The sequence below is a fragment of the Janthinobacterium salmonicoloratum genome (genome assembly GCF_051380845.1).
Lineage (GTDB): Bacteria > Pseudomonadota > Gammaproteobacteria > Burkholderiales > Burkholderiaceae_D > Janthinobacterium > Janthinobacterium lividum_F.
In genome coordinates this window covers 2,724,918-2,837,637 of sequence record NZ_JBNYXV010000001.1, presented here as the reverse complement: position 1 = coordinate 2,837,637, position 112,720 = coordinate 2,724,918, and the positions used below count along the sequence as shown (strand labels likewise).

The following is a 112,720-nucleotide window of genomic DNA, read 5'->3' as shown; positions in this document are numbered from 1 at the left end:
GAAGCGGCGCGGCGCATGGGGGTCGCGCAGCCCAAGGTATCGGGCATGCTGCGTGGCGATTTTTTCGGCTTGTCCGAGCGCAAATTGATGGATTGCCTGAACCGCCTGGGTTACGACATCGAGATTAGCATCAAACCGGCCGCCAACGCCATCGGCCACCTGAAACTGGCTGTCGCCTGAGCGTTCCTCACCGGCATCCCCCGCCTGTGCTGCGGCCCCGCGGCTGGTAAAATGGCGCTATTCGCAATGACCGCCTGAAAGCAGCCGCCATGTCCACACTCGATCACACCCCAGCCTCCATCACCATCACCCGTCCGGATGACTGGCATTTGCACTTGCGCGACGGCGCCGTCATGGCCAGCGTGCTGCCGCACAGCGCGCGCCAGTTCGGCCGCGCCATCGTCATGCCGAACCTGAAACCGCCCGTCACCACCACGGCCGATGCTGCCGCCTACCGCGAGCGTATCCTGGCCGCCGTGCCGGAAGGCGTGAACTTCGATCCGCTGATGGTGCTGTACCTGACGAACAACACCTCGCCCGACGAAATCCGCCGCGCGCAGGACAGCGGCATCGTGCAAGCCGTCAAACTGTATCCGGCCGGCGCCACGACGAATTCCGACCTGGGCGTGACGGATTTGAAGAATTGCTACAAGGTGCTCGAAGTGATGCAGGAAGTGGGCATGCCCTTCCTCGTGCACGGCGAAGTGACGGATCCTGAAATCGACATTTTCGACCGCGAAGCTGTCTTCATCGAGCGCGTGATGCGTCCGCTGCGCAGCGCCTTCCCGGCCCTGTCCGTCGTGTTCGAGCACATCACCACCAAGGATGCGGCGCAGTACGTGGCCGAAGCGGAAGGCCCGATCGCCGCCACCATCACGGCGCATCATCTGCTGTACAACCGTAACGAGATTTTCAAGGGCGGCATCCGCCCCCATTACTACTGCCTGCCCATCCTCAAGCGCGAAGAGCACCGCTTGGCCCTGATGACGGCGGCCGCCAGCGGCGACGAGCGCTTCTTCCTCGGTACGGATTCGGCGCCGCACGCGCAAGGCGCCAAGGAAATGGCCTGCGGCTGCGCCGGTTGCTACACGGCTCTGCACGCAATGGAAATGTATGCCGAAGCGTTCGAACGGGCCGGCGCGCTCGATAAACTGGAAGCATTCGCCAGCTTCCACGGCCCGGCCTTCTACGGCGTGCCGCGCAACACGGACACCATCACCTTGAAGCGCGAAAGCTGGACCTTGCCAGCCTCGCTGCCACTGGGCGACAGCCACGTGATTCCGCTCAACGCGGGCGAGCAGATCAACTGGAAAATGGTCTAAGCGTTCATGCTGCCATCGATAGACTGGACCCGCCCCTGGTTTGCCACGGTGCTGCCGGCGCGACGGCAGCTGGACCTGCAGCGCGACACGGTGATTGCCGCGCTCAACGGGCGGGCGCGGGCGCTGGACTTGCGCAATCCCTCCGGCTTGCCGCTGGCCTTCGTGCCGCAAGCGGACCTGCCCGAAGGCGTCGCCTACGAGGAGTTCATCGGCGCGACGGGTGGCGTGCCCACGCGCGACAATCTGCACGATTTTTTCAACGCGCTCGTGTGGCTCACCTTCCCCCGCATCAAGCGGCAGCTGAACGCGCTGCAGGCGGCGCAGATCGCCCTGTCCGGCGTCGGCAAATCGCGTGGTCCCGCGCGCGATGGCGCGACGATTTTTGACGAAAATTCCGCCTTGCTGGTGCTGCGCGACAGCGATGCGGGGCGCGCGCTGGAAGCGGCCTTGCGCGGGCACGACTGGCGCAGCGCGTTCATTGCGCAGCGCGAGAAATTTGGCGCGGGCGGCGATGCCGATGTGTGGCTGTTCGGCCACGCGCTGATGGAAAAACTGGTGGCGCCGCGCAAGGCCATCACGGCGCATACGCGCGTGATCTTCGCGGACGATGTCTATTTCACCCTGGACGATGCGACACGGCGCGCCTGGCTCGACGAGCGCGTGGCGCAAGACCTGGCGCAGCAAGGTCTCACCACGGCGGACTTCACGCCGCTGCCCGTGCTTGGTTTACCCGGCTGGTGCGAAGGCCAGGACGACGATTTTTACAATGACGCGGCGGTGTTCCGCCCGAAGCGCAAGGTGGCTGGCGCAGAAAGAGATCAATAGCATGGAAAATACCGTCCGCTGGGGCATCCTCGGCACCGGCAAGATCGCCCGCGCGATGGCGAATGGCTTGCGTGATGCGCCCGGTGCGCAACTGGTGGCGGTCGCCTCGCGCAGCAGCGCCGGCGCGCAGGCCTTCGGCGCCGAATTCGGCATCGAGCGTTGCCATGGCTCCTACCAGGCACTGGCCATGGACCCTGGCGTGGACGTGATCTACATCGCCACGCCGCATACCTTGCATGCGGAAAATGCCCTGATGTGCCTGGCCGCCGGCAAGCACGTCGTCTGTGAAAAACCGTTCACGATGAACGCGCGCGAAGCGCAGGCCGTGGTGGACCTGGCGCGCGAGCAAAAGCTGTTTCTGATGGAAGCCATGTGGAGCCGTTTCCTGCCAGCCGTGCAGGAAGCCAAACGCATCATCGCCAGCGGCGAAATCGGCGTGCTGCAGCAAGTGCAGGCCGATATCGGCTTTGTCGCCAATTTCCCGCCCGAACACCGCATGTTCAATCCCGAACTCGGCGGCGGCGCACTGCTCGACGTGGGCATCTATCCGCTGTCGATGGCGGCCTTCTTCCTCGGCCCGGTATCGCAGGTGCAGGCGCTGGCCGAGATGGGCGCCACCGGCGTCGATGAGCAGGTTGTATTCTCCCTGCTGCACGCGGGCGGCGGCACCTCGTCCTGCGCCTGCAGCCTGCGTGCGCAAACGCCGACGGAAATGACCATTTCCGGCAGCCTGGGCCGGATTCGCCTGCCCAACCGTTTTTACAAGCCCGATCATCTGATCGTCGAAGCGATGGATGGCGAACGCCGCGTCGTCGCCGTGCCCCACCTGGGCAATGGCTACGCGCACGAGGCGATCGAAGCGATGCGCTGCATCCGCGCCGGCCTGCTGGAAAGCCCCGTCATGCCGCTGGCGGACAGCGTGGCGCTGATGCACAACCTTGACATCATGCGTGGCCAGATCGGCCTGGTTTACAGCGCCGACCAGGCGTAAACAGGCCTAAACAGGAGTCCTCCATGACATTGCACTCATCCCGTCCCAGCCTGAAAACTGTCCTCATCGCCAGCGGCGTCGTCCTGACCCTGGCGATGGGCGTGCGCCACGGCCTGGGCTTCTGGATGCAGCCGATCTCGCAAGCCAATGGCTGGACGCGCGAAACGTATTCGCTGGCGCTGGCCATGCAAAACCTGATGTGGGGCGTCTTCGGCCCGTTCGCCGGCATGGCGGCCGACCGTTTCGGCACCATGCGCGTCGTCATTATCGGCGCCATCAGCTACATGGCGGGCCTGGTGTGGATGGCGCTCGTGACGCAGCCCACCCTGTTCATCGTCGGTTCCGGCATCTTCATCGGCCTGGCGCTGGCCTGCACGGCCTTTGGCGCCATCAGCGGCATCATCGGACGCAGCGCGCCGCCCGAGCAGCGCTCGTGGGCCTTTGGCATCTCGTCGGCGGCCGGCTCGTTCGGCCAGTTCCTGATGATGCCCGTCGAGCAGCAACTGATTTCCGCCGTGGGCTGGCAAAACGCTTTTTATGTGCTGGCCGCGCTGGTGCTGCTGGCCATGATCCCGATGGCCTTCTACCTGCGCGAGCCGCCCGTCTCGCACGCCAGCGGTCCGCAGCAAAGCGTAGGCGCCGCCTTCAGCGAAGCCATCGCCAGCCGCTCGTTCTGGCTGTTGCTGGCAGGGTATTTTGTCTGCGGTTTCCAGCTGGTCTTCATCGGCGTGCATTTGCCGGCTTACCTGAAGGACCAGGGCCTGATGAATCCGAACATCGCCGTCACGGCACTGGCGCTGATCGGCCTGTTCAACATCGTCGGTTCCTACTACGCGGGCAAACTCGGTGGCAAGATCGCCAAGCGCTATCTGTTGTCGGCCATTTACGTGACGCGCGCCGTGGTCATCACCGTGTTCCTGCTGGCGCCCTTGTCGGCGTGGTCCGTGTACCTGTTCGCCGCCGGCATGGGCGTACTGTGGCTGTCGACCGTGCCGCTGACGAACGGCATCATCGCCGGCATTTTCGGCGTGAAGCACCTGTCGATGCTGGCCGGGATGGTGTTCTTCTCGCACCAGGTGGGCAGTTTCCTGGGCGCGTGGCTGGGCGGCTATCTGTACGAGCACCAGGGTAGTTACCATATCGTGTGGATGATCACCATCGGCTTGGGGCTCATGGCCGCGCTGATCAACCTGCCCATCGACGAGCGCGCCGTCAAGCGCGTGGCGGTGGCCGCGTAATGGCCAGCTGGCGCACATGGCTATGGCGTCTGGCTGGCGCCGCGCTGCTGGCCATCGTCTTCCTGGCCTATTTGCGGCCGGACTTCATGCTCGACCTGGCGAACCGCTTCTGGATGTGCCTGTAGCAGGCATCCGGTTTTTACACCTTCAGGAATTCCTCTTTCCCACCCAGCCAGCGCGCCAGGTGCGCTTCCACGGTGGCCGCGGCGGCCGTCGTGGTGGCGTGCAGCAGATCGTGCGCCACGTCGCGCGCCTGGTCGACCAGCCATTGATCCGTTTCCAGGTCGGCGAAGCGCAGCATGGCCTGGCCGGACTGGCGCGCGCCGAGGAATTCCCCGGGGCCGCGGATTTCCAGGTCGCGCCGGGCAATTTCAAAACCGTCGGTGGTTTCGCGCATGGTCATCAAACGCTGGCGCGCCACGCCGCCCAGCGGGCCCTGGTACAGCAGCAGGCAGACGCTGGCCGCCGAGCCGCGGCCCACGCGGCCGCGCAGCTGGTGCAGCTGCGACAAACCAAAACGCTCGGCATGCTCGATCACCATCAGCGAGGCATTCGGCACGTCGACGCCCACCTCGATGACGGTGGTGGCCACCAGCACGTGAATATGGCCGGCGATGAAGGCGTCCATCACTTCCTGCTTTTCCGCAGGCTTCAAACGGCCGTGCACGAGGCCGACCTGCAGCGCGGGCAAGGCTTCGGCCAGCATCATGTAGGTGTCGGTGGCCGTCTGCAGCTGCAGCGCTTCCGATTCCTCGATCAGCGGGCAGACCCAGTATACCTGCCGCCCTTCCAGCGCGGCCGCATATACGCGGGCGATGACTTCGTCGCGCCGGTTCTGGTCGATGGAGCGCGTGACGATGGGGCTGCGTCCCGGCGGCAGCTCGTCGATCACCGATACTTCCAGGTCGGCGTAATACGTCATCGCCAGGGTGCGCGGGATCGGCGTGGCCGACATCATCAGCTGGTGCGGCACGGCCGCGCTGTCGCCCTTGTTGCGCAAGGTCAGGCGCTGGCCCACGCCGAAGCGGTGCTGCTCGTCGACGATCACCAGGCCCAGTTTGGCAAACAGCACGTTATCCTGGATCAGCGCATGCGTGCCGATCACCAGTTGCGCTTCGCCCGATTCGATCAGGGCCAGCGCCGCCGTCTTTTCCTTTTTCTTCAGGCTGCCCGTCAGCCACGCCACCTTCACGCCCAGCGGCTCCATCCAGGCGGCGATCTTGCGGAAGTGCTGCTCCGCCAGGATCTCCGTGGGCGCCATCAGCGCGGCCTGGTAGCCGCTGTCGATGGCTTGCGTGGCTGACAGGGCGGCGACGACCGTCTTGCCGCTGCCAACGTCCCCTTGCAGCAAGCGCTGCATCGGATACGGCTGGCGCAGGTCGGCGCGGATTTCCTCGAGCACGCGGGCCTGCGCGCCCGTCAGCTTGAAGGGCAGGGCGGCGCCGAAGGATTCCGACAGGGTGCCGACGATGGGCAAGGACGCGGCGCCTTTCGAGCGGCGCGCGCGCTGGGCGCGTTTCAGCGACAGCTGCTGCGCCAGCAGTTCATCGAATTTCATGCGCACCCAGGCCGGGTGCGAGCGGTCCATCAGCGCGCTTTCATCGATGTCCTGCGGCGGGTAGTGCAGCAGGTGCACGGCGGCCCGGAACGGCGACAGCTGCATCTCGCGCAGCAGCTGGTCCGGCAGGGTGTCCTGCCAGTCGATGCGGCGCATGGCGTCGGCGATCTCGCGCCGCAGGACGTGCTGCGACAGGCCTTCGCCGGATGGATAGACGGGCGTCAGGGCCGTGGGCAGGGGGGCGCCCTCGTTGACCACTTTATAGGTCGGGTGCACCATTTCGGCGCCAAAAAACCCGTGTTTGAGTTCGGCCCGCGCGCGTACCCGCGTCCCTTCGGCCAGCTGCTTGACCTGGCTGCCATAGAAATTCATGAAACGCAGCAGCAAATTGCCTGTTTCGTCGGCGATCGTCACCAGCAGCTGCTTGCGCGGCTTGAAATTGACTTCGCACTTGGTGACGACACCCTCGACTTGCCACGACTCGCCGCCGCGCAGGCAGGCGTCGCGTATCGTGTAGACCTTGGTCTCGTCTTCGTAACGCATTGGCAGGTGCAGCACCAGGTCCATATCCGTGCGCAAGCCCAGCTTGGCCAGCCGGCTTTCCGTGCTGACCACTTTTTTGGCGGCTTTCGGCTTCGCGGCAGGCTTGGCCGTGGGGGGAAGATCGGGCGTTGGATCAGGCATATGGGAGATTTTTGTGCCGCTAGCGTAAAATAGAGGGTTGTCCGGCACAACCCTGTGCGTACCGCAGTCGTAATGTTGCGGCGGATTATTGTAATGCCTGTATAGGCGCACAGTATAGTGCCAGATGTTCCATTGCGCACTCCTAATCATTCTTGACGTACTTTTGAAGCAAAACGCATGTATTCGCTTTCCGATTTCGATTTTAATTTGCCGCAAGAAAACATTGCGCAAACTCCGTTGGCCGAGCGCAGCGCCTCGCGCCTCTTGCATCTGGACGGCGACGCCGTGGTTGACCGCAGCTTTGCCGATATCGTCGGGCTGTTGCAAGCGGGCGACCTGCTGGTGATGAACGATACGCGCGTGCTGAAAGCGCGCTTCTTTGGCGTCAAGGAAAGCGGCGGCAAGATCGAGGCGCTCGTCGAGCGCGTGCTCGATGACCGCACCGTGCTGGCCCAGGTGCGCGCGTCGAAGTCGCCGCCGCCCGGTTGCCGCATCCGCCTGGCCGACGCGTTTGACGTCACGGTCGGCCAGCGCGCCGGCGAATTCTTTACCCTGCATTTCGAGGCCGACGTGTTCGAGCTGATCGAGGCGCATGGCCGTTTGCCGCTGCCGCCGTATATCGAGCACGATGCGGACGAATTTGACGAGACGCGCTACCAGACTGTCTTCAACAAGGTGCCGGGCGCTGTCGCCGCGCCGACGGCCGGCCTGCATTTCGACCAGGCCCTGCTCGACCAGTTGAAAGCCAAGGGCGTCAACTTTGCCTATGTGACCCTGCACGTGGGCGCGGGCACCTTCCAGCCCGTGCGCACGGAGGTGCTGGCCGAACACAAGATGCACACCGAGTGGTACACCATGTCGCAGGAAACCGTCGATGCCGTGCGCGCCGCCCAACTTGCCGGGCGCGACGTGGTAGCCGTCGGCACGACCAGCTTGCGCGCGCTGGAATCGGCCTCGCAAAGCGGCCAGCTGGTGGCAGGCAGCGCCGATACGGCCCTGTTCATCACGCCCGGCTATGCCTTCAAAACGGTGACGCGCCTGATCACCAACTTCCATTTGCCGAAGTCGACCCTGCTGATGCTGGTGTCGGCCTTTGCCGGCTATGAGCCGATCCGCACTGCCTACGCGCATGCGATCGCGCAGAACTACCGTTTCTTCAGCTATGGCGACGCGATGCTGCTGACCACGCAATCACGCGCTCCGCTGAACCTTGATACTCCCGTGAAAGACTGACCATGCTGGAATTTAAACTACTCAAGACCGACACGAGCGGCCTGACCAAGGCACGCCGCGGCACCTTGAAACTCAACCATGGCGTCGTGCAGACGCCGATCTTCATGCCAGTGGGCACTTACGGCTCCGTGAAAGCCATGTCGCCGCTGGAACTCAACGAGATCGACGCGCAGATTATTTTGGGCAACACGTTTCACCTGTGGTTGCGCCCTGGCAACACCGTCATGGAAAAATTCGGCGGCTTGCATGGCTTCATGGGCTGGAACAAGCCGATCCTGACGGATTCCGGCGGCTTCCAGGTGTTTTCGCTGGGCGCCATGCGCAAGATCACGGAAGAGGGCGTGCATTTCAATTCGCCGATCAACGGCGATAAATTGTTTCTCTCGCCGGAAGTGTCGATGCAGGTGCAGCGCGTCTTGAATTCCGACATCGTCATGCAGTTCGACGAGTGCACGCCGTACGAAATCCAGGGCCGTCCGGCCACCATCGAGGAAGCGGCCAAGTCCATGCGCATGTCCTTGCGCTGGGCGCAGCGCTCGAAGGATGAGTTCCACCGCGGTGAAAACCCGAATGCGCTGTTCGGCATCGTGCAGGGCGGCATGTTCGAAATGCTGCGCGACGAGTCCTTGGCCAAGCTGGAAGAGATCGATTTCCCCGGCATCGCCATCGGCGGCCTGTCCGTCGGCGAGCCGAAGGAAGACATGATGCGCATGCTGGCCCACGTGGGCCCGCGCCTGCCGGCCAACAAGCCCCATTACCTGATGGGCGTGGGCACGCCGGAAGACCTGGTGGCGGGCGTGTCGAACGGCATCGACATGTTCGACTGCGTCATGCCGACGCGTAACGCCCGCAATGGCTGGCTGTTTACCCGTTTTGGCGACATCAAGATCAAGAACGCCAAGTACAAGGAAGACCAGGCGCCGTTGGACGAGACGTGCAGCTGCTACGCCTGCCGCAATTTCTCGCGCGCCTACCTGCACCATTTGCACCGCTCCAAGGAAATCCTCGGCGCACGCCTGAATACCATCCATAACCTGCATTACTACCTGGACTTGATGCGCCAGATGCGTGAAGCGCTGGACGAAGACCGTTTCCACGCGTTTACCCTGCAGTTCCATGCGGAACGCGCACGCGGAACTTAAGAAAAGCTTAGCTTGAGCCCTGGCGGCAGCATGGTCGGAAGTTTTGTGTATTGGTGCTTGGTCTGGGGCGATAAAGCATTGCATAATGCTTTTTTAGCCCCATTTAAAGTTGCCATGCCTGCAATTCGGGTTATGACGTATAGCCAATGCTAGAATACAGCGCTATTTTTTCAAACTGATTAGAACTGGAGTCACCGTGTTTTTCATTTCCAACGCTTATGCGCAAGCCCCAACCGAAGCCCTCGGCCTCGGCGGCAACCTGACCAGCTTCCTGCCGCTGGTATTGATGTTTGTGGTCATGTATTTCCTGATGATCCGCCCACAGCAAAAACGCGCCAAAGAACAACGGGCGATGATGGACGCGCTGGCCAAGGGTGACGAAGTCGTGACCGCCGGCGGCATGCTGGGCCGTGTTGTCAAGGTAGTGGACGCTTACGTCACCATCGAAGTGGCGACCGGCACCGAAGTCACGGTGCAAAAGAGCTCCATTACCACCTTGCTGCCTAAAGGCACCCTGAAGGCACTGTAATTCCTCGCTGTCATTGCTTCGGCAATGATGACCGGGGCGGCTATCGGCCGCCCCTCGCGACGCCTCCGACGCTCAACACTGAACGCTGAATCATTATGAATCGCTATCCTGCCTGGAAATACATCATCATCGTCGTCGCCTTATTGCTGGGCGCACTCTATACGGCGCCCAATTATTTCGGTGAGTCACCGGCGCTGCAAGTAACCAGCGGCAGGTCGACCGTCAAAGTGACGGGCGAGCTGATGACGCAAGTCGAGCAAATATTGACGAAAGAGAACGTCAAGTCGGAAGGTGTCACCATGGATGGCGCCGGCAATCTCGCCTCCGTGCGCGTGCGTTTCGCCGATCCCGATACCCAGTTCAAGGCAAAACTGGTGCTGGAAAAGGACTTGAATACGGATGCCAGCGACCCTGCGTACATCGTGACGGTCAATCTGCAAGCCAATACACCGATGTGGATGCAGAAACTGCATGCCTTGCCCATGTTCCTGGGCCTGGATTTGCGCGGTGGCGTGCACTTCCTGATGCAGGTCGATGCGAAAGCCGTACTGAACAAGAAAATCCAGGGCGTCCAGTCCGCCGCGCGTAGCGTGTTGCGCGACAAGAATATCCGCCACGCCGGCATCGAGCGCGTGGGCGACAGCGTCCAGATCAACTTCCGTGACGCCGATACGCGCCTGAAGGCAAAGAATGTGCTGTCCGACCAGATGACGGAACTGGCGTTCGCCGATGCGGGCGAAGGCAGCGACCTGAAACTGAATATCACCCTGAAACCGGCCGCCCTGAAGGCGACCATCGACGAAGGCGTGAAACAGAATATCTCCACCCTGTCCAAGCGCGTCAATGAGCTGGGCGTGGCCGAGCCGTTGATCCAGCAGCAAGGTCCTGACCGCATCGTAGTGCAATTGCCTGGCGTGCAGGACGTGGCCCGCGCGAAAGCCATCATCGGCCGCACGGCGACTCTGGAAGTGCGCCTGGTCGATGAAACCATCGTGCCTGGCACGGAACTGTCGAGCGCCATCCCGTTCAACTCGGAACTGTTCACTGTCGGCAAGGGCGTCCCTGTCGTGCTGGCGAAAGACGTGATCCTGACGGGCGACTATATCTCCAGCGCCACGGCCAGCTTTGACCAGAACCAGCAAGCGGCCGTGTCGATCGACCTGAACGGCGACGGCGGACGCAAGATGCGCGAAGCGACGCGCGAACGCGTCGGCAAGCGCATGGCCATCGTGCTGTTTGAAAAGGGCAAGCCTGAAGTGCTGTCGGTGGCGACCATCCAGCAGGAACTCGGTTCGCGCTTCCAGATCACCGGCATGGGCGGCGCGGAAAACGCGAATGAACTGGCGCTGCTGCTGCGCTCGGGCGCCCTGTCCGCACCGATGACTGTCATCGAAGAACGCACGATCGGACCGCAACTGGGCGCGGAAAACATCGCCAAGGGCTTCCACTCGACCTTGTACGGCTTCATCGCCATCGCCATCTTCATGATCGCCTATTACATGCTGTTCGGCGCCTTCAGCGTGCTGGCCCTGGCGGCCAACCTGCTGTTGCTGATCGGCTTGCTGTCGATGATCCAGGTGACGCTGACACTGCCGGGTATCGCCGCTATCGCGCTGGCGCTGGGCATGGCGATTGACGCCAACGTGCTGATCAATGAACGTATCCGTGAAGAGCTGCGTGCCGGCAATACGCCACAGGCGGCGATCGCAGCCGGCTTCGACCGTGCATGGGCCACGATTCTCGACTCGAACGTGACCACCCTGATCGTCGGCCTGGCACTGCTGGCTTTCGGTAGCGGCCCCGTGCGTGGCTTCGCTGTTGTGCATTGCCTGGGTATCCTGACCTCGATGTTCTCCTCCGTCTTCGTGTCGCGCGGCGTGGTCAACCTCTGGTATGGCCGCAAGAAAAAGCTGACGACCTTGTCGATCGGCACGGTGTGGGTGCCGGGCACCAGCAAATAAGCGACGGTCCAGCCTTAGCCAATAGCGTCAACAGCGATAGCGTCCGGTGGCCCAGCCGCCGGACGCACAGAATAGAACTCAGAGGATTTCATGGAATTTTTCCGGATCAAAAAAGATATTCCCTTCATGCGCCATGCGTTGATTTTCAACGTCATTTCGGCCGTGACCTTCCTTGCCGCCGTCTTCTTCCTGTTCCACAAGGGCTTGCACCTGTCCGTGGAATTCAAGGGCGGCACCCTGATGGAGGTGAAATACCCGAAAGCGGCCAATCTTGAAGGCATACGCGGCACCCTCATCGCCATGGGCTATGAAGAGCCGGGCGTGACCAGTTTCGATACGGCGCGCGACGTGATGATACGCCTGCCGGTGGAAAAGGGCGTCAGCGCCGCGAACACCTCGCAGCGCGTGTTTGAAGCCCTGTGCAAAGCCGAGCAAGGCACGACCAAGGGCATCGACACCGTCACTGCAAAGGGTGAGCACGTCATCAAGAGCGCGTGCATGGACGCGGCCGGCAGCGAAGCGGTCGTCTTGCAGAAAGTCGAATTCGTCGGCCCGCAAGTGGGCGAGGAACTGGCGCAGAACGGCTTGAACGCGCTCGTGATGGTGATTCTGGGCGTGATGATCTACCTGGCCATCCGCTTCGAGTGGAAGTACGCTGTCTCGGCCATTATCGCCAACTTGCATGACGTGGTGATCATCCTGGGCTTCTTCGCCTTCTTCCAGTGGGAATTCTCGCTGACGGTACTGGCGGCCATCCTGGCGGTGCTCGGTTACTCGGTCAACGAATCGGTGGTGATCTTTGACCGTATCCGCGAAAACTTCCGCAAGCAGCGCAAGGCGACTGTGCATGAAGTGATCGACAGCGCGATCACCAGCACCATTTCGCGTACCATCATCACTCACGGTTCCACCCAGATGATGGTGCTGTCGATGCTGGTCTTCGGCGGCCAGACCCTGCACCACTTCGCACTGGCGCTGACCATCGGTATCTGCTTCGGTATTTACTCGTCCGTGTTCGTCGCGGCCTCGATCGCCATGTGGCTGGGCGTCAAGCGCGAAGACTTGATCAAGCCGGTCAAGGAAAAAGACGAAACCGACGGCGCCGTGGTGTAAGCGCAGGGTTTTTTGCAGGTCGAATGAAGAACGATCACCGTTTGCGGTGGTCGTTTTTTTTATGGCGGATGACAATGAAGCGTTTTTTATGGGTAGGTCTGATGGCAGGCGTGACGGTGTTGGCCGGCGCCGCCGATTTCAGCCGCACTGGCAGTGACAGCATCGCCATGCGCGGCCCGATTGCCGTAGGCGACGTGGGCAAACTGCAACTGCTGGCCGCGCCGGGCACCGCGCTGTTGCGCGTGAATAGCGATGGCGGCGATCCGCAGGCGGCCATGCAGCTGGGCCGCTATCTGCGCCAGCAGCAATGGGATGTCGCCATCGACACGGTGTGCGCGGGCAGCTGCGCCCTGTATGTCTTCCCGGCCGCGCGCCATATGCACATCCCCGCCGGCGCCGTGCTGGCGCTGCAGGAGTCGGCGTTCCTGCGCGCGCAGGCTGGCCCGGAGCGCATGCGCCGCACCCTGGTCGAGGCAGGTGTGGCGCCCGAGGACCTGGACAGCGAAACGGCGGTCCTGGCGGCCCAATTGGCAGAGATGGCGGCGCTGGAAGCGGCTTTTGCCAGGGAGCTGGGCATTGCCTCCGCCTTTTACCGCGATTTCCAGCAGGTGGCGGCGCAGGCCGATAGCGTGCGCCAGCGCTTTCCCGACCAGGATGCGGCCATCTTCTGGTGGCCCGCCGCAGGCCGCTTGCAGCGCTGCTACGGCATCGCCGGCGTGGAAGAGGGCACGCGCGCGGCGCGCCTGGCGCCAGACGGCTATCTGTACGTGCCGGCCCTGTCGGCCCTCGTCATGGGCGACCAGGCTTTGCAGGCCTGTCCATGAGCCGCAGCGGCCGTTTATTCCTGCTGATGGACGCCATGCGCGCCAAGCGGGTACCGGTGACGGCGGCCCAGCTGGCGCAGCAGCTGGGTGTCTCCGAACGCACGATTTACCGCGATATCCAGACCCTGGCCGAACTGGGCGCGCCCCTGCAGGGCGAAGCGGGCATCGGCTATGTGCTGCGCCGCGGCGCCTTTTTGCCGCCACTGATGTTTGGTCCCGATGAACTGGAAGCGCTGGTGCTGGGCGCGCGCTGGGTGCGCCGCCAGGGCGATGCGGGCCTGGCGCAGGCGGCCAGCAATGCCCTGGCCAAGATCGCTGCCGCCTCGCCGCGCGACTTGCGCGACAGCATGGCCGAGACCAGCTTGTGGGTGCCGCTGGGGCGCCCCGCCGATGGCGCGCAGCCGGCCGACCGTTATGTGCAGCCGGTGCGCGAGGCGATCCGCTACGAACAGAAGCTCACGCTCGCCTATCAGGATGAGCATGGTAGTGCCACCTCGCGCACGGTGTGGCCGTTTGCCCTGGCCTTTTTTGAAGGCAAGCGCCTGCTGGCCGCCTGGTGCGAGCTGCGCGGCGATTACCGGCATTTCCGCATCGACCGCATCGCCAGCGTGCAGCGGCACGACGAGCGCTATCCCACGCGCCGCCACGCCTTGCTCGAGACCTGGCGCAAGGCGCATGATATTGATCCGGAATCCTGAGATTCGCTCCTGACAAAAACTGTCAGTGACGGCGACTACGATGGTGGCTTCTTCACTCACCGGAGCCATCTGCCATGCGCCTGTACCACCACCCCATGTCCTCGAATGCCCGCCGTGCCCTGATGACGGCGATCCACCTCGGCCTGCCTCTGGAACTGGCGGAAGTCGACCTGATGAATGCGGATGACCGCCGCCGTCTGGCCGAGCTCAATCCTAACGGCAAGGTGCCCGTGCTTGCCGATGGCGCTTTCCTGCTGTGGGAATCGTGCGCCATCATGCAATACCTGGCCGAACAGGTACCGGGCCAGACCATCTATCCTTCGGCGCCGCAAGCCCGCGCCGACGTCAACCGCTGGCTGTTCTGGGCCGCGCAGCATTTCGCGCCCGCCATCAGCGTGCTGGCCTGGGAACGCGCGTGGAAAGGCATGACGGGCAATGGGCCGGCGGATCCGCTGGAAGAGGCGCGCGGCGAGCACGAGCTGCATGCCTGCGCCGTGGTGCTGGACGCGCATCTGGCTGGGCGCAGCTGGATCCACGCAGATGATGTCACCTTGGCCGACTTCGCCGTGGCCGCGCCGCTGATGTACAGCGAGGCCGTGCGGCTGCCGCTGGCGCAGTACCAGCATATCCAGGCGTGGTTTGCCCGCGTGCGGCAGTTGCGCGCCTGGCAGGAAACGGACGTGGAGCTGTTGCCGGGATAATCCGCGCGCTAAGTGTGCCAGCGCACGGAGCCGGCGCGGCGCACCGCATAAGATAGGGCTGTCTCTTTCAGGACATCCCTAGCTTTGGACTTTACCCGCTTTCGAGCGGGTTTTTTTTCGCTTTCGAACGGATTGTTGTCCGGCGCTTGAAAAGTGGCTTGATAAATTGATAATCGCTGCACATATGGGGCGCATCCCATTTCCAGCAGGTACGCCATGTTCATGCCACGCCATCCGAAACCCCTGTTGAGTACCAAGGCGGTCGCCACGCAGGTCGCCCAGCAAAAGCAGGGTACGCAGGCCATGGACAAACATGTGCTGATCGTCGATACGCGCAAGCCGGCGGCACCGCCGCCAGCGGGCAAGAAGCCTGCAGGCTAGTGCACGAGCACTTTCAGCAGCGACTGCACTTCATCGTCCGATTCTTCCATGATGCTCGACAGCGTCGCATCGTCGCCGATCAGGCAATCGATGCTGCGCGCGGCGCGGGCAGCGCGCACGGCGATGGCGGCCGGGCTTTCGTTGAGGGGTGACGAGACGGGCGCCAGGTCATTCGCCAGCAGCAGGGTGTCGCCCAGCGATTCGGGCGGGATGGCGCGCAGGCCTTCCCACAGCGCATTGATGGCGCCCATCACCGCTTCCGGTACCTTCAGTTTGGTCAGGACGCCATGACCGATGGCTTGTTCGCCATGTTCGACCCAGTCCTCCGGCTCGCCGTCGAGGATGCCGGGGAATTCGGCCGCGCGCGACAGCAGATAAAACCCGCCCACCTCATGCATGATGCCGGCAAACAGGGCCGTATCAGGGTCGACCCTGGTGACGCGGCGGGCCAGTACCTGCGACAGGGCCGCCACGTGGGCCGTATGCTCCCACAGCTGGTTGGCCTTCGCTTGCAGCACGGGATCGGTGATGGTGCTGCCCAGCTGGCGTACGATCAGCGATGCCACCACCGACTGCAAGGTACGCACGCCGAGGCGCTGCACGGCATTGCGCACGCTGGTGATTTCATTGCCGGAACGGTTGAACGCCACGGAATTGGCGATGGCCACCGTGCGCGCCGCCAGCAGCGGGTCAGCCTGCACCAGCTTGGCTGCGGCCTCGATATGGCAGTCGGGATCGGCCAGCGCCTCTTGCAGCTTGAGCGAAGCGTCCACATTGGCAGGAAAGGTCAGCTCGCCACGAGCGGCTTGTGCGGCGATGCTTTTAAAGGCGTCGAGTCTGTTCATTGAAAAAATTATACTCGCAATATTTCCGTGCGGAACTTTTTAACCGTGATCTTTTCGCAAACAGCCGAGCAAAACGCAAGCAAAGCCCCGTAAATGGAAAAAGGCATGCTCCTATATGGGTGGCATGCCTTTTTTCTAACGACAGCGTTCGTTAAGCGCTACTACAGAGATTCGCTGAAGATGGCGTCGCAGCCTTCGACCAGCTCGTCGCTGTCTTCCAGCTCATCCGTCAGGCCCAGGTCGAACAATTCCTCGACGGCGTTCATGAAGCTGTTGTGCTTGGTGGCGCCGATCAGGCGGTAGATTTCGCCGTCTTCGTTGCGCACGCCGATGATCAGTTTTTCCTGGCGGACCAGTTCCGGCGTGCTGGCGTTGAGCAGCAGGTTGCCGATGATGTGTTTATCAAAATGAGCGGGCTTTTTGCCTTCGAGCAATGAGGTTTTCAACTTGGTTTCCTTTGTCTTGTTTGAATGTCTGTGCTTGGTGAATGGTCAGCTGTGGCCGTTGGCGATGGCGTGCTTCAAGCCTGCCAGGGTGGTTTCCAACCGCATGAAATCGTCTTCGGTATAGCCGTCGAACAGGTGCTGGCCCTGCTTTGTCAGCTTGGGGAACACGTCATGGAACAACTGTTCGCCCTCGCAGCTCAGGCGTACGTAATAGGAACGCTTGTCACGTGGACAACGTTCGCGTATCACCAGCCCCTTTTGTTCCAGCCGGTCCACCACGCCCGTCAAGGTACCCTTGGTAATCAGGGTTTTCTGACCCAGTTCCTTGTAGGACATGCCGCGGGTGTTGCCGAGCGTGGCAATGATGTCGAATTGCGCATGCGTCAAGCCGTACTGGCGCACAAAGTCGCTAGAAAACCGCTCGAAGCCTTGCATGCATTCGGCCAGCAGCCGGATACTTTTTAAATATCGTTCACCCATGGGGGTGATTATATCCTTCCGCTCCGCTTTTTTCCGCCGCGCCAGGACGCGCCCCAGCATGAGGGTCTGGATGGGGCGGAAGTCCGGTATCATGTGGGCAACTCAGCCCTTGCCCCTGGCCCGCCTCGCCGATGTCCTTCGCTAATCTTTCCCGTATCGGCCTCGACAAACCGCTGCGTTTGCTGCTGGTCCATGCCGGCGATGCCGAGTCGATCACCTGGGCCGGCCTGGTGCAGCCGCTGCGCCTGTGCGCGCGGGCGCTGGGGCCCGATGCCCTGCAACTGGACGTGCGCACGCCGGAACAGGTGGCCGCGCAGGGCGGCAACTGGCATATCGCGCTGCTGGTGGCCGACGAAACGGAAGTGCCGCTGCGTGCCGAGCTGTGCCGGGCCGTGATCGAGCGCTGCCGTTCGGCGCCGTTCTGGGGCGGCGTGGGCGCGGCCGTGCTGTGGCTGGCCGACGCGGGCGTCATGGATGGTGTGCGCATCGCCTTGCCGTGGGCCCTGTACGCCGATGCGGAAGCCAAGGCCGAACGGGCCATCCTGACGCCGCACCTGTTCGATATCGACGGCCCGCACATCACCTGCTGCGGCGGCGCGGCCAGCATCGACTTTTCGCTGACCCTGATCGAGACCATCTTCGGCGCCGACGTGCAGGCGCTCGTCAAGGAAGCGCTGTGTGTGGACAAGGTACGCGGCAAGGAGGAGCGCCAGCGCGTGGCCCTGCAGGCGCGCTTCGGCGTGCTGCAGCCCAAGCTTTCCGAAGCGGTGACCTTGATGGAAGCCAATATTGAGGAGCCGCTGTCGACCGACGACATCGCCAGTCTGGTGGGCCTGTCGCGGCGCCAGCTCGAACGGCTGTTCAAGCAATACCTGGGCAGCCTGCCATCGCGCTATTACCTGGAACTGCGCCTGCAGCGCTCCAGACAATTGTTGCTTGATACGCATTATTCCATCGTGCAAGTGGGCCTGATGTGCGGCTTTTCCTCCGGCTCGCACTTTTCCACGGCGTTTGGCACCCTGTTTGGCAATACGCCCCGCGAAGAGCGGCAAAGAAAGCTCATGCCGCCAGCCTAGCCGACGCCATGACCGCTGTGATGAATTGTGAAAATCCTTGTCGCAGATTCAAAAGAGTTTTAGCATCCCGCTTTTTATAATGCAGTACACACGTAGCTGTCGTAGCTGCGGAGTACCTAACATATTGATGGGGAAATGCTATGAATGCCAAGCTTGATTCGACCGTAACGGCTCGTCCAGTCACCCGGGAAACCTTTGACCAGGTCCTCGTTCCTACCTACGCCCCTGCAGCCATGGTGCCCGTGCGCGGTTCCGGACTGGATCTGTGGGACCAGTCAGGCAAGCATTACCTCGATTTCACCTCCGGCATCGCCGTCAACAGCCTGGGCCACTGCCATCCGGTCCTGGTCGACGTGTTGACCAAGCAAATCAATAATTTGTGGCATTTGGGCAACGGCTACACCAACGAGCCTGTCCTGCGCCTGGCGCTGGCCCTGACGGAAGCGACCTTCGCCGACCGCGCCTTCTTCTGCAACTCGGGCGCGGAAGCCAACGAAGCGGCCCTGAAACTGGCGCGCAAGTACGCGCACACCAAGTTCGGCGCGCACAAGTCGCGCATCATCTCGTGCTTCAGCTCCTTCCACGGCCGCACCCTGTTTACGGTATCCGTCGGCGGCCAGGCCAAGTATACGGAAGGCTTCGAGCCGCTGCCACCGTCGATCGACCACATCGCCTACAACGACATCGAAGCGGCGCGCGCCGCCATCGGCGATGACGTGTGCGCCGTGATCGTCGAGCCGGTACAAGGCGAAGGCGGCGTGGTGCCGGGCAATCCGGAATTCCTCAAGGAACTGCGCGCCCTGTGCGACAAGACCGGCGCCCTGCTGATTTTCGACGAAGTCCAGTGCGGCATGGGCCGCACTGGCGCGTTGTTCGCCTACATGGGCTACGGCGTCACGCCGGACATCCTGACGGCCGCCAAGGCGTTGGGCAACGGCTACCCGATCGGCGCCATGCTGACCACCAATGAACTGGCGCAAACCCTGGCCGTCGGCACCCACGGCACCACCTACGGCGGCAACCCGCTGGCCGCTACCGTGGCCTTGAGCGTGCTGGAAACGATCAATACGCCAGCGTTCCTCGCGCGTGTGAAAGAAGCGAGCGTCAACACCATCGCCATGCTGCAAGGCCTGATCACGGATTACCCGCAAGTGTTCTCCGTGGTGCGCGGCAGCGGTTTGCTGCTGGGTCTGGTCGTCAGCGATGCCTTCAAGGGCCGCGCGAAGGACATCCAGAAAGCGGCCGAAGCGCAAGGCTTGATGGTGCTGATCGCCGGCATGGACGTGGTGCGCCTGGCGCCGGCCCTGATCGTCTCGGACGAACAGATTGCCGAAGCGGGCCGTTTGCTGCGCGTGGCCATCGACGGCATGCTGAAAGCCTGAGGCTAGCCTCGCTCCCTGTTTGATCACCGGCCCGCCGCTTTGCTGCGGGCCGGCTTGGTTCTACCCCAGCATCGTCAGCATTGAAGGAGTACCCATGTATGTTGTCCGTCCGGTAGAAATTGCGGATATTGCAGCCCTCGAAGCGCTGGCCGCGGTAACCATGCCGGGTGTCCATACCCTGCCGAAGACGCGCGAAAAAATCGCCGCCTCCGTCGAGCGCTCCATCGCCTCGTTTGCCGCCCATGTCGACATCCCCAGCGAAGAGTCGTATCTCTTCGTGCTTGAATCCCTGCTCGACAAGAGCATTGCCGGCACGGCCGCCATCTTCGCCTCGGCCGGCTCGAACGGCACCTATTTTTCCTTTCGCAACGACGTCATCCAGCAAGTCTCGCGTGACCTGAACATCAGCCATAGCGTGCATGCGCTGACCCTGTGTTCGGAGCTGACGGCGTATTCGCAGCTGTCCGGCTTCTATGTGCGCAACATGGAGCAGGCGGGCCTGGAAGCGGCCCTGCTGTCGCGCGCGCGGCTGCTGTTCGCCGTGCTGGCGCCGCACCGCTTTGGCGACCGTTTCTTCGTGCCGCTGGCCGGCATCACGGACGCCAACGGCCAGTCGCCATTCTGGGATGCGCTGGGCCGCAAGTTCTTCCAGATGGATTTCCTCGATGCCGAAAAAGTCATCGGCGGCGCCCGCAACCGCACCCTGATCGTCGAGCTGATGCCGCACTACCCCGTGTACGTGCCGCTGCTGCCCGGCGATGCGCAGGCGGCCATGGGCCAGATCCACCCGAGTGGCGAACTGGCTTTCAATTTGCTGACGGAAGAAGGCTTTGAAGCCGACGATTACATCGACATCTTCGATGGCGGCCCGATCCTGCAGGCGCACAAGCATGCGCTGCGCTCGTTTACGGGTTCGCTCACGCGCCGCGTCGTCGCAGGCGTCACGCCCAGCCGCACGGGTCTGAAAGTGCATTACGCGGTCGCTTCGGGCGCGGAGCGCAACTTCCGCGCCGTCACCTTTACCTGCGATGCGCTCGAAGCGCAGGACACCGTCGGCTTGCCGCCCGAGCTGCTTGAAGCGCTGGCCGTGGCCGAAGGCGACAGCGTCATTTGCGTGCGCATTTAACCGAGAGAACATTATGCTAGTAGTACGCGCCATCAACGCTTCTGACCTGGACGCCCTGTACGGCTTGGCCAGCCAGGTCGGCACCGGCATGACCACCCTCAAGCCGGACATGAAAATGCTGGGCGACCGCCTGGCCATTGCCTGCGCTTCGTTCGCCGAAACCATCGCGCCCGAAAAGCGTGACTACATGTTTGTCATGGAGGATACGGATACGGGCCGCCTGGCCGGCGTATGCGCCATCAAGGGCGCCGTGGGCCTGGAAGAACCGTTCTATAACTACCGCATCGGTACCCTGGTCCATTCGAGCCGCGAGCTCGACGTGTTTACGCGCATGGAAACGCTGTACCTGTCGAACGACCTGACGGGCAGCACGGAACTGTGCTCGCTGTTTTTGCACCCCGACTACCGCAGTGGCAACAACGGCAAGCTGCTGTCGAAAAGCCGCTTCCTGTTCATCGCCCAGTTCCCGCACCTGTTCACGGAAAAGCTGATCGCCGAAATGCGCGGCTACCAGGCGCCGGACGGCAGCTCGCCGTTCTATGAAGGCCTGGGCCGCCACTTCTTCAAGATGGATTTCCACCACGTCGACGACTTGACGAGCCTGGGTAAAAAATCCTTCATCGCCGAACTGATGCCGCGTCAGCCCATGTACGTGGCCTACCTGCCCGACGAGGCGCAGGAAGTCATCGGCAAGGTGCATCTGAGCACGGCTCCCGCGCGCCGCCTGCTGGAACAGGAAGGCTTGCACTTCGAAGGCTATGTCGACATTTTCGACGCCGGTCCCGTGCTGCAGGCGCGCGTGTCCGAGTTGCGCGCCATGCGCGACAGCATGCCGGCCGTGCTCGACGCCGAGGCTGCGCCTGAAGTGTGCGGCGACGTCGCCCAGGCCGAGCCTTACCTGGTGTCGAATACCGACCTGAAAGATTTCCGCATGATCGTCACCAGCGCCAATCCGCACAGCGGCAAGATCGCGCTCGATGACGATGAACTGCATCTGCTGCGCTGCCATCAAGGCGACACCGTGCGCACCTTGTCACTCAACCCGAGGAAGCATCCCCATGTCTAAATCGTCCGACCTTAATTCATCTACCGCAGCATCGAACTTCATCAACGGCGCCTGGCTGCCAGGCACGGGCCGTGAACTGGTCACCATCGACCCGTCGAACGGCAAGCAGACCTGGGCCAGCCTGGAAGCGACGGAAAACGAAGTCGAACAGGCTTGCCAGGCGGCCCGCGCCGCCTTTGAAGCGTGGGCCGATACGCCCGTCGAAGAACGCATCGCCATCTGCGTGCGCTTTCGAGAACTGCTGAAGGAACATGCGGAAGCGCTGGCGCTGCTGATTTCGGAAGAAGTGGGCAAACCGCTGTGGGAGTCGCGCACGGAAGTGGCTACCATGGCCAACAAGATCGATATCTCGGTGCAGTCGTACAACGCGCGCACGGGCATTACGCAAAGCAAGATCGCCGACGGCGACGCCGTGCTGCGCCACCGTCCGCATGGCGTGTTCGGCGTATTCGGCCCGTACAATTTCCCTGGCCACCTGCCGAATGGCCATATCGTGCCGGCCCTGATCGCCGGTAACACCATCGTCTTCAAACCCAGCGAATATGCGCCGCGCACGGCCATCAAAACCGTGCAGCTGTGGCAGCAGGCGGGCTTGCCGAATGGCGTCGTCAACCTCGTCAACGGCGGGCGCGATACGGGCGTGGCGCTGGGCGCGAATGCCTTGCTCGACGGCGTGTTGTTTACGGGTTCCTGCCAGACGGGCATCAGCCTGCACCGCCAGTTTGGCGGCCAGCCGGGCAAGATGCTGGCGCTGGAAATGGGCGGCAACAACGCCCTGGTCGTATGGGATGTGAAGGACGTGGACGCGGCCGTGCACCACGCGATCTTCTCCGCCTTTGTCTCCGCCGGCCAGCGCTGCACGTGCGCGCGCCGCCTGGTGGTGCAAGATAATGCCGCCGGTGCTGCTTTTGTGGCGCGCCTGGTGGAAGTGGCGGCGAAACTGGGCATCGGCGCCTCCGACGCCCAGCCGCAACCCTTCATGGGCCCTGTGGTATCGAGTGCCGTGGCCGCGCGCCTGGTGCAGGCGCAGGCGGATATGGTTGCCAAGGGCGGCACGACCCTGCTGCAGATGCGCCAGTTGAATCCCGACGCGGGCTTTGTCACGGCCGGCATCGTTGACGTTACCGATGCCGCCGGCATTCCCGACGAGGAATGGTTTGGCCCACTGCTGCAGGTGATCCGCGTGGCCGATTTCGATGCAGCCCTGAAGGTCGCCAACGCCACCGAATTCGGCCTGGCCGCAGCGCTCCTGTCCGACGATCCGGCCCTGTGGCAATCGTTCCAGACGCGCGCGCGCGCCGGCATCATCAACTGGAACCGTCCGACCACGGGCGCGGCCAGCACGGCGCCGTTCGGCGGCATCGGCAAGTCGGGCAACCACCGTCCGAGCGCCTATTACGCGGCCGATTACTGCGCCTACCCGGTCGCTTCGATCGAGAACAGCGCGCTGGAAATGCCGGCCAAACTGTCGCCCGGCCTGAATTTTTAAGGAATCCTCATGCACAGCACGCGCGAATACAATTTTGACGGCCTGGTCGGGCCATCGCATAACTATGCCGGCCTGTCGTTCGGCAACGTGGCCTCGTTCAGCAATGTGAAAAGCGCCTCCAATCCGAAGCAGGCTGCGTTGCAGGGCCTGGCCAAGATGCGCGCGCTGGCGGCACGCGGCTTTGCGCAAGCCTTGCTGCCGCCGCAGGACCGGCCCAATTTCCGCCTGCTGCGCGCTATCGGTTTCACGGGGACAGACGCCGAAGTGCTGGCGCGCGCCTACAAGGAGTCGCCCGTCATCCTGGCCTGCGCCTATTCCGCCTCGCCCATGTGGACGGCGAATGCCGCCACGGTCAGCCCGTCGGCGGATACGCAGGATGGCCGCGTGCATTTCACGGCCGCCAACCTGAATAACAAGCTGCACCGCGCCTTCGAGCACGCGCAGTCGGCGCGCAGCCTGCGCGCCATTTTCAGCGACGAGCAGCACTTCTCCGTGCATGACGCGCTGCCGTCGACGCCCGCCTTTGGCGACGAGGGCGCGGCCAACCACACGCGTTTGGGTGCGAACCACGGCGCGCCATCGGTTGAATTGTTCGTGTATGGTCGGGTGGAGTTCGATCCTTCCGCGCCGTCGCCGAAGCGCTATCCTGCGCGCCAGACCCTGGAAGCGTCGCAAGCCGTGGCGCGCCTGCATGGCCTCGATGCGAAACGCACCGTGTACGTGCAGCAGAATCCGGACGTGATCGACCAGGGCGTGTTCCATAACGACGTCATCGCCGTCGGCAATGGCAATGTGCTGTTCTATCACGAGCAGGCGTTTGCCGATGAAGGGGAAAGCCTGTCGCAGTTGCGCCGTGCCGTCGCCGCCACGGGTGCGCAACTGGACGCGCTGCGCGTGGACACGGGGCAGGTGCCGATCGCCGACGCGGTCAGCAGCTATCTGTTCAACAGCCAGCTCTTGACGAAAGAGGGCGGCAAGATGGCGCTGGTGATCCCGCAGGAATGCCAGGAAAACCGCGCCGTGTCGCGTTACCTGGAAGGCCTGGTGGCCGGCGGTGGTCCCATCGATGAACTGATTCATTTCGATCTGCGCCAGAGCATGCGCAACGGCGGCGGGCCGGCCTGCCTGCGTTTGCGTGTGGCCCTGACGGAAACCGAGGCGCGCGCCATGCACCAGGGCGTGATCATGACGGAAACGCTGTACCATCGGCTGGTGCAGTGGGTGGAAAAACACTACCGCGACCATCTGGAGCCGGGCGACCTGGCCGACCCGCAGTTGGCACTGGAAGTGCATGCAGCGCTTGAAGAATTGACGATCATCCTCAACTTACCGGGATTGTACGACTTGTAGGCGATAGAAAATACACAGAAAAAATCCGAGACAGACTATCCGTAGCACAGACAGAATTGGACGGGCGACCCCCGTCTCTTGACACCGCTGCCGCCCAGCCACAAGCCCGAACGACAGCGTTGGACATTCACATTACCGTAATGGAGATGCAAGATGAATCACACGCCACAAGATTTGCGTACACAAACGCTGGAGCTGATTAACGCGGCTGGCAATGCAGGCAAGGCGGCAGCGCCTGTCGTTCAACTGGTGCAGGCATGGCTGGACTCGCTCGACGCCGAAGACCTGGCCGATATCGCGCCCGACAGTCTGGCGCCCGTGCTGGTTGACGGTTTCACGCAAGCTGCCAAGCGCGCGGGCAGCGGCTGCCAGATCGCCACCCTGCGTTATGCGGATGGCCGTGGCGGCATGGCGAGCGCCTTGCTGATCCTGAACGAAGACATGCCTTATCTGGTCGACTCCATCGTCATGGCCATGCGCCGCCAGCACCTGGCCGTGCGCGGCGTGATGAATACCGTGCTGCCCGTGCGCCGCGCCGCTGACGGCAGCGTCGAAGCGGTGCGCCAGCCTGGCGACCCGCTCGAATCGTATGTGCTGGTGCTGCTCGACGAAGAGCTGGCGCCGGAAGCCCTGGCTGCGCTGGTCGCCGCCCTGGAGACGGTCGCGCGTGACGCCGCCATCGTGCGCCGCGATGCCGCCGCCATGAGCGAGCGCCTGGCCGCTGTCGCCACGGCTGCATCGCAGCATGGCGAAGAAGGCGCGGAAGTGGCCGCCTTCCTGGAGTGGGCCCGCAGCGGTGGCTTTGAAGTGTTCGGCTATGCCTACTACCGCGTCAAGCCTGGCGTGCGCGAACTGGAACGCGACATCCCGAGCCGTGTCGGCGTGCTGCAGGATACGGTGCACCCTGTGTACGGTACCTGCCTGGCGAATATCCCGGGCGATTTCGATACCCTGGCCAAGCGCGACTCGGCGCTGTCCATCGTCAAGGCCGACGTGGCGGGTACTTTGCACCGCGACCAGCAGCTGGACTTCATCGGCGTGCGCGACATGGACGCGCAAGGCGCGATCCTGGGCGAGCATTGCTTCGTCGGCCTGTTCACCCGCGCCGGCAATTCCACCCCGCTGGCGGCGCTGCCGTTTGCGCGCGGCCGCGTGGCCAAGGTATTGAGCCTGGCCGGCGTGCGCCAGCAAGGCTTCCGTGCCGAGAAATTCCGTGAAATCCTCGAATCGCTGCCGCGCACGGAAGCGCTGGAAGCGGACCTCGACTGGCTGGCACAAGTGTGCGGCGCCGTCGTCTCGCTGTACAAGCAGCCGCGCACCAAGGTCTTTGCGCGCCGCGACGTGTATGCGCGACACCTGAACGTGCTGGTCTACCTGCCGCGCGAGCGCTACAGCGCCAGCGTGGCATCAAGCCTGGCAAAAGCGCTGCAAGCCAGTTCCGGCGCCACGCATGTGAGCATGCAAACCCTGGTGGCCGACGGCCCCCTGGCGCGCGTCTACCTGATCGCCCACGCCGCGCGCTATCCGCTGGACCTGGAAACGGATATCGAACAGCCGCTGCTGGGCGTGCTCGATGGCTGGCATAACGGCTTTGCCGCCGTGGCCGACGCCGTGCCCGACGTGGCCCTGCGTACCAGCCTGCGCAAACTCTGCGCCACGCTGCCGCTCGATTATGTCGCCGCCACCGCGCCGGCCGTCGCCTTCCGCGACCTCGACACCATCTTGCGCAACTCCGATCCAGCACACGTGGCCGTGCGCATCGAGACGGGCGCCGCCACCACCATCCGTTTGTACTCGGCCAACAAGGTGCCGCCGCTGTCGACCATCCTGCCGGCACTGCACAATGCGGGCGTGGCCATCGACCGCGAACAGGCGTACTCCGTTTCGCTGTCCGACGGCACGCGCTATTTCGTTACCAGCCTGACGGTCGATGCCGCCAGCGCGGCGAAACTGGCGCAGCCATCCGTCGTCGCCGTGGCGCAGGAACTGTTTGCCGCCCTGTTCAACGATACGGCCGAAGATGGCCGCCTGAACGGCCTGGTCATCGAAGGCGGTTTGTCGACGCGTGAAGTGCAGCTGGTGCGCGCCTATACCAGCTACTGGCGTCAGACGGGCAGCCGCTTCTCGGTGCGCTACATCGCCGAAAGCCTGCGCAAGCAGCCAGCCCAGGTCAAAGCCCTGGTCGAGGCCTTCCTGCAGCGCTTCGACCCTTCGCTGTCCGACGCGCAGCATGCGGCGGCCCTGGAAAGCATCGCCGCCATCAAGGCCGGCCTGGCATCTGTGAACCACGCCGATACCGAGGAAATCCTCGGCGCGCTGGCCGACCTGATGGCAGCCACCCTGCGCACCAGCTACTTCCAGAACAATCAAGCCGGCGACAAGATCATCTTCAAGTTCGACACCAGCAGCCTGGCGCTGGTGCCGGAACCGCGTCCTTACCGCGAGATTTTTGTGTTCTCGCGCCGCTTTGAAGGCGTGCACCTGCGCGGCGGCCCTGTCGCCCGTGGCGGCTTGCGCTGGTCCGACCGCATGGAAGACTACCGCACCGAAGTGCTGGGCCTCGTCAAGGCGCAGATGGTGAAGAATGCCGTCATCGTGCCGGCCGGCGCGAAGGGCGGTTTTGTCTGCAAGATGATGCCGAAGGACGCCGTGCGCGAAACCATCGCGGCAGAAGGCGAAGCCGTCTATCGCCTGTTCATTTCCAGCCTGCTGGAAGTGACGGACAACCGTTCCCTGGGCAATATCGTCCCGCCAGTCGATACCGTCTGCTTCGATGACGCCGACCCTTACCTGGTGGTCGCCGCCGACAAGGGCACGGCCACGTTCTCGGACATCGCCAACGGCATCGCCGTGCAGCGCGGTTTCTGGCTGGGCGACGCGTTTGCCTCGGGCGGCTCGAACGGCTACGACCACAAGAAGCTGGGTATCACGGCCAAGGGCGCATTCGAAGCCGTGAAGCGCCACTTCTATGAAATGGACCACGACCTGAACACCACCCCGATCACCATGGTCGGCGTGGGCGACATGTCGGGCGACGTGTTCGGCAACGGCGTATTGCTGTCGCGCCAGCTGAAACTGGTAGCCGCATTCGACCACCGCCACATCTTCCTCGACCCGACACCGGACGTCGCCGTCTCGTTCGACGAACGCGCGCGCCTGTTTGCCTTGCCGCGTTCCTCGTGGGACGACTACAACAAGGAGCTGATCTCGGCTGGCGGCGGCGTGTATCCGCGCTCCGCCCGCACGATCGAACTGTCGCCGCAAATCCGCGCCGCGCTCGATATCGCGGAAACCTCGCTGGCGCCGGAAGAACTGATGCACCGCATCCTGAAGTCGCCCGTGGACCTGTTCTACAACGGCGGTATCGGTACCTACATCAAGGCCTCGACGGAAACGCACGCACAGGTGAAGGACCGCGCGAATGACCACATCCGCGTCAGCGGCAATGAGCTGCGCGTGAAAGTGGTGGCCGAAGGCGGCAACCTGGGTGCGACGCAGGCAGGCCGCATCGAGTTCGCGCTGGCGGGCGGACGCATCTTCACCGATGCGATCGACAACTCTGCCGGCGTGGATTGCTCGGACCATGAAGTGAACGTGAAAATCTGGCTGGACGTGGAAGTCAATGCGGGCAAGCTGACGGAAGCAGAACGCAATCGCGAGCTGTATGCGATGACGGACGACGTCGAGCGCCTGGTCTTGCGCGATAACACGCAACAGACGCATTTGCTGGTGCGCGAGTTGCAGGCGCAAAGCGAGAGCGCCGTGCAGGATGGCTATGCCGCCCTGATCGCCAGCCTGGAAGAAGAAGGCGCCCTGTCGCGCGAACTGGAGCAACTGCCTTCGGTGGCCGAACTGGCACGCCGCAAGCTCGATAACCGTGGCTTGACCACGCCGGAACTGGCGGTGGTGATCGCCAACGTGAAGAACCGCTTCAAGCGCATCCTGTCCGCGCTGCCGTTGACGGATGAAACGTGGGCCGAACCGGTACTGAAACCATACTTCCCATCCTTGCTGGTGGAAACCCGTTCGGCGCTCGACCACCCGCTGGCCAACGCCATCCTGGCGACCGTGCTGGCGAATGAAGTGATCAACCGCTGCGGCCCGCTGATGATCCGCAACCTGGCGGCGGAACATGGCGTGGACGAATCTGCCGTGATTCTGGCCTGGGGCCAGGCCTGGGTGGCGCTGAACCTGGCGCCCGTGTTCGACGCGCTCGATGCCGATGCGCTGACGATTCCACGCGAAGTGTCGATCAAGGTCGACGCGCAAACGCGCGTGCTGCAGCAGACGATGATCGCCGGCGTGCTGTCCGTGCCGGCCGAGCAGCTGCGCGGCGCCGGCCTGGCCGAACTGACGCGTTTGTTTGGCGCGGAATCGAAGTGCGAGCTGCTGAAAGCGGTCGGCATCAAGTCGGAAGCGGCGCTGGTGCCGGGCTTGACGCCGGCCTTCGTGCAAGCGTGGGATGCGGTCGACGCGCTGGAAGTCGTTGCTGGCTTCCTGTTCCCGGCCTTGTCCGTGCCGCGTCCTGCCTCGATGGACCTGGCCGCGTTCCTGCAAGTGGGCCTGGCCCTGCGCAGCCAGGCGGGCATCGACACCCTGGAGCGTGGTCTGAAGCTGGCCGCGCAAGGCAAGTCGCAGGAGCAGTTGCGCAACTACGCGCAGCAAGCGCTGCGCCGCACGCAACAGCGTCTGCTGTCGCAGGTGCTGGCACGTGCCGAGCAAGGCAATGCGGGCCAGGCCGTCGATGCGGTGACGGGCGCGCTGGGCTTGTCGGCCTATGTGGCGGCGACGGAACTGGAGCAAGCCATGCTGGACGTGTGGACCTTGTCTGAAGCCGTGAATAAAATCACGGCGGAATCCACAGCGGAAGCGGCGGTGTAATGACGCAAGAAGTACGACAAGTTGGACAGGGCGCTGGCGGCTTGCCGCCGGCCGTGCAGGCGCTGGCGCAGGCTGATTTCAGCGGCGTGGCGCAGCTGTTCGCCAATGCCGGTTTCACGGTGGCCTTGCCGGCGCCGGGCATGCTGCAAGTGGTCAAGCCGCAAGCCGATGCGGGCCGCGCCAGCGTGGCCGTCTCGGTGGGTGTGCATGGCGACGAAACGGGGCCGATCGAAGTGCTGGCGCATCTGCTCGACGCCCTGTCGCGCGATGCGGCGACGCTGGCCGTCGACCTGCTCGTTTGCGTGGGCAATGTCGATGCGATCCGGGCCGGCAAGCGTTTTATTGACGCCGACCTGAATCGCATGTTCCGTCCCGTGCGGGGGAGCCTGGCGCAGGCGGCGGAAAGCGCACGCGCCGATGAAATGATCGCTGCGACAAAAGCGTTCTTTGAAGCGGCGGGACCCGTGCGCTGGCACCTGGATTTGCACACGGCCATCCGGCCTTCCGTGTACCCCACGTTTGCCATCGTGCCGGACCTGGTGGCCGACGACGCCAAGGCGCAGCTGATCGATTGGCTGGGCCAGGCGACCATCGGCGCCATCATCATGAACCCGCAGTCGGCCGGCACCTACAGCTATTACTCGGCCGAACATTTCGGCGCGGCCGCCAGCACGGTGGAGCTGGGCCGCGTGGGCACCCTGGGGCAGAACGATCTGTCCCTGTTCGACGACGTGTCGCGGGCGCTGGATGGCTTGCTGCGTGGGCTGCCTGCGCAGCCCGTCAAGGCTGCGCCACACGTGTTCAAGGTGGCGCAGGAAATCATCAAGCACAGCGATGAATTCCGCATGGCTTTTGATCGCAGCACGCAGAATTTTACGTCCCTGCCGCAGCATGCCGTGATCGCCAGCGATGGCGACCATGTGTACACGGTGCAGCACGCGGAAGAGCTGGTGGTGTTTCCGAACCCGGACGTGCGCGTGGGCTTGCGCGCGGGGCTGATGGTGGTGCGTACCTCCTGATCGTCCAGCCATCACGCAATATCAGGCGCCAGCCGGGGAAACCCGATTGGCGCTTTTTTTATGGAAAAGATGCCGCACAGAAATAATTATCCATTAGGCAATCAACTGGTTTAAAATATTTGCCCTTTTGCAATTTCTTGGACCCATCATGTTGAAACGCCTGCTGACAGCCCTGCTGTGCCTGACCCTCTCCGGCCTGACGGCTGCCGCCCCTGCCGATGAGAAGGCATCCGCTCCGGAAATGACGGCCGAGCAATTCCTCGCCCAGTTGCACTTGCAGCGCGGCAAGATCACTTTGCCAGGCGGCATCGCCACCCTGGATTTGCCCGCCAACTTCCGTTATTTGTCGCCGGCGGACGCCGAGCGCGTGCTGGTCGATGCCTGGGGCAACCCACCGGGCATGGAGTCGCTGGGAATGATCGTGCCCGCCAAGACCAGCGTGCTCGAGCGCGATAGCTGGGGTGTCATCGTCACGTATGAAAAGGAAGGGCATATCAAGGATGACGATGCAGACAGTATCAAATACGACGAATTGCTCAAGGATATGCAGGCGTCCGTGCTGGAAAACAATGCGGAGCGCAAGAAGCAGGGCTATCCCGGCATCCATTTGATGGGCTGGGCGGAAAAACCCAGCTATGCCAAGGATACGCACAAGCTGTACTGGGCCAAGGATCTGATGGTCGATGGCGGCGAGCACTCGCTGAACTACAACGTGCGTGTGCTGGGCCGCGAAGGCGTGCTGAACCTGAACGCGATTGCCAGCATGCAGCAGATCGAGGCGATCAAGAAAGAGATGCAGCAAGTGACGGCATTCACGGAATTTACCGAGGATAACCGCTACACGGATTTCGACAGCAAGACGGACAAGGTGGCCGAATATGGCTTGGCGGCGCTGGTGGCCGGTGGCGTGGCCAGCAAGCTGGGGCTGTTTGGCAAACTGCTGGCGCTGCTGCTGGCCTTCAAGAAAGTGCTGATTCTGGCCGTGGTGGGCGGCGGTGCGGCCATCGTCAAGTTCTTGGGCGGCAAGCGCAAGGATAAGCAGGCGCCGCAGCCACTGCCGCAGGCACAGCCGGACCGTGCGCCCGATGGCAAGGTGAACCTGGACAAGTAAGGGCAACTGTGCCGCTTGGTGCGCTGGCGCACGGGAGTGGCATTGCGCGCGCTGCCGGAAAACAGCGCCTCGGGTACACTGGCTCATCGTTCACTATCAGGAGTTCGCCATGTCCGTGTCCATGTATCAGGCAACCATCCCCGTCTTCATTCGCGGCTTGCGGGTCGTCTCGGCCCTGCTGGAAAAAGCGCAAGCCCATGTGGAGGAAGATGGCATCGTGCCCGAGATTTTACTGGGCGCGCAGCTGGCGCCCGACATGCTGGACTTGACGGCGCAGGTGCAGCGCGCCAGCGATACGTCGAAGATGTCGGTCGAGCGCCTGAGCGGTGTGCCGGCGCCGAAGTTCGAGGATAACGAAACGTCGTTCGAACAGTTACAAGAGCGCATCGCCAACACCATCGCCTACATCGACAGCGTGAATGCGGGCCAGATGGCGGGCAGCGCGCAGAAGGAAGTGGTGCTGAACTGGACCGACGAAGGAACGACATTCTCGGGCGACAATTACCTGCTCAGCTTTGCCTTACCGAACTTCTATTTTCACGTCTCCATGGTCCACGCCATCCTGAGAAACAATGGCGTGGCCGTGGGCAAGCTTGACTATCTGGGCCCTTACGACTGATAGGTCTGAAAAACCGTCGCGAGCGGCGATGATTTGTGGCCGAGAAGCGCAACCGTACTGGAGTACGGTGAGCATCGCAGGCCGCAAAGCGCGACGCGCAGCAGGTTTTTAACGCTGTGGCGGCTGTTGAACTTGATTCTGCACCGCATTGCCCAGCATGCCGCCGCCGATCACGCCGGCCACCGTTGCCAGCGCCTTGCCGCGGCCGCCACCGACCTGATTGCCGATCAAGCCGCCAATGACGGCGCCCGTGCCGATGCCTACGTAGTTCGGTTGTGCCGGTGCCGGCGCAGGCACTGGCTGCGGCTGGCGTACGGGTTCGCGGTAGGCTGTCTCGCGGTAGCCATCATTGTTGTCATTGTAGGCGGGGCGCGCCTGCGCCACTTGCGTATGGTGCACGACGCGCTTGTGCACGACAGGCGCCGGAGCAGGTGCCGGAGCCGCTTGCGCGACGACAGGCGCGGCAACCGGTGCCGTCACGGGAGCAGTCGCGGGCGCTGCCAGGGCTGCGGCGTTCGCCGGCGTCATGGCGGCCACGTCGGCAGGCACGTTCGCCCGCGAATTGGGCAGAATGCCGGCGATGGACGCCGCGCCCACCAGGCACAGGACCGTCACGGAAATGGCGGCGCCGGCCATCAAGGGGTGGATGCGGCTGGCGGTAGTCGTCGTGTTCATGTGTTCTCCTGGGGTGGCAAGGTGTTGCGCTGTTATTGATGTGTCCAGATTAACGGTGTGCTGCCCGCAAGGCTAGACGGTGCGCTGTATCAAACGTAAGCAGGTGTAAGCCGCGCTTTCCAAAGCACAGTAGAATCGGTGCTTCCCCTTTTCCGGAGTCCGCCATGAGCCAGCTATTCACGCCGTATGCACTGGGGCCGCTGCAGGTGGCCAACCGCATCGCCATCGCGCCCATGTGCCAGTACTCGGCCGACAACGGCAACGCCACCGACTGGCACATGATCCACCTGGGTCACCTGGCCCTGTCGGGCGCGGGCTTGCTGATGACGGAAGCGACGGCCGTCTCGCCCGAGGGACGCATCTCGGCCGAAGACCTGGGCCTGTGGTCGGATGCGAATCAAGCTGCGCTGGCAAACGTGGTGCAGGCAATCCGCCGCCACGCGCCGATTCCGCTGGTGGTGCAGCTGGGCCATGCGGGACGCAAGGCGTCGAGCCGCGCGCCCTGGCAGGGCGGAGCCTGCGTGCGCCTGGCCGATGGTGGCTGGCAAACGGTGGCGCCATCAGCCATCGCCCACGCGCCCGGCGAAACCGTGCCGATCGCCCTGGACGAGATGGGTTTGCTGCAAATCAAGGGCGCCTTTGTTGCGGCCGCCCAGCGCGTGCATGCGCTGGGCATCGAAGGCATCGAATTGCATGCGGCGCACGGTTATTTGCTGCACCAGTTCCTCTCGCCCCTGTCCAATCAGCGCACGGATGCGTATGGCGGCAGCCTGGAAAACCGCATGCGTTTCCCGCTGGAAGTCTATGAAGCCGTGCGCGCCGCCGTGCCGGCCACGGTGGCCGTAGGCGTGCGCCTTTCCGCCACCGACTGGGTCGAGGGCGGCTGGGAAATCGAGCAAAGCGTGCGCTTCGCGCAGGAACTCAAGCAACTGGGCGCCGACTTCATCCACGTCTCCAGCGGTGGGATTTCGCCGCAGCAGCAAATCCCCGTGGGCCCGGGCTACCAGGTGGCGTTTGCCGAACGCATCAAGCGCGACAGCGGCTTGCCCACCATCAGCGTGGGCTTGATCACCGAAGCGCAGCAGGCGGAAGACATCATCGCCAACGGCCAGTCCGACATGGTGGCGCTGGCGCGCGCCATCCTGTTCGACCCGCGCTGGCCCTGGCATGCGGCGGCTCAGCTGGGCGCGCAAGTGTCGGCGCCGCCGCAGTACTGGCGCTCGCAGCCGCGCGAATTCAAGCACCTGTTCGGCGACACGACCCTGGGCCAGCGCTAAGAGACCGCCTCTGCTACACTGACGCTTCTTCCCCATTTCTCCAGGACGCTTCGACATGCGCCATTGATACTGCCGTGCTGTGCACGGCCTCGCCCATCCCGCCACAGCGCCTTGCGCCGCGCGGGTTCGCCAGCCCTGTCTGCACGTACAAGGAGTATCCATGCCCGCATTACTACAACTCGACCGTCTTTCCTTTGTGCTGCCCGATGGCCGCGCCCTGTTTTCCGATTTGCAATTTGCCTTTGCCCCGCAACGTATCGGCCTCGTCGGCGATAACGGCGTGGGCAAGAGCGTCCTGGCTCGCCTGCTGGCAGGCCAGGCGCCGCCGTCTTCCGGCGCCGTGCGCTGCGATGGCAGCGTGCATTACGTGGCGCAGGAACTCGATCCGCAACACTATCCCAGCGTGGCGGCGCTGGCCGGCATGGAGAACTTACTGGTCGCGCTGGCGCGCATCGCCGCCGGCAGCATCGACGAGGCCGATTACGCACTGGTGGGCGAACGCTGGGATGCCCACGCCCGCCTGCGCCACGCGCTCGATGGACTCGATCTCCGCCATGTCGATGCCGATACGCCAACGGCTAGCCTCAGCGGTGGCGAGCGCCAGCGCATCGCCCTGCAAGGCGCCTGGCTGTCGCAGGCGGACTGGCTGGTGCTCGATGAACCGAGCAACCATCTCGACGCGCAGCAACGCGCCCGCCTGGTGGTGCAGATGACGCGCTGGCCTGGCGGCTTGCTGTTGATCAGCCATGACCGCGGCTTGCTGGAGCACGTCGATGCCATCGCCGAGTTGTCGCCCCAGGGCTTGCGCAGCTATGGCGGCAATTACACTATGTATGCGCAGCAGCGCGCGCTGGAGCAGGCCGGTTTTGCGGCGGCCCTGCAGGCGGAAAAGGCGGGCGCCAAACGCGAACAGCGCGAGGCGCAGCAGCAGGCCGAGCGCCAGCAGCGTCGTGTCGGACGTGGTGAGCGCGAGGGCCGCGAAGGCAACCAAAGCAAGCTGCTGCTGGACGCGAAAAAGGAGAAAAGCCAGGATAGCCAGGGCAAGCTGCGTGTGCGCGCCCAAGAGGCGCAGCAGGCGCGCCAGCAACGGGTGATGGTGGCCAGCGCCCGTTGTGCGCCCGAGGCCGAACGGCTGTTGCTGGCGCCCGAGAGCCTGGTACCCAACGGAAAACTGATCCTGGAGATGCGCGGGCTGGTCTTGCCGCATGGCCAGGCGCACGCCATCAACCTGGTGCTCAGCGGGCCGCGCCGCCTGGCCGTGACGGGAGACAATGGCAGCGGCAAGTCAACCCTGCTGCGCGTGATCGCCGGGCAACTGGCGCCCGCCAGCGGTGAGCTGCGCTGCCACGCGCAGGTGGCCTGGCTGGACCAGCATGCGGGACTGCAAGACGGCGAGTGGAGTGCCGTGCAACGCTTGCAGGCACGCAATAGCACTGTGGCGGAAGGGGCCTTGCGCACGCGGCTGGCGCTGCTGGGCATTGCCGGTGCGCGCGCCACCATGCCCAGCCGTTTGCTCAGCGGCGGCGAACGCATGAAGGTAGCGCTGGCGGCCGAACTGTATGCGCAGACGCCGCCGCAACTGTTGCTGCTCGACGAACCCGACAATCACCTGGATCTGGTCAGCCTGCAGGCGCTGGAGCAGATGCTGCTGCAATATCAGGGTGCGTTACTTGTGGTTTCGCACGACCAGGCATTTTTGGAAGCGATAAACCTTGACCCGGAGGGCTTGACATTGCACAAGTGACAATTGAATGAAAAAATACACGCTCGATGCCTGTAGAGCATGCTTCATGAACCGATGCTGAATTTTGTTTGATTGTCGGTATAATCCACTGAATAACCGGGCCTATTTGTGAACTAAAACTGCTGGTTCACCAATATGATGACGTTTAATCTGGCACTGTAGTCGGTCACTGCCGCGCTGCCAGGGCGTCCTCCTCCGTGCCCTGCCGTGCATGAATTTTGGTTTCGCTTATATTGTTTTCTTGGAGAAATAGCATGTCGTTTTACGAAAAACTCAAAGCCCTCAACATTGAACTGCCAGTTGTTGCCGCGCCAGCTGCCGCCTACGTGATGCATGCCCGCACGGGCAACACCGTCTTCCTGTCCGGCCACCTGGCCAAGAAGGATGGCAAGGTCTGGGTGGGTCAACTGGGCAAGGACGTCACCACGGAAGAAGGCAAGATCGCTGCGCGCGGCATCGCCATCGAACTGATCGCTACATTGCAAGACGCATGCGGCGGCGACTTGAACAAGGTCAAGCGCATCGTCAAGGTCATGAGCCTGGTCAACTCCACCTCTGCATTCACGGAACAGCACCTGGTGACCAATGGCGCCTCGGAACTGTTCGTCGAAGTCTTCGGCGACAGCGGCAAGCACGCCCGCTCCGCCTTCGGCGTGGCACAAATCCCGCTGGGCGCTTGCGTCGAGATCGAGCTGATCGCCGAACTGGCCTGATCATCTGAGCATGCCGGCGCTTGCCGCCGGCTCGCCTTTTCCTCCTTTCCAGCAAGAGCGGAACCGCCATTGGGGTGGAGGGATCGGTGTATTCAAGAAAAAAACGGAGACACGTAATGAAAACGAGTGAACAAGGCTTGCACCGCGGCCTGGGCGAGCGGCAGATCCGCCTGATGGCGCTGGGCGCCGCGATTGGCGTGGGCCTGTTTTTGGGTTCCGGCAACGCGATCAAGATGGCCGGTCCCGGCATCATGCTGTCGTATATTATCGGTGGCGCGGTCATCTTCATGATCATGCGCGCGCTGGGCGAAATGGCCGTGCACAATCCCGTGGCCGGCTCCTTCAGCCGCTATGCCCAGGATTACCTGGGACCCCTGCAAGGCTATCTGACGGGCTGGAACTACTGGTTCCTGTGGCTGGTCACCTGCGTGGCGGAAATTACCGCCGTGGCCATCTACATGGGCATCTGGTTCCCCGACGTGCCGCGCTGGATCTGGGCCCTGGCGGCCCTCGGTTCCATGGGCGCGATCAACCTGCTGGCCGTGAAAGCCTACGGCGAGTTCGAATTCTGGTTCGCCCTGATCAAGGTGGTCACCATCATCCTGATGATCGTCGGCGGCACGGGCATGATCATCTTCGGTCTGGGCAACGACGGCGTGGCCATCGGCATCTCGAACCTGTGGACGCATGGCGGCTTCTTCCCGAATGGCGCGCAGGGCGTGCTGATGTCACTGCAGATGGTGATGTTTGCCTACCTGGGCGTGGAAATGATCGGCCTGACGGCTGGCGAAGCGGCGAACCCGAAGAAATCGATTCCCGACGCCATCAATTCGGTGTTCTGGCGCATCCTGATTTTCTATGTCGGCGCACTGTTCGTCATCCTGTCGATCTACCCATGGAATGAAATCGGCACCACCGGCAGCCCCTTCGTGATGACGTTTGAACGCCTGGGCATCAAGACGGCCGCCGGCATCATCAACTTCGTCGTGCTGACGGCAGCCTTGTCGTCGTGCAATGGCGGTATCTTCAGCACCGGCCGCATGCTGTACAACCTGGCGCTGCAAGGCCAGGCGCCGAAGGCATTTGCGGAAACCACGGCCAGCGGCGTGCCGCGCCGCGCGATCCTGGTGTCGGTCTTCGCGCTGCTGCTGGGCGTGCTGCTGAACTACCTGGTACCGGAAAAAGTGTTTATCTGGGTCACGTCGATTTCCACCTTCGGCGCCGTCTGGACCTGGGGCGTGATCCTGGTCACGCAGATCCAGTTCCGCAAGACCTTGACGCCATTGGAAATCAAGAATCTGGCTTTCCGCATGCCGTTCGCGCCGTACGGTTCCTGGATTTCGCTGGCTTTCCTGGCGCTCGTAATCGGCCTGATGGCGTATTTCCCCGATACGCGCATCGCCCTGATGGTGGGACCAGCCTGGCTGATCCTGCTGACGGTGCTGTACTACGCGCTGGGCCTGGCGCCGAAAGAGCGCCGCGACGACGTGCCGCAAGGCTATGAGGCAGGCTGGCCCCCGGCTGATGCGCCACACGTCAAGAAGTAAACCAGCCTGGTTGAGCTGAGCGAAAAGCGCGCCCCTGCCCCTGCAGCGGCGCGCTTTTTCTTTCATATAAGCAATTTCTTCTTTTTCAGCACTCTTGCGGGTTTGCCGGCGCACGCCTGGCGTTGTTTCCTTGCATCAAAGTTCTGTTTAGCTGAACCGATGAAAGCCCTATAATCGCTTAGTTTTGAAAATGGACGCGATCTTTCCGGTTTTTTGCCAGGTAGGGCCGGAGCGCCGTTTTCTCTTGTTTTTACCCGTCATGTTCCTAACAACACCTGACAAAACCGTAGCGAGCGGAAGTGAGCTGTGGCTAAGAAGCGCAGCTGTGCAAATGCACAGTGAGCATCGCAGGCCGCAAATCGCGACGCGCAGCAGGTTTTGGTAAGTGTTCAAGTGCATGCCTCATAAAGGAATGCTAGTGAGCCAAACCCTGGTCCAGAAACTTTGCCGCACCAAGCCGATCGATACCACGGTCGAATATGGTGAAGGCCTCAGCAGCAGTGGCTTGAGCCGGTCCATCGGCCTGTTTTCCCTCACCATGATCGGCGTTGGCGCCACCATCGGCACGGGCATTTTCTTTACCATGGTCGAAGCCGTCCCCAAGGCGGGCCCATCGGTCGTCCTGTCTTTCCTGATCGCCGCCATCACGGCCGGCTTGACGGCCTTGTGTTACGCGGAATTGTCGTTCCGCATTCCCGCCTCCGGCTCCTCGTATTCGTTTGCCTACGCCACCGTGGGCGAGTTTCTTGCCTTCATCATGGCCGCCTGCTTGCTGCTCGAATACGGGTTGGCGGGCAGTGCCGTGGCCATCGGCTGGTCGTCCTATCTGAACAACTTCCTGGAAAATGCCTTCGGCTGGCACATCCCCGAGATGCTGCGCACGCCGATGATCGTTTCCGGTCCGCATGGCATGGAGTTTCATGCCGGCCACATCAACCTGCCGCCGATCTTTTTGATCTGCATGTGCGGCTTCTTGCTGCTGCGCGGCGCCAAGGAATCGGCCCTGATGAACGCCATCATGGTCATCATCAAGCTGGCGATCCTCGTGTTTTTCATCGTCATCGCGTTTTCCGGTTTTAACGCCGACAATTTCTTCCCTTTCTTTAATAGCGACAATAGCAAGGGCTTTGCCGGCATGACGGGGGTCACTGCGGCGGCCGGCACCGTCTTCTTCTCCTTCATCGGCCTCGATACGGTGGCGACGGCGGGTGATGAAGTGAAAAATCCCACGCGCAATGTGCCGCGCGGCATCCTTGGCGCCTTGCTCATCGTCACCGTGTTTTATTTGCTGGTGGCCGTGGCCGCCCTCGGCGCGCAACAGGCGAAATTGTTCGAAGGCCAGGAAGCGGGCCTGGCGGTGATTCTGCAAAACGTGACGGGCAAGACCTGGCCCGCGCTGGTGCTGTCGGCCGGCGCCGTCATTTCCGTCTTCAGCGTGACCCTGGTGACCATCTATGGCCAGACGCGCATCCTGTTTGCCGTCAGCCGCGACGGGCTGATCCCGAAATCGTTCCAGAAGATCCACCCGCGCACCCTGGTGCCGGTCAGCAATACCATCATCGTCTGCCTGGTGGTGGCAGTGGTGGCTGGCTCCGTCGATGCCACTTACCTGTGGGATATGGTCAGCATCGGCACCCTGACAGCCTTCATGGTGGTCTCGATCGCCGTGCCCGTGCTGCGCCACAAGCAGGGCGCCAACCGCATCGAAGGCTTCAGCGTGCCATTCGGGCCGTACGTGATTCCAGGCTTGAGCATACTGGCTTGCCTGTACATCATGCGCGATTTGCCGCATACGACGTTTATTGTGTTCAGCGTGTGGATGGCGGTGACAGTGGCCATTTACTTCTTGTACAGCATGCGGCATTCGCACCTGGGCAAGAAGGCCCGCTAATGCAGTCTGCTCCATCCAGAACCGCCGCGCTTGCCGGCGGTTTTTTTTATTTCTAACCGGAATTTACATGATGAAAATAACTGATCTGGCCGCTTGCGGCTTGCTGGCAAGCAGCCTTATGGGGAGCCTGGCGCAGGCCGCTCCTGCAAGCGAGCCGGCATTGCGCGATTACCGCGCCGTGGCCCTGTCGGCCAATGGCCAGCGCATCGCCGCCATCGAATCGAGCAAAGCGGGCGAGCAGCCGCAGCGTCCACATGCCGCCATCGTCGTGCGCGACGCCGCCAACGGCGCCATCGTGCAGCAATTCGATCCTTGCGCCGTGTGCTCCTATGACAAGCCCAGCTGGTCGCCCGATGGCAGGCAGCTGGCCTTTGTCGGCTACGACGCCAAGGCGGGCAAGGCGCAGCTGTACCTGGCCACCCTGTCGCAAGCGCAAGCGCGGATGTTGACCAGTATCAAGGGCGTGGCCAGCACGGCGCGCTGGTCGCCCGACGGCAAGCAACTGGCCGTGCTCGCCACAGTGGGAGCGCGCAAGCTGGCCGGCGCCGTGGAGGCGGGCGCGCGCCAGGTGGGCGAAGTGGGCAGCGAAGACGATGCCCAGCGCATCGCCGTCGTGCCTGTTAGCGGCGGCGAACCGCGTTTGCTGTCACCAAGCGACACTTATGTGTATGAATACAGCTGGACGCCCGATGGCCGCGGCTTTGTTGCCACTAGCGCGCAAGGCAATGGTGACAGCAACTGGTGGGTCGCCAAGCTCAGCCATATCGACGCGAACACGGGCGCCCTGCGCGTGATCGCCTCACCTGCCATGCAACTGAACCTGCCCTCGGTCTCGCCGGACGGCAAGACGGTGGTCTTCATTGGTGGCTTGATGAGCGACTTCGGCTCCATCGGCGGCGACCTGTATACGGTGCCCCTGGCCGGCGGCACGCCGCGCAATGTCACGCCGGACTATCGCGGCACCTTCAATGGCGTCGTCTGGCGCGGCGCCGGCTTGCTGGCGACGGCCCTGATCGATTCGCAGCTGGCGCTGGTGCCTGTCGATGCGCAAACCGGCCCCAAGCAACCTGTGATGCTCGGTGAGCTCAGCAGCAGCGGCAGCGATGGCCGTCTGTCGTTCAGCGCCGACGGCTTGCATGCCGCCGCCGCACAGGAAGACTTTACGCACGCCAGCTATCTGGTGGCGGGACCGGTGGGCCAGCTGAAAAAGATCACGCGTGACAATGACGGCTTTGCGCCGCAGTTGACGGTGCAGAACGTGGGCTGGAATAACGAGCAATACAAGGTGCAAGGCTGGCTGCTGGGGCCGTTGAAGATGGACGCAGGCAAGCGCTACCCGATGATCGTCAACGTGCATGGCGGCCCGGGCGCGGCCGCCTCGCCCCGTTACGTGGCTGCGAGCACCGTGATCCATGAATTGACGCAAAAGGGCTATTTCGTCTTCCTGCCGAATCCGCGCGGCAGCTTCGGCCAGGGCCAGGCATTTACGCGTGCCAACATGGCTGACTTCGGCGGCGGCGACTGGCGCGACATCCTGGCTGGCATCGATGCGGTGGAAAAAGTGGCGCCCGTCGACGGCCAGCGTCTGGGCCTGATCGGCCATTCGTATGGCGGCTTCATGACCATGTGGGGCGTCACGCATAGCGACCGCTTCAAGGCGGCCGTGGCGGGTGCGGGCGTGTCGAACTGGATCAGTTATTACGGCCAGAACGGCATCAATCAGTGGATGATTCCCTTCTTTGGCGCCTCCGCGTATGACAAGCCCGAAGTCTACCGCCGTGCCTCGCCCATCGAATCGATCAAGGCAGCCAAGACGCCGACCCTGATCTATGTAGGCGAACGCGATGTGGAAACGCCGGCCGCCCAGTCGCTGGAATTCTGGCACGGCTTGCGCGCCATGGGCGTGCCGTCCAGCCTGTTCATCTACGACGGCGAAGGCCATTCCTTCCGCAAGCCCGAGCACCAGCGCGACTTGCAAAAGCGCACCGTCGGCTGGTTCGAACGATACCTGAAGTAAGTATAAAGAAAGCCGCTCGAATGAACTGGAGCCGTCCAGCTAGTCGGCTTCAGTTCAGGAAGGCGGCGTTTTGCATGCTGGCTGATGCGTATCAAGTGTCGAGACGCAATTGCAAGCCCGTTGCCGTGTAGGTTGGCGTCACTTTAAAGCCGTCGACGCTGATCGTGTCGAACTTGCCTTTCAAGCTGGCAGCATTGATGACGCTCAAGGTGTCGCCTGCGGCCGGCTTGTAGCCATTCTGGAACGTGACGTTCAGGCTGCCGCCCGCAACCGTCATCTGACCCGCCACGCTCAATCGGCCACCCTGGCCGCTACCCAGTTTCAGCTCCAGCTTGCCTGTTGCCAGTTGCGTGTACCGGCCGGCCAGCGCCAGACTCGACTGGGCGTTGCTGACTACTGTTCCGGCGCTGACATACACATCGCCCTTGCCGAAGGCGGTGGCGGAGTTGGCTTCCAGACGTCCCGCTTCCACGTGCGTTCCACCGCTCCAGCTATTGTTGCCGCCCAGTTTCAGGGTGCCCGAACCTTGCTTGTTCAGCTTGCCTGTGCCGCTGATGTCGTTGCGCCAGCGGTCGACGGAATAGAAACCGCCCTTGGCCGCATCCATGGCCACCACAACATTGCCCGTGAAGACGGCATAGCCATCGGCGGCGGCAAACAGGTTCAGGCGGCCCCAGCCTTCAGCATCATCCATCACCGGGTAGCCCGATGGCAAGGCCGTTGTTTTCAGCACCACGCGGCGCTGCGCGTCGGACAGATACGGCAAACGCGTTTCCAACAGCACTTCCGCACCCTTCGGCACGACGGCCGGGGCATTGGCGGCGCCCGTCTGCGCGAAGCCGAAGGTCAGGCGGCGGATATAGGCGGCCTTGGTGCTGGCGTAGTCCGAAAAACGGTCGTTGGCGTTAGTACCCGAATGGGCGTAGTCATAAAAGGTGTCGGCCGTGGTGCCCGTCTTGACCATCAGGGTCGTGTGCGCCTGCGTCACGGCGGCAGCCTTGGTGGCGGCCGTGGCAGGGTCGAGCAGGTTGGCGGCGACGATGGCTTGCGCCTGAACGCGGCCGCTGATCACATCGAGCGGCGAATGCATACCGGCGATGATGCGGTTTTCACCGAGTTCCAGGCCCCGCGCTACCATTTCTTGGTAGCGCTCGGGCAAGGCATAGGCCATACCCAGCGCGCCGCGTACGGCCTCGGCCGAATGGCCGCTGGTAAAGCCTCCATCGGTCGCGGGCGTAGCGCTCTTGGCCGGTGCCAGGGCGGGAATCAGCACCACATTGCTGCTCCAGCGAAATGGTCGCGCATATTTATAGAAGCGCTTGGCCGGTTCCGTGGAACCATTGTTGCCCATGGCATTGACAAGGCCAACCACATTGCCGAATTCGGCATTGGTGCTGCCTGCCACTCCCGTGTTGGTACCGCTGTCGTTGTAGAGCTTGCTTGTCGCGTCCGGCGCTATGTCGGTGATGCTGGTGGTCTGGCGCGCTGCACTGCGCCAGGCGTCTGTCAGCGGACCCATGCCGTCGGTGATGCTGTAGCCTTTGCCGCGGCGGTCGTCCAGGTAGGCGGCCAGTTCCTGCGCCGGCGTGCGGCTGGTGGTGGCTTTCACGACAAAATCGATATTTGCGTTGTGCACGCTGGCATTGACGATGGTGCCTCCCGGCGTGCCATCGTTGGGTACGCCCGTCCAGGCGGAGGGCACGACGGCGGGGAAACCGTCCACGGCCGGCGCTGAAACGCCCGCATCGACGATTTCCGTCAACGGTTTCCAGATGTCGAGCATGCCGATCAGCACGCGCACGCCAGCATTCGTGGCGGCCGTGGCATAGCGGGCGTCGCCGCGCTGGTTGCTGGCGATATTGTCGACAAAGGGGATGGCCGTGGCCGATGGCGGCGCCGTATCGGGCGCGCCTTGGTCGGCTGGCGCTGCTGGAATGACGAGCGCCGCTTCCTGGTGATCGGAACCGCCGCAAGCGGCAAGGGCGAGGGCGGCGCTGATGGCCAGCGCCAGTGGCAGGCGCCGGGTCAGGGGAGATGCGTGCATGATTACCTTAGCTGTAAGTGGAAAAACCATCGCAGCATAGAGAGCTCAGATGACCTCCTGATGACACCACTTGCGCCTGGGCGGCCGAAAAATACTATCTGGGCGCCACGATATGCACGATCGCCGCGCTATGCACCACGATCTTGTCGGCATCTGCCTGTAACAACCGGATGCGCCTTTTGACCAACGGCCAGCCCGACCAGTCCACTTCGCTGACGGGCGGCGCGGCAAGGGGGGCCAGCGGCGCGCTAATGGCGGCCTTGTTGTCGAGCTGCTCCAGCGCGCGCGACAGGGTCAAACACACTTGCGTATGGCTGTGGCCAAGCAAGGCGTTGACGGGCGCGACAGGCAGTTGGCTGGCATGGCGCCCCAGGATCGAGCGCAGCGCCGCCACGTGGGCGACCAGCAAGTAATTTTGCACGATGAACAGGTTGATGTCTTCCACGGCCCGCTGCTTGCTGGCCGGTTCATCGAGCATGCGCACCAGTGCGGAGCTGAGGGCGGCCAGGCTGTCCATCAGGCGCTTGCGCTCGATGCGGTAGGCGAAATCATCGAAACATTTCCCCTGCAGCAGCGCGAAGCTGGCCTGCATATAGCTCAGATTCACATTCAGCACCTGGCGCACCAGGCGCGGCAGGCTCTGGTATTCCCAGTTGGCCAGCACGAAGCTGAACACGGTCGCAACAAACGCGCCGATCAGGGTGTCGATCAGGCGCTCGCTGACGAGGTTCGGGTTGCTGGGCGCCACCAGATGCATTTGCAGCAAGATCATCAGACTCACGGCGACGGCCGTGTAGCGGTAGCGCAAATAAATGAAGGTGGGTGTAGCTACGATGGAGAGGAACAAGATGGCCATCAGCACGATATTGCTGTGCACGAAGCGGATCACGATGGCCGTGACCACGCAGCCGATGATGGTGCCGATGATGCGATCGGCGCGGCGCTGGCGCGTCATACTGAAGGTGGGGCGCAGGATGATGACGATGGTGAGCACGATCCAGTAGCTGTGCGCGGCATACGGCAGCCAGTGGCCGATTAGCAAGCCCACCGAAATGGCCATCGACACGCGCAGGGCGAAGCGGAATATGGGCGAGTCCAGGCGCAAATTCGACAGCAGAGTTTTCAGTTCGTATTTCTGCTGCGACAAGAATGGCGCCATGTCCGCGCCACTCCAGAACGGCACGTCGGCATAGACTTTTTGCGTGGCCAAATGCAGTTCCGCGATCATCTTCAGAATCGCGCGGATCTTGTTGCGTTGCGCGCGCAGGGTGGCCAGCGCTTCTTGCGCGTGGCCTCCCGTCGCATGCAGGCGTGCAATCTCCGCTTCGATATCGGCCCATTCCTTGTCATAGTTGATCTGCGCATACGAGGCGCGCTTGCGCGTGACGGCGTAGGCCACGGATTCGATGTCGCGCGCCGCCTTGTAAGCCAGGTCGTGCAAGGATTTCAAGACGTCGGAGTCGGCCAGGTGCTGGCGCAGCAGCGCGTAATCCGTGTGCGTGGAAAGGATCAGTTCATATAAATCCAGCATGCACACATGCACCTGCACCACGATGGCATCCTTGCTGTTCTTGTGGCTGCGCAAAATCAGGTCGCGCGACGCCTGCTGGCGGTCGGCCAGGATGCTTTGATGGCGCACCAGCTTGTTGAACTGCTCCGTCAGATTGAAGCGCGTGTCGTAGAAATCGGCCTTGATGTCGATGTAGGCGGCCAGTTCGAACAGGGCTTCGGCCAGCACTTGCTGTTTGATGCGGTGGCGCAAGACCCAGGCGATGGCCATCGCGTAGGCGAGATAGATCAAGCCGCCCAGCATGAACAGGCCTGCGTGGTGGAACGATTGCTGCCACGTCATCTGGTGCTCCATCGACATGGTCATGATGAACAGGGCGGCCAGTTGCAAGGGCATGGACTTCTTGCCGTATACCACCATCATGCTGGCGAGAAAACTCACGAGCACGAGCACCGTCATCAAGAGCCATTGCACGGGCCCGCACAGGCTGATGAGTAAAGTGACGGCGCTGCACAGCAGCACGGAGGCCAGCATTTCGTTGAATTTGTGGCGCAGCGGGCTGGGCATGTCCATCAGGGTCGTGCACAGGGCGCCGATGCACACCGTCATGGCGGTGGCGCTGTCGCTGATTTCCTGGACCAGCAAGGCCAGGCCGACCAGTCCAATGGCCACGCGCAAGCCCAGGTAAAAATAATGGCTGTATATAAAGGTGCGCAGGTTCAGTGCGTAGTGCATGGGATTACCTTGTGGGTAGGGCACAGAAAGAGGCGCCGCACCGGGGTCTCCGATGCGGCGCCAGGATATTGCATTCGCTACAGCCCGGATTTACATCAGGGCAATGACGGGATAACGCCGCCATTCCGGCTCGGCAAAGCGCTGGCAGTGTTCAAAAATGAAGTCGAGTACGGCTTCCTGATTGCTCAGCAAGGCTGGGTTGGCCGCTTTCCACTCGGCAAACTTGGCCGCCAGGGCCGGTTCATCGCGCAGCAGTTCGGAGGCCATGTCTTCGAATACGTAATCGGAAAACGCTTCCTTCTTTTCCAGCACGCTGTTGAAGAAGCCCCAGCGGAAGAAGCTGTCATGCGCCTGTGGTTCCAGCGTTTCCACGGCGTAGCGGGCGTTGTCCTGCTCCAGGCTGATGACATAATCGCCGGCCTGCACGGTGAACTGGCCCGTGCGCGCTTCGACGTCGACCGTGTCGTGGAACATGTGGCCTTCGTAGGCCGTGGCGCGCGTGCCGACCTTGGTGATGTGGTAATAGCGCGCCGTTAGCGTCTGTTCGGTGGTGATGCGACTCATTTCGACGCCGTTCCAGCGCAGGCGCTCGATGACTTCGCGCCAGGCTTGCGGCACGACATAGGCTTTCGGCGCGGCCACGGTGACATCCGCATCGAAGCGGTTGTAATACTTGATATCGCGTTCCCACGGCTGCGAGCGGTCATACGACAGGCGCTGGTAGTCGCCCAGGACACTCGGCGTGTATTGCGCCGCATAGCCCTTGAAGGGGAAGGTCGACGGCTGTTCTTCGTTCATGCTCCAGTGGATGGGCCACTCGGCTTGCGTGCGTCCCGCCGCCTTGGCTTGCGCGCGCAATTGCTTGATCTGTTCGCCGTGTTCGATGGTGAACGCCATGGTGATGTCGAGCAGGGCGCGCATGGAAGCGTAGCGGTCGGCAAAGGGCTTGAGCATGTGCGTTTCCGGCATGAAGCCGATGACGTGATGCAGGGCCGCAAAACCGGTCGAGAAACGGGGCACTTCAAGGAATTCGGCGATGCCGTGGTCGGGGCTATCCTTGACGGGATTGACGTAAGGACAGGTGGGCCAGCCGGCTTGTTCCATGCGCGCAAAGATGTGCGGCAGCATGGTGTCTTGCAGGAAGGGACCCAGGCCATTGCCCAGCTTATCCGTCTGCGTGTGGATCAGGGTCATCGTGTACGGGTAGTCGGCGCCGTTCGACGTGTGCGTGTCGACCATCACGTCAGGATCCCAGCTGGACAGCAGGCGGTTGAACACTTGCGCGTTCAGGCTGTCGCACTTGATGAAATCGCGGTTCAAGTCCAGATGGCGGCTGTTGCCGCGGAAACCGAACTGCTCCGGGCCATCCTGGTTCACGCGCGAGGTATTGGCGCGGTTCAGGCTGCCATCGACGTTGTAGATCGGAATGAACAGCAGCACGGTGCTGCCCAGCGCCGCCAGGCGCTCCGGCTGCGTGCAAAGGTCGCGCACGATGGCCATGCAGGCGTCGATGCCTTCCGGTTCGCCCGGGTGGATGCCGTTATTGTTGAAGAATACGGTGCGGCCTGCGCGCTTGATTTGCTCGCGGTCGAACACGCCGTCGGCGCTGACGACGCCAGCGTGGATGGGCACGCCCGAATCGGACAGACCGATCTGTTCGAAATGCAGCACGTGCGGGTAGCGTGCGGCGAGATCCTTGTAGAAAGTGATGCATTCCAGCCAGGTCGTGGTCTGGTTGTGGTTACCGAGTTCGTAGGTCGTGCGCAAGTCTGGTGGCATAGCGGTCTGAGTCTGGGAGGGGGAAGGCGCGCTGGGTAAGTACGCCCGCTAGGGGCCAATTGTAGCACCGGCGCTCCTGCCTTGAGGCGCCGCAGGGGCTGGCTGCAGTACTTGTGTTATGAATACGTTTCACGCGCAAGGGGAGGCGGCATGGGAAAGACGGCGATGGCGGCGCTGGTGTGGTGGGTTTGCCTGGCGGCACAGGCGGGGCCATTGCGCTTGCCAGCAGGTAAGGGGCCGGTGGCGCAGGGCGGGTCCGTCACGGCCGCCGCGCAGGGCGCGCTGATACGCTACCGGGGCTGGCTGCTGGCCGTCGATGGCGCAGTGTCGGAAGAACGGCCTGACGTCTTGCTGACGTCGGCGGATGCGCGCCACGCGCCGCAGTTGCAGATCGGCTCCACGCAGCGCACCTTGCCCCTGTGGTCAGCCTTCGAGCTCGTCAAGGGAGCCGCGCACCTGCGCATCACGGCGCTGCCGGGGCCGGATGAGCTTCCCGCGCTGCTGCTGGACTTTGGCGATGCCGATTACCGCATCGTGATTCCCGCCGCCGGCATCGCGCGTCACGCTTATCCTGCGCTGGCGCAGCGCTTTCCCGGCGCCGACCTGGCTTTGCTGCTGCAGGAGCGCCGGCGCGTGATGCTGCCGCTGGGAAATGGCCGCGCACAAGTGTTTGGCGAGGAGCAAGCGGTGCCTTACCGTTTTAGCAAAGTAAAACGTTAGGCGAAAAAAAGCCACTCCCGCAGGAGTGGCTCAGGCTAAAGCGCCCGTTGCCGGGTTATTGCTTCTTGTTATTCAGCGCCCATTTCTTTCAGCAGGTTGTCTGCGTGGTCGATGTGTTTCATGTTCCACAGCATGTAGCGCAGGTCGACCTGGATCGAACGGGTGTTGGCCTTGTTGTAGTCCCAATCGGAAATGATCGAGTCCAGGGTGCCGTCGAAGGCCAGGCCGATGAATTCGCCTTTGGCGTTCAGGGCAGCCGAACCGGAGTTGCCGCCGGTGATGTCCAGGGTCGCCAGGTAGTCGACCGGCACGGTTTTCAGCTTGGGATCGACGAATTTACCGAAGTCCTTGGCTTTGATCGCGGCCAGTTGATTCGCTGGTGCATTGAACTCGCCCTGGCCCGTGGCTTTGGCAACGACGCCATTGACGGTGGTGAAAGCGGTCCAGGTGGTGCCGTCGGCGCCGTGGTCACGGCCGGCAACTTTGCCGAACGTCACGCGCAAGGTGCTGTTGGCGTCAGGATAGACGGCTTGGCCCTTGCTCTTCATGAAGGCAATTTTTGCTTTCATGTAGTTGGCATAGGCTTGCTGGATCTTGCCTGCCAGTTCTTCGTCTTCCGCTTCGTTTTTCAGCGAATCCGGATACATGGCGACGGCGGCCTGGATGAAGCTGTCCTTGCTGGCCTGGAATTCGGCTGGCGTGCGTTTCAGCCATGCTGCGCGTTCTTCCTTGTCGGCCAGCTTGCTGCCCGCATACAGTTTGTCCAGGGCGGCCGACAGGTCTGCTTGCGACATGCCGTCCTTGATGCCGATGGCGGCGTCAAAGCTGGCGCGGCGTTGTGCTGCCGGTTGCGCGGCGTACTTGGTCAGGCTGTTCAGTACCAGCGCCTTGTCGACTTTTTCATCGTAGGTGCGCTCGACCGACGTGATGCCCGAGGTCAGGCGTGGCAAATCGCGCGTCTGGTAGCCGGACTTGCGTTCCGTATCGGCCTTGGTGCCTTCGTTCGACAGGCGGTACAGGCTGCGTGCCGTGTTCAGCAGGCGTGGCTGTGCATAGCTCAGGAAGAAATCGCGCTTGGTGTCGGCATCGCGCTCGGCGATCAGCTTTTCCACTTGCTCGATATCGCCGGCAAATTCGGCCTTGCGTGCTGGCGTGGCGTTGACCCACGCTTTCAGGGCGTCGTGTTCCGTCGTCTTGCGCGCCAGGAAGTCGCTGCCGGCGTAGGAATCGAGCATGCCTTGACGGTTTTTGTAGTAATTGTTCACGCCAGCGACTTGACCCGCATATTTCAGGGCAACATCCTTGTTGTCCTTGGTTTCGCGCGCGATGATGGCCAGGGTTTCGCCCGACGCTTTCACGAAGGCCGGGTAGTTCCAGTCAAACGTGTATGCCACTTCCGATGGCAGACGGTGACGGTTGGTACGGCCAGGGTAGCCCAGGACCATCACGAAATCGCCTTCTTTCAAGCCATCCTTGGCCAGTTTCAGCACGTGTTTTGGCTGGTAAGGCACGTTGTCCTTGCTGAAGTCGGCAGCTTTGCCGTCCTTGCTGACGTAGGCGCGGTAGAAACCGTAGTCGCCCGTGTGGCGTGGCCACATCCAGTTGTCGGTGTCGCCACCGAATTTACCCACGCCTGCTGGAGGCGCGTGCACCAGGCGCACGTCGCGGATTTCCAGTTGCTTGATCAGGTAGAACTCCAGGCCGCCGTAGTAGGCCGACACGGTGCAGCGGAAACCGGCTTCTTTTTCGCATTCGGCGACCAGTTTCTTCTGGTTTTTCTCGATCGCGTCGATGCGAGCCTTGCCTTGCAGCTTGGCCACGTCGGCGGTGATGATCTTGTCGCTAACATTGGTCACGGCCGAGGTGACGAAGATGCGGCTGCCTGGGGCGGCCGGCAATTCTTCAGCGAAAGTCTTGGCCAGGAAACCGTTGGCCAGCAAATCGCGCTCTTTGGTCGAATTGACCGCCACGCTGTTGTAGACGCAATGGTGGTTGGTGGCAACCAGGCCTTGCGGCGAAACGAAAGAAGCCGAGCAGCCGCCCAGGCTGACGATGGCGCCCATCGGGAATTCGGTCAGTTTGGTCAGGTTGGTCGGATCGAGTTTCAGTCCGGCCGCTTTCAGTTCCTTGGCTACTTGTGGCAGCTGTTGGGGCATCCACATGCCTTCGTCGGCATGTGCGAAGTTGCTCAGGATGGCGAGCGCGATGAGAGATTTTTTCATTCGAGTTCTGTTCTTTTAGATGTAAGGAAGTCGGAATCAGCGGAGTACCCGCTGATTTGTGCAGCGGGCGACATAGAGTATCCGTATCGAACTCGCACTAGTCAATCACATTTTCCCGACGGCATGTCTGCATGCAGTTGCTTGAATAGCATGATTTTTCGTGGCATAGGGGTAGAAACAGGCTGCCAACGCGCATTTTCCCGTGCGGCGGCTGTGGTATTGTCCATACAATTGTTCTGACGGCAATGAAAAATGGCCGGGCGCTTGCGCGGCCCGGCCACCTCGTGAGGTATGGCGTGTTGCCGGTCTAGCGTATTTTGCCGCGGCGCAAAAGATTCACGATGCCCAGCAGGATCACGGCGCCCAGGAACGAGACCAGCAGCGCAGACAGGCTGAAATTGTCGCTATTGATGGTGCCCGTGCCGAACAGTGGCGCCAGCAGCCAGCCGCCCAGGAAGGCGCCAACGATGCCGACGACGATATTGAGGAAGATGCCCTGTTGCGCATCCGTCTTCATGACCATGCTGGCCAGCCAGCCGATAACGCCGCCAATAACGATCCAGATAATGAAATTCATGTAGTCCTCCGCGCGATGGGTGAGTGGGGTGCCATGTCAGAACAACATCATGCCAATGGATAGTGATGCAGCACGATAGAAAAGTCCAGCGGATTTGCACTGTGCATGCAAAAGCCCGCCTGGCTGCGGGCAGCGAGGCGGGCTTGTCATGCGGAAAGGTCGTGTTTAGTCGGCCTTGATGGCTTCCACCTGGATGGCCAGCTTGACTTCCGGCGAGAACGCCGGCATGCCGTAGTTCAGGCCAAAGTCGCTGCGCTTGAATTCTGCCGTGGCATCGGCGCCGCACACTTCACGCTTGTAGCGCGGGTGCATGATGCACTTGAACTTGCTCACGTTCAGCTTGACGGGCTTGGTCACGCCCAGCAGGGTCAGTTCGCCATCGACTTCTACCAGCTGCTCGCCGTTGAACTTGAGCGATGTGCTCTTGTAGGTGATCTGCGGGAATTTCTCGACGTTGAACATGTCTGCTTTTTTCGCGTGCGTATTCATGGCATCGAGGCCGAAGTCGATCGAATCGGCATCGATGACCAGGTCCAGGCTGCCCGTCTTGGCGGCGCGGTCCAGGGTAACCGTACCCTTGGTCTTGTTGAACTTGCCGCGCCACACCGACATGCCCATGTGATCGGCTTCAAAGCTGGGGAAAGTGTGCGTCGGGTCGAGGTTGTAGGTGTCGGTAGCGGCCATGGCCGAACCCGCGCCGGCAGCTGCCAGCACGGCGATCATCAAGTGCGAAAGTTTCATGAATATCCTAAAAAGAATCGGTTGTTGGTGTGAGTTCCATCAGTAAGGTCTGAAAAACGTTCAGGACAAGGCGCCTTGCCGCAGGCAGTACGAACGTACGGCCAGGCAAGAGCAACGCCGTCATGGACGTTTTCTCAGGCCTTACTGCGCGGCGACGTGGAATTTGATGGTGACTTCATCGGCAACCATGCTCGTGTCTTTCCACTCGCCTTCGCCGATGTTGTAGGTCAGGCGCTTGATCGGCAGGGCGCCGTCGAAGGCATATTTGCCGCCATCGGACTTCACCGTCAGGGGGAAGGTCACGTCGGTCGTCTTGCCTTTGATGCTCAGCTTGCCGCTTACCGTCAGCTTGCCCGCGCCGGCGGCCTTGATGCTGCTCGAGACAAAGGTGGCTTTCGGGAACTGGGCCGAGTTGAACCATTCTTTCTTGGCCACTTCCTTGTTGTACTCGGGGTCGCCGATATCGATGCTGGCCGTGTCGATTTCCACCGACGCTTTCGAGGCGTCCGGCGTGGCCGGGTTGTAATCGATGGCGATATTGAATTTCTTGAACTTCGCTTCCACGGGCACATTCATTTGCTTGAACACGGCCGACACGCTGGTCTTGGCGGGATCGACTTTCAGCAGGGTGGCGGCGGTGGCGGCTACAGACAGGCCCAGCAGGGAAGCGAGGACGATGCGTTGGGTGGTTTTCATCTTATTTTTCCTGGAGTTTCAGTGAGCAAGGGAAGTCGGTGTTACGGCAACATGCGCTTGAGGACGCCGTCGCGGTCGATGAACTGGTGCTTTAGCGCAGCCAGCACATGGGCAGCCACGGCGGCGGCCATCGTCATGTTCAGAACATAATGAATCTCTTTTAAAAGAGGCTTAAGTTCCGGGTTCGGCGCCATGATGACGGGCAGCTGGAACAGGCCCAGGTAGACCACGGGCACACCCGCGGCCAGGGTGTACAGGTAGCCTGAGACGGGCACGGCGAAGATGAGGATGTACAGCAACACGTGCATGGCATCGGCTGCCTTCTTTTGCCAGGCCACCATGCTGGCCGGGTGCGGCGGCGGCACGTTGGCCTTGCGCCACAGCAGGCGGATGGCGGCGATGGCCAGCACGGTCACGCCCAGCCATTTATGCCAGGAGAAATATTTGAGCTTGGTGGGCGTCAGGCCGGGAATATCGACCATGACCAGGCCCATGACGAAGGCGCTGATGATGAGCAGGGCGGTCAGCCAGTGCAGGATGATGGCGGTGGTGGTGTAGCGTTGCATCGACGGCTTTCTTGAAAGTAGTACGTATTAGGACTAATTCGGCCTAATATACCAAAGAAAAGCAAATTGCGCTGCGTGCTGCAGATTCTACAAGAAAGATTGCCGGAAAAACCGCGGGGCGGGCAGCATTTGTGTGCTGGCCGCCCCGCAGGAGTGGGATAGCATGATCCCCATGTGGAAACTGCTTAGATGGCTTTTGCCAATTGCGCCGCGATACCGATGTAGTTGCCCGGCGTCATGGTCAAGAGCACGTCCTTGGCATCCTGCGGAATGGCCAGGCCATTGACGAAGGTTTGCAGCGCTTCTTTCGAGATGCCCTTGCCGCGCGTCAGCTCTTTCAGTTGCTCGTACGGATTTTCGATGCCATAGCGGCGCATCACGGTTTGTACGGGCTCGGCCAGCACTTCCCAGGTCGCGTCCAGATCTTGCGCCAGGCGCGCGTGGTTCACTTCCAGCTTGTTCAGGCCGCGCAGGCAGCTGTCATAGGCCAGCAGGGTGTAGCCCAGGCCCACGCCGATGTTGCGCAGCACGGTCGAATCGGTCAGGTCGCGCTGCATGCGCGAGACAGGCAGTTTTTCCGACAGGTGTTTCAGGACGGCGTTGGCCAGGCCCAGGTTGCCTTCCGAGTTCTCGAAGTCGATTGGGTTGACCTTGTGCGGCATGGTCGACGAACCGATTTCGCCCGCTTTCAGTTTTTGCTTGAAGTAGCCCAGCGAGACGTACGTCCAGATGTCGCGGTTCAGGTCCAGCAAGATCGTGTTGGCGCGCGCGAAGGCGTCGAACAGTTCGGCCATGTAGTCGTGCGGTTCGATCTGGATGGTGTACGGGTTGAACACCAGGCCCAGGCGCTGTTCGATGACGGCCTTCGAGAATGCCGGCCAGTCGAAGCCGGGATAGGCCGACAGGTGGGCGTTGTAGTTGCCGACGGCGCCATTCATCTTGCCGAGGATTTCCACTTGCTCGATGCGTTTCACGGCGCGCTGCAAGCGGGCCACGACGTTGGCGAATTCCTTGCCCAGGGTGGTCGGGCTGGCCGTCTGGCCGTGCGTGCGCGACAGCATTGGCACGTCGGCGTTGTCGTGCGCGATCTGCGTCAGCTTGGCCACCAGGCCGTTCAATGCCGGCAGCATCACGCCATCGCGCGCGGCTTTCAGCATCATGCCGTGCGAGGTGTTGTTGATGTCTTCCGAGGTGCAGGCGAAATGGATGAATTCCGACGCCGCCACCAGTTCCGGCACGTCCGCCACTTGTTCCTTCAGCCAGTACTCGACCGCCTTGACGTCATGGTTGGTGACCGCTTCGATGGCCTTGATGCGGGCCGCGTCGGCTTCCGAAAAGTCGGCCGCCATCTTGTCAAGCAGGGCGCTCGCTTCTGCCGAGAAGGGCTTGATTTCAGCGAAACCGGCTTGCGACAGCGCTTGCAGCCAGGAGATTTCCACTTTCACGCGGTGGTGCATGAAACCGGCTTCGGACAGGATCGGGCGCAGCAGATCGGTCTTGCTGGCGTAGCGGCCATCGAGCGGAGACAGGGCCGACAGCGTGGAATACGGAGTAGTAGAAGTCATGAGAGCGGACGCAAGTTAAAGAAACGGTTGGCGTGTGGCGCGCGGGGAGGGCAGGGCTATTGCAATACAGCAACACTGACGGCGCCACAGTAAAGGGCGATTTTACCACCGCTGGCCGCTTGCCAGCCGTCCGTTGGCCGCCGGCGCACCGCAATTTGGCCGAATCCGGCCCCGATGCGGCGTGCCTGCCACACACTGGAGGCCGTCGGGCGCGTGCTGCCAAACACCGCTGCCGCCGATGCTATACTGCTTGCTGCTCCCTTACCTTAAAGTACCTATGAAACTGATCGGTTCCCTCGCCAGCCCGTATGTCCGCAAAGCCCGTATCGTGCTGGCGGAAAAAAAGCTCGACTATGTCTTCGAGCTGGAAAACGTGTGGGCGCCGGAAACCCGCATCGCCCAGGCCAATCCCCTGGGCAAGGTGCCCTGCCTGGTGATGGAGGATGGCAGCACGCTGATCGATTCGAAAGTCATTGTCGAATACCTCGACACGCTGACGCCCGTGTGCAAGCTGCTGCCGGCCGGCGGCAATGGCCGCGAGCGGGCTGACATCAAGAACTGGGAAGCGCTGGCCGACGGCATCCTCGACGCGGGCGTGCTGGTGCGCCTGGAGCGCACGCAGCGCCCGCCCGAGCAGCAAAGCGCGGCCTGGATCGCGCGCCAGCTGGAAAAAGTCACCCTGGGCCTCGCGGCGCTGGAAGCACGCCTGGGCGAGAGCGCGTATTGCGCCGGCAAAAACTACACCTTGGCCGACGTGGCCGTGGGCTGCACCTTGGGCTGGCTCAGCTTCCGCTTCCCGGAAATCGACTGGCGCGCGGACCATCCGGCGCTGGCGCGCCTGTTCGACAAACTGTCCGAGCGACCATCGTTCAAGGACACCGCGCCGCAGTGAGCGTACGATGACCGGGACTGATTCGAAGGTGCAGCAACGCCTGCAGATGGCCGATATCGCGCGCCTGGCCGGCGTGTCCACGTCCACCGTGTCGCGCGCGCTGAGCGGCAGTTCACTGGTCAACGAAGAGACGCGTGCGCGTGTCATCGCACTGGCCCGTTCGCTCAAGTATTCCATCAATATCGGCGCGCAAAACCTGCGCCTGAAACAGAACCGCACGGTGGGCGTGGTGGTGCCGTATGACGCGGCCACGCGCCAGCACCTGTCCGATCCTTTTTTCCTGAGCATGCTGGGCAGCCTGGCCGATGCGCTGACGGAGCAGGGCTTCGACATGCTCATTTCGCGCGTGGATGCCGAAACGCTCGATGCGGCCGCCCAGTCCTTCGATAGCGGCCGCGTGATCGGCATCATCCTGATCGGCCAGTGGCGCCACCATGAACAACTGAACCAGCTGGCCGCGCGCCAGGTGCCCATCGTCGTGTGGGGCGCGCAATTGCCGCAGCAGCTGTATTGCACCGTCGGCGGCGACAACGTCGCCGGCGGCAGGCTGGCCACGGAGCACTTGCTGGCGGCGGGGCGCACGCGCATCGCCTTCTTTGGCGACGCCAAGCTGCCGGAAGTGGCGCAGCGCCACCAGGGCTATGCGCAGGCGCTGGCCGCGCAGGGACTGGCGCCTGACCCGCAACTGTACGTGGCCGGCTCCTTCCTGCCGCAGGGCGGCGCGACGGACGTGCAGGAACTGCTGGACCGCCACCTGCCGTTCGACGCCATCTTTGCCTGCAGCGACTTGCTGGCTATGAGCGCCATCAGCGCCCTGCGCACGCGCGGCGTGGCCGTGCCGGAACAGGTGGCCGTGGTCGGCTACGACGATATCGAACTGGCCGCGTATTTCCATCCGCCGCTGACCACCGTGCGCCAGCCGATCCGCGCCGCCGGGCGCGCGCTGGTGGCCTCGCTGCTGGCGCTGGTCGACGGCGCACCTGCGCCATCCCAGCAATTGCCAACCGAGCTGATCGTGCGCGCCTCTGGCCGTTGAGGCGCGCATACCCCATCGATTGCAACCGATTGCAATAATTTGGAATTATCCCCTATATTTTCATGCTGCAGTGCCGCATGAAAAGCCCTGTGTGCTCGGCGCATAAGCGCTGCCTCCCTCTGTATCGCCCTCAATATTCTCTTAAAAACAACATAAAATCCATGTTGCAGCGCTCGATTGCAATCGATTGCAATAAATTCTTATTCGTTGAATAATGACGTACCGGCTTAGCCAGCGCGCCACGGCATGCAGCGGCCAGGACTCATAACAAGCGGATACCTCGATGTATCGGCATACAACACTGGAGACAAGATGAAGACACGTACTGCTCAACGCGGCTGCATGGCCGCAGCCGTCGCACTGGCCCTGCTGCAATGGGGCGCCGCCCAGGCGCAATCGGTCGGCGACACCGCCACCGCCGCCGCCGCCGATGGCCTGAACCTGGAACGCATCGTGGTCACGGGCACCACCGGCGGCACGTCCAAAATGAAATCGAGCAATTCCGTCAGCAGCATGGAGCTCGACACCATCCTGCACAATGCGCCGACCAGCGCCGCCGAAGTCCTGCGCTCGGTGCCCGGCTTGCGGGCCGAGTCCTCGGGCGGCGAAGGCAATGCCAACATCACCGTGCGCGGCCTGCCCATTTCCGCTGGCGGCGCGCGCTATGTGCAGATCCAGGAAGACGGCTTGCCGGTGCTGCAGTTCGGCGACTTCAACTTCACCACGCCCGACAGCTTCGTCAAGATCGATTCCACGCTCGACCACCTGGAAGTGGTGCGCGGCGGTTCGGCTTCCACCCTGGCCACCAATTCGCCGGGCGGCATCATCAATTTCATCAGCAAGAACGGCAAGGAGCAGGGCGGCAGCGTGGCGCTCAGCCGCGGTCTGGGCTACGACCAGACGCGCGTGGACTTCGATTACGGCGCGCCGATTTCGGAGCGCACGCGCTTCTTCATCGGCGGCTCCTGGCGTACGGGCGAAGGCATCCGCCACAGTGGCGTCAACAGCGAAAAGGGCGGCCAGATCCGTGGCAATGTCACGCATGAATTCGACAGCGGCTTCGTGCGCCTGTCGTTCAAGCACCTCGACGACCAGTCGCCCACGGCCCTGCCGGTGCCGGTCAGCGTGCGCAATGGCCGCATCACGGAAATCGCTGGCATCGACCCGCGCAAGGCCAGTTTCTATTCGCCGTACTGGGTGCCCGACATGGTGCTGAACAAGGATAACCAGCGCGTGGCCACCCGCGTCAACGACGGCTTACACGTGAAGAGCGACACCGTGGGCCTGGAAGCATCGTTCAAGCTGGGGCAGGGCTGGAGCGTGAGCGAAAACTTCCGCTACGCCGACAATTCGGGCCGCTTCACCGGCATCTTCCCGTCGAATAACGGCAGCGACGGCAGCTATGTATTTGCCAGCGGCCCGAACCAGGGCAAGCCTTACACCGGCCGCGCGTTTTCCGCCGTGGTGTTCAATACCTCGATCGACGACGCCAGCAATACCCTGAGCGACACCAAGCTGGCCAAGACTTTTGTTCTCGACAGCGGCAAACTGACCACCACGGCCGGCCTGTACCTGTCGCAGCAAAAGCTGGGCCTGACCTGGAACTTCAATGAATACCTGATGCAGGCCACGGGCGACCAGCCGGCGCTGCTGCAAACGGCCAGCGCCACGCCGGGCTATATCGGCCCGGCCTTCGGCGCCTGCTGCTCGCGCGCCGTCGACATGGAATACCGCACGACGTCGCCGTACCTGAACCTGGCCTGGGAAAGTGGCGCGCTGAATCTCGACGGCGGCCTGCGGCGCGACCGCCAGCATGCCAGCGGCACGGCCAATCAGGCCACCGGCGCGCAAGCCTATCTGCCGTCGACGGTGCAGCAGGTCGACTATACCTTGGGCCACACTTCGTACTCGCTGGGCGCGAACTACAAGCTGCAAGCGAACCTGGCCGTGTTTGCCCGCGTCAGCGAAGGCGTGGCCTTCAATGCCGACCGCATCCTGTTCGGCACGCCGTTGGATGGCAGCGTGCCGGTGGCCATCAACACCGTGCGCCAGCTCGAAGGCGGCGTGAAATGGCGGCAGGGACCGTTGAGCACCTTCGTCACCGTGTTCCAGGCCAAGACGAAGGAAAGCAATTACGAAGCGACTACCCAGCTGCGCACGGCCAACAGCTATGAAGCCAAGGGCGTGGAGCTGGAAGCGGCCTACAGCGCCGGCGACTTCCGCATCAATGGCGGCCTGACGTTCACCGATGCCGAGATCACGGGCACGGCGGCGGCCGACGTGGCGCTGATCGGCAATACGCCGCGGCGCCAGGCGCGTATCGTGTACCAGCTCGCGCCCACCTATGAATGGGGACCGGCCACCCTGGGCGCCAGCCTGGTCGGCACGGGCAAGTCGTGGGGCGACGATGCGCACACGATCACCTTGCCCGCCTACCAGGTGCTCAATGCCTTCGTCAATTACCAGCTCACGCCGCAAATGCAGGTGGCGCTGACGGCGAACAATCTGCTCAACAAGATCGGCTATACGGAAGTCGAGGGCGATGGCCATGCGGCTCGCTCGATCACGGGGCGCGCCGTCAAGGTCAGCCTGAAATACGCATTTTAAGCAAGGATAGGATTCATGATGTCGATACGCAGCCCCCTGGCGCGCCTGCTTGCGCCGCTCCCCACGCACTTGCGCGATGATGCGGCGCGCCGCTATGCGCGCCAGGAGGCGGTCTTGCTTGACCGCCTGGGCAGCCTGTATGGCCAGCGGCCGGACTTCCTGCCCTGGCTGGGCGACCTGATGGAAAGCGTGGGGCGCCTGTATGCGGCGCGCGCGCCGGCGCTGCTGCGGCAAGATGCGCAGCGCGAAGCGCAGCCGGACTGGTTTGCCAGCCAGTCCATGCTGGGCTACAGCGCCTACGTGCAGCGCTTCGGCGGCAGCCTGCAGGGCGTGGCGGCGCGCATTGCCCACCTGCGCGAACTGGGTGTGACGTATCTGCATTTGCTGCCGTTTTTGCGTGCACGCGCCGGTGAAAGCGATGGTGGTTTTGCCGTCGCCAGCTTCGAGGAAGTCGACCCCGCGCTGGGTAGCAATGCCGACTTGCTGGCGTTGACGGCGCAGCTGCGCGCGGCCGGCATCAGCCTGTGCTCGGACCTGATCCTCAATCACGTGGCCGACGACCATGCGTGGGCGCTGGGCGCCAAGGCGGGCGATCCGCTGCTGCGCGATTTTTTCCACACCTATCCCGACCGCGTGCAGCCGGACCGCTACGAGCAGACCGTGGGCCAGGTCTTCCCGCAGGCGGCGCCGGGCAATTTCACCTTCGTGCCAGAGCTGCAGCGCTGGGTCTGGACCACGTTTTACCCGTATCAGTGGGACTTGAACTACGCCAATCCGGCCGTCTTCGCGGCCATGGCCGGCGCCATGCTGAGCCTGGCCAACAAGGGCATCGACGTGTTCCGCCTCGATTCGACGGCCTTCCTGTGGAAGCGCGCAGGCACGGACTGCATGAACCAGCCCGAAGCCCACAGCCTGCTGCAAGCCTTGCGGGCCATCGCCGCCATCGTCGCGCCGGGCGTGCTGCTCAAGGCCGAAGCCATCGTGCCCACGGCCAAGCTGCCCGCCTACTTTGGCAGCGATGCCGCGCCCGAATGCCATATCGCCTATCACAGCAGCCTGATGGCCGCCGGCTGGGGTGCGCTGGCGGAGGAAAGCACGGACTTGCTGCAGCAGGTGATCGCCGCCACGCCGCCGCTCCCGCCGGCCGCAAGCTGGCTTAGTTATGTGCGCTGCCACGACGACATCGGCTGGAACGTGCTGCTCAATGAAGCAGGCGCGGATGGACCGGCGCGTCTGGCGCGCATCGCGCAGTTCTTTGCTGGCACGCCCGGCACCGGCAGCTATGCGCGCGGCGCCGCCTTCCAGAGCAGCAGCGCCGACAAGGCGCATGGCAGCAACGGCATGGCCGCCTCGCTGGCCGGCCTGGAAAGCGCCACCACGGTGCAGGAGCAGGAATACGCCTTGCGGCGCTTGCTGCTGCTGCATGGCCTGGCCTTGAGCTTTGGTGCCTTGCCGGTGCTGTACATGGGCGATGAACTGGGCATGACCAACGATCACAGCTACACGCAGCGCGCCGACCGGGCGATGGACAGCCGCTGGCTGCAGCGCCCCGCGTTCGACGACAGCCTGCTGGCATGGCGCCACGATGGTGTGAGCGCCAGCGGCCGGCTGTACCTGGCGCTGCGTCAATTGATCGACGCGCGCAGTCGCTTGCCTGCTTTGGCCGCCGCCGCGCCGCGCAGCGTGCTGCCCGCCGACACGCCGGCCGTGCTGGCGCTGCTGCGCGGCGACGCGTTTCTCAACCTGAGCAATTTCAGCGGCGCCAGCCAGCGTTTCACTTTGCCCGCAGGCGAGTGGCGCAACAGCCTCGATGGCAGTGTGCTGGCCGGCACCGTAGGCTTGCAGCCCTGGCATATGCTGTGGCTGGAAAGGGAAGCAGCATGAGCGACGCCAGCGCACACCGCCCACATCTGTCGTTCTGGCAGATCGTCAACATGAATGTGGGATTTTTCGGCATTCAGTTCAGCTTTGGACTGCAGCAAAGCAGCATGAGTCCCATCTACAAATACCTGGGCGCTGATGAAGCGAGCCTGCCGTACCTGTGGCTGGCCGGTCCCATGACGGGCTTGCTCGTGCAACCGCTGATCGGCGCCATGAGCGACCGCACGGTGACGCGCTGGGGCCGCCGCACGCCGTACTTCCTGATCGGCGCCATCCTGTGCAGCCTGGGCCTGCTGGCCATGCCGTTCAGTCCCACTCTGTGGATGGCCGCCAGCCTGCTGTGGATACTCGACGCGGCCAACAACGTGACGATGGAGCCGTACCGCGCCTTTGTCAGTGACAAGCTCGACAAGAAGCAGCATTCGCTGGGTTTTCTCACGCAAAGCGCCTTCACGGGACTGGGGCAAACGCTGGCCTACCTGACGCCATCGCTGCTGGTCATGCTGGGCATGAACAAGGATGCCGTCAATGGCAGCCATATCCCGCACATCGTCATCGCCGCCTTCCTGATCGGCGCCGTGTTTTCCCTCGCCTCGGTGTTGTGGACCCTGAAGACGACGCCGGAAAACCCCCTCACGGCCAGCGAGCTGGCGGCCATCCGCAGCCGCCCGCCGGGCTGGCGCCACACGCTGGCCGATATCGGCGCGGCCCTGCGCGACATGCCGCCGACGATGAAGCAGCTGGCCCTCGTCAACCTGTTCCAGTGGTACGCCATGTTCTGCTACTGGCAGTACATTGCGCTGTCGCTGGCGGCAACCCTGTTTCACACGACGGACCCCGCGTCGCAAGGCTTTCGCGATGCGGGCCTGCTGAACGGGCAGGTGGGCGCCTTCTACAATTTCGTCGCCTTTGTCGCCGCCTTTGCGCTGGTGCCGTTCACGCGCCGGTTCGGCCCCAAGCGCATGCACAGCCTGTGCCTGTGCGCGGCCGGCGTGGGCATGCTGAGCATCCCGCTGATCCACAGCCCGGCGCTGCTGTTGCTGCCCATGCTGGGCGTGGGCCTGGCCTGGGCCAGCATCATGGGCAATCCCTACATCATGCTGGCCGGCTGCATTCCGCCCGAGCGCACGGGCGTCTACATGGGCATCTTCAATATGTTCATCGTCATCCCGATGATCATCCAGATTTTCACCCTGCCCCTGTATTACCGCAGCTGGCTGGGCGGCAATCCGGAGAACGTCATCCGGCTGGCCGGCGCCCTGTTGCTGTGCGCGGCGGTGGCGGTGCTGTTCGTCAAGCTGCGCCCGCCGCAGACTACAAAGACTTGAGGACGCACGTAAAAAAACCGGCTCTGCCGGTTTTTTTTGTTCCACCAACGATGTTACGACACCTGAGAAAACCGTAGCGAGCGGAAGGAAGAGGTGGCCGAGAAGCGCAACCGTACTCTAGTACGGTGAGCATCGCAGGCCGCCTATGCCGACGCGCAGTAGGTTTTGGCAGGTGTCCTTATTACTCTTCCACTGCCATCTGGCTTTGCAGGTAGTTCTGGATGCCGATTTTGGCGATCAGGTCGATCTGCGTTTCGAGCCAGTCGATATGCTCTTCCGTGTCTTCCAGGATCATCAGGAACAGGTCGCGCGAGACGTAGTCGCCCGCTTTTTCGCTGATGGCGATGCCTTCCTTGACGGTGGCGTGCGCGGCGCGTTCCAGCTTCAAATCGCATTCCAGCATTTCCGGCGTGTTCTCGCCGATCAGCAGCTTGTGCAGCGCTTGCAGGTTAGGCAGGCCGTCGAGCATCAGGATGCGGTCGATCAGCTTGTCGGCGTGTTTCATTTCGCCGATCGATTCTTCGTATTCTTTCTTGCCCAGCTTTTCCAGACCCCAGTGCTTGTACATGCGCGCATGCAGGAAGTACTGGTTGATGGCCGACAGTTCGTTGGTGAGCTGTGCGTTGAGCATACGGATGACTTCTTTATCGCCCTTCATGGGATTTCCTTTGTTCTGTGTCGCGTTCGATGATGAAACCGGAGGCTGCTGGCGTTCACTGCCGGGTGGCGCAAGGCTGCCTGGTGGCGCGCAGGTTGCCGGTTTCGCTATGCCCGCATGATAGCGCAAAATATGGGCGGTTTCGGGCGCTAAACGGTGTTTTTCCGTCTTTTTAACGTAAATATCGTGCGAATAAAACCCATTCTCAAATGGATTGCCGCATTTTTCCGTTTTTTATTTGTTAAGGAAAATGAAGGCCATTCTCATTCGCGTTCCCGGTGCTATTTTGCTGCCGCTGGCGCGCATGCATGGCCGCGCTGAAAAGGCGGGAAATGTTTGGCCGTTCTTGCTTTTGTGCCTACTTAGCCGCTGCCGGCGATGCGATAATCAGGCAGCGATGTTTACTGAAAAAGGATAGCAAGATGATGCTGCATATACCCGGCGTGCTGACGCCGGAACAGGTGACGCAGTTCCGCCAGCGCCTGGCGCAGACGGACTGGGTCGACGGACGCGCCAGCGTCGGGGCGCAAGGGGCGCAAGTCAAGCGCAACCGCCAGCTGGCCGAAGGTTCGCCGCTGGCGCTGGAACTGGGCGAGATCGTCAGCCGCGCGCTGATGGCCAATCCGCTGTTCTTTGCCGCCGTGCTGCCGCTGCGCATCTTGCCGCCATTCTTCAACAGCTATGCGGGCGGCGAGCACTATGGCCTGCATATCGACGGCGCCATCCGCACGCCGAAAAACGGCATGCAGTCGATGCGCGCCGACGTCTCGTCGACCGTGTTCCTGAGCGAGCCGGATGAATACGAAGGCGGCGAGCTGGTGGTGGTCGATTCCTACGGCACGCATGAGGTGAAATTGCCGGCCGGCGACGTGATCGTCTATCCGTCGAGCAGCGTGCACCAGGTGCTGCCCGTCACCAGCGGCGAGCGTATCTGCTCCTTCCTGTGGACGCAAAGCATGGTGCGCGAAGACTGGAAGCGCAGCATGCTGTTCGAGCTCGATCAGAACATCCAGAGCGTGCGCGCAGAGCACGGCGATTCGCCCGCGACGGTGGGCCTGACGGGGCATTATCACAACCTGTTGCGGATGTGGGCGGAGATCTGAGGCTGGGGTCAGACCCCCGGCGACGTTGGCGCTGAACTTTGCGTTGGCGGTGTTGAGGGTCTGACCCCCTTAGACAAAAAAAGTCTGCCTGGCCCGGGGATGTAGGCTGGCAGACTGAAACAAGCAGTTGCTTGACTGGTACAGAAAACAGGGCGCAAAAAAGCAAGCAGGGCATCGGTGCGGTGCTTGCGGGCTGGCAGCGGCGCAAGGGCCGCCGGAAGGCTAGCTCAGTTGGAAGGTCAGCGGTACTAAAACGTAGACGGGTACAGGTTTGCCGTTTTCGATCATCGGCTTGAACAGCGCGCGCTGCGCGGCCTGGCGGCCCGCTTCATCAAGGTTGCCGTAGCCGGTCGATTTATGGATCAGGATTTGCTCCGGCAAGCCCTTTTCATTGATCAGGATGCGCAGCACCACGGTGCCGCTTTCACCCAGGCGGCGCGACAGATTCGGGTAGATCAGTTGCGGCGCCTTGATGTATTCGACGCTGCTGACGGTGCGCGGCGTCGATGGTGCCGGTGGCGTCGGCGACGGTGCCGCTGGCGCCGTCGGCGCGGCAGTGGCGACAGGCGCCGCTTCGGCGCGCGTCGGCTGCGGCGGCGTGATCGTCGGCTCGCTCGGCGCCACGGCGATCAGCGGCAGCGGCGGGATTACTGCGCGCGGCACGGGCGCGCTCAATTCCACGGTTTTCGGCACGGACGGTGCCGGTGGCTTGGGCGGTGCCGGCGGGGCGATGATGCTGATGGTGGTGATGGTCGGCATGGCCGCCGTGACGACGCGGCTCAAGAGGCCACTCTGGATGGCGTAAAAGCCGGCGATATGCAGGACGACGATGGCCATCAGCGGCGCGAATTTGTTGCGCTTCTTGTCGAAGTCGGCAAATTGCTGCACGGCCTGCACCGTTACGGGCGGGGGCATCATCGTCATGGCGTTCATCGCTTTCTTTAGTTTGTCAGTACAGCTCGCATCAATACGGTTTCTTGCAGCACCACCGTGGCGTTCAGGTGATCGTTCAGCACTTCCCGCGCGCAGGTATGGCATTTGCCGCAGCAGGTGGCCACGCCCAGGTCGCGGCGCAGTTCGGCCATGCTGGACAGGCCAAGATCGACGGCTTGACGGATTTCACGATCAGATATGTTGTTGCAGACACATACAATCATTGCTACACCTTCTGGCTGGAGGATGAACAGACACTAGTGCTGGAAAGCATTGTTGCTAGTGTTTTAATGAGAATCATTATCATTACGTTTCATTGTCGCGCAAAGTGCAGGACAATGCAAGCGATTTTGATCAAGTGTGCCGCGCCTGGCGAGCTGGCGCCGCATGTTGATATGGCCTTCGCGCGCATGACGTAGCCCTTGAAAGGCGCGGCTCTCCGGGCTAAATAAAAACTATTCGCATTCATGTTTATAATGCTGGTATTGTCTCGGACGGCCACCGTCTGGACTGATTGAAAGGCCGCTTGTCGGTAATGCGCAACAGTTGCGTTTTACGTCACAAACCTGGTGCCAGTGCAAGGCGCTCCGCGCCGCAGCCAGTATCAGGTGTTCTTAATTTGAACGGAATTTGCTCATGACTCTAGTTCCACCCTTGATGACGCTCGATGCGCTGGCAGTCGGCCAGAGCGGCACGGTGTTGCATATCACGCCCCACACGGCAGGACAGACGGAGGACGGCGTCGACCTGGCCCGCCGCTTGATGGAGCTGGGATTCGTTCCCGGCGAACGTATTCGCATGCTCAAGCGCGGCATGCCCGGCGGCGATCCGCTGGCCATCAAGGTGGGCAATGCCACGTTCGCACTGCGCCGCTTCGAAGCGGCGCTGATCACGATTCAACCGCTGCTTCAACCGGAATGACCATGGGTGCTGTCGAAACTATCGTCGATGCGGGCGTGCACAAGTCGCCGCATCAGCCACAAATTGCCCTGTTGGGCAATCCGAATTGCGGCAAGACCGCCCTGTTCAACCGTTTGACGGGCGCGCGCCAGAAAGTGGCGAACTACGCCGGCGTGACCATCGAGCGCAAGGAAGGCCATTTCACCTCGCCCGCCGGCAAACCCGTGCGCCTGCTCGATCTGCCGGGCGCCTACAGCCTGTCGGCCACCACGCCAGATGAAGCCATCACGCGCGACGTGGTGGGCGGCTTGCGCAAGGGTGACCCGCGTCCGGACGCCATCATCTGCGTCGTCGACGCCACCAACTTGCGCCTGAATCTGCGCCTGGTGCTGGAAGTCAAGCGCCTGGGCCTGCCCATGCTGCTGGCGCTGAACATGACGGACGTGGCGCGCAAGCGCGGCATGCTGATCGACACGGCCAAGCTGTCGCAGGAACTGGGCATGCCCGTGGTGGAAACCGTCGCCGTGCAGCACGATGGCGAAAAAGCCTTGTTGAACGCCATCGATGCCATGCTGCCGCTGCCGGCCGTGGACGCAAAACCGCTGGCGGCCATCGATGCCGTCAGCGTCGAAGAAACCCAGCGCGAAGTGCGCCGCATCCTGGCCGCCGTCAGCAATGACGTGGGCGACAGCGGCAACCTGACGGAAAAGATCGATGACGTGGTGCTGCACCCCGTGTTCGGCCCCCTCATCCTGGCCGTGCTGATGTTCCTGATCTTCCAGGCCGTGTTTGCCTGGGCCGCCACGCCGATGGAAATGATCACCGATGGCGTGGGCCACCTGGGCGCCGTGCTGACGGCGAACATGCCAGATGGTCACCTGAAAAGTTTGCTGGTGGAAGGCATCATTGGCGGCGTCGGCAGCGTGCTGGTATTCCTGCCGCAGATCCTGATTCTGTTCTTCTTTATCCTGAGCCTGGAAGACTGCGGTTACCTGCCGCGCGCGGCCTTCTTGCTGGACCGCCTGATGGGCGGCGTGGGCCTGTCCGGCCGCGCCTTCATCCCGCTGCTGTCGAGCTTTGCCTGCGCCATTCCCGGCGTGATGGCGGCGCGCACCATCCAGAACCCGCGCGACCGCCTGGTCACCATCATGATCGCGCCGCTGATGACGTGCTCGGCGCGCCTGCCCGTGTATGCGCTGATCATCGCCGCCTTCATCCCGGAACGCCAGGTATGGGGTTATCTGAGCCTGCAAGGCCTGGTGCTGTTTGTCCTCTACTTCGCCGGCATCATCTCGGCCATGGCCGTGGCCTGGGTCATGAAGCGCGGCATGGGCGTGCGCGGCAACCAGCCGCTGATGCTGGAACTGCCGGCCTATCACTGGCCGCATCTGCGCAACCTGGCCGTCAGCCTGTGGGAACGCGCGAAGATATTCCTGACGCGCGTCGGTACCATCATCCTGAGCCTGATGATCATCCTGTGGTTCCTCAGCACCTTCCCCGGCCCGCCGGACAACGCGATCCATCCGCCGATCTACTACAGCCTGGCCGGCATCCTGGGGCGCGGCCTGGAAGTGATCTTCGCGCCCATCGGTTTCAACTGGCAGATCTGCATCGCGCTGGTGCCCGGCATGGCGGCGCGCGAAGTGGCCGTCGGCGCGCTGGGCACCGTGTACGCCCTGTCGCAAACGGGCGACGCGCTGGCCACTACCCTGGAACCGCTGATCGCCCATTCGTGGTCGATGGCCACCGCGCTGTCCTTGCTGGCCTGGTATGTGTTTGCGCCGCAGTGCCTGTCGACCCTCTCCGTGGTGAAACGCGAGACGGGCGGCTGGCGCTATCCGCTGCTGATGGCCGGCTACATGTTCGCCCTGGCCTACGCCGCCTCGTTCATCACGTACCGCGTCGCCCTGATGCTGGGCGCTTAGGAGAAAACCATGTGGCAAACCCTCATCGTCGCCCTGATCGTCGCAGCCGCGCTGCTGCATTTTTCGACCAAATACCTGCCGGCGGGCGTGCGCCGCGCCATCGTGCGTGGCCTGGTGCGCTGCGGCCTCAATGAGGCGAAGATGTCGACCTTGTTCAAGGTGGCGCCGGGTTGCGGCAGCGGCTGCGGTTCCTGCGGCTCCTGCGACAGCCCGCCGCCGCCATCCGCCACGCCGCCGGCCGATGGCAGCAGCAAGCGCGTGATCCTGATGCAGGTGCAGCGCTAGGGCTTGATGTAGGTCTGGCCATGGGCGCGCCCGTGGGCTACACTGGGCTTCCGCATGGCAAGGAGTAGCGATGGCGATACTGTTGATCTTCATGTTTTTGTTTGCGGTCGCCACCTGGCTGCTGGCCAGCCGGCGCGGCCGACACGGGGGACTCTGGTTCGGCATCGGCCTGTTCCTCGGGCCCTTTGCCTTGCTGGCGGTGGCGGCCCTGCCGCCCGTCGCGCGGCCTTGAACGTAAAGAAAACCCGCAGTTGCGGGTTTTTTTACGCCTGCGCGCCCGCGTGGCGCAGCCGGTACTGGCGCGGCGAGCAGGCCATGACGCGCTTGAAGGCGTGGCTGAAGGCGCTGTCCGAATCGTAGCCCAGCGCCTGCGCAATCGACGTCACCGTTGCGGCACTGTCCCTCAGTCGCCGCGTGGCCAGGCGCATGCGCCAGCGCAGCAGGTAGTCGAGCGGCGTCAGGCCCACCCTGTTCTTGAAATGCAGGGCAAAGGCCGAGCGCGACTGCCCCGCGACGGCGGCCAGCTGCTGCAAGGTCCAGCGCTGTGCCGGCTGCGCATGCATGGCCTCGATGGCGGCGCGCAGCCGGGGATCGGCCAGCGCGAACAGCCAGCCTACCGGATGCGTAGGCTGCGCTGCCAGGTACTGGCGCAGCATTTGCAGCAGCATCATGTGGCCCAGGTGGCGCGTCATCAGCGCCGCGCCGGGCGCCGTCGCCTGCAATTCCTGCGCCAGCCGTTGCAAGGCCCAGTGCAGCACGCTGGCCTGATCCGTATCGCCGCGCACGTGCAGCAGCGGGGGCAGGCAGTCGAGCAAGATGGCCGCTTCGTCGCCAAAGTGGAAGCGTCCGCCGATGAGAAAAAAATCGTGCTGCGGCGTGCCGTGGCGGGCCACGCCCTGCTGCGCGTGCCGGTACACGTCCAGCGCCGGCGCGGCTGGCAAGCCGGGTGTGCTGGCCAGGGTAAACGCGCGTCCGGGCGCCAGCAGGAAGCAGTCGCCCGTATGCAGCTGCACGGGAGCGTCGATGCCCGCGACCGTCAGCCAGCAAGCACCTTCGATCACGGCGTTGAACTTGATGCCGTCCGGTGGCGGAAAGTCGATGGCCCAATCGCCACCCGCCTTCAGGCCGGCAAAATAGGAACTGCGCGTGTCGAGCAGCGAGAGTACATCGGAGAGTAAATCCATGGTGGGGTTCGGTTCTGGACGATAGCGATAGTATTGCAGATTTTACGCCATTCACAGTCCAGTTCCTTGCGCGCAAAATGGCCATCTCGCCAGCTATTCGGACTGGCTCTACTTGCAAAGGCAGACCCCATGGGCAGCATCGACAACAAACAAACTCCCCTGCACTCCGGCTTCGACGCCACCACGACCGCCACCGAGGCGCTGTCCGGCCGCGACTTGTCCGGCGTGCAGGCCATCGTCACGGGCGGCGCGTCGGGCCTGGGGCTGGAAACGGTGCGCGTGCTGGCCGGCGCCGGCGGCAGGGTGCTGGTGCCGGCGCGCGATCCGGCGCAGGCGCAAGCGGCCCTGGCAGACATGGCCGGCGTGGAGGTCGCAGCGCTCGACCTTCTCAATTCGCAATCGATCGACGCATTCGCGGCCGCCTTTCTTGCCACCGGCCGGGCCCTGTACGTGCTGGTCAACGGCGCCGGCATTATGGCCACGCCCTTGCTGCGCGATGTGCGTGGCTACGAGGCGCAGTTCGCGACCAATCACCTGGGGCATTTCCAGCTGACGGCGCGCCTGTGGCCCGCCTTGCGACAGGCGCAGGGAGCGCGCGTGGTGTGTGTATCGTCGCTGGGACACCGGCAGGCAGGCGTCGACCTGGACGACCCGCATTTCCTGCGCCAGCCGTACGACAAATGGCGCGCGTATGCGCAGTCGAAAAGCGCCAATGCGCTGTTTTCCGTGGAGCTGGACCGGCGCGGTGCGGCGCACGGCGTGCGCGCTTTCTCGCTGCATCCGGGGGCCATCCTGACGCCGCTGGTGCGCCATTTGGACCGCGATGACTTGCGCCGCGTGGGCGCGCTGGACGACGCAGGGGAAGTGAATCCGCCGCCGCAATCGGGATTCAAGAATGGAGCGCAGGGCGCGGCCACGACCATTTGGTGCGCCACCAGCGCGCAGCTTGAGGAGCACGGTGGAGTGTATTGCGAGGATTGCGATATCGCCGCGCTGGTGCCGGACGACAGTGCGGGGCCGGGCGTGCGGCGCTGGGCCGTCGACCCCGCGCAGGCGCGCCAGCTGTGGGCGCTGAGCGAGCAGATGACGGGCGTGCGCTTCGATTGCGACGCAGAATAGAAAATGCCGGGCAATGCCCGGCATGTGCAGGAGGCCGGCGTAGCTTTATGCCTTGCCCGCCAGCTTGTCCACCACCGGCACCAGCGCGGCCGGGCGGCAGCCGAAGGCGGCCAGGCGGCCTTGCGCGTCGGGTGCCAGGTCCAGGTCGTAGGGCAAACGGCCCGCCACCAGCCACAGTTTATCCTGCGGCAGGGCCTCGACCAGGCGGCGCTGGCCGGCGACGAACATGGCGTTATACGTTTGCAGCACGATCTGCTGCGCGCCTTGTGCAAAGGCGATGGCGGCGTCGACCTCTTCGTCCAGCGCTTCGGCCGACAAGGCATATTCGCGCACGTCCAGGCCCGCTTCGAGCAGCGCCGGCAGCATCGAGCTGCGCGCTTCCTTGTTGCGGCCCAGCGCCACTTCGTCGATTTCGCTGCGCGAACGCACTTCCACCGTCAGCAGGGTTACGGGCAGGCTGGTATCGAGCGCGCGGTATGCGCCTTGCACGCGCAAGGCCGCTTTTTGCAGCAGCTGCGACAGGGCCATGGCGGCAGGCTGCATCAGCGCCTGTGGCGTGACCGGGCGTGTGCGCCAGTCGCGCACGGCGCGGTTGCGCTTGAGTTCAGCCACGCGCGCACAAGCCGCGTCGATGCGGTCCATGGCAATGTCACCGCGCTCCACGGCGGCGATGACGGCGTCGATAGCCGCCGTCTGCTGCGCTTCGCGGTGCGAGATGAGGACGATGTCGGCGCCTGCCTGCAGGGTGGCGACGGCGCCCTGGGCGATGCCGATGCCGTCGGCGATGGCCGCCATTTCCAGGCAGTCGGTGATGACGACGCCCTTGTAGCCCATTTCACCGCGCAGCAGGTCCGTCAGCACGCCTTTCGACAGCGTGGCCGGCACGCTGGTGTCGGCCTCGAAGGCGGGGAAGACCACGTGCGCCGTCATGATGGCGTCCACGCCGCCGGCTATGGCCGCGCGGAACGGCGCCAGTTCCACGGCGCGCAGGCGTTCCTTGTCGTGCGGCACCAGCGCCATGGCGTAATGCGTGTCGATGGCCGTGTCGCCGTGGCCGGGGAAGTGCTTGGCTGTCACGGCCACGCCGCTGGCGCGCTGGCCGCGCATGGCTGCCATGCCGTAGTCGATGACGGTGGCGGCATCCTCGCCATACGCGCGCACGCCGATGACGGGGTTGTTGCGGTTGTTGTTTACGTCCAGCACAGGGGCGAGCAGCATATTGATGCCTACCTGGCGCATTTCATCGCCGCTGATCTGGTTCATGCGTTCGCAATCCTCGACCGAGCCGGCCGCCTGGAAGGCCATCGCCGCGGGAATCGGCGTGACGCCCTGCTCGATGCGCATCACCATGCCGCCTTCCTGGTCGATGGAGATGAGCAGCGGAATGTCGGACACTTCCGCGTTGATTTCCTGCAGTTCGCGGCACAGGGCTGACACTTGCGCGGGCGTGTGCACGTTGCGGCGGAACAGGATCACGCCGCCCACCTTCTTTTGGCGTATCAAGGTCTTGATATGCTCGTCCGCCTGCAGGGCGTCGAAGCCCACCATGAACAACTGTCCTACTTTCTCGCGCAAACCCTGCTCCATGCTGCAACTCCTCCGGTCTTCATGTTGATGATGGCATACGTATTGTGGCACCGTGATGATGCACCTTGGCGATCACCGGAAAAGCTGCCTGCGTTTTGTATTTGTTTTGGTATTGTATTGGATTCAGGTTTTTGCGCAAGTGGTTATTAAGTGGTATTGCTTCACTTATTCACTTGCGCAGGCGTCGTATCAATCCAGGCGCTGGAACGATGCCGATTGCGCCTTGGGCCAGTACAGGCCGAACACGGGCGGCAGCTGTGGCAGCTGGCTCGGGTCAAGTAGCTGGCCCGCGTCCAGGAAGGGCAGCAGGGCCGACGCCAATTTGACCTGGTTCGGCGAGATGCGCCGCACCAGGTGATGCGGACGCAGTTCCTGCGGATGCGCCAGGCCGGCGGCGGCGATCAGTTCGGCCAGCGCCTTCATGGTGTTCTGGTGGAAGTGCGCCACGCGGGCGATCTTGTCGGATACCACCAACGCGCGCTGGCGCTGCGGGTCTTGCGTGGCCACGCCCGTGGGGCAGCGGTCCGTATGGCAGCTTTGCGACTGGATGCAGCCCAGCGCGAACATGAAGCCACGCGCCGAATTGCACCAGTCGGCGCCCAGCGCCAGCAGGCGGGCAATGTCGAAGGCCGTGATGATCTTGCCCGAGCAGCCGATCTTGATCCTGTCGCGCAGGTTGGCGCCCACCAGGGTGTTATGCACGAGCACCAGCGCTTCTTGCAGCGGCGTGCCCACATGGTCCGTGAATTCCAGGGGCGCCGCGCCCGTGCCTCCTTCACTGCCGTCGACGACGATGAAGTCGGGCGTGATGCCCGTTTCCAGCATGGCCTTGACGATGGCGAAAAACTCCCACGGGTGGCCGATGGCCAGCTTGAAGCCTGTCGGCTTGCCGCCGGAGAGATGGCGCAGGCGGTCGATAAAGTGCAGCATTTCCAGTGGCGTGGAAAAGGCGCTGTGCGCGGCTGGCGAGACGCAATCCTCGCCCACCATCACGCCGCGCGTGGTGGCGATCTCGATCGTCACTTTCGGGCCGGGCAGCACGCCGCCGTGGCCGGGCTTGGCGCCCTGCGACATTTTCAGCTCGATCATTTTCACCTGCTCCGAGCTGGCGTTGGCGATGAAGCGTTCTTCCGAAAACGTGCCGTCCTGGTTGCGGCAGCCGAAGTAGCCGGAGCCGATTTCCCACACCAGGTCACCGCCGTTTTCGCGGTGATAGGGACTAATGCTGCCTTCGCCCGTGTCGTGCATGAAGCCGCCGCTGCGCGCGCCGCCGTTCAGGGCCAGGATGGCGTTGGCCGACAGGGCGCCAAAGCTCATCGCCGAGATATTGAAGACGCTGGCCGAATACGGTTTTGCGCGCGGGCAGTCCGGGTGGTTGCCGATCTCGATGCGGAAATCGTGACCCGTGACCTTGGCGGGAGCGATGGAGTGGTTGATCCATTCATAGCCCGCTGCATACACGTCGATCTGGGTGCCGAACGGGCGCTTGTCCGTCTGCTCCTTGGCGCGCTGGTAGACGATGCTGCGCTGGCTGCGCGAGAACGGCGTCGCCTCGCTGTCGCTTTCCAGGAAATACTGGCGGATTTCGGGGCGGATGCTTTCGAAGAAAAAGCGGAAATGCGCGAGGATGGGGTAGTTGCGGCGCAGGGCGCGCTTGGTTTGCAGCAGGTCGCTGATGCCGACCAGGGTCAGCGCACCGGCCAGCAGGGGCAGCCAGTAATGGTCATAGTAAAACAGGGACAGGACAAAAATGGCTGCCGTCGCAATGAAGGTCAGGTAGCGAAATGGTACTAGATGCATGAGCACTCCGGTGAATTCAGGCTGATATTGCTGAGTGTACCGGTGATTTGTAGATCTTGCTGACTGGGAAAGTGTACTGTTAGAGCGACGCTATCCATACGTGCGACACCTGACAAAACCGTAGCGAGCGGCAGTGATTTGTGGCCGAGAAGCGCAACCGTACTTTAGTACGGTGAGCATCGCCGGCCGCAAAGCACGACGCGCAGTAGGTTTGGTCAGGTGTTCACTGCTGTGCGGCGCGGATACGCTCGACCCGTTCGGCGCTGGCCGGATGGCTCGACAGATACGGCGTGCCCTCGTCCAGCTTGCCCAGGGCGACAAACACTTGCGCCAGGTGTTCCAGCGCAATGCCGTTCTGGCGTAGCATGGCAATCGCGTAGTCGTCCGCGTCGCGTTCGACATCGCGCGAATACTTCAAGTCCAGCAGCAGCGGCGGCACGGTTGCCACCACCGTCGACACGTCGCCGAACAGCAGCGCTGCGCCAGCGCCTACGGCCGAAGTCTGGATGATGCGCCGCGTCAGGTGGCGCTGCTGCAAATGGCCCAGCTCATGCGCGAGCACACCCATGATGGCCTGGTCGTCCGGCAGCAGTTCGATCATTTCATCGGTCAGCACAATGTCGCCGGACGGCAGGGCAAACGCGTTCGGACCGATTTTGCTCTTGCGGAAAACGATGCGGTGTTCGGGGGTGCTATCGCCGGGCGTGGCCAGGCGCGCGAACTGGCTGCGCAAGGCTTGCTGGCGCGCGCCATCGAGCTTGCTCGCTTCAAACACGTGCTGGTCGAGGAAATCGAGCACGCCCTGACCCAGCCGGCGCTCGACGGACTGGGGAATCGCAAAGGCCACGGCCTTGGCCACCACCGGCAGCAGATATTGATAGCTGAGCCACAGGGCCAGGATGGTGGCCACGGTGGCCAGCAGGGCGCCGCGCCAGCTTTGCTGCAGCCGCACCACCCAACCGTCGCGGTGTCCCGTGTCGTGCAACATGTCGTTGAAGGCCGCCTGGTCGGCGATCTCCAGGTAGGCGCCGTCGGGAAAGCTGACCTTGCGCACGGCGTGGCTGCTGCGTTCGGACACGTGCAGCTCGCCCAGCGGGCAGCTGCGCTCGATGTCGCCCGCCAGCACGGCCACGCCATCGCGCACGGACAGTGTCACGTGGTACAGGCGCGAACTCTGGCCGTCGAAATAGCGGCCAGCCAGGGGAGCGTGGCTTTCTTGCGTGTTGGCCCCCATGCTTACATCGACAGGTCGAAATCCAGCAGGTCGACCATGCCTTCACCGGCGGCCGAGACTTGCTGGCCCGTGGCGGCGACAAACTCGTCCAGGCTGCCATGCACCAGCATCGACGTCGCCTCCAGGCGGTACTTCAGCCAGCGCACATGGGCGAATGGCGCGAACAGGCCCAGCGTGACGACCACGCCCAGCAGGTTGGTCAGCATGATGAAGGTGGTGCGGCCCCAGGTCAGTTGCGACTGGAACTGATGCTGCTGCAAGCGCGTGTGGTTCCAGATCAGGTTCTGGATCATGGTCAGGAACAACGGCAGCACGGTGAAGGCCCACAGGTACAAGGCGCCGATGGCAAACAGCAGGCTACCAACCTTGGTCTTGTCATTCGCATTGGCCGCAAACGAGGCGAACACGCTGCCGAAGACGACGAAAATCAGGACCAGCAAGCCACCCAGCAGCAACGCGAAGAACAGCAGATAGGTTTTGTAGAAGCTGCCGACCGTGGCGTCAAAGCTGAAATGGGTGGCGCCGAAACGGCTTTGCGTGTGCTGGAAGCGCTTCAGGCGCTGGTGCAGGAATGGCGTCATCAAGCCCAGGGTGAAGGTATTGAGGATGGGCAGCCACAGGAAATACTTGTAGGCTTCCTTGGCGCTGCCGCCGAAACCGAAGCGGATGCCGCGGTAGCTGGTGTTGTACAGCTTGAATTGCAGGCTTTTCCATATCAGCCAGGGCAGGATGGCGGCCAGCAGTACGAACATCAGCAAGCCAACGATGGGTGAAAGCTTCAGGGCGATGTTGTAGCCGCCGATCAGCACCACGGCCGCGATGCGGCCCTTTAGGATGGCCACGGCGTTGCCATGGTATTCGAAGCTGCTGCCCGCCAGGTGGGTGCTCGAATAAAAATAGCGGTTGCGGCGCACCTTGGCCCAGGCGGAATAAATGCCCAGGGTGACGATGCTCAGCAGCAGGTTGACGATCCAGATACGGAAGTATTCGCTGCCGGTGGCGCTGAAGGTAATGGCTTCGCGCTGGGCGCTGTTGTTGTTGACGTCGACATCCACGGGGAAAGATCCTTACTTATTGGAAACAAAACAAGATAAGGGAATATGGAATAGTTATCAATTGAAAATACTGTTTTTCGCAATTTTTTTACCGATTCGCTTGCGCTGACCCGATCCGACCGTCCCGGCTATACTGGAACTCAACCATCGTTTAACGGGAAAACCATGATCGTCGTCCACCATCTGAACAACTCGCGCTCGCAGCGCGTGCTCTGGCTACTCGAGGAACTGGGCCTCGACTACGAGGTCAAGCGCTACCAGCGCGACCCGAAAACCATGCTGGCGCCTGCCTCGCTGAAGGCCGTGCATCCGCTGGGCAAGTCGCCCGTGATCACGGATGGGGCCAACACCATCGCCGAATCGGGCGCCATCATCGATTACCTGGTCGAGCGCTACGGCAATGGCCGCTTGATACCTGCGGCCGGCACGCCGGAGAAGCTGCGCTGGACCTATTGGCTGCATTTCGCGGAAGGCTCGGCCATGCCGCCGCTGCTGATGAAGCTGGTGTTCGACAAGGTCGAGTCGTCGCCGATGCCGTTTTTCGTGAAACCGATCGCGCGCGGCATCGCCAGCAAGGTCAAGAGCAGCTTCATCATGCCCAATATCAACAGCCAGCTGGCTTACATGGAAGCGGAGCTGGAGAAAACCAAATGGTTTGCCGGCAATGAATTCACGGCAGCCGACATCCAGATGAGCTTTCCGCTGGAAGCGGCGGCCATGCGCGGCGGACTCGACGAGCGTCTGCCGAAGTTGACGGCGTTCCTGCAGCGCATTCATGCGCGGCCGGCCTACCAGCGCGCGCTGGAAAAAGGCGGGCCCTACGATTTCGCCAAATAAGGGGCATTCAAGGCCGATGTGCGGGGAACCATACGGTAAAATGCCCGATTCAACCAGTATCCACTTACCGCATGGCCAGACTCCTCGCTATCGACGGCTTGAATATCGTACGCCGCGTCTACGAAGCCAGTCCTGAACCCGATTCCGACCTGAAGGCGGAGATCGCGCTGCGCCATGCGCTGTCGTCGTTCCGCACCCTCATCAACGACCACGAGCCGACGCACATCCTGCCGGCCTTCGACTTTGGCGGCCCGACCTGGCGCCATGCCCTGTATGCCGGCTACCGCGAAGGGCGCCAACCCATGCCGCAGGTGCTGCGCGACGCTTTGCCCGGCTTTTACGCCACCCTGGCCAGCTTCGGCATGCACGTGGTCAGCATTCCCGAGGTCGAGGCCGACGATGTGATCGGCACGGCCGTCATGCGCTGGCTGCACGAGGGGCGCGGCGCGGCCGTCATCGCCACCACTGACAAGGATTTGCATGGCCTGATCGCCCACGGCGCGCTGGTCTGGGACCACTTCAAGGGGATCTGGCACGACCACGCCTGGGTCGAGAAAAAGTTCGGCGTGCCGCCGGAACTGCTGCCCGACCTGTTGGCGCTGATGGGCGACGTCACCGACAGCATCCCCGGCGTGTCGAAGATCGGCCTGAAGACGGGCGCGAAACTGTTGCGCGCTTACGGCAATATCGACGCCGTGATGGCCGGCGCGGGGATTTTGCCCGGCACGCTGGGCGAAAGCCTGCGAAAAGAGCGCGAAATACTGTATCTTTCAAGAAAGTTAGTTGCGCTCAAGACGGACGTGACTTTAGGCGTGACCTGGAACAAGCTGGTGTGGGAAAAGTAAAGCGCCAGGCAAGAACAATCAAGCAAGGGAAGTAATCATGATGTTAAAGACAGTCCTGATCGATAGCAGCGCCGTGGCGCGCGGCCTGCTGAACACGGTCCTGACCGATGGCGGCTACGATGTCTGCGGGCAGACGCATACCAGCGCGCTGGGACTGGCGCTGCTGGTCAAGCACCAACCGCATTTCGTGTGCATCGCGCGCGAGCAGGTGGAAGATGGGACCAATGTGGTGCAAACCATCCGCGCCCAGTATCCGAAAACGCTCATTTTCATGGTGTCGGGCGGCATCGACGCCGTCTCGCTGCAGGCGGCCCACGCCATGGGCGTGTCGGGCTTCATCGTGAAGCCCTTCATGGCCGACACGGTCCTGAAAACCGTGCGCAACACGGTCATCGCCATGGTGCGCAAGCAGCAGCAGGCGCTGGCCGCCGCTGCGCAGGGCAATACATAGGGAATCAGGCCAGGCCGGTTGAGCTGGCGATGATGCCGCCACCGAGGCACACATCGCCGTCATACAGCACGGCCGACTGGCCGGGCGTGACGGCCCATTGCGCCTGGTCAAACGCCAGGCTGAAGTGTTCATTCCCATCCGGCAGCAGCTGGCAAGCCACGTCGGCCTGGCGGTAGCGCGTCTTGGCGGACAGGGCGCCCGCTTGCGGCGCGGTGCCAGCGACCCAGCTGGCCTGATCGGCCGTCAAGGCGGGCGACAGCAGCCACGGGTGGTCATGGCCCTGCACCACCCACAGGGTATTGTTGGCGATATCCTTGCGCGCCACATACCAGGCGTCGCTGCTGCCGTCGGCGTTCTGGTACGACTTCACGCCGCCGATGCCGATGCCCTTGCGCTGGCCCAGCGTATAAAAACTCAGTCCCACGTGTTCGCCCACCGTCTTGCCATCGGCCGTTTTCATCGGGCCTGGCTTGTAGGACAGGTAGCGGTTCAAAAATTCGCGGAACGGGCGCTCGCCAATAAAACAGATGCCCGTCGAATCTTTCTTTTGCGCGTTCGGCAGGGCCAGTTTCTCGGCGATCTGGCGCACTTGCGTCTTCGGGATTTCACCGAGCGGAAATAAAGTTTTAGACAGTTGCGCCTGGTTCAATCGGTGCAGGAAGTAGCTTTGGTCCTTGCTGGCGTCGACGGCTTTCAGCAGTTCATAGCGGCCCGCATCGGTGGGCGCCTGGCGCACGCGCGCGTAGTGGCCGGTGGCGATCAGGTCGGCGCCCAGGGTCATGGCGTGGTCAAGGAACGCCTTGAACTTGATTTCGGCGTTGCACAGCACGTCCGGGTTTGGCGTGCGGCCGGCCTGGTATTCGCGCAAAAAATCGGCGAACACGCGGTCCTTGTATTCGGAGGCGAAATTGACGGCTTCGATATCGACGCCGATGACGTCGGCCACGCTGGCCGCGTCGATCCAGTCCTGGCGCGTGGAGCAGTATTCCGAATCGTCGTCATCTTCCCAGTTTTTCATGAACAGGCCGATGACTTCATAGCCTTGTTCCTTCAGCATCCATGCCGCGACCGAGGAATCGACCCCGCCCGACATGCCGATAACGACTTTCTTCTTGCTCATCTTGCTTTCCAGTTACTTTAATAATATGGCAATGCGTGTTGCTATGCGCTATTGAAAACGGACGCATGCGTGTGCAGCAGGGCCAGCGGCGCGCGCCGGCCGGCCAGGTATTCGTCAACGCACTGCAGCACCAGCGGGCTGCGGTGGCGTTCCTGGCACGCCGCCATCTCGTCGCGCGTCATCCACAGGGTGCGGATGATGCCTTCGTCCAGCGGGCGGTCATGCTCGGCGCCGGCCGTGCCGCAAAAGGTGAAGCGCAAATAGGTCACGTCCTCGCCCGTGCGCAGTGACTGATAGCGCGACATATACATGCCGACCAGTGCCGTGGGGATGAAATCGTAGGCCGCTTCTTCCAGCGTTTCGCGGATCACCGCCTGCTCCAGCGACTCGAACGGGTCGAGATGACCGGCCGGCTGGTTGAGCTTGATGCCTTCGCTGGTCTCTTCTTCAATCAGTAAAAACAGGCCGTCGCGCTCGACGATGGCGGCAACGGTGACAGAGGGTTTCCAGATTCGCGGCATGATTCCATCCTTGATAGAGCCGACATTTTATCTTGTTCTGCGCGCGCGGTTTGAACACGGCCTTCTGTTGCGCGGACATATTGATAAATGACAACGTTTTAGCAAATAGCGGTGGGAGGTACTTACGTCTTTCCCAGGGAGCGCACTAGCATGGGGGGCTTTAGCGGCAAGATGGCAGGAAACGCCCGCTAATATAGGCTTTCCCTGTGGTCAAAACAAGCGCGCACTCTTGGTCGACTGTGGTGAGATTGACACACCTTTTCCACAATATGGGCGCCGCGCCGCATGGTGAAACGAATCGTGGGATGCTGAAGCAATTAGTGTCGTACGACTAAAAGTTGCTGGTTCACAAACGTTTAACGCGCTGCTTTCCGTGTTAGATTCTAGTCAGTTTATCAATTAGCGGAGGCATCATGAGGATAGGCATACCGGCCGAAACACGGCCTGGTGAAACACGGGTGGCAGCGACGCCCGAGACAGTCAAGAAGCTGGCAGCCAAGCATCAAGTCGTCGTGCAGTCGGGAGCGGGCCTGCAAGCCTCGATTCCCGACGACGCGTATGCCGCCGCTGGTGCGCAGATCGGCACCGCCCAGGAAGCCTATGGCTGCGCCATCGTGCTCAAGGTGCGTGCGCCCGATGCCGAAGAAAGGGCGCTGATGGCCAGCGGCACGGTGCTGATCGGCATGTTGAACCCGTTTGACGCGGACAATATTGCCGCCATGGCCACGGCCGGCTTGTCCGCCTTCGCGCTGGAAGCCGTGCCCCGCATCACGCGCGCGCAGTCGATGGATGTGCTGTCGTCGCAAGCGAATATCGCCGGCTACAAGGCCGTGCTGGTGGCCGCGAATACCTACCAGCGCTTCATGCCCATGCTGATGACGGCGGCTGGCACCGTCAAGGCGGCCCGCGTGCTGATCATGGGCGTGGGCGTGGCAGGCCTGCAGGCGATCGCCACGGCCAAGCGCCTGGGCGCCGTCATTGAAGCGTCCGACGTGCGCCCGCCCGTCAAGGAACAAGTGGAGTCCCTGGGCGCCAAATTCCTCGACGTGCCTTTCCTGACCGATGAAGAAAAGGAAATCGCCAAGGGCTCGGGCGGTTATGCGCGCGCCATGCCGGCCGACTGGATGCGCCGCCAGGCCGAACTGGTGCATGAACGGGCGAAACTGGCCGACATCATCATCACCACCGCACTGATCCCCGGCCGCACCGCGCCCGTCCTGATCTCCGAAGAGACCGTGAAAGCCATGAAACCGGGTTCCGTCATCGTCGACCTGGCCGTCGAGCAGGGCGGCAACTGCCCCCTGTCCGAACTGGGCAAGACCGTGCTCAAGCACGGCGTCTACATCGTGGGCGAACCGAACCTGGCGACCCTGGTGGCGGCCGATGCCTCGGCCCTGTATGCGCGCAACGTGCTGGACTTTTTAAAGCTCATCATCGACAAGGACGAGCAATTGCTGATCGACCGCGAGGATGAAATCATCAAGGCCAGCCTGGTGTGTGCAGGCAGTGAAATCTTACGTAAATAACGCGGCGCCGGAGAGAACAACATCATGGAAATCAGTCACACCATCATTAACCTGATCATCTTCGTGCTGGCCATTTATGTCGGCTACCACGTCGTCTGGACCGTCACGCCGGCGCTGCATACGCCGCTGATGGCCGTCACCAATGCCATTTCCGCCATCATCATCGTCGGCGCCATGCTGGCGGCCGGCCTGACGCAAGGCCCGCTGGCGCAGGCGGCCGGCACCCTGGCCGTGGCCCTGGCCGCCGTCAACGTGTTTGGTGGCTTCCTCGTCACGCAGCGCATGCTCGAGATGTTCCGTAAAAAAGAACCGAAAGCCAAGCAAGGAGCAAAAGAATGAGTCATGCCATGAGCTTCGTCACCATGAATCTGGTGACGATGATGTACCTGATCGCCTCGGTGTGCTTCATCCAGGCCTTGAAAGGGCTGTCGTCGCCCTCGACGGCGCGCCGCGGCAATGCCTTCGGCATGAGCGGCATGGCCATTGCCGCCGTCACCACCGTGGCGCTGATCCTGAAACTGAAGGAACAGCAAACGGGCGGCATGGGCCTGACCCTCGTCATCATCGGCATCGTCACGGGTGGCGCCATCGGCGCCTACCTGGCGAAAACCGTGGAAATGACGAAGATGCCGGAACTGGTGGCCGCCATGCATTCGCTGATCGGTCTGGCGGCCGTCTGCATCGCCGTCGCGGCCGTATCCGAGCCATGGGCCTTCAATATCGCCAAACAGGGCGAGGCGCTGCCCATCGGTAACCGCTTCGAGCTGTTCATCGGCACCTTTGTCGGCGCCATCACGTTCTCCGGTTCGGTGATCGCTTTCGGCAAGCTGTCGGGCAAATACAAGTTCCGCCTGTTCCAGGGCGCGCCCGTCAGCTTCAAGGGCCAGCACATGCTCAACCTGGTGCTGGCGCTGGTGATGATCGCGCTGGGCCTGGTGTTCTGCTTCGCCGACGGGGTAGAACCGGCCTGGACGCCGTTCATCGTCATGGCTGTCATCGCCTTTGCGCTGGGCGTGCTGATCATCATCCCCATCGGCGGCGCCGACATGCCGGTGGTGGTGTCGATGCTCAACAGTTACTCGGGCTGGGCCGCAGCCGGCATCGGTTTTTCGCTGAATAACTCGATGCTGATCATCGCCGGTTCGCTCGTGGGGTCTTCGGGCGCGATCCTGTCGTACATCATGTGCAAGGCGATGAACCGCTCGTTCTTCAACGTCATTCTCGGTGGCTTCGGCGGTGCCGCACCGGCGGCCGGCGTGGCTGGCGCACAGGAGCAGCGCCCCGTGAAATCGGGCTCGGCCGATGACGCCTCTTTCATCATGGGCAATGCGGAAACCGTCATCATCGTGCCCGGCTACGGCCTGGCCGTGGCGCGCGCGCAGCATTCGCTCAAGGAGCTGGTGGAAAGACTCACCGAGAAGGGCGTCACCGTCAAATATGCGATCCACCCGGTGGCGGGGCGCATGCCGGGCCACATGAACGTGCTGTTGGCCGAAGCGGAAGTGCCGTATGACCAGGTCTTCGAGATGGAAGACATCAATGGCGAATTCGGCCAGACGGACGTGGTGCTGGTGCTGGGCGCGAATGACGTGGTCAATCCGGCGGCGAAAGATCCGAAATCGCCGATCGCCGGCATGCCGATCCTGGAAGCTTACAAGGCCAAGAGCATCATCGTCAACAAGCGTTCGATGGCGTCCGGCTATGCGGGCCTGGACAATGAATTGTTCTACCAGCCGAACACGATGATGGTGTTTGGCGACGCCAAGAAGGTCATCGAGGATATGCTGAAAGCCATCGAATAAACGCCGCTTGCAGGGACCGGACGGCCCGCCTTGCGCGGGCCGTTTTTATTGGGCGGCCGTTGCCGCGACGACCTGGTTGCGTCCCTGGTGCTTGGCCACATACAAGGCCTTGTCGGCATCCGATATGGCCGCGTCCAGGCTGGCGCCCTGCACCAGCGGCGCCACGCCGATGCTGATGGTCACCTGCAAATGGCGGCCATCGGGCAACAGGGTGATGGCGGCGGCCACGGCTGCGCGGATGCGTTCGGCCACCTGGTGTGCCTGCTGCAGGCTGGCGTCGGGGAAGAGCAGGCCGAACTCCTCGCCACCGAGGCGCGCCGCCACGTCGGTGATGCGTCCCGTGTCGCGCAGCGCCTGCGCCACCGTGCGCAGCACGGCGTCGCCCACGGCATGGCCATAGCGGTCGTTGATCTTCTTGAAGTGGTCGAGGTCGGCCACGCCCACGCTCAGGGCGGCGCCGCTGCGCGCCGCGCGCGCCATCGCCTGCTCGGCCTGCGCTTCATAGGCGCGCCGGTTGGGCAGCGACGTCAGCGCATCGTGCAGCGCCTGCTGTTCCAGCTGCGCCAGCAGGCTGGCGTTTTTTGCCGCCAGTTCGCGCCGTTCGCGCACGTCGAGCAAAAAGGCGCCGAAATAGCGCATGCCGTCGACCACGCCCAAGTCCATCGCCTTCATTTCAATAGGGATCATTTGCGTGTCGCGGTGGCGGATGGCGAATTCGCGTATCTTGCCCAGCACGCTGGAGGTGCGCGAACTGCGGATGTAGTTGATCACGTGGTTGTCGTGCTGCGCGCCGACGGTGTCGGGCAGCAGGCCGTTCAGGGTCTGTCCCAGCAATTCTCCGCTGGCATAGCCCGACAGTGCCTGCATGGCGCCATTGATATAGCGGATGCGGCAATGTTCATCGATGATGATGACGGCGTCGAGGGCATCTTCCAGCAGGCGGGAAAAGAGTACTTCGGGAAGAGCGGCAGGCGGTGCTGCGGGCAAAGCATCTGTCATGGAACGGTCGCCGAAAGCCAGGTGACAGCCATTGTCGCATCCGCAGGCCGTTTACTCCATGCCGGATATCTCGCCTGTTTCTTTTTCGCCCGTGCTCTTTTCTTATTGCTAAGACTCAGCGGCGGCCGTACATCATCAGTTCCGCCAAACTTCTGCGCGCGGGGCTGAAAACGTCCAGCAAGCCCAGCGACAGTCCCAGCAAGCCTTGCGTGGGCGCGCTGCCCGTGAAGATGCGCGCCATGGTGTCGGTGACGCGCACGGTCAGCCCCCGGTCGCCCTGGCGCAGGCTGGCGTAGCGTTCCAGCCCTGCCGGGCTGCTGTCCTGCGCCAGCACGCGGGCCAGCACGGCGGCGTCGCGCAAGCCCAGGTTCAGGCCTTGCCCCGCCACCGGGTGCAGGGTTTGCGCTGCATTGCCGATGGCGACCGTGCGCGGCGTGCCGCCCCCCTGCGCGTTCAGGCCCAGCGGATAGGCCAGACGCGCCGTCGTGTGGGTAAATCGTCCCAGGCGGCTGCCGAAGGCGGCGCCCAGGCGGGCCAGGAAGGCAGCGTCGTCCAGGGCCAGCAATTGTTCGGCGCGCGTGGGCGGCACGCACCACACCAGCGCGTAGCCGTCGTCCTGCGGCAGCAGGGCCAGCGGGCCTTCGTCGGTGAAGCGCTCATAGGCGAGATGGGCGATGGGATCGCTGGTGCGCACATGGGCAATGATGGCGCTTTGACCATAATCGCGGCTGACGGCGCGTTCCAGCTGCTGGCCGAACAGGCCGCCCTCGGCTTGCACCAGCAGGCTGGCGCGCACGCTCGACGCGGCACCGGCCTGCTCGATCTGCACGCTCACGCCATCGGCGTCCTCCGCGCTGCCCGTCACCAGCGCCGGGCGCAGGCTGGCCACGCCCAGGCGCTCGCACACGTCGGCCAGCGCGCTGACGACGGCACCGTAACGCGCCACATAACCGAGCGCCTCGACGCCATGCTCGCTGCGGTCCATCAGACTGCGCCCGAACCGGCCGCGGCGCGAGACGTGAATCTGATGAATTGGGGTCGCTGCCACGGGCCAGGCGCCCGCCTCTTCGAGAATCTGGCGGCTGCCGTGCGACAGGGCGATGGTGCGCGGGTCGCGCCTGGCTTGCTCGAGGGATTTGGCGTCGAGCAGGGCGATGCCGGCGGCGCGGCTGCCCCGCTGCACCAGCAGGGCGGCCAGCGCCATGCCGACGGGGCCGGCGCCGCAGATGGCGAGATCGAAAGTGGACGGTGTATGCATGCGGCGGCGTTAATCCTGTGACATCAGTTGTTCGATTTCAGCGACGCTCTTGGGCGCCGTGCTGAAGACTTCATGGCCTTGCGGCGTGACCAGCACATCGTCTTCGATGCGGATACCGGTATGCCAGAACTGCTCCGGCACGCCCGCGCCGGGGCGCACGTAAATACCCGGTTCCACCGTCAACACCATGCCCGGTGCCAAAGCGCGCCACGGCTTGCCGGGCGCGGCGGTGTCGCGGTAGGCGCCCACGTCGTGCACGTCCATGCCCAGCCAGTGGCTGGTGCCGTGCATGTAGAAGGGCATATAGGCCTTGTCGGCGATGACGTCCTGCGCGCTGCCGTTTTTTTGCCGATCCAGCAAGTTCAAATCCAGCATGCCCTGCGCCAGCACCTGCACGGCCGCCTCGTGGATGGCGCTGTGCGGCAAGCCGGGGCGCACCATGTCCAGCGCCGCCTGTTGCGCGGCCAGCACCAGTTCATACAGCGCCCGCTGCGGGCCGCTGAAACGGCCGTTGACGGGCCAGGTGCGCGTGATGTCGGAAGCGTAGCCATCGAGTTCGCAGCCGGCGTCGATCAGCACCAGATGACCGTCTTGCAGGACGGTGTTGTTGGCGCCGTAATGCAGGATGCAGGCGTTGCCGCCGCCGGCCACGATGGAGGAATATGCGGGGAACTGCGCGCCGCTGCGCCGGAATTCGTACAGCAGCTCCGCTTCCAGCGCGTATTCGTGCATGCCGGGCCGCGTGGCGCGCATGGCGCGCACGTGGGCCGCGCTGGAAATGGCAGCCGCGCGGCGCATCAATTGCTGTTCCTGCGTATCTTTCAGCAGACGCATGGCGTCGAGCATGCCGTGGATGTCATGCGCGATCGCGGGCGCCGTGACGCCGCTGCGGGCCTTTTGCCGCACGTTGTGCAGCCAGACCTTGACCTGTGCATCGACGCTGCCGCCCAGCGCATAGTAAATGGCGGGGGCGTCGGCCAGCAGGCGCGTCATTTCCACGTCGAGTTCCTCGATGGGGAAGGCGCTGTCAAAACCGAAGCTGGCGCGCGCCGCCTCGGGGCCGTGGCGGAAACCGTCCCAGATTTCGCGCTCCGTGTTCTTGGCGCGGCAAAACAGGATGGCGCGCGCCGGCGCCGTGGCGCTGGCGGCCACCAGGGCCACGGCGCTATCGGGTTCCGTAAAGCCGCTCAGGTAATAGAAATAGCTGTCGTGGCGATACGGATAATCGCAATCGCTGTTGCGCGGCACTTCGGGCGCCGTGACGAGGATGGCCACGCTGCCCGGCAGCATCTGCGCCAGCAGCGCCGCGCGCCGTGCCGCGTAGTTGGCCATCATGTTGCGCTGGCCTTGGCCGTCACGCCATTGAGCGCGTCGAGCTGCGCTGGCGTGCCCACATTCGTCCACTCGCCAGTATAGACTTCGCCGCCCACGCGGCCCTGGTCCGCGTACTGGCGCAGCAAATCGCCCAGTTTGGCGTGGTTGCCGGGCGCGATGCCGTCGAACATCTCGGGACGGTACACGCCGATATTGGCGAAAGTCCACTTGGTTTCGTCCGTATTGTTGATCGCGAACAAGGTCAGGCCGAAGTCGCCCTTTGGGTGGAAGTCGGGATTGGGCACCAGATAGGTCCAGGCGATGTCGCGCTGGTCGGCCGGATACGGCGTGCCCAGCACATCCTTGTCGGCCAGCACGTCGAGTACCTGCTTGAAGTCGAAATACGGGCAATAGATGTCGCCGGAAATGGCGAGAAATGGTTCCTCGCCCAGCAAGTGGCGTGCCTGGGCGATGCCGCCCGCCGTTTCCAGCGGCGTGGTCTCGGGCGAATACGCGATGCGCGCGCCATACGCGCTGCCATCGCCCAGGGTTTCCTCGATTTGGTGGCCCAGGTGCGAATGGTTGATGACGATATCCGTGATGCCGGCGCGCACCAGGTTCAGCACATGCCAGACGATCAGGGGACGGCCGCGCACTTTCAGCAGCGGTTTGGGACAGGTATCGGTAAGCGGACGCATCCGTTCTCCGCGGCCTGCGGCAAAGATCATGGCTTTCATGGGTAGTCGTTTTCAGTATCGGTAAGTCGGCTGCGCGGGCAGACCGCGCAGCGGGAAAGTGCCTAGAAGGTATAACCGACCTGGGGCGTCTTATTTTCCAATGCGTCCAGCAAACGCACCAGCGGCTTGAGTTCCGTATAGCGGTTGGCTGTCTTGCGTACGTAATCGAGCACGGTTGGCAGGTCGCCCATGTACAGATCCTTGCCGTCGCGGTAATTCAGGCGCGCGAACAGGCCGAGAATTTTCAGGTGGCGTTGCAGGGCCGTGAATTCGAAATCGCGGTAGAAGGCGTCGATGTCTGGATTGACTGGCAAGCCCAGCTGCTTGGCGCGCTGCCAATAGCGGATCACCCAGTCGAGCACCAGTTCTTCATCCCATTGAATATACGCGTCGCGCAGCAGCGAAGCGATGTCGTAGGTGACGGGACCGAAGACGGCGTCCTGGAAGTCGAGGATGCCGGGATTGGGGATGGAACCATCGTTGATGTGCATCAAATTGCGCGAATGGTAGTCGCGGTGCATGAATACTTGCTGCTGCGATAAGATATTCGCCGTGATGGCTTCGAAGACCTTGTCCAGCTGGGTTTGTTGCACATCCGTCAAGGTGGCGCCCAGGTGCTTGCCAATAAACCATTCCGGGAACAGATACATTTCGCGCAGGATGAAGGCGCGGTCGAATTCGGGCAAGACGTCCGGCTGGCTGGCCAGCTGGATTTTCATCAGCGATTCGAGCGCTTCAGCGTACAGCACGCTGGCATTGTCGTGATTCAGGGCATCGAGGTAGGTGGTCGTGCCCAGGTCGGAGAGCAGCAGGAAGCCATTGTCCAGGTCTTGCGCGATGATCTCGGGCACGGATACGCCGGCGCCTTTCAGCAAGCCCGCCACCTTGACAAAGGCGGGCACGTTTTCGCGCTCGGGCGGCGCATCCATGGCGATCAGTGTCTTTCCTGGCAAGGTTGTATTGCCTGGCAGCACATCGAGACGGTAGTAGCGGCGGAAGCTCGCATCGCTGGAAGCGGAGCGGGCAGAATCGGGCGCGACGAGGTTCAGCGGGGCCAACCAGGCTTTCAACAGGGTCAGGCGAGCGTCGGCAGAGGCCGGCGCGGCAGGGGAATTGGGGGAGAATGACATTAAGCGGCCTGTGGAATCGGGTTGATGGTGCAGATTCCCATATAATAAGGGATTCAAATCAAAAAATCGCCTGTCAATGGTGCTTGCCCCTTCCAATTCATGAGCTGGTTTTCGGCCTCCCCCCCTTCGCAGCGCTGGGCTTTCGCCATCAGCGCGCTCGTCGCCGCCACGACGGTGCCTGTCCACGCCCAGAAAGCACCGCGTCCGGTTCATGTGGAAGATCCCGACGCGCCCACCGTCATGACGGCGAACAGCATGAACGGGCGACCCGAAAGGGAGATCAATCTCGATAAAAATGTCGTGATTGAGCGCGGAAAAACCACAAAAATGACGGCCGATACAGCTTGTTACAAACAAGTTGAAGATCAGTTCGAGGCCGAGGGCCATATTAAGATGTGGCGTTTCGGCGATTACTACACGGGCGACGTCTTGAAGCTGAACATGGAAACCGGCAAGGGTTTCCTGCTCAACCCGACGTACCGCTTCGAAGTGGGTGGCGGCCAGGGCAAGGCCGAGCGCGTCGACTTCATCAACCCCGACGAAGCCAATGTCATCGACGGCACGTACAGTACCTGCGAAGGGCCGAATCCGGACTGGTACCTGAAATCGAGCACCTTGAACCTCGATACGGGCCGCGACGTGGGCACCGGCAGCAAGACCATCATCTATTTCAAGGACGTGCCGATCCTGGGTACGCCGGGCATCTCGTTTTCGCTGTCGGGTGCACGCCGCTCGGGCTGGCTGGCGCCCACGCCTGGCTTTGCCTCGAAGAACGGTTTCGAGCTGCTGATGCCGTATTACCTGAACATCGCGCCGAACCGCGACCTGACGCTGTTCCCGCGCTACATACAGCGGCGCGGCATCCAGCTCGGTGCGACGGGCCGCTACATGGGCGAGACGGATGCAGGCCTGTACCAGGGTGAAACGTCGTTTGAGTTCTTGCCTAACGACAAGCAGACCAAGACCAACCGCTACATGATCAAGTCCAAGCATGAGCAGGCGCTGGCCAAGGGCTGGAGTTACAGCTGGGATCTGCGCGAGGCGTCCGACAATAATTACCCGAACGATTTTTCGAAAACCGTCGCCACCGCCACCGAGCGCCAGTTGCTGCGCGAATTGCGCACCGATTACCGCACCGAGGACTGGAGCCTGACGGCGCGCGTGCAGAATTACCAGGTGCTGCAGGATCCCGATCCCACGGTGACCGTGCCGCGCCCGTATGACCGCTTGCCGGCGGTGAACTTCCATGCTGGCAAATACGACGTCTGGGGCGGCTTCGACTGGACCTTCGACGCGGAAGCGACGCGCTTCGCCCACCCGACCCTGGTGCAAGGCTCGCGCCTCGTGGCCGTGCCGCAAGTGAGTTTCCCCATCATGCGCCCTGGCTACTTCATCACGCCCAAGCTGATGCTCAATGCCAGTGCTTATCAGCTTGATAATGACGCCAGGACCAAGGCGCTGTTCCCGACGACCTCGTTTACGCGCGCCGTGCCAACCTTCTCGGTCGACAGTGGCCTGGTGTTTGAACGCGACACGAATCTGTTTGGCGCCAAGGGCGGCACGCAAACCCTGGAGCCGCGCCTGTTCTACGTCTACACGCCGTACCGCGACCAGTCGCAGTTTCCGAATTTCGACACGGCCGACGGCACCTTCAACCTGACGCAGATCTTCACGGAAAACCGTTTTGTTGGCAGCGACCGCATCGGCGACGCCAACCAGGTCACGGCCGCTGTCGTCTCGCGCTTCCTGCAGTCGGACGGCACGGAGCGCATGCGCCTGACCTTCGGCCAGCGTTTCTATTTTGTCGACCAGCGCGTGCAACTCAATTCGACCACGCCCGTCAACCAGTCGCGCTCGGATATCCTGGTGGCGGCAACGGGCCGGGTGTCCGAGACTTGGACCGCCGACAGCCTGGTGCAGTACAATCCCAGCGATCGCCGCTTGATGAGCTACAACTACACCTTGCAATATCAGCCAGGTGCCAAGAAAGTATTGAATTTCAGTAATCGTTTCCAGCGTGGCAGTATGCGCAATGCGGAAGTGTCGACGCAATGGCCGTTGACGGACCGCCTGTATGGCGTGGGCCGCATCAGTTACTCCCTGCTGGACCGTCGCATGCTGGAAAGCCTGGTCGGCCTGGAATACAAGGGCGACTGCTGGGTGTTCCGCATGGGAGCGCAGCGTTTCGTGACGACGGCCAATACTGTTTCGACGCCGATCTTCTTCCAGCTGGAATTGACGGGCTTGTCGAATGGTCTGGGTCTGGGCGCGAATGGACTGGAAACTTTTACAAAAACCATCCCTGGTTACCAGACACTGAGCCAGCCACTCCGTTAAGATAGGCACCGTTGCCGCCGCCGGTGTTCCCGGCGCTGGCACAAACCGGTTTTTTTATTCACCTGAACTCATGAGCGCTCTACACATTATGCGTAATGCCAGTATGCACCAACTCAAAATTGCAACGGTTTTGTTGTGCGCCATTTCCGGCGCCACGACCAGTAGTGTCTGGGCGCAACAGGCTGCGCCAGCGCCTGTCGCCAAGCCGGCTGCCGCAGCACCGGCCAAAGGGTTCACGCCACCCGCCTCGAGCAGTGGCCAGACCATCGACTCCATCGCCGTCGTCGTCAATGACGAGGTGATTACGCGCAATGAAGTGGCGGCCCGCATCAAGAGCGTGGAGCAGCGCATGAAGGCGCAGAACGTGCCCTTGCCCGATCCTGCCGACCTGCGTCGTCAATTGCTGGAGCGCATGATTGTGGAGCGCGCACAAATGCAGCTGGCCAAGGAAATGGGCGTGCGCGTGGATGACCTGACCCTGGATCGCGCGATTGGCCGTATTGCTGAACAGCAAAAAATGACGGTGCAAGAATTGCGCAACCAGATGGAAAAAGAAGGTACGCCGTTTGCGACCTTCCGCGAAGAAATCCGCGATGAAATCATCATGCAGCGTCTGCGCGAGCATGAAGTCGACGCCAAGATCCAGATTTCCGATTCCGAAGTGGATAACTTCCTGGAAGCGGAAAAAGCGGCCGCCAGCGAACAGGTGGAACTGAACCTGGCGCAAATTCTCGTGCGCATTCCGGAAAACTCCAGCCCCGAACAGATCGCCGCGCGCCGCGCACGCGCCGAAGAAGTCAGCCGCCAGCTGCGCACGGGCGCCGATTTCGCCAAGATGGCCGCCACCTATTCCGACGCCAGCGACGCGCTGAGCGGCGGCGATATCGGCTGGCGCCATAGCGACCGCGTGCCGCCCCTGTTCACGGAACAGTTGTTGAAACTGAAACCCGGCCAGATCACGCCTATCATCAAGAGCAACACCGGTTTCCACATTCTCAAGCTGGTGGACCGCCGCAGCGCGGCCGAAGCGCAAGCCGTCGCTGCCGTGCAGCAGACGCATGCCCGCCATATCTTGCTGAAAGTAACCCCGACCTTGTCGGCTGCCGAAGCCAAGCGTAAATTGCTGGAATTGAAAGAGCGCCTCGATAACAAGGCCGCCAAGTTCGAAGACCTGGCCCGCTTGTTCTCGAACGACGGTTCCGCGGCCAAGGGCGGCGACCTGGGCTGGCTGTATCCAGGCGATACCGTGCCGGAATTTGAAACGGCGATGAATGCGCTGAAACCGGGCGAGGTGAGCGAGCCGATCGAATCGAGCTTTGGTTTCCACCTGATCGAAGTGCTGGAACGCAAGAGCGACGACGTCTCGAAAGAGAAACAGCGCGCCGCTGCGCGTAATGCCTTGCGCGAACGCAAACTGGAAGAAGCGACGGAAAACTGGGCGCGCGAAGTGCGCGACCGTGCTTACGTCGAATTCCGCGCGGACGACCAGTAATGCTGCCGACTATTTGTGCATGAGTAACTTGCCTGTATCACGCCGCCCGGCCATCGCCATCACTTGTGGCGAACCGGCCGGTGTCGGCCCGGAAATTTCGATCCGCGCCGCCTGGGCCATGCGCCATGAGGTCAACTGCATCCTGCTGGGCGACGCCGCTTTCCTGGCGCTGACGGCCAGCCTGATCGATCCGGACATTCGCCTGGCGGCGCTGTCGCTGCAAGCCGTGCGCAATAACGGCCTGCCCCAGTTCGGACCGGGCCGCCTGGCCGTGATCGATATTCCCACTGTTAACAATGTCATTCCTGGCGTGCTGGACAAGGAAAACGGGCGCTCCGTGCTCGCGACCCTGGACGCGGCCGTGGAAGGCATCCAGGCCGGCTGGTTTGGCGCCATGGTCACGGCGCCCTTGCAAAAGAGCACGATCAACGACGCCGGCGTGGCCTTTTCCGGCCATACGGAATACCTGGCAGAAAAAACCGGCACGCCGCAGGTGGTGATGATGCTGGCCGGCGAACCCGGCCATGGCGAACCGACCCTGCGCGTGGCGCTGGCCACCACGCATCTGCCATTGAAGGACGTGTCCGCCGCCATTACCCTCGATAGCCTGGCCGTCACCCTCGATATCCTCCAGGCGGACCTGCAACAGAAATTCGGCATCGCCGCGCCGCGCATCCTGGTCACCGGCCTGAACCCGCACGCGGGCGAGGGCGGTTATCTGGGACGCGAGGAAATCGATGTCATCGCTCCGGCGATTGCCGCGGCGCAAGCACGCGGCATCGATGCGCGCGGGCCGTATCCGGCCGACACCTTGTTCCAGCACAAGTATCTGGCCGATGCCGACTGCGTGCTGGCCATGTACCACGACCAGGGCTTGCCCGTGCTGAAATACGCGACCTTCGGGCGCGGCATCAATATCACCCTGGGCTTGCCGCTGATCCGCACCTCGGTCGACCACGGCACGGCGCTGGACCTGGCCGCGCAAGGGCTTGGGCTGGCCGACGACCACAGCATGCGGCAAGCGCTGCAAACGGCACTCGACATGCTGCGCGCCAGCACCCGCGCCTGATACCCACCGGTTTTACCCCGCTACACCGCCTCTAGAATAGAAAAACAGAATATGAAACACGTTGCCCGCAAACGCTTTGGCCAGAACTTCCTGCATGACCGCTTCGTCCTCGACGACATCACGGCCGCCATTGCGCCGCAGGCGGATGATGCCATGGTCGAGATCGGCCCCGGCCTGGGCGCCATGACGGAGCAGCTGCTGCGCCACTTGAAGCAGATGCATGTGGTCGAGCTGGACCGCGACCTGATCGTGCGCCTGGAAAAGACCTTCAATCCGGCCAAGCTGACGATCCACTCGGGCGACGCGCTGAAATTCGATTTCGCGCAAATTCCCGTGCCGGACGGCCAGAAGCTGCGCATCGTGGGTAACTTGCCGTACAACATTTCCAGCCCGCTGCTGTTCCACCTGGCAGATTTCGCGCCGCTGGTGAAAGACCAGCATTTCATGCTGCAAAAGGAAGTCGTCGAGCGCATGGTGGCCGAACCGGGCAGCAAGGCCTACGGCCGCCTGTCCGTGATGCTGCAATGGCGCTATGACATGTCCTTGCTGTTCATCGTGCCGCCGACGGCCTTCGATCCGCCGCCGAAAGTGGAATCGGCCATCGTGCGCATGATCCCCGTGGCCGAGCGCCTGGCGTGCGACCAGGCGACGCTGGAAGCGGTGGTCATGAAGGCCTTCTCGCAGCGCCGCAAGGTGATCCGCAACTGCCTGGCCGGGATGTTTACGGAAGAGCAGATCAAGGCGGCCGGCATCGATCCGACCCTGCGCCCGGAAACCGTGGGCCTGGAGCAGTATGTTGCTTTGGCGAATTTGCTGAAGGCGCCTGCTTAAGTGTTAACTTAAAACCACTGGTCGACCTGCTGCAAATCTTGCCGCAGCGCTGAAAAGCAGTCGTCGACATGGTGGTTGCGGCTGATTTCATTACGCCGCATCAAGGCGATCTTGCGCTTGCAGGTGGGCTGGCGCAGGGGCGCCACGTGCAGGTCTTCGTCGTTGAGGAAGGTCGTGTACAGGCTGGGCATGATGCCCACGGCGATGCCGGCGCGCACTACGCCGTACAGCGATTCGCTGTGGATCATCTGGTACAGGCTCGACGGGCTCAAGCCATGCTGGCGCAGGGCGCTCGAGGCGAACTCCCAGATGCTGCCCTTGGTAAACACGACGATTTCCTGGCCCGCCAGTTGCTCCCAGCGCACTTCCTTGAGCGGCGCCAGCGCATGGCGGCCCGCCGTCACCAGCACCAGCTCATCTTCGAACAGGCCCACGCTTTCCAGCGACACGGAACCGGGCACTTCGATGCCCACGCAGAAGTCCAGCTGGCCCGAATGCAGGGCGTGCAGCAAGCCATCGTTGGGCATGTCCGACAGGACGATTTCCACTTCATCGCCATGCTGCTCGCAGTAGCGCGCCACCACCACGGCCGTCATCGCCATGGCCGACGGTATCGCGCCGATGCGGATGCGGTGGCGGCCGCTGCCGATGGCGCGCTGGATATCGGCAAAAGTGTTGCTTGCCGTATTCAATAAATGCGTGGCGTAGTCGAGCGCCAGCTTGCCTTCGCGCGTCAGTTCCAGCTGGTGGGTTGTGCGGTTAAACAACTTTTTTCCCAGTTGATTTTCCAGCAGCTTGATCGAGGCGCTGAGGGCCGGCTGGGTCACGCACAATTCCTGTGCAGCCTTGCTGAAGCTGTTTACCCGGGCTAGGGTAGCAAACGCTTGCAAATGTCGTAAGGAAATCTTTTTGCTCAGTTCATGCATGGGGGTTGCTTATTAGAAAAAGTAATGGATTTATAAAAATAAACAAATTTTCTTATCCCGCAATTTACCATATTCTGGACTGGTCTTTACTTGTCTTGAAGGCAACAATCTTCAGAGAAGCGCTTGCCAGGCGGCGCCGGTACTCGCGCTAGCACGCCATGCAAGGGACGCATCAATAAAATAATTCCAAAAAAACTCAGGGTTTATTCTTTTTAGGGTGGCGGCGATGAACAAATGGATGACGGGAACGATGGTAGTGGGTGGCTTGCTGGCGGCGCAGGGCGCCGCGCAGGCGCAAAGCAGCGTGCAAGTGTATGGCTTGCTGTCGGCCGGTATCGGCTATGTGTCGGATGAGGGGAACGGCAGCCGCACGCATGCGCTGAGCGGCACGAATCAGAATCCCCGTATCGGTTTCCGCGGCCAGGAAGACCTGGGCAACGGCACCAAGGCTATCTTCGTGCTGGAAAACGGTTTTAACGTGATGACCGGCACGGCCTCGCAAAGTGGCCGTTTGTTCGGCCGCCAGTCGTATGTGGGTTTGTCCAGCAACGACAAGGGCACCCTGACCCTGGGCCGCCAGTACGAAGCCGTCAAGGATCTGCTGGGCCCGGTGGTCATCGCCAGTAACGGCGTGCATATCGGCGACAACGACAATGGCTACAACAACCTGCGCGTGCAAAATGCCGTCAAGTATGTCAGCCCGAACATCAGCAACCTGTCGTTCACAGGCTTGTACGGCTTCAGCGAGAACCCGGAAGATTCCAACCGCAACCGCGTCTACAGCATGGGCGCCGGCTACAAAGTCGATGCCTTCAGCTGGGCCGTCGCCTACACCAAGATGGATCACCCGAATAGCCCGGATGCGCCGAATGGCGCCATCGGCAATGACTATGGCAGCTCCCTGTTGATCTTCAACAAGAGCGCCGTCAAGGGCGCCGGCGTGAACAGCCAGGCCATCGCCGGCACGGGAGGCTTTTATAATGTCGGCAAGACCAAGTTTGGCGCGTTGTACACCAACGTGCGCTACCACTACCTGGATCAAAGCAATCTGACCTTGCAAAACGTGGACCTGAACGTGAACCACAAGCTGACGGAAGCGTTGAACCTGGGCGCGTCGTATTTCTTTACCACCGGTAAATATGACGTGATCAACAAGACGCCGAAATGGCATCAGGTCAACTTCCAGGCCGATTACTTCCTGTCCAAGCGCACCGATGTCGCCATCACCTGGAGCTACCAGAAAGCCGCAGGCGATGCGACGTTCGCCCGCGTGTTCGGCTTCGGCGCCTCGGGCGGCAAGACGCAAAGCGTCCTGATCGTCGGCATGCGACATTATTTCTGAGTCTGATTCATCTTTACAGGCGCTGTCCCGCAGCGCCGTCCCCTGAAAGGAAGCATCTTGAAAAAGCACCTCATGTTGGCGTTGAGCCTAGGCTTGCTGGCTAACGCCGCCCACGCGGAAAAACGCGAGCTGGTCATTTCGGCCTATCCGATTGCCCAGCCCTTGTTCATGAAGTATGTGTACGAGCCGTTCAAGGCCAAATGCGCTTGCGATATCAAGGTGGAAACGGGGAATAACGCGGACCGCATCGCCAAGCTGGTGGTGCACAGCAAGAACCCGGTGATCGACCTGGTGCTGCTGTCCGATTCCGGCATGCTGGAAGCGGCGCAAAAGGGCGTCATCCAGCCCATGGATTACTCCAAGCTGAGCAATTACAAGTCCCTGTACGACGTGGCGAAAAATCCCATCGGCGGCAACTTCGCCGTCGGCTACACGCTGTACTCGGTCGGCCTGGTGTACCGCAGCGACAAGATTGCCCCGCTGACGTCCTGGAAGGACCTGTGGCGCCCTGAACTGAAGGGCCGCGTGGCCTTCCCCGACGTGAGCACCACGCAAGGCCCATTGATGCTGCGCATGGCCGATGCGGCCTGGGGCGGCAAGACGGACGACTACGCCACCGGCTTTGCCAAGATCGTCGGCATGAAGGGCAACGTCGTCACGTTCTCGAAAAACAGCGCGCAGCTGGCCGCCCTGTTCGCGCAAGATGAAATCTGGGCCGCGCCCGTGGCGCGCTTTACCTGGTCGCAAATGCTCAAGACGGGCCTGCCCCTGAAGTGGAGCATCCCGGCCGAAGGCCAGGCGGCCGGTATGAACGTGATGGGCATCGTTGCCGGTTCGAAGAATGCGGACCTGGCTTACCAGCTGATGGATTTCTGGCTGTCCAAGGAAGTGCAGACGCAGCTGGCGACCAACTTGGTCGACTCGCCCGTCAACAAGGACGTGCGCCTGTCCGTGGCCGCCGCGCAATTCAATACCTATGGCGCCGACCAGATCAATTCGCTGAAATTCGTCAAGCCGGAAACCATCATCAAGCAGCGCACGAACTGGATGACGCAGTGGAACAAGGCCATGAGCAAATAGTGGTGACGAGGAGAAAACACCATGTTTGCTGATCCAAAAAAGCGTCTGGGACTGCTGCTGGTCCTGCCGGCGCTGATCTTTATCGTCGTCTGCTTCCTGCTGCCCGTGCTGGCCTTGCTGGTCGACGCCTTCCGCGTCGGCGACGGCATGCAGTGGGGCGTTGACCGCTTCATTGAATTCTTCTCGCAGGAATTCAACCGCACCATCTTCTGGCGCACCCTGCGCATCGCCGCGCTGGTGACGCTCGCCTCCATCATCCTCGGCTATCCGGCCGCGCAAGCCGTGGCGCGCGTGTCGCCAAAGTGGCGCGGGCTGGTGGTGGGCATGATGATCTTGCCGCTGATGGTCTCGCCGATCGCGCGTACCTACGCGTGGATCGTCTTGCTGGGCCGCAATGGTGCCCTCAACGCGGCGCTCGTCAACATGGGTTTCACGGACGAGCCGCTGCGTTTGCTGTTCAGCGAATTTGCCGTGTTTGTCGGCCTGCTGCAATTGCTGCTGCCGCTGATGCTGATGTCGCTGGCGGGCGCGCTGGAAAACCTGCCGCGCGACGTGGAACCGGCTGCCGCCACCCTGGGCGCCAATCCCTGGCAAGTGTTTTTCAAGGTCACCCTGCCGCTGACGCAGGAAGGCCTGGTGGTCGGCGGCACGCTCGTATTTACGGGCTGCGTGACGGCCTATGTGACGCCAGCCCTCTTGGGCGGCACCAAGGTGCTGATGCTGGAAACCCTGCTGTACCAGAAGGTCAGCGTGGAGAGCGATTTCGGCGCGGCCAACGTCATCGCCGTCATCCTCGTCTGCATGACCCTGCTGGTCAACGCCGGCCTTAAACGTATTTCCTCGAGCCGGAGTTCCGTATGAAAGAAAGCTTGTTTTCGCGCGCCGTCCTGTGGCTGGTGTTTTTGTTCCTGCTGGGACCTTTCGCCATCGTCGTGCTGGCGGGCTTTTCCGGCGGCGAAACCCTGGCGTTCCCGCCCGAGTCGTACTCGCTGCGCTGGATACTCGAAGTGTGGTCGGCGCCCGAGTTCCGCCGCGCCTTCCAGACCAGCCTGGAAATCGGCCTGATCGCGACCGTCATCGCGCTGTTGCTGGGCATACCCGTCGCGTATGCGTTTTCGCGCATGCCGCCGCCGGGCATCGGCGCCATCCGCCAGATCCTGACGTCGCCGCTGATCATTCCCGCCATCCTGGTGGGCCTGGGCTTGCTGCACCACCTGGTGCTGACCATCAATGCGCCCGTGTACGTGGGCCTGTTGATCGGCCATATCGCGCTGTTGATTCCGTACTCGGTGCGCGTGGTGTACGCCAGTCTGGTGAATTTGCGCGTGGATATCGAGGATGCCGCCATCACCTTGGGTGCGTCGCGCCTGCGGGCGTTTTTCATGATTGTGCTGCCGAATATCCGCAACGCCGTGATCGCCGCCTTCTTCCTCGCCTTCGTCACCTCGTTCAACCAGGTGCCCGTCTCGCTGTTCCTGACGGGCCCGGGCATCAGCACCTTGCCGATCGAGATGCTGGGGCATATGGAAAACAGCTTCGACCCGTCGATCGCTGCCCTGTCGACCTTGCTGGTCTTGTTCACCATGGCCTTCGTGATGGTGACCGAGAAGGTGCTGGGCATTTCTAAATACATGTAAGAGGCAACACACCATGAGTTATCTGGAACTGCACAAGCTGAACCTTGGCTACGCCAAGAACACGACATCCGTGAAAGACCTGGACCTGCACGTCGAGCAGGGCGAATTGATTTCCCTGCTGGGCCCCAGTGGCTGCGGCAAGACCACCACCATGCGCGCCATCGCCGGCCTGATGCCGCTGCAGTCGGGCCGCATCGTGCTCGACGGCCGCGAAATCGGCAAGCTGGCGCCGAACAAGCGCAATATCGGCATGGTGTTCCAGTCGTATGCGCTGTTCCCGCACCTGAACGTATACGACAACATCGCCTTCGGCTTGCGCCTGCGCAAGGTTGCGCCAGCCTTGTTGAAAAACAAGGTGGAAGCCGTGATCGCGGCCGTGGGACTGACCGGTTTTGAAACCCGTTTGCCGGCGCAGATGTCCGGTGGCCAGCAGCAGCGCGTGGCGCTGGCGCGCGCCATCGTCGTCGAGCCGGCCCTGCTGCTGCTGGACGAACCGCTGTCGAACCTGGACGCCAAGCTGCGCGTGCAGATGCGCGCCGAGCTGCGCCGCATCCAGCGCGAACTGGGCATCACCATGCTGTACGTGACGCACGACCAGGAAGAAGCGCTGGCTTTGTCCGACCGCATCGTCGTCATGAACGGCGGTCGCATCGAGCAGCTGGCCGCGCCGGAAGCCGTCTTCAATACGCCGTCGACGCGTTTTGTTGCCAACTTCATGGGCTTTGAAAATCTGTTCGACTACCGCGACGGCGCGCTGCACCACGCAGGCGCCAGCCTGCCGTACACGTCTCCCGTCGCTGCCGGCACCACGGTGCTGGGCTGGCGTCCGGACAAGGTACGCGTCTGCGCGCCTGACGACGCAGCTGGCCAGTACCCGGGCACCGTGCTGGCACGGGGCTTCCTGGGCGACACCGTCGAATACCTGCTGCAAACGCCGCTGGGCCAGGTCAAGGGTATTTGCGCGGCCGGTGGCGCCGCCTGGCGCGAGGGCACGGCCGTGTCCTTCGTGCTGCCGTCTGACAGCGCCCTGTGGCTGGGCGCGTGATTTCTTAATGGAAAGCATCATGACCCAAGCCTTGAAAAAAATCTGGCTCGATACCGATCCCGGTTTCGACGACTGGCTGACGATGCTGCTCTTGGGCAGCAATCCCGATATCGAGTGGCTGGGCGTGAGCGTGGTGGCGGGCAATGCGCCCGTCGATATCACCTACGACAATGCCTTGCGCATCAAGGCCCATGATGGCTTGACGGTACCGATTTACCGCGGCTGCGACAAGCCGCTGGCCGGCGTCATCGAAACGGCGCAGCGCATCCTCGGCGACAGCGGCATGCCGACGACAGGCGAGATACTGCCGCCCGGCGCCGCCGTTGACGCTGCCGGCCACGCCGTCGATGCGTTGATCGCCGCCGTACGCGCCCACCCTGGCCAGATCACCATCATGGCGATTGCGCCGATGACGAACCTGGCCACGGCATTGGCCCGCGCGCCCGATATCGCCGGCAAGATCGTCGAGATCATCCTGATGGGCGGCTCGACCGACCAGGGCAACCACACTGCGGCGGCCGAATTCAATATCTACGCCGACCCGGAAGCGGCAGCCCAGGTCTTCAAGTCCGGCATCCCGCTGCGCATGTTCGGTTTGAACCTGTGCCGCCAGCTGCTGGTGACGAACGCGGACGTGCAACGTCTGCGCGCCATCGGCACGCCGCGCGCGCAGCGGCTGGCCGGTTACCTGGAAGCGTATGTGCGCATCCGCAGCAGCGACGGTTCCGTGCCCATGCCCATGTACGACCCGGTGGTGGCCCTGTACCTGGAAGCGCCGCGGCTGTTCCAGTTCCAGCCGGCCCACGTGGCCATCGAATTGACGGGCGAACTGACGCGCGGCATGACGGTGTGCGAGTTCCGCGTGCCGCGCCGCGCGCCCATCAACACGCAGGTGGCGATGCTGGCCGACGGCCCGGCCGCCATCGAGCGCCTGATGCGCCGCCTGGCCGCCATTCTCGTCTGACCCACTTCACTACGAAACGAGCTTCATGTCTAATTCACCCCTGAGCATCGAACAGTTTTTACGCGCCATGCCGAAAGTGGAGCTGCATTGCCACCTGTTCGGCACGGTGCGCCAATCGACTTTCCGTGCGCTGGCTGCCAAGACGGGCAATGTCGTCACCCCCGAGGAAATCGACGCGTTCTATACGCGCGGCGACAAGCCCGTCGGCGTGCTGCGCGTGCTGCGCGCGCTCGACGCGCACCTGATCGTCTCGCCGACTGACCTGTATTGCCTCGCCTACGAATACCTGGAAGACGTGCATGGCCACGGCGTGCGCTATGCGGAGTTCTTCTGGAACCCCACCGGCACCGTGCGCGTCTCAGGTATCCGCTACGAATCGGCGCAAGACGCTATCGTTGCGGCCATCCGCGACGCGCAGCGCGACTTTGGCGTGATCGGCCGTTTGATCCCCAGCATTGATCGCGAAGCCAGTCCTGCCGAAGCCGTGCAGATGGTGGAATGGATGAAGGCATACCGCGCGCCGGAAGTCATCGGCATCGGCATCGACTACCGCGAAAACGACCGCCCGCCCGAACTGTTCATCGAAGCCTATCGCGCCGCGCGCGCAGCCGGCTTCAAATGCACGGCGCATGCGGGTGAATTCGGCATGCCGTGGATGAACGTGGAGACCGCCATCGAGCAACTGCAGGTGGACAGGATCGACCATGGCTACACGATTGTCGACAATCCCGCGCTGGCGCAGCGCTGCGTGGAACGTGGCCTGGTATTTACCGTGGTGCCGACCAATTCGTATTATCTGCGCACCCTGGCGCCCGAACGCTGGGCCCTGGACCACCCGATCCGCGCCATGGCCAAGCTGGGCTTGAAACTGCATCCGAACACGGACGACCCGACCCTGCACCACGTGACGCCGACGGGCGCCTGGATGATGATGCGCGAATTCGGCTTTGGCCTCGACGACATGCGCGGCTTCATGTTGAATGGTCTCGATGCGGCCTGGATAGACGACAGCACGCGGCGCGACTGGCGCGTGGAATTCACGCGTGAATTCCACGCCTTGCGCGCAAGAGTCGTCGAGTAAATCAGGCCGACGCCGGTGGCGGTGCCAGCAGCGAGGGAAACGCCCGCTGCGGACATGCCTGCCGTTCGCACACCTTGCAGCCCGTGCCGATGGGCGTGGCGCTGCTCGGGTCGTGCAAATCGAGTCCCTTCGAGTAAATCAGCCGGTGCGCCTGCGAGATGTCGCAACCGAGCGCCACGGCAAAGGTTTTGCCCGGCGCCCGGAAGCCTGGCGACGCCGTACTCACCTGGCGCGCGATCCACAGATAGGTGCAGCCGTCGGGCATGCTGGCCACCTGCGTCAGTACCTGGCCCGGATGGCTGAAGGCGTCATACACGATCCACAGCGGGCACGTGCCGCCCACCCTTGAAAAGTGAAAGTCCGTGGCCGATTGGCGCTTCGAGACATTGCCAGCCCGGTCGACGCGCACGAAGAAGAAGGGCAATCCCGCCGCCTCGGGGCGCTGCATGGTGCTCAAACGGTGGCATACGGCTTCGAAACCCACGCCGAACTGGTGCGCCAGGCGCTCGATATCGTAGGCGCGCGTCTCCGCCGCCTGCAGGAAGCGTTGATACGGCATCAGCAGGGCGCCGGCGAAATAATTGGAAAACGCCAGGCGCGCGCTCGTTTGCGCGGCCGCGCCGGACAATCCCGCCGCTAGCACCAGGGCGTCGATCAGCTCGCTGTGCTCGAGCAGGCTGATTTGCGCCGCCATCTGGAAGGCGCGCTGGCCGCCCGTCAGGGTATCGGGCAGCCACAGGATATGTTGCTGGGCGTCATAGCGGTGCTTGCGCACCATCCCCGCGTCGCCATCGGACAGTTGCACCTGGATGCCGTGGTGTTCCAGCAAGCGGCTTTGCAGCGCATCGAGCGTGCGCAGGGCGGGATCGAATTCGCCCGCCACGAGTTCCGCAGCCCGGTCCAGCTCATCGATATAGTTTTGCCGCCGGTTCAGGTATTCGCGCACTTCCTCGTCCGTGGATGGTGCGGCCGAGCTGGCGCCGCGGCTGCCGTCATCGAGGCGCGCGGCCAACGTGTCAGCCCGTTCCGCCATCACCCGGTAACGCCGCTGCAGCAGCAAGATCGAGCGGGCCAGTTCCGGCATGTTTTCCACCAGCATTTTGAGCTCGGCCATCGAGGTGGGCGGCGCGTCGGGCAATTCGCCGAACACATCGCGCACGTCGGCCACCAGGCTGGCGCTGTCGTGTTCGGAGAAAATTTGCGGATCGACCCCCAGTACTGTGCCGATGCGCAACAGGATCGGCACCGTCAGCGGGCGCTGGTTGCGCTCCATCTGGTTCAGGTAGCTGGGTGAAATGCCCAGGGACTTGGCCAGCGCCACCTGCGTCATGCGCCGTTCTTCGCGCAGGCGCTGCAGGCGCACGCCCATGAAAACCTTTGCCATTGCGTTTCCTCTTCCCGGTTTGTGGAATCTGCAAATTTACAATCTTTGCAGATTAACAGATTCAGCTTTGCATTATCTCGCATTTTCACGCCTTGTTCGCGGCGGCGATTGTGCGAATAATGCAAACAGACCCATACCCACACCAGGAGACACCGAGTGACTACGCAAAACGCAATTCCGACCGTTCCCCTCTTGATCAACGGCGAGTGGGTTGAATCCCAGACCACCGTCTGGCGCGACGTCGTCAACCCCGCCACCCAGGAAGTATTGGCCAAAGTACCGTTCGCCACGCCGGACGAAGTCAATGCCGCCATCGCCTCGGCCCAGCGCGCCTTCAAAACCTGGCGCAAGACGCCGATCGGCGCCCGCGCCCGCATTTTCCTGAAATTGCAGCAGCTGATCCGCGAAAACATGGCCGACCTGGCCGCAACGCTCACCATGGAACAGGGCAAGACCCTGCTCGACGCGGAAGGCGATGTCTTCCGTGGCCTGGAAGTGGTGGAGCACGCCGCCAACATCGGCACCCTGCAAATGGGCGAATACGCACAAAACGTGGCTGGTGGCGTCGATACCTACAGCGTGATGCAGCCGCTGGGCGTGTGCGCCGGCATCACCCCGTTCAATTTCCCCGCCATGATCCCCCTGTGGATGTTTCCGATGGCGATTGCCTGCGGCAATACCTTCGTGCTGAAGCCATCGGAGCAAGATCCGCTGGTGACGGAAAAACTCGTGCGCCTGGCCTTGCAGGCAGGCATCCCGGCTGGCGTGCTGAACGTGATCCACGGCGGCGAAGACGTGGTTAATGCCCTGTGCGACCATCCGGACATCAAGGCCATTTCGTTTGTCGGCTCCAGCAAGGTGGGCACGCATGTGTACCAGCGCGCCAGCCTGAACGGCAAACGCGCGCAATGCATGATGGGTGCCAAGAACCACGCCGTCGTCTTGCCGGATGCTAATAAAGAACAGACCCTGAACCAGCTGCTGGGCGCGGGCTTCGGCGCCGCCGGCCAGCGCTGCATGGCCGCATCGGTGGCCGTGCTGGTGGGCGCAGCGCGCGAGTGGCTGCCAGAACTGTCAGCCAAGGCGCAAACCCTGACGGTCGGCGCGGGCAAGGACAACCCGGACCTGGGCCCCGTCATTTCCTGCGCGGCGAAAGAGCGCGTGTTCAGCCTGGTCGCCAAGGGCATCGAACAGGGCGCCGTACTGACCCTCGATGGGCGCGACGTGAAGGTCGATGGCTATCCGAACGGCAACTTCGTCGGCCCGACCATCTTGTCTGGCGTGAAACCCGGCATGGTTGTGTATGACCAGGAAATCTTTGGCCCCGTCTTGATCGTCGTCGAAGTCGATACCCTGGATGAAGCGATCGCCCTGGTGAACGCGAATCCGAACGGCAATGGCACGGCGCTGTTCACGCAAAGCGGCGCGGCGGCGCGCTACTTCCAGGAAGAAATCGACGTGGGCCAGGTCGGCATCAACGTGCCCATTCCCGTGCCTGTGCCCCTGTTCAGCTTTACGGGGTCGCGCGGCTCGAAACTGGGCGACCTGGGCCCGTTCGGCAAGCAAGTCGTGCTGTTCTACACGCAGACGCAAACGATCACCCAGCGCTGGTTTACGGATGCGGCGTCGGTGGGCAAGGTCAACACCACCATCAGCCTCAAATAAGGAGCTGACATGGACTTTGAACTGAGCGACGAGCAGCGCGAGTTCCAGCAGGCGGCGCGCGCGTTTGCCGAAGGCGAACTGGCGCCGCACGCGGCGCATTGGGATGCGGAATCGATCTTTCCCGTGGAAACCATCGCCAAGGCAGGCGAGATGGGCTTTTGCGGCTTGTACACGCCGCAGCGCTGGGGCGGCCTGGGCTTGAGCCGCCAGGATGCGGCCATCGTCTTCGAGGAGTTGGCGGGCGGTTGTACCTCGACCACGGCCTATATCACGATTCACAACATGGCCACCTGGATGCTGTCGCGCTGGGGACAGGAAGCCCTGTGCGACGAATGGGTACCGGCCCTGGCCGCCGGCCAGAAGCTGGCCAGCTATTGCCTGACGGAACCGCAGTCGGGTTCCGACGCGGCGTCGTTGCGCACGAAAGCCGTCAGGGACGGTGACTTTTACGTACTAGACGGCACGAAAGCCTTTATCTCGGGCGCAGGCCAGACGGACATGCTGATCGTCATGGCGAGAACCGGCGGCGAAGGCGCGGCGGGCATTTCCGCGTTTGCCGTGCCGGCGAATCTGCCCGGCATCGTGTATGGCAAGAAAGAAGAAAAGATGGGCTGGAACAGCCAGCCCACGCGCATCATCAGCTTTGACCAGGTGAAAGTGCCTGTTGGTAACTTGCTGGGCGCGGAAGGCGAAGGCTTTGCCATCGCCATGAAGGGTATCGATGGCGGGCGCATCAATATCGCCGTGTGCTCGGTGGGTACGGCGCAGGCAGCCTTGAGCCGAGCGCAAGCGTACATGAAGGAACGCACGCAGTTCGGCCGCGAGCTGGCGCAATTCCAGGCCTTGCAATTCAAGCTGGCTGACATGCTGACGGAGCTGGTGGCGGCGCGCCAGATGGTGCGCCTGGCGGCCTGGAAACTGGATCAGGAAAGCCCGGACGCCACGGCGTATTGCGCCATGGCCAAACGTTTCGCCACGGATGTGGGCTTCAATGTGGCCAACGATGCGCTGCAGCTGCACGGCGGCTATGGCTACATCCGCGAGTACCCGCTTGAGCGCCACGTGCGCGACACGCGGGTGCACCAGATACTGGAAGGGACGAATGAAATCATGCGCCTGATCGTCGCGCGAGCGATTTTGAAAGATGGCGCCACGGAGACCTTACGATGAGCAAAGTGTATACCAACCTGCTGCTGGAACGCCGTGGCCATACGGCCCTGGTGACCCTCGACAACCCGCCGGCCCACACGTGGACCCTGGCCAGCCTGAACGCGCTGACGCAGCTGGTGGCCGACCTGAATGCCGACCCGGACGTGTATGCGCTGGTGATCACGGGCGGCGGCGCCAAGTTCTTCTCGGCCGGCGCCGACCTGAACGTGTTTGCCGATGGCAACAAGGACACGGCGTTCGCCATGGCCGCCGCCTTTGGCGAGGCCTTCGAAGCGCTGTCCGCGTTTCGCGGCGTCAGCATCGCCGCCATCAATGGCTATGCCATGGGCGGCGGGCTCGAATGCGCGCTGGCCTGCGATATCCGCATTGCCGAGGAGCATGCGCAGATGGCCTTGCCGGAAGCGTCCGTCGGCTTGCTGCCGTGCGCGGGCGGCACGCAGCACTTGCCGTGGCTGGTAGGCGAAGGCTGGGCCAAGCGCATGATACTGTGTGGCGAGCGCGTCGATGCGGCCAAGGCCCTGGCCATCGGCTTGGTCGAGGAAGTCGTGCCAACCGGCAAGGCTGCCGCCACGGCGCTGGCCCTGGCGGCCAAGGTGGCGCGCCAGAGCCCCAGCAGCGTGACGGCGTGCAAGACCCTGATCCAGGGCGCGCGCAGCCATCCGCTCGTCAATTCCCTGCCCGATGAACGCACCCTGTTTCTTGGTCTGTTCGATACGCAAGACCAGAAAGAGGGCGTGCAAGCGTTCCTGGAAAAACGTCCGGCGGAGTGGCGCAATGGCTGAAACCTTGGTTGAAAAAATGGCTGAAACACTGCTTGAAACCGTCAAGATCGAGGAGCGCGACTGTCCCGGCGGCATGAAACTGGGCGTCATCACCCTCGACGCACCGAAATCGCTGCATGCCTTGACCCTGGAAATGATACGCGCCATCGATGGCGCCCTCGTGCGCTGGGCCAGTGACGCGGCCATCGCCTGCGTGGTGCTGCAATCGTCGACCGACAAGGCCTTCTGCGCGGGCGGCGACGTGCGCAGCTTGCGCACTGCCGTCGTCGAGCAGCCGGACCTTGTGCCGAACCCGCAGGCGCTCGCTTTCTTTGCCGAGGAATACCGGCTAGACCACCGCATCCATACGTATGTGAAACCGCTGCTGGTGTGGGGCGGCGGCATTGTCATGGGAGGCGGCTTGGGCCTGATGGCCGGTGCCAGCCACCGCGTGGTCACGGAAAGCACGCGCATCGCCATGCCGGAAATCACGATTGGCCTGTTTCCCGACGTGGGCGGCAGCTGGTTCCTGGGCCGCATGCCGGGGCGTAGCGGCCTGTTCCTGGGCCTGACGGGGGCGCCCTTGAATGCGGCCGACGCCCTGTTCGCGGGCCTCGGTGACTATTTCCTGCGCCAGGAAGAGCGCGCCATGGTGCTCGACGCGCTGGCGCTGGCGCAATGGCAAGCCAGCCCGCCGGCGAATCACCAGCAACTGAACCGCTTGCTGCGCGGCTTCTCGGCCCCGGTGTCCATGCTGCCCGTCTCCGAAGTGCGCGCCAACTTCGATGCCATCGCCGCCTTGACGCAAGCGCCTACCTTGCCCGAAGTGGTGGCCGCCATTGCCGCGTATGACGGCGAGTCGGCCTGGCTGCAAAAGGCCGCCCACTCGCTGGACAAGGGCGCGCCCAGCTCGGCGGCCCTGGTGTGGGCCATGCGCGAACGCACTCGTCATCTGAGCCTGGCGCAAGTGTTCCAGCTGGAATTGATTGTGGCCGTGCAATGCTGCGCCCATGCCGATTTCAGGGAAGGCGTGCGCGCCTTGCTGATCGACAAGGACAACGCGCCGCAGTGGCAGCCGGCCAGCCTGGCCGACGTCAGCGTCACATATCTTGATGAATATTTTGTTGCGCCGTGGAGTACGCATCCGCTGGCCGACTTACATTAAAAGAATACCAGGAGACACATATGCAACATATCGCTTTTATCGGCCTGGGCAACATGGGCGCGCCGATGGCCCGCAACCTGGTGGCCGCCGGCTTCCACGTTTCCGTGTTCGACCTGACGCCAGCGGCAGTGGCGTCCCTCGTCGAGGCAGGCGCCACGGCGGCCGCCTCCGCCAGCGCGGCCGTACAGACGGCCGACGCCGTCATCACCATGTTGCCAGCCAACAAGCACGTGCAGGAGCTGTATCTGGCCGAAGGCGGTGTGCTTGATTCGGCCAAGCCGGGCGCCCTGTTTATCGATTGCAGCACCATCGCCGCCGACGTGGCGCGGCAAGTGGCGCAGGCGGCCAGCGCGCGGGGTTTTGCCATGATCGATGCGCCTGTCTCGGGTGGTACGGCGGGCGCGGCGGCCGGCACCCTGACCTTCATCGTCGGCGGTAGCGAAGCGGCCTTGCAGCAGGCGCGTCCTTTGCTGGAAAAGATGGGCAAGAACATTTTCCATGCAGGCGAGGCGGGCGCGGGCCAGGTGGCGAAGATTTGCAACAACATGCTGCTGGGGATTTTGATGGCGGGTACGGCCGAGGCACTGAACCTGGGCGTGGCGCATGGCCTCGACCCGAAAGTGTTGTCTGACATCATGGCCAAGAGTTCAGGCCGCAACTGGACCCTGGAAGTGTATAACCCGTGGCCGGGTGTCATGGAGGGCACGCCCGCGTCGCGCAACTATAGCGGCGGCTTCGGCACGGCGCTGATGCTGAAAGACCTGGGCCTGGCGCAGCAGTCGGCCTTGTCGGCAAACGCGCCCACGCCCTTGGGCGGCCTGGTGCGTCAGCTGTACCAGATGCATGCGCAAGCCGGTTATGCCCAGCAGGATTTCTCCAGCATCGTGCAGATGCTGCAACCGAGCTTGAACAAGCCGGCCTGAGGAATTTTGGGCAAAAAAAAGCCCGCTGGTAAAAGCGGGCTAAATCCAATTCTTGGAAGAGTTGGAGGAGACAGATGCATTATGCTGCATCGCCACATATAACTCCAATTTATCTTTGGAATATCAACTATATATTTCTGTGATAACTCTTCCTGGCAGCCGCGCAGCGGCTGCCGTTCCTGCAACTCAGGCCGGATTGCAGGCGATCTTCACCGTCGTCACATTCGCTTCGCCCATGGTGCCGCCGCCTGTGCCCGGCTGTACAACGCACAGCAGACCCTTAGGCTGGGTGGAGACGCTGATGGCATAGGTGTCGCCATAGGCGACAGAGCCTATGGTAAAGGTCGTGGCGTCCTTGGCCACCGTTGTTGTTGCACTACCGTTAATCAGCACCAGGCCGTCCACGGTCAGGCCGGAAACCGTGCCGCCCACGCTATACGTGTTTTTTGAACAAGAAACAGCGGCGCTGATGTTGATGTAATGACCAGCCGATCCGGAACCACCACTGATGCCGCAAGTCATGTGGGCAGGCTGAGTTTGCACGGTGATGTTGTAGTCGGTGCCATAGTCGATGCGCTTTTTAAAGGTAAACTCGGTCTTTCCGGATGGAACCGGGAGGGGCTCGCCGCCATTGGCCAGGATCAGGCCGTCGGTGTTCAAGTTGCTGATGGTGCCGCCGACCTCGTACGAGGCCTTGCCGCCGCAAGCGGCCAGTCCCAGGGTCAGCAGCAGCGCGGCGAGTGGGCGCAAGCAGGATAACTTCATGTATTTCTCCAAAAAATAGGTGACGAATCGCAAGGATTACTGCGGCGTGCAGTCAAGTGTGGCGGCGGTCGTGGCGGCAGAACCCATCGTGCCGACCGTATCGCTGCCGTCGGCACTCTTTGAACCCTGGAAGCGGCACGTCAGGCCCGTTGGCTGAGTCAGTATGGAAATACCGTATGCGGCGCCGTCAGCAACGCTTGTGAATTCGTAGGAGCTGACGCCAGCCAGTGGGCTGGTGCCGTTGGGACCCATCACCAGGCGCAAGCCGCCAGCGGTCAGGCCCGTGATCGTGCCGCTCAGCGGGTAGGAATTCGTCTTGCAGCTCACCGCGGCCGTGGTCACGGAGTAGCTCGATGCCTTGCCAACGCCATTGATCATGGTGCAAACGGCGCCCTTGGGCTGTTGCGCGATGGTGATATCGTAGCGGTCATCGTTCTTGACCAGCTTGGTGAAAACAACGGTGGACAGGCCCGCAGTAACCGGCAAGCGTTCCCCGTCATTCAAGAGAATCAGGCCATCCTTGGCCAGGCCGCTGACTTGGACTTGCAGATACAGGTTGCCGCCGCTGCCGCCGCAGGCTGCCAGTGTGGCGGCGCAAGCCGCCGCCAGCATCGAGCGCAGGTACAAATTTTTCATACATTCTCCAAAACGAATTAGGTTGGGTAGCGCAACGCGGACGCTGGCGCCGCATTGGAATGGCGCCTATTTTAGTCTATCTGGCAAGCTGGATGATCTTGCCTTGTATCACCCTGTAACAATTTTTCGCCGGGAAGCGCTGGCCCGGCCCCATTTCAGGGAGGCGCAGCCATGCCGACGGCGGCGATCGGTGCGACAATAGATGCACCCTGCGCACCGTGACGCAGCATCCCATTGATGAGTCCCATGTCCCTTGCCCCTGTCAAACCCGCCGTGCCGCCCAAGGCCATCCTGTTCGATCTCGACGATACCTTGTGGCCCATCGCGCCCGTGATTGCCGCCGCGGAAACCCTGCTGCACGACTGGCTGGCCACGCATGCGCCCAAGGTGGCGCAGCAGTTTTCCATCGAGGTGCTGCGCCAGCACCGTCTGGCCATGCTCAATGCGCAGCCGCATTTCCATGGCAACCTGATCGAGTTGCGCCGCGCGGGCTTGTTGGCCGCCTTCGAGGCTGCCGGCGAGGATGCCGCCCTGGTCGACGGGGCTATCCTGCAATTCCTGGCCGCACGCAACCGCGTCCAGCCGTATGACGACGTCTTGCCTGGCCTGGCCTGGATGCGCCAGCGCATGTTGGTCGGCTCGATCTCAAATGGCAATGCGGACCTTGAAATTATCGGCCTGGCGCAGCATTTCAAGGTATCGATTGCTGCCAGTGATTTTGGCGTGGCCAAGCCCGACGCCAGCATCTTCCTGGCCGCTTGCGCCGCGCTGGATGTGGCGCCCCATGAAGCCGTATATGTCGGTGACGACTTGTATTTCGACGTGACGGGAGCGCAGGGGGCGGGCATGCGTGCCGTCTGGATGAACCGCAAAGGCAGCGACGCGCACCTGGCCGCTGGTGTGCAGCCCGACGCCATCTGCGCCAACTTCGACGAGTTGCTGTTGTGGTTGCAGCAGCAACTGGAAGATTGATCGCCGCCGGACGGGCGAACGTGCATAATAGGTTCTGTTGATGCACGTTCGGCCGCTTTCGTTGCCGCTTGCTTAACAATATGCTTGTTTAAAGAATATTTGCTTACCTAAGACACCATGCAACTCGATACACGTGCCCAAACACTGCTGAAAGCCCTGGTCGAGCGATATATCGCCGACGGCCTGCCGGTCGGTTCGCGCGCCTTGTCGAAAATTTCCGGCCTGGATTTGTCGCCGGCCACGATCCGCAACATCATGGCCGACCTGGAAGAGCTCGGTTATGTGTCCAGCCCGCACAC

The 112,720-nt window shown here is 62.6% G+C and carries 101 protein-coding genes (2 of these 101 only partly in view); 67 read left to right on the top strand and 34 right to left on the bottom strand.

What is annotated here, in order from left to right; translation table 11 throughout:
- The 6 genes from ACQ4WY_RS13055 to ACQ4WY_RS13030 all read left to right on the top strand — a co-directional run.
- On the top strand, positions 1-180 hold the 3' portion of the coding sequence (locus ACQ4WY_RS13055) for a helix-turn-helix domain-containing protein (protein ID WP_436504349.1). It extends 156 nt beyond the left edge of the window; only the last 180 of its 336 coding nucleotides appear in the window; the start codon falls outside the window, past its left edge; its stop codon occupies positions 178-180.
- Between the two features lie 89 nt (positions 181-269).
- Positions 270-1,322 (top strand): dihydroorotase, encoded by a 1,053-nt coding sequence (gene pyrC / locus ACQ4WY_RS13050; protein ID WP_436504348.1) that lies wholly within the window; start codon positions 270-272, stop codon positions 1,320-1,322.
- Positions 1,323-1,328: 6 nt separating this feature from the next.
- Positions 1,329-2,147, top strand: a complete 819-nt coding sequence (locus ACQ4WY_RS13045) for a DUF3025 domain-containing protein (RefSeq protein WP_436504347.1) — start codon at positions 1,329-1,331, stop codon at positions 2,145-2,147.
- A gap of 1 nt (position 2,148) precedes the next feature.
- Positions 2,149-3,138 (top strand): Gfo/Idh/MocA family protein, encoded by a 990-nt coding sequence (locus tag ACQ4WY_RS13040; protein ID WP_436504346.1) that lies wholly within the window; start codon positions 2,149-2,151, stop codon positions 3,136-3,138.
- A 23-nt stretch (positions 3,139-3,161) separates the two neighbouring features.
- Positions 3,162-4,376 (top strand): MFS transporter, encoded by a 1,215-nt coding sequence (locus ACQ4WY_RS13035; protein WP_436504345.1) that lies wholly within the window; start codon positions 3,162-3,164, stop codon positions 4,374-4,376.
- Entirely contained in the window at positions 4,376-4,501 is a 126-nt protein-coding gene (locus ACQ4WY_RS13030; protein WP_436504344.1) for a hypothetical protein, read from the top strand. Before ACQ4WY_RS13035 ends, ACQ4WY_RS13030 begins: the two co-directional genes overlap by 1 nt.
- Positions 4,502-4,515: 14 nt before the next feature.
- On the opposite strand, the gene recG is transcribed toward ACQ4WY_RS13030, so the two are convergent.
- Positions 4,516-6,618 (bottom strand): ATP-dependent DNA helicase RecG, encoded by a 2,103-nt coding sequence (gene recG / locus ACQ4WY_RS13025; protein ID WP_436504343.1) that lies wholly within the window; start codon positions 6,616-6,618, stop codon positions 4,516-4,518.
- 177 nt (positions 6,619-6,795) lie between these two features.
- Here recG and queA point away from each other — a divergent pair, with 177 nt between their 5' ends.
- From queA to ACQ4WY_RS12985, 8 genes are all read left to right on the top strand, one after another.
- On the top strand, positions 6,796-7,851 hold the full coding sequence (gene queA / locus ACQ4WY_RS13020; protein ID WP_436504342.1) for a tRNA preQ1(34) S-adenosylmethionine ribosyltransferase-isomerase QueA: 1,056 nt from the start codon (positions 6,796-6,798) through the stop codon (positions 7,849-7,851).
- A gap of 2 nt (positions 7,852-7,853) precedes the next feature.
- Complete coding sequence (gene tgt / locus ACQ4WY_RS13015) at positions 7,854-8,993, top strand: tRNA guanosine(34) transglycosylase Tgt (RefSeq protein WP_035822848.1); 1,140 nt, start codon at positions 7,854-7,856, stop codon at positions 8,991-8,993.
- 196 nt (positions 8,994-9,189) lie between these two features.
- Entirely contained in the window at positions 9,190-9,522 is a 333-nt protein-coding gene (yajC, locus tag ACQ4WY_RS13010; RefSeq protein WP_034778948.1) for a preprotein translocase subunit YajC, read from the top strand.
- Between the two features lie 95 nt (positions 9,523-9,617).
- Positions 9,618-11,483 (top strand): protein translocase subunit SecD, encoded by a 1,866-nt coding sequence (secD, locus tag ACQ4WY_RS13005; protein WP_436504341.1) that lies wholly within the window; start codon positions 9,618-9,620, stop codon positions 11,481-11,483.
- A gap of 90 nt (positions 11,484-11,573) precedes the next feature.
- Complete coding sequence (secF, locus tag ACQ4WY_RS13000; protein ID WP_436504340.1) at positions 11,574-12,596, top strand: protein translocase subunit SecF; 1,023 nt, start codon at positions 11,574-11,576, stop codon at positions 12,594-12,596.
- Positions 12,597-12,670: 74 nt separating this feature from the next.
- Positions 12,671-13,420, top strand: coding sequence for a hypothetical protein (locus ACQ4WY_RS12995; protein WP_436504339.1), 750 nt, complete (start codon positions 12,671-12,673; stop codon positions 13,418-13,420).
- Positions 13,417-14,118 carry a helix-turn-helix transcriptional regulator gene (locus tag ACQ4WY_RS12990; protein WP_436504338.1) on the top strand — a complete coding sequence of 234 codons (702 nt, stop codon included), beginning with the start codon at positions 13,417-13,419 and terminating at the stop codon, positions 14,116-14,118. Before ACQ4WY_RS12995 ends, ACQ4WY_RS12990 begins: the two co-directional genes overlap by 4 nt.
- Positions 14,119-14,192: 74 nt before the next feature.
- Positions 14,193-14,819, top strand: coding sequence for a glutathione S-transferase family protein (locus tag ACQ4WY_RS12985; RefSeq protein ID WP_436504337.1), 627 nt, complete (start codon positions 14,193-14,195; stop codon positions 14,817-14,819).
- Positions 14,820-14,827: 8 nt separating this feature from the next.
- Here the strand turns inward: ACQ4WY_RS12985 and ACQ4WY_RS12980 are convergent, their stop codons facing one another.
- A complete protein-coding gene (locus tag ACQ4WY_RS12980; protein ID WP_436504336.1) occupies positions 14,828-15,037 on the bottom strand; it encodes a hypothetical protein in 210 nt (69 codons plus the stop codon).
- On the opposite strand from ACQ4WY_RS12980, the gene ACQ4WY_RS12975 reads away from it, so the two are divergent.
- Complete coding sequence (locus tag ACQ4WY_RS12975) at positions 15,036-15,200, top strand: hypothetical protein (protein WP_436504335.1); 165 nt, start codon at positions 15,036-15,038, stop codon at positions 15,198-15,200. The two genes, ACQ4WY_RS12980 and ACQ4WY_RS12975, sit on opposite strands and share 2 nt — an antisense overlap.
- Here the strand turns inward: ACQ4WY_RS12975 and ACQ4WY_RS12970 are convergent.
- The 3 genes from ACQ4WY_RS12970 to ACQ4WY_RS12960 form a co-directional block, all read right to left on the bottom strand.
- The gene (locus tag ACQ4WY_RS12970) at positions 15,197-16,045 is read right to left on the bottom strand and encodes an HDOD domain-containing protein (RefSeq protein WP_436504334.1); all 849 of its coding nucleotides are present in this window, start codon (positions 16,043-16,045) and stop codon (positions 15,197-15,199) included. The two genes, ACQ4WY_RS12975 and ACQ4WY_RS12970, sit on opposite strands and share 4 nt — an antisense overlap.
- A gap of 161 nt (positions 16,046-16,206) precedes the next feature.
- A complete protein-coding gene (locus ACQ4WY_RS12965; protein ID WP_034778933.1) occupies positions 16,207-16,491 on the bottom strand; it encodes a hypothetical protein in 285 nt (94 codons plus the stop codon).
- A gap of 45 nt (positions 16,492-16,536) precedes the next feature.
- Positions 16,537-16,971, bottom strand: coding sequence for a MarR family winged helix-turn-helix transcriptional regulator (locus ACQ4WY_RS12960; RefSeq protein ID WP_436504333.1), 435 nt, complete (start codon positions 16,969-16,971; stop codon positions 16,537-16,539).
- Between the two features lie 131 nt (positions 16,972-17,102).
- Here ACQ4WY_RS12960 and ACQ4WY_RS12955 point away from each other — a divergent pair, with 131 nt between their 5' ends.
- From ACQ4WY_RS12955 to ACQ4WY_RS12910, 10 genes are all read left to right on the top strand, one after another.
- Positions 17,103-18,047 carry a GlxA family transcriptional regulator gene (locus tag ACQ4WY_RS12955; RefSeq protein WP_176385828.1) on the top strand — a complete coding sequence of 315 codons (945 nt, stop codon included), beginning with the start codon at positions 17,103-17,105 and terminating at the stop codon, positions 18,045-18,047.
- Positions 18,048-18,187: 140 nt separating this feature from the next.
- The gene (astC, locus tag ACQ4WY_RS12950; protein ID WP_436504332.1) at positions 18,188-19,429 is read left to right on the top strand and encodes an acetylornithine/succinylornithine family transaminase; all 1,242 of its coding nucleotides are present in this window, start codon (positions 18,188-18,190) and stop codon (positions 19,427-19,429) included.
- A 94-nt stretch (positions 19,430-19,523) separates the two neighbouring features.
- Positions 19,524-20,555 (top strand): arginine N-succinyltransferase, encoded by a 1,032-nt coding sequence (locus ACQ4WY_RS12945; RefSeq protein WP_099376231.1) that lies wholly within the window; start codon positions 19,524-19,526, stop codon positions 20,553-20,555.
- A 13-nt stretch (positions 20,556-20,568) separates the two neighbouring features.
- Positions 20,569-21,621 carry an arginine N-succinyltransferase gene (gene astA, locus ACQ4WY_RS12940; RefSeq protein ID WP_436504331.1) on the top strand — a complete coding sequence of 351 codons (1,053 nt, stop codon included), beginning with the start codon at positions 20,569-20,571 and terminating at the stop codon, positions 21,619-21,621.
- Complete coding sequence (astD, locus tag ACQ4WY_RS12935; protein WP_436504330.1) at positions 21,614-23,110, top strand: succinylglutamate-semialdehyde dehydrogenase; 1,497 nt, start codon at positions 21,614-21,616, stop codon at positions 23,108-23,110. Before astA ends, astD begins: the two co-directional genes overlap by 8 nt.
- Before the next feature lie 9 nt (positions 23,111-23,119).
- Positions 23,120-24,460 carry an N-succinylarginine dihydrolase gene (gene astB / locus ACQ4WY_RS12930; RefSeq protein WP_436504329.1) on the top strand — a complete coding sequence of 447 codons (1,341 nt, stop codon included), beginning with the start codon at positions 23,120-23,122 and terminating at the stop codon, positions 24,458-24,460.
- Positions 24,461-24,613: 153 nt separating this feature from the next.
- Positions 24,614-29,341 (top strand): NAD-glutamate dehydrogenase domain-containing protein, encoded by a 4,728-nt coding sequence (locus ACQ4WY_RS12925; RefSeq protein WP_436504328.1) that lies wholly within the window; start codon positions 24,614-24,616, stop codon positions 29,339-29,341.
- Positions 29,341-30,360: a succinylglutamate desuccinylase gene (locus ACQ4WY_RS12920; RefSeq protein ID WP_436504326.1), complete on the top strand. Its 1,020-nt coding sequence runs from the start codon at positions 29,341-29,343 to the stop codon at positions 30,358-30,360. Before ACQ4WY_RS12925 ends, ACQ4WY_RS12920 begins: the two co-directional genes overlap by 1 nt.
- Positions 30,361-30,508: 148 nt before the next feature.
- The gene (locus ACQ4WY_RS12915; RefSeq protein ID WP_436504325.1) at positions 30,509-31,471 is read left to right on the top strand and encodes a DUF2167 domain-containing protein; all 963 of its coding nucleotides are present in this window, start codon (positions 30,509-30,511) and stop codon (positions 31,469-31,471) included.
- A 109-nt stretch (positions 31,472-31,580) separates the two neighbouring features.
- A complete protein-coding gene (locus ACQ4WY_RS12910) occupies positions 31,581-32,090 on the top strand; it encodes a DUF1993 domain-containing protein (protein WP_307779327.1) in 510 nt (169 codons plus the stop codon).
- A 108-nt stretch (positions 32,091-32,198) separates the two neighbouring features.
- Here ACQ4WY_RS12910 and ACQ4WY_RS12905 read toward each other — a convergent pair whose 3' ends face one another.
- Entirely contained in the window at positions 32,199-32,765 is a 567-nt protein-coding gene (locus tag ACQ4WY_RS12905; protein WP_436504323.1) for a glycine zipper 2TM domain-containing protein, read from the bottom strand.
- A gap of 164 nt (positions 32,766-32,929) precedes the next feature.
- Here ACQ4WY_RS12905 and ACQ4WY_RS12900 point away from each other — a divergent pair, with 164 nt between their 5' ends.
- The 6 genes from ACQ4WY_RS12900 to ACQ4WY_RS12875 all read left to right on the top strand — a co-directional run bounded on the left by ACQ4WY_RS12900 (position 32,930) and on the right by ACQ4WY_RS12875 (position 41,954).
- Entirely contained in the window at positions 32,930-34,042 is a 1,113-nt protein-coding gene (locus ACQ4WY_RS12900) for an NADH:flavin oxidoreductase/NADH oxidase (protein WP_353659677.1), read from the top strand.
- A 160-nt stretch (positions 34,043-34,202) separates the two neighbouring features.
- Positions 34,203-35,786, top strand: a complete 1,584-nt coding sequence (locus ACQ4WY_RS12895) for an ATP-binding cassette domain-containing protein (RefSeq protein ID WP_436504322.1) — start codon at positions 34,203-34,205, stop codon at positions 35,784-35,786.
- 254 nt (positions 35,787-36,040) lie between these two features.
- Positions 36,041-36,499 (top strand): RidA family protein, encoded by a 459-nt coding sequence (locus ACQ4WY_RS12890; RefSeq protein WP_034778908.1) that lies wholly within the window; start codon positions 36,041-36,043, stop codon positions 36,497-36,499.
- Between the two features lie 116 nt (positions 36,500-36,615).
- Entirely contained in the window at positions 36,616-38,046 is a 1,431-nt protein-coding gene (locus ACQ4WY_RS12885) for an amino acid permease (protein ID WP_353659679.1), read from the top strand.
- A gap of 418 nt (positions 38,047-38,464) precedes the next feature.
- Positions 38,465-39,937: an amino acid permease gene (locus ACQ4WY_RS12880; protein WP_436504320.1), complete on the top strand. Its 1,473-nt coding sequence runs from the start codon at positions 38,465-38,467 to the stop codon at positions 39,935-39,937.
- Positions 39,938-40,004: 67 nt separating this feature from the next.
- Positions 40,005-41,954, top strand: coding sequence for a S9 family peptidase (locus tag ACQ4WY_RS12875; protein WP_436504319.1), 1,950 nt, complete (start codon positions 40,005-40,007; stop codon positions 41,952-41,954).
- Between the two features lie 91 nt (positions 41,955-42,045).
- Here the strand turns inward: ACQ4WY_RS12875 and ACQ4WY_RS12870 are convergent, their stop codons facing one another.
- The 3 genes from ACQ4WY_RS12870 to ACQ4WY_RS12860 all read right to left on the bottom strand — a co-directional run bounded on the left by ACQ4WY_RS12870 (position 42,046) and on the right by ACQ4WY_RS12860 (position 48,022).
- Positions 42,046-43,998 carry an acid phosphatase gene (locus ACQ4WY_RS12870; RefSeq protein ID WP_436504318.1) on the bottom strand — a complete coding sequence of 651 codons (1,953 nt, stop codon included), beginning with the start codon at positions 43,996-43,998 and terminating at the stop codon, positions 42,046-42,048.
- A 94-nt stretch (positions 43,999-44,092) separates the two neighbouring features.
- Positions 44,093-46,243 (bottom strand): FUSC family protein, encoded by a 2,151-nt coding sequence (locus ACQ4WY_RS12865; protein ID WP_436504317.1) that lies wholly within the window; start codon positions 46,241-46,243, stop codon positions 44,093-44,095.
- Positions 46,244-46,333: 90 nt separating this feature from the next.
- Positions 46,334-48,022, bottom strand: a complete 1,689-nt coding sequence (locus ACQ4WY_RS12860; RefSeq protein WP_436504316.1) for a M14 family zinc carboxypeptidase — start codon at positions 48,020-48,022, stop codon at positions 46,334-46,336.
- A 150-nt stretch (positions 48,023-48,172) separates the two neighbouring features.
- On the opposite strand from ACQ4WY_RS12860, the gene ACQ4WY_RS12855 reads away from it, so the two are divergent.
- Positions 48,173-48,742, top strand: coding sequence for a hypothetical protein (locus tag ACQ4WY_RS12855; protein ID WP_436504315.1), 570 nt, complete (start codon positions 48,173-48,175; stop codon positions 48,740-48,742).
- A 68-nt stretch (positions 48,743-48,810) separates the two neighbouring features.
- Here the strand turns inward: ACQ4WY_RS12855 and ACQ4WY_RS12850 are convergent, their stop codons facing one another.
- The 6 genes from ACQ4WY_RS12850 to purB form a co-directional block, all read right to left on the bottom strand.
- Positions 48,811-50,964 (bottom strand): S46 family peptidase, encoded by a 2,154-nt coding sequence (locus tag ACQ4WY_RS12850; RefSeq protein WP_436504314.1) that lies wholly within the window; start codon positions 50,962-50,964, stop codon positions 48,811-48,813.
- A 307-nt stretch (positions 50,965-51,271) separates the two neighbouring features.
- Positions 51,272-51,541 (bottom strand): GlsB/YeaQ/YmgE family stress response membrane protein, encoded by a 270-nt coding sequence (locus ACQ4WY_RS12845; protein ID WP_071321703.1) that lies wholly within the window; start codon positions 51,539-51,541, stop codon positions 51,272-51,274.
- A 165-nt stretch (positions 51,542-51,706) separates the two neighbouring features.
- A complete protein-coding gene (locus ACQ4WY_RS12840) occupies positions 51,707-52,282 on the bottom strand; it encodes a YceI family protein (protein ID WP_436504313.1) in 576 nt (191 codons plus the stop codon).
- A 141-nt stretch (positions 52,283-52,423) separates the two neighbouring features.
- Positions 52,424-52,978, bottom strand: a complete 555-nt coding sequence (locus tag ACQ4WY_RS12835; RefSeq protein WP_436504312.1) for a YceI family protein — start codon at positions 52,976-52,978, stop codon at positions 52,424-52,426.
- Between the two features lie 41 nt (positions 52,979-53,019).
- On the bottom strand, positions 53,020-53,544 hold the full coding sequence (locus tag ACQ4WY_RS12830) for a cytochrome b (RefSeq protein ID WP_046684510.1): 525 nt from the start codon (positions 53,542-53,544) through the stop codon (positions 53,020-53,022).
- A 185-nt stretch (positions 53,545-53,729) separates the two neighbouring features.
- Positions 53,730-55,109 (bottom strand): adenylosuccinate lyase, encoded by a 1,380-nt coding sequence (purB, locus tag ACQ4WY_RS12825; RefSeq protein WP_072457294.1) that lies wholly within the window; start codon positions 55,107-55,109, stop codon positions 53,730-53,732.
- A 277-nt stretch (positions 55,110-55,386) separates the two neighbouring features.
- Between purB and ACQ4WY_RS12820 the strand changes: the two genes are divergently transcribed.
- The 5 genes from ACQ4WY_RS12820 to ACQ4WY_RS12800 all read left to right on the top strand — a co-directional run bounded on the left by ACQ4WY_RS12820 (position 55,387) and on the right by ACQ4WY_RS12800 (position 62,853).
- A complete protein-coding gene (locus ACQ4WY_RS12820) occupies positions 55,387-56,001 on the top strand; it encodes a glutathione S-transferase N-terminal domain-containing protein (RefSeq protein WP_436504311.1) in 615 nt (204 codons plus the stop codon).
- 7 nt (positions 56,002-56,008) lie between these two features.
- Entirely contained in the window at positions 56,009-57,037 is a 1,029-nt protein-coding gene (locus ACQ4WY_RS12815; protein WP_436504310.1) for a LacI family DNA-binding transcriptional regulator, read from the top strand.
- A gap of 312 nt (positions 57,038-57,349) precedes the next feature.
- Complete coding sequence (locus tag ACQ4WY_RS12810) at positions 57,350-59,644, top strand: TonB-dependent receptor (protein WP_436504309.1); 2,295 nt, start codon at positions 57,350-57,352, stop codon at positions 59,642-59,644.
- Between the two features lie 15 nt (positions 59,645-59,659).
- Positions 59,660-61,528 (top strand): alpha-amylase family glycosyl hydrolase, encoded by a 1,869-nt coding sequence (locus ACQ4WY_RS12805; protein WP_436504308.1) that lies wholly within the window; start codon positions 59,660-59,662, stop codon positions 61,526-61,528.
- On the top strand, positions 61,525-62,853 hold the full coding sequence (locus tag ACQ4WY_RS12800; RefSeq protein ID WP_353659690.1) for an MFS transporter: 1,329 nt from the start codon (positions 61,525-61,527) through the stop codon (positions 62,851-62,853). Before ACQ4WY_RS12805 ends, ACQ4WY_RS12800 begins: the two co-directional genes overlap by 4 nt.
- A 181-nt stretch (positions 62,854-63,034) precedes the next feature.
- On the opposite strand, the gene bfr is transcribed toward ACQ4WY_RS12800, so the two are convergent.
- Complete coding sequence (bfr, locus tag ACQ4WY_RS12795; protein ID WP_034778875.1) at positions 63,035-63,511, bottom strand: bacterioferritin; 477 nt, start codon at positions 63,509-63,511, stop codon at positions 63,035-63,037.
- Positions 63,512-63,933: 422 nt separating this feature from the next.
- Here bfr and ACQ4WY_RS12790 point away from each other — a divergent pair, with 422 nt between their 5' ends.
- Positions 63,934-64,614 (top strand): Fe2+-dependent dioxygenase, encoded by a 681-nt coding sequence (locus ACQ4WY_RS12790; RefSeq protein WP_436504307.1) that lies wholly within the window; start codon positions 63,934-63,936, stop codon positions 64,612-64,614.
- A 222-nt stretch (positions 64,615-64,836) separates the two neighbouring features.
- Here ACQ4WY_RS12790 and ACQ4WY_RS12785 read toward each other — a convergent pair whose 3' ends face one another.
- On the bottom strand, positions 64,837-65,538 hold the full coding sequence (locus ACQ4WY_RS12785; protein WP_353659691.1) for an energy transducer TonB: 702 nt from the start codon (positions 65,536-65,538) through the stop codon (positions 64,837-64,839).
- A 17-nt stretch (positions 65,539-65,555) separates the two neighbouring features.
- The gene (locus ACQ4WY_RS12780; protein WP_131387646.1) at positions 65,556-65,771 is read right to left on the bottom strand and encodes a (2Fe-2S)-binding protein; all 216 of its coding nucleotides are present in this window, start codon (positions 65,769-65,771) and stop codon (positions 65,556-65,558) included.
- 412 nt (positions 65,772-66,183) lie between these two features.
- Here ACQ4WY_RS12780 and ACQ4WY_RS12775 point away from each other — a divergent pair, with 412 nt between their 5' ends.
- From ACQ4WY_RS12775 to ACQ4WY_RS12760, 4 genes are all read left to right on the top strand, one after another.
- A complete protein-coding gene (locus tag ACQ4WY_RS12775; RefSeq protein WP_353659692.1) occupies positions 66,184-66,468 on the top strand; it encodes a FeoA family protein in 285 nt (94 codons plus the stop codon).
- Positions 66,469-66,470: 2 nt separating this feature from the next.
- A complete protein-coding gene (gene feoB / locus ACQ4WY_RS12770; RefSeq protein WP_436504306.1) occupies positions 66,471-68,372 on the top strand; it encodes a ferrous iron transporter B in 1,902 nt (633 codons plus the stop codon).
- Positions 68,373-68,381: 9 nt separating this feature from the next.
- The gene (locus ACQ4WY_RS12765) at positions 68,382-68,657 is read left to right on the top strand and encodes a DUF6587 family protein (RefSeq protein ID WP_436504305.1); all 276 of its coding nucleotides are present in this window, start codon (positions 68,382-68,384) and stop codon (positions 68,655-68,657) included.
- A 70-nt stretch (positions 68,658-68,727) separates the two neighbouring features.
- On the top strand, positions 68,728-68,889 hold the full coding sequence (locus ACQ4WY_RS12760; RefSeq protein ID WP_353659694.1) for a hypothetical protein: 162 nt from the start codon (positions 68,728-68,730) through the stop codon (positions 68,887-68,889).
- A gap of 31 nt (positions 68,890-68,920) precedes the next feature.
- On the opposite strand, the gene ACQ4WY_RS12755 is transcribed toward ACQ4WY_RS12760, so the two are convergent.
- Positions 68,921-69,841, bottom strand: a complete 921-nt coding sequence (locus tag ACQ4WY_RS12755) for an AraC family transcriptional regulator (RefSeq protein ID WP_436504304.1) — start codon at positions 69,839-69,841, stop codon at positions 68,921-68,923.
- Positions 69,842-69,979: 138 nt separating this feature from the next.
- Here ACQ4WY_RS12755 and ACQ4WY_RS12750 point away from each other — a divergent pair, with 138 nt between their 5' ends.
- Complete coding sequence (locus ACQ4WY_RS12750; protein ID WP_436504448.1) at positions 69,980-70,960, top strand: oxidoreductase; 981 nt, start codon at positions 69,980-69,982, stop codon at positions 70,958-70,960.
- A gap of 45 nt (positions 70,961-71,005) precedes the next feature.
- On the opposite strand, the gene nagZ is transcribed toward ACQ4WY_RS12750, so the two are convergent.
- From nagZ to ACQ4WY_RS12730, 4 genes are all read right to left on the bottom strand, one after another.
- On the bottom strand, positions 71,006-72,547 hold the full coding sequence (gene nagZ / locus ACQ4WY_RS12745; protein WP_436504303.1) for a beta-N-acetylhexosaminidase: 1,542 nt from the start codon (positions 72,545-72,547) through the stop codon (positions 71,006-71,008).
- A gap of 189 nt (positions 72,548-72,736) precedes the next feature.
- Positions 72,737-74,347 carry an FMN-binding glutamate synthase family protein gene (locus ACQ4WY_RS12740; RefSeq protein ID WP_436504302.1) on the bottom strand — a complete coding sequence of 537 codons (1,611 nt, stop codon included), beginning with the start codon at positions 74,345-74,347 and terminating at the stop codon, positions 72,737-72,739.
- A 223-nt stretch (positions 74,348-74,570) separates the two neighbouring features.
- Positions 74,571-75,581, bottom strand: a complete 1,011-nt coding sequence (locus tag ACQ4WY_RS12735; RefSeq protein ID WP_436504301.1) for a M48 family metallopeptidase — start codon at positions 75,579-75,581, stop codon at positions 74,571-74,573.
- A gap of 2 nt (positions 75,582-75,583) precedes the next feature.
- On the bottom strand, positions 75,584-76,636 hold the full coding sequence (locus ACQ4WY_RS12730) for a YjgN family protein (protein WP_353659699.1): 1,053 nt from the start codon (positions 76,634-76,636) through the stop codon (positions 75,584-75,586).
- Between the two features lie 165 nt (positions 76,637-76,801).
- On the opposite strand from ACQ4WY_RS12730, the gene ACQ4WY_RS12725 reads away from it, so the two are divergent.
- From ACQ4WY_RS12725 to ACQ4WY_RS12715, 3 genes are all read left to right on the top strand, one after another.
- Positions 76,802-77,473, top strand: coding sequence for a glutathione S-transferase (locus ACQ4WY_RS12725; protein WP_353659700.1), 672 nt, complete (start codon positions 76,802-76,804; stop codon positions 77,471-77,473).
- A 71-nt stretch (positions 77,474-77,544) separates the two neighbouring features.
- Positions 77,545-78,318, top strand: coding sequence for a 5'-3' exonuclease (locus tag ACQ4WY_RS12720; protein ID WP_436504300.1), 774 nt, complete (start codon positions 77,545-77,547; stop codon positions 78,316-78,318).
- Positions 78,319-78,358: 40 nt separating this feature from the next.
- Positions 78,359-78,769, top strand: coding sequence for a response regulator (locus ACQ4WY_RS12715; RefSeq protein WP_436504447.1), 411 nt, complete (start codon positions 78,359-78,361; stop codon positions 78,767-78,769).
- Positions 78,770-78,773: 4 nt separating this feature from the next.
- Here the strand turns inward: ACQ4WY_RS12715 and mnmA are convergent, their stop codons facing one another.
- Both mnmA and ACQ4WY_RS12705 read right to left on the bottom strand, forming a co-directional pair.
- Positions 78,774-79,889 (bottom strand): tRNA 2-thiouridine(34) synthase MnmA, encoded by a 1,116-nt coding sequence (mnmA, locus tag ACQ4WY_RS12710; protein WP_436504299.1) that lies wholly within the window; start codon positions 79,887-79,889, stop codon positions 78,774-78,776.
- Positions 79,890-79,930: 41 nt separating this feature from the next.
- Entirely contained in the window at positions 79,931-80,410 is a 480-nt protein-coding gene (locus tag ACQ4WY_RS12705; protein ID WP_436504298.1) for an NUDIX hydrolase, read from the bottom strand.
- Positions 80,411-80,823: 413 nt separating this feature from the next.
- Here ACQ4WY_RS12705 and ACQ4WY_RS12700 point away from each other — a divergent pair, with 413 nt between their 5' ends.
- Genes ACQ4WY_RS12700 through ACQ4WY_RS12690 form a run of 3 tightly spaced genes read left to right on the top strand, consistent with a single transcriptional unit; the run spans position 80,824 to position 83,738 of the window.
- Positions 80,824-81,936 (top strand): Re/Si-specific NAD(P)(+) transhydrogenase subunit alpha, encoded by a 1,113-nt coding sequence (locus ACQ4WY_RS12700; RefSeq protein ID WP_436504297.1) that lies wholly within the window; start codon positions 80,824-80,826, stop codon positions 81,934-81,936.
- 24 nt (positions 81,937-81,960) lie between these two features.
- On the top strand, positions 81,961-82,275 hold the full coding sequence (locus tag ACQ4WY_RS12695) for an NAD(P) transhydrogenase subunit alpha part 2 (protein WP_034778841.1): 315 nt from the start codon (positions 81,961-81,963) through the stop codon (positions 82,273-82,275).
- 8 nt (positions 82,276-82,283) lie between these two features.
- Positions 82,284-83,738 carry an NAD(P)(+) transhydrogenase (Re/Si-specific) subunit beta gene (locus ACQ4WY_RS12690; RefSeq protein ID WP_436504446.1) on the top strand — a complete coding sequence of 485 codons (1,455 nt, stop codon included), beginning with the start codon at positions 82,284-82,286 and terminating at the stop codon, positions 83,736-83,738.
- A 45-nt stretch (positions 83,739-83,783) separates the two neighbouring features.
- On the opposite strand, the gene ACQ4WY_RS12685 is transcribed toward ACQ4WY_RS12690, so the two are convergent.
- The 5 genes from ACQ4WY_RS12685 to ACQ4WY_RS12665 form a co-directional block, all read right to left on the bottom strand.
- On the bottom strand, positions 83,784-84,737 hold the full coding sequence (locus ACQ4WY_RS12685) for a GGDEF domain-containing protein (protein ID WP_436504296.1): 954 nt from the start codon (positions 84,735-84,737) through the stop codon (positions 83,784-83,786).
- Positions 84,738-84,852: 115 nt separating this feature from the next.
- Positions 84,853-85,995 (bottom strand): FAD-dependent monooxygenase, encoded by a 1,143-nt coding sequence (locus ACQ4WY_RS12680; RefSeq protein ID WP_436504295.1) that lies wholly within the window; start codon positions 85,993-85,995, stop codon positions 84,853-84,855.
- Between the two features lie 9 nt (positions 85,996-86,004).
- Positions 86,005-87,327, bottom strand: coding sequence for an aminopeptidase P N-terminal domain-containing protein (locus ACQ4WY_RS12675; protein WP_436504445.1), 1,323 nt, complete (start codon positions 87,325-87,327; stop codon positions 86,005-86,007).
- Positions 87,327-88,046, bottom strand: coding sequence for an N-acetylmuramate alpha-1-phosphate uridylyltransferase MurU (gene murU / locus ACQ4WY_RS12670; protein ID WP_436504294.1), 720 nt, complete (start codon positions 88,044-88,046; stop codon positions 87,327-87,329). The genes ACQ4WY_RS12675 and murU overlap by 1 nt, the downstream gene beginning before the upstream one ends.
- 62 nt (positions 88,047-88,108) lie before the next feature.
- Positions 88,109-89,176, bottom strand: a complete 1,068-nt coding sequence (locus tag ACQ4WY_RS12665; RefSeq protein ID WP_436504293.1) for an aminoglycoside phosphotransferase family protein — start codon at positions 89,174-89,176, stop codon at positions 88,109-88,111.
- 99 nt (positions 89,177-89,275) lie between these two features.
- Between ACQ4WY_RS12665 and ACQ4WY_RS12660 the strand changes: the two genes are divergently transcribed.
- From ACQ4WY_RS12660 to rsmA, 4 genes are all read left to right on the top strand, one after another.
- The gene (locus ACQ4WY_RS12660) at positions 89,276-91,513 is read left to right on the top strand and encodes an LPS-assembly protein LptD (protein WP_436504292.1); all 2,238 of its coding nucleotides are present in this window, start codon (positions 89,276-89,278) and stop codon (positions 91,511-91,513) included.
- Positions 91,514-91,616: 103 nt separating this feature from the next.
- Positions 91,617-93,005, top strand: a complete 1,389-nt coding sequence (locus tag ACQ4WY_RS12655; protein ID WP_436504291.1) for a peptidylprolyl isomerase — start codon at positions 91,617-91,619, stop codon at positions 93,003-93,005.
- 19 nt (positions 93,006-93,024) lie between these two features.
- On the top strand, positions 93,025-94,074 hold the full coding sequence (gene pdxA, locus ACQ4WY_RS12650) for a 4-hydroxythreonine-4-phosphate dehydrogenase PdxA (RefSeq protein WP_436504289.1): 1,050 nt from the start codon (positions 93,025-93,027) through the stop codon (positions 94,072-94,074).
- A gap of 51 nt (positions 94,075-94,125) precedes the next feature.
- Complete coding sequence (gene rsmA, locus ACQ4WY_RS12645; RefSeq protein WP_436504288.1) at positions 94,126-94,905, top strand: 16S rRNA (adenine(1518)-N(6)/adenine(1519)-N(6))-dimethyltransferase RsmA; 780 nt, start codon at positions 94,126-94,128, stop codon at positions 94,903-94,905.
- Positions 94,906-94,913: 8 nt separating this feature from the next.
- On the opposite strand, the gene ACQ4WY_RS12640 is transcribed toward rsmA, so the two are convergent.
- Positions 94,914-95,831, bottom strand: coding sequence for a LysR family transcriptional regulator (locus ACQ4WY_RS12640; RefSeq protein ID WP_034778821.1), 918 nt, complete (start codon positions 95,829-95,831; stop codon positions 94,914-94,916).
- A 226-nt stretch (positions 95,832-96,057) separates the two neighbouring features.
- Here ACQ4WY_RS12640 and ACQ4WY_RS12635 point away from each other — a divergent pair, with 226 nt between their 5' ends.
- Genes ACQ4WY_RS12635 through ACQ4WY_RS12605 form a run of 7 tightly spaced genes read left to right on the top strand, consistent with a single transcriptional unit; the run spans position 96,058 to position 102,980 of the window.
- Positions 96,058-97,173 (top strand): porin, encoded by a 1,116-nt coding sequence (locus ACQ4WY_RS12635; RefSeq protein ID WP_436504287.1) that lies wholly within the window; start codon positions 96,058-96,060, stop codon positions 97,171-97,173.
- Positions 97,174-97,230: 57 nt separating this feature from the next.
- On the top strand, positions 97,231-98,253 hold the full coding sequence (locus tag ACQ4WY_RS12630) for an ABC transporter substrate-binding protein (protein WP_436504286.1): 1,023 nt from the start codon (positions 97,231-97,233) through the stop codon (positions 98,251-98,253).
- A 21-nt stretch (positions 98,254-98,274) separates the two neighbouring features.
- Positions 98,275-99,114, top strand: coding sequence for an ABC transporter permease (locus ACQ4WY_RS12625; RefSeq protein WP_436504285.1), 840 nt, complete (start codon positions 98,275-98,277; stop codon positions 99,112-99,114).
- On the top strand, positions 99,111-99,890 hold the full coding sequence (locus tag ACQ4WY_RS12620; RefSeq protein ID WP_035822719.1) for an ABC transporter permease: 780 nt from the start codon (positions 99,111-99,113) through the stop codon (positions 99,888-99,890). The genes ACQ4WY_RS12625 and ACQ4WY_RS12620 overlap by 4 nt, the downstream gene beginning before the upstream one ends.
- Positions 99,891-99,903: 13 nt before the next feature.
- On the top strand, positions 99,904-100,935 hold the full coding sequence (locus ACQ4WY_RS12615; protein ID WP_353659712.1) for an ABC transporter ATP-binding protein: 1,032 nt from the start codon (positions 99,904-99,906) through the stop codon (positions 100,933-100,935).
- 19 nt (positions 100,936-100,954) lie between these two features.
- On the top strand, positions 100,955-101,899 hold the full coding sequence (locus tag ACQ4WY_RS12610) for a nucleoside hydrolase (RefSeq protein ID WP_436504284.1): 945 nt from the start codon (positions 100,955-100,957) through the stop codon (positions 101,897-101,899).
- Positions 101,900-101,924: 25 nt separating this feature from the next.
- The gene (locus tag ACQ4WY_RS12605) at positions 101,925-102,980 is read left to right on the top strand and encodes an adenosine deaminase family protein (protein ID WP_436504282.1); all 1,056 of its coding nucleotides are present in this window, start codon (positions 101,925-101,927) and stop codon (positions 102,978-102,980) included.
- 1 nt (position 102,981) lies between these two features.
- On the opposite strand, the gene ACQ4WY_RS12600 is transcribed toward ACQ4WY_RS12605, so the two are convergent.
- Complete coding sequence (locus ACQ4WY_RS12600) at positions 102,982-104,364, bottom strand: short-chain fatty acyl-CoA regulator family protein (RefSeq protein ID WP_436504281.1); 1,383 nt, start codon at positions 104,362-104,364, stop codon at positions 102,982-102,984.
- Between the two features lie 156 nt (positions 104,365-104,520).
- On the opposite strand from ACQ4WY_RS12600, the gene ACQ4WY_RS12595 reads away from it, so the two are divergent.
- From ACQ4WY_RS12595 to mmsB, 5 genes are read left to right on the top strand one after another with little or no spacing between them, the layout of a single operon-like run.
- Complete coding sequence (locus tag ACQ4WY_RS12595) at positions 104,521-106,029, top strand: CoA-acylating methylmalonate-semialdehyde dehydrogenase (RefSeq protein WP_436504280.1); 1,509 nt, start codon at positions 104,521-104,523, stop codon at positions 106,027-106,029.
- A 9-nt stretch (positions 106,030-106,038) separates the two neighbouring features.
- Positions 106,039-107,199: an acyl-CoA dehydrogenase family protein gene (locus tag ACQ4WY_RS12590; RefSeq protein ID WP_436504278.1), complete on the top strand. Its 1,161-nt coding sequence runs from the start codon at positions 106,039-106,041 to the stop codon at positions 107,197-107,199.
- Positions 107,196-107,981, top strand: coding sequence for an enoyl-CoA hydratase (locus tag ACQ4WY_RS12585; RefSeq protein WP_353659717.1), 786 nt, complete (start codon positions 107,196-107,198; stop codon positions 107,979-107,981). The genes ACQ4WY_RS12590 and ACQ4WY_RS12585 overlap by 4 nt, the downstream gene beginning before the upstream one ends.
- On the top strand, positions 107,974-109,125 hold the full coding sequence (locus ACQ4WY_RS12580; RefSeq protein WP_436504277.1) for an enoyl-CoA hydratase/isomerase family protein: 1,152 nt from the start codon (positions 107,974-107,976) through the stop codon (positions 109,123-109,125). Before ACQ4WY_RS12585 ends, ACQ4WY_RS12580 begins: the two co-directional genes overlap by 8 nt.
- Complete coding sequence (gene mmsB, locus ACQ4WY_RS12575) at positions 109,092-110,048, top strand: 3-hydroxyisobutyrate dehydrogenase (protein ID WP_436504276.1); 957 nt, start codon at positions 109,092-109,094, stop codon at positions 110,046-110,048. Before ACQ4WY_RS12580 ends, mmsB begins: the two co-directional genes overlap by 34 nt.
- Before the next feature lie 186 nt (positions 110,049-110,234).
- Here mmsB and ACQ4WY_RS12570 read toward each other — a convergent pair whose 3' ends face one another.
- Both ACQ4WY_RS12570 and ACQ4WY_RS12565 read right to left on the bottom strand, forming a co-directional pair.
- The gene (locus ACQ4WY_RS12570) at positions 110,235-110,813 is read right to left on the bottom strand and encodes a hypothetical protein (protein WP_353659720.1); all 579 of its coding nucleotides are present in this window, start codon (positions 110,811-110,813) and stop codon (positions 110,235-110,237) included.
- A 36-nt stretch (positions 110,814-110,849) separates the two neighbouring features.
- Complete coding sequence (locus ACQ4WY_RS12565; RefSeq protein WP_436504275.1) at positions 110,850-111,449, bottom strand: hypothetical protein; 600 nt, start codon at positions 111,447-111,449, stop codon at positions 110,850-110,852.
- A 246-nt stretch (positions 111,450-111,695) separates the two neighbouring features.
- Here ACQ4WY_RS12565 and ACQ4WY_RS12560 point away from each other — a divergent pair, with 246 nt between their 5' ends.
- Together ACQ4WY_RS12560 and hrcA are read left to right on the top strand one after the other, a co-directional pair.
- Positions 111,696-112,421, top strand: coding sequence for an HAD family hydrolase (locus ACQ4WY_RS12560; protein ID WP_436504274.1), 726 nt, complete (start codon positions 111,696-111,698; stop codon positions 112,419-112,421).
- Positions 112,422-112,538: 117 nt separating this feature from the next.
- Positions 112,539-112,720, top strand: the 5' end (the start) of a protein-coding gene (hrcA, locus tag ACQ4WY_RS12555; RefSeq protein WP_034745713.1) for a heat-inducible transcriptional repressor HrcA. Its footprint extends 835 nt past the window's final position; 182 of the gene's 1,017 nt are visible here — the first part of the coding sequence; it begins with the start codon at positions 112,539-112,541; its stop codon lies beyond the right edge, outside the window.

What these genes read in the sequence shown, in the direction of transcription:
- ACQ4WY_RS12680 (WP_436504295.1), bottom strand. Translation starts at nt 85,995, where the DNA reads ATGCATACACCGTCCACTTTCGATCTCGCCATCTGCGGCGCCGGCCCC.
- ACQ4WY_RS12580 (WP_436504277.1), top strand. Translation starts at nt 107,974, where the DNA reads ATGGCTGAAACCTTGGTTGAAAAAATGGCTGAAACACTGCTTGAAACC.
- ACQ4WY_RS12565 (WP_436504275.1), bottom strand. Translation starts at nt 111,449, where the DNA reads ATGAAAAATTTGTACCTGCGCTCGATGCTGGCGGCGGCTTGCGCCGCC.
- ACQ4WY_RS12905 (WP_436504323.1), bottom strand. Translation starts at nt 32,765, where the DNA reads ATGAACACGACGACTACCGCCAGCCGCATCCACCCCTTGATGGCCGGC.
- ACQ4WY_RS12860 (WP_436504316.1), bottom strand. Translation starts at nt 48,022, where the DNA reads ATGCCACCAGACTTGCGCACGACCTACGAACTCGGTAACCACAACCAG.
- ACQ4WY_RS12715 (WP_436504447.1), top strand. Translation starts at nt 78,359, where the DNA reads ATGTTAAAGACAGTCCTGATCGATAGCAGCGCCGTGGCGCGCGGCCTG.
- ACQ4WY_RS12720 (WP_436504300.1), top strand. Translation starts at nt 77,545, where the DNA reads ATGGCCAGACTCCTCGCTATCGACGGCTTGAATATCGTACGCCGCGTC.
- ACQ4WY_RS12780 (WP_131387646.1), bottom strand. Translation starts at nt 65,771, where the DNA reads ATGATTGTATGTGTCTGCAACAACATATCTGATCGTGAAATCCGTCAA.
- ACQ4WY_RS12910 (WP_307779327.1), top strand. Translation starts at nt 31,581, where the DNA reads ATGTCCGTGTCCATGTATCAGGCAACCATCCCCGTCTTCATTCGCGGC.
- ACQ4WY_RS12625 (WP_436504285.1), top strand. Translation starts at nt 98,275, where the DNA reads ATGTTTGCTGATCCAAAAAAGCGTCTGGGACTGCTGCTGGTCCTGCCG.
- recG (WP_436504343.1), bottom strand. Translation starts at nt 6,618, where the DNA reads ATGCCTGATCCAACGCCCGATCTTCCCCCCACGGCCAAGCCTGCCGCG.
- rsmA (WP_436504288.1), top strand. Translation starts at nt 94,126, where the DNA reads ATGAAACACGTTGCCCGCAAACGCTTTGGCCAGAACTTCCTGCATGAC.
- ACQ4WY_RS12810 (WP_436504309.1), top strand. Translation starts at nt 57,350, where the DNA reads ATGAAGACACGTACTGCTCAACGCGGCTGCATGGCCGCAGCCGTCGCA.
- tgt (WP_035822848.1), top strand. Translation starts at nt 7,854, where the DNA reads ATGCTGGAATTTAAACTACTCAAGACCGACACGAGCGGCCTGACCAAG.
- ACQ4WY_RS12870 (WP_436504318.1), bottom strand. Translation starts at nt 43,998, where the DNA reads ATGCACGCATCTCCCCTGACCCGGCGCCTGCCACTGGCGCTGGCCATC.
- ACQ4WY_RS12925 (WP_436504328.1), top strand. Translation starts at nt 24,614, where the DNA reads ATGAATCACACGCCACAAGATTTGCGTACACAAACGCTGGAGCTGATT.
- ACQ4WY_RS12660 (WP_436504292.1), top strand. Translation starts at nt 89,276, where the DNA reads ATGAGCTGGTTTTCGGCCTCCCCCCCTTCGCAGCGCTGGGCTTTCGCC.
- ACQ4WY_RS12955 (WP_176385828.1), top strand. Translation starts at nt 17,103, where the DNA reads ATGTCCTTCGCTAATCTTTCCCGTATCGGCCTCGACAAACCGCTGCGT.
- ACQ4WY_RS12970 (WP_436504334.1), bottom strand. Translation starts at nt 16,045, where the DNA reads ATGAACAGACTCGACGCCTTTAAAAGCATCGCCGCACAAGCCGCTCGT.
- ACQ4WY_RS12605 (WP_436504282.1), top strand. Translation starts at nt 101,925, where the DNA reads ATGTCTAATTCACCCCTGAGCATCGAACAGTTTTTACGCGCCATGCCG.
- astC (WP_436504332.1), top strand. Translation starts at nt 18,188, where the DNA reads ATGAATGCCAAGCTTGATTCGACCGTAACGGCTCGTCCAGTCACCCGG.
- ACQ4WY_RS12800 (WP_353659690.1), top strand. Translation starts at nt 61,525, where the DNA reads ATGAGCGACGCCAGCGCACACCGCCCACATCTGTCGTTCTGGCAGATC.
- ACQ4WY_RS12850 (WP_436504314.1), bottom strand. Translation starts at nt 50,964, where the DNA reads ATGAAAAAATCTCTCATCGCGCTCGCCATCCTGAGCAACTTCGCACAT.
- ACQ4WY_RS12700 (WP_436504297.1), top strand. Translation starts at nt 80,824, where the DNA reads ATGAGGATAGGCATACCGGCCGAAACACGGCCTGGTGAAACACGGGTG.
- ACQ4WY_RS12975 (WP_436504335.1), top strand. Translation starts at nt 15,036, where the DNA reads ATGTTCATGCCACGCCATCCGAAACCCCTGTTGAGTACCAAGGCGGTC.
- ACQ4WY_RS12875 (WP_436504319.1), top strand. Translation starts at nt 40,005, where the DNA reads ATGATGAAAATAACTGATCTGGCCGCTTGCGGCTTGCTGGCAAGCAGC.
- ACQ4WY_RS12755 (WP_436504304.1), bottom strand. Translation starts at nt 69,841, where the DNA reads ATGGATTTACTCTCCGATGTACTCTCGCTGCTCGACACGCGCAGTTCC.
- ACQ4WY_RS12830 (WP_046684510.1), bottom strand. Translation starts at nt 53,544, where the DNA reads ATGCAACGCTACACCACCACCGCCATCATCCTGCACTGGCTGACCGCC.
- ACQ4WY_RS12640 (WP_034778821.1), bottom strand. Translation starts at nt 95,831, where the DNA reads ATGCATGAACTGAGCAAAAAGATTTCCTTACGACATTTGCAAGCGTTT.
- ACQ4WY_RS12600 (WP_436504281.1), bottom strand. Translation starts at nt 104,364, where the DNA reads ATGGCAAAGGTTTTCATGGGCGTGCGCCTGCAGCGCCTGCGCGAAGAA.
- astA (WP_436504331.1), top strand. Translation starts at nt 20,569, where the DNA reads ATGCTAGTAGTACGCGCCATCAACGCTTCTGACCTGGACGCCCTGTAC.
- mnmA (WP_436504299.1), bottom strand. Translation starts at nt 79,889, where the DNA reads ATGAGCAAGAAGAAAGTCGTTATCGGCATGTCGGGCGGGGTCGATTCC.
- queA (WP_436504342.1), top strand. Translation starts at nt 6,796, where the DNA reads ATGTATTCGCTTTCCGATTTCGATTTTAATTTGCCGCAAGAAAACATT.
- astD (WP_436504330.1), top strand. Translation starts at nt 21,614, where the DNA reads ATGTCTAAATCGTCCGACCTTAATTCATCTACCGCAGCATCGAACTTC.
- ACQ4WY_RS12725 (WP_353659700.1), top strand. Translation starts at nt 76,802, where the DNA reads ATGATCGTCGTCCACCATCTGAACAACTCGCGCTCGCAGCGCGTGCTC.
- ACQ4WY_RS13035 (WP_436504345.1), top strand. Translation starts at nt 3,162, where the DNA reads ATGACATTGCACTCATCCCGTCCCAGCCTGAAAACTGTCCTCATCGCC.
- pdxA (WP_436504289.1), top strand. Translation starts at nt 93,025, where the DNA reads ATGAGTAACTTGCCTGTATCACGCCGCCCGGCCATCGCCATCACTTGT.
- nagZ (WP_436504303.1), bottom strand. Translation starts at nt 72,547, where the DNA reads ATGGAGCAGGGTTTGCGCGAGAAAGTAGGACAGTTGTTCATGGTGGGC.
- ACQ4WY_RS12840 (WP_436504313.1), bottom strand. Translation starts at nt 52,282, where the DNA reads ATGAAACTTTCGCACTTGATGATCGCCGTGCTGGCAGCTGCCGGCGCG.
- ACQ4WY_RS12705 (WP_436504298.1), bottom strand. Translation starts at nt 80,410, where the DNA reads ATGCCGCGAATCTGGAAACCCTCTGTCACCGTTGCCGCCATCGTCGAG.
- murU (WP_436504294.1), bottom strand. Translation starts at nt 88,046, where the DNA reads ATGAAAGCCATGATCTTTGCCGCAGGCCGCGGAGAACGGATGCGTCCG.
- ACQ4WY_RS12685 (WP_436504296.1), bottom strand. Translation starts at nt 84,737, where the DNA reads ATGACAGATGCTTTGCCCGCAGCACCGCCTGCCGCTCTTCCCGAAGTA.
- ACQ4WY_RS12585 (WP_353659717.1), top strand. Translation starts at nt 107,196, where the DNA reads ATGAGCAAAGTGTATACCAACCTGCTGCTGGAACGCCGTGGCCATACG.
- ACQ4WY_RS12915 (WP_436504325.1), top strand. Translation starts at nt 30,509, where the DNA reads ATGTTGAAACGCCTGCTGACAGCCCTGCTGTGCCTGACCCTCTCCGGC.
- ACQ4WY_RS12995 (WP_436504339.1), top strand. Translation starts at nt 12,671, where the DNA reads ATGAAGCGTTTTTTATGGGTAGGTCTGATGGCAGGCGTGACGGTGTTG.
- ACQ4WY_RS12865 (WP_436504317.1), bottom strand. Translation starts at nt 46,243, where the DNA reads ATGCACTACGCACTGAACCTGCGCACCTTTATATACAGCCATTATTTT.
- ACQ4WY_RS12560 (WP_436504274.1), top strand. Translation starts at nt 111,696, where the DNA reads ATGTCCCTTGCCCCTGTCAAACCCGCCGTGCCGCCCAAGGCCATCCTG.
- ACQ4WY_RS12765 (WP_436504305.1), top strand. Translation starts at nt 68,382, where the DNA reads ATGTGGCAAACCCTCATCGTCGCCCTGATCGTCGCAGCCGCGCTGCTG.
- ACQ4WY_RS12590 (WP_436504278.1), top strand. Translation starts at nt 106,039, where the DNA reads ATGGACTTTGAACTGAGCGACGAGCAGCGCGAGTTCCAGCAGGCGGCG.
- ACQ4WY_RS13040 (WP_436504346.1), top strand. Translation starts at nt 2,149, where the DNA reads ATGGAAAATACCGTCCGCTGGGGCATCCTCGGCACCGGCAAGATCGCC.
- ACQ4WY_RS12570 (WP_353659720.1), bottom strand. Translation starts at nt 110,813, where the DNA reads ATGAAGTTATCCTGCTTGCGCCCACTCGCCGCGCTGCTGCTGACCCTG.
- feoB (WP_436504306.1), top strand. Translation starts at nt 66,471, where the DNA reads ATGGGTGCTGTCGAAACTATCGTCGATGCGGGCGTGCACAAGTCGCCG.
- ACQ4WY_RS12635 (WP_436504287.1), top strand. Translation starts at nt 96,058, where the DNA reads ATGAACAAATGGATGACGGGAACGATGGTAGTGGGTGGCTTGCTGGCG.
- purB (WP_072457294.1), bottom strand. Translation starts at nt 55,109, where the DNA reads ATGACTTCTACTACTCCGTATTCCACGCTGTCGGCCCTGTCTCCGCTC.
- secD (WP_436504341.1), top strand. Translation starts at nt 9,618, where the DNA reads ATGAATCGCTATCCTGCCTGGAAATACATCATCATCGTCGTCGCCTTA.
- ACQ4WY_RS12665 (WP_436504293.1), bottom strand. Translation starts at nt 89,176, where the DNA reads ATGTCATTCTCCCCCAATTCCCCTGCCGCGCCGGCCTCTGCCGACGCT.
- ACQ4WY_RS12845 (WP_071321703.1), bottom strand. Translation starts at nt 51,541, where the DNA reads ATGAATTTCATTATCTGGATCGTTATTGGCGGCGTTATCGGCTGGCTG.
- ACQ4WY_RS12960 (WP_436504333.1), bottom strand. Translation starts at nt 16,971, where the DNA reads ATGGGTGAACGATATTTAAAAAGTATCCGGCTGCTGGCCGAATGCATG.
- ACQ4WY_RS12785 (WP_353659691.1), bottom strand. Translation starts at nt 65,538, where the DNA reads ATGACGATGATGCCCCCGCCCGTAACGGTGCAGGCCGTGCAGCAATTT.
- ACQ4WY_RS12885 (WP_353659679.1), top strand. Translation starts at nt 36,616, where the DNA reads ATGAAAACGAGTGAACAAGGCTTGCACCGCGGCCTGGGCGAGCGGCAG.
- ACQ4WY_RS12760 (WP_353659694.1), top strand. Translation starts at nt 68,728, where the DNA reads ATGGCGATACTGTTGATCTTCATGTTTTTGTTTGCGGTCGCCACCTGG.
- pyrC (WP_436504348.1), top strand. Translation starts at nt 270, where the DNA reads ATGTCCACACTCGATCACACCCCAGCCTCCATCACCATCACCCGTCCG.
- ACQ4WY_RS12775 (WP_353659692.1), top strand. Translation starts at nt 66,184, where the DNA reads ATGACTCTAGTTCCACCCTTGATGACGCTCGATGCGCTGGCAGTCGGC.
- ACQ4WY_RS12900 (WP_353659677.1), top strand. Translation starts at nt 32,930, where the DNA reads ATGAGCCAGCTATTCACGCCGTATGCACTGGGGCCGCTGCAGGTGGCC.
- ACQ4WY_RS12990 (WP_436504338.1), top strand. Translation starts at nt 13,417, where the DNA reads ATGAGCCGCAGCGGCCGTTTATTCCTGCTGATGGACGCCATGCGCGCC.
- ACQ4WY_RS12980 (WP_436504336.1), bottom strand. Translation starts at nt 15,037, where the DNA reads ATGGCGTACCTGCTGGAAATGGGATGCGCCCCATATGTGCAGCGATTA.
- ACQ4WY_RS12740 (WP_436504302.1), bottom strand. Translation starts at nt 74,347, where the DNA reads ATGCATCTAGTACCATTTCGCTACCTGACCTTCATTGCGACGGCAGCC.
- ACQ4WY_RS12690 (WP_436504446.1), top strand. Translation starts at nt 82,284, where the DNA reads ATGAGCTTCGTCACCATGAATCTGGTGACGATGATGTACCTGATCGCC.
- ACQ4WY_RS12920 (WP_436504326.1), top strand. Translation starts at nt 29,341, where the DNA reads ATGACGCAAGAAGTACGACAAGTTGGACAGGGCGCTGGCGGCTTGCCG.
- ACQ4WY_RS12735 (WP_436504301.1), bottom strand. Translation starts at nt 75,581, where the DNA reads ATGGGGGCCAACACGCAAGAAAGCCACGCTCCCCTGGCTGGCCGCTAT.
- ACQ4WY_RS12675 (WP_436504445.1), bottom strand. Translation starts at nt 87,327, where the DNA reads ATGGCCAACTACGCGGCACGGCGCGCGGCGCTGCTGGCGCAGATGCTG.
- ACQ4WY_RS12890 (WP_034778908.1), top strand. Translation starts at nt 36,041, where the DNA reads ATGTCGTTTTACGAAAAACTCAAAGCCCTCAACATTGAACTGCCAGTT.
- ACQ4WY_RS12615 (WP_353659712.1), top strand. Translation starts at nt 99,904, where the DNA reads ATGAGTTATCTGGAACTGCACAAGCTGAACCTTGGCTACGCCAAGAAC.
- ACQ4WY_RS12655 (WP_436504291.1), top strand. Translation starts at nt 91,617, where the DNA reads ATGCACCAACTCAAAATTGCAACGGTTTTGTTGTGCGCCATTTCCGGC.
- ACQ4WY_RS12610 (WP_436504284.1), top strand. Translation starts at nt 100,955, where the DNA reads ATGACCCAAGCCTTGAAAAAAATCTGGCTCGATACCGATCCCGGTTTC.
- ACQ4WY_RS12985 (WP_436504337.1), top strand. Translation starts at nt 14,193, where the DNA reads ATGCGCCTGTACCACCACCCCATGTCCTCGAATGCCCGCCGTGCCCTG.
- ACQ4WY_RS12820 (WP_436504311.1), top strand. Translation starts at nt 55,387, where the DNA reads ATGAAACTGATCGGTTCCCTCGCCAGCCCGTATGTCCGCAAAGCCCGT.
- ACQ4WY_RS12895 (WP_436504322.1), top strand. Translation starts at nt 34,203, where the DNA reads ATGCCCGCATTACTACAACTCGACCGTCTTTCCTTTGTGCTGCCCGAT.
- ACQ4WY_RS12805 (WP_436504308.1), top strand. Translation starts at nt 59,660, where the DNA reads ATGATGTCGATACGCAGCCCCCTGGCGCGCCTGCTTGCGCCGCTCCCC.
- ACQ4WY_RS12855 (WP_436504315.1), top strand. Translation starts at nt 48,173, where the DNA reads ATGGGAAAGACGGCGATGGCGGCGCTGGTGTGGTGGGTTTGCCTGGCG.
- ACQ4WY_RS12835 (WP_436504312.1), bottom strand. Translation starts at nt 52,978, where the DNA reads ATGAAAACCACCCAACGCATCGTCCTCGCTTCCCTGCTGGGCCTGTCT.
- secF (WP_436504340.1), top strand. Translation starts at nt 11,574, where the DNA reads ATGGAATTTTTCCGGATCAAAAAAGATATTCCCTTCATGCGCCATGCG.
- bfr (WP_034778875.1), bottom strand. Translation starts at nt 63,511, where the DNA reads ATGAAGGGCGATAAAGAAGTCATCCGTATGCTCAACGCACAGCTCACC.
- ACQ4WY_RS13030 (WP_436504344.1), top strand. Translation starts at nt 4,376, where the DNA reads ATGGCCAGCTGGCGCACATGGCTATGGCGTCTGGCTGGCGCCGCGCTG.
- astB (WP_436504329.1), top strand. Translation starts at nt 23,120, where the DNA reads ATGCACAGCACGCGCGAATACAATTTTGACGGCCTGGTCGGGCCATCG.
- ACQ4WY_RS12620 (WP_035822719.1), top strand. Translation starts at nt 99,111, where the DNA reads ATGAAAGAAAGCTTGTTTTCGCGCGCCGTCCTGTGGCTGGTGTTTTTG.
- ACQ4WY_RS13045 (WP_436504347.1), top strand. Translation starts at nt 1,329, where the DNA reads ATGCTGCCATCGATAGACTGGACCCGCCCCTGGTTTGCCACGGTGCTG.
- ACQ4WY_RS12945 (WP_099376231.1), top strand. Translation starts at nt 19,524, where the DNA reads ATGTATGTTGTCCGTCCGGTAGAAATTGCGGATATTGCAGCCCTCGAA.
- ACQ4WY_RS12695 (WP_034778841.1), top strand. Translation starts at nt 81,961, where the DNA reads ATGGAAATCAGTCACACCATCATTAACCTGATCATCTTCGTGCTGGCC.
- ACQ4WY_RS12815 (WP_436504310.1), top strand. Translation starts at nt 56,009, where the DNA reads ATGACCGGGACTGATTCGAAGGTGCAGCAACGCCTGCAGATGGCCGAT.
- ACQ4WY_RS12790 (WP_436504307.1), top strand. Translation starts at nt 63,934, where the DNA reads ATGATGCTGCATATACCCGGCGTGCTGACGCCGGAACAGGTGACGCAG.